General features: G+C 60.0%; 108 protein-coding genes (2 of these 108 running past the window's edge). 42 read left to right on the top strand and 66 right to left on the bottom strand.

Features of this window, described 5'->3' with window-relative positions:
* The 5 genes from pdhA to QSK43_RS11370 all read right to left on the bottom strand — a co-directional run.
* Window positions 1-62, bottom strand: the 5' portion of a protein-coding gene (pdhA, locus tag QSK43_RS11390; RefSeq protein WP_332303522.1) for a pyruvate dehydrogenase (acetyl-transferring) E1 component subunit alpha. It extends 982 nt beyond the left edge of the window; the window shows 62 of its 1044 coding nt (coding positions 1-62); it begins with the start codon at window positions 60-62; its stop codon lies off the left edge, out of view.
* Between the two features lie 153 nt (window positions 63-215).
* Window positions 216-533, bottom strand: a complete 318-nt coding sequence (locus tag QSK43_RS11385) for an FtsB family cell division protein (RefSeq protein ID WP_045018525.1) — start codon at window positions 531-533, stop codon at window positions 216-218.
* A 336-nt stretch (window positions 534-869) separates the two neighbouring features.
* Window positions 870-2144, bottom strand: a complete 1275-nt coding sequence (gene eno / locus QSK43_RS11380) for a phosphopyruvate hydratase (RefSeq protein ID WP_045018526.1) — start codon at window positions 2142-2144, stop codon at window positions 870-872.
* 147 nt (window positions 2145-2291) lie between these two features.
* Window positions 2292-3137 carry a 3-deoxy-8-phosphooctulonate synthase gene (kdsA, locus tag QSK43_RS11375; RefSeq protein ID WP_332303521.1) on the bottom strand — a complete coding sequence of 282 codons (846 nt, stop codon included), beginning with the start codon at window positions 3135-3137 and terminating at the stop codon, window positions 2292-2294.
* Window positions 3137-4006: a VOC family protein gene (locus QSK43_RS11370; protein ID WP_332303520.1), complete on the bottom strand. Its 870-nt coding sequence runs from the start codon at window positions 4004-4006 to the stop codon at window positions 3137-3139. The genes kdsA and QSK43_RS11370 overlap by 1 nt, the downstream gene beginning before the upstream one ends.
* Window positions 4007-4216: 210 nt before the next feature.
* Here QSK43_RS11370 and lexA point away from each other — a divergent pair, with 210 nt between their 5' ends.
* Window positions 4217-4939: a transcriptional repressor LexA gene (lexA, locus tag QSK43_RS11365; RefSeq protein WP_332303519.1), complete on the top strand. Its 723-nt coding sequence runs from the start codon at window positions 4217-4219 to the stop codon at window positions 4937-4939.
* A gap of 454 nt (window positions 4940-5393) precedes the next feature.
* Complete coding sequence (locus QSK43_RS11360; protein ID WP_332303518.1) at window positions 5394-6071, top strand: glutathione S-transferase family protein; 678 nt, start codon at window positions 5394-5396, stop codon at window positions 6069-6071.
* Between the two features lie 18 nt (window positions 6072-6089).
* Here QSK43_RS11360 and QSK43_RS11355 read toward each other — a convergent pair whose 3' ends face one another.
* Window positions 6090-8567: a ComEC/Rec2 family competence protein gene (locus QSK43_RS11355; RefSeq protein ID WP_332303517.1), complete on the bottom strand. Its 2478-nt coding sequence runs from the start codon at window positions 8565-8567 to the stop codon at window positions 6090-6092.
* 262 nt (window positions 8568-8829) lie between these two features.
* Here QSK43_RS11355 and gltA point away from each other — a divergent pair, with 262 nt between their 5' ends.
* Window positions 8830-10119, top strand: coding sequence for a citrate synthase (gene gltA / locus QSK43_RS11350; RefSeq protein WP_045018531.1), 1290 nt, complete (start codon window positions 8830-8832; stop codon window positions 10117-10119).
* A 129-nt stretch (window positions 10120-10248) separates the two neighbouring features.
* Here the strand turns inward: gltA and lpxB are convergent, their stop codons facing one another.
* The 15 genes from lpxB to QSK43_RS11275 all read right to left on the bottom strand — a co-directional run bounded on the left by lpxB (window position 10249) and on the right by QSK43_RS11275 (window position 24525).
* Complete coding sequence (gene lpxB, locus QSK43_RS11345) at window positions 10249-11430, bottom strand: lipid-A-disaccharide synthase (protein ID WP_332303516.1); 1182 nt, start codon at window positions 11428-11430, stop codon at window positions 10249-10251.
* On the bottom strand, window positions 11427-12293 hold the full coding sequence (locus QSK43_RS11340) for an LpxI family protein (protein ID WP_332303515.1): 867 nt from the start codon (window positions 12291-12293) through the stop codon (window positions 11427-11429). Before QSK43_RS11340 ends, lpxB begins: the two co-directional genes overlap by 4 nt.
* A gap of 3 nt (window positions 12294-12296) precedes the next feature.
* Entirely contained in the window at window positions 12297-13112 is an 816-nt protein-coding gene (gene lpxA, locus QSK43_RS11335) for an acyl-ACP--UDP-N-acetylglucosamine O-acyltransferase (protein WP_332303514.1), read from the bottom strand.
* Entirely contained in the window at window positions 13109-13576 is a 468-nt protein-coding gene (gene fabZ / locus QSK43_RS11330) for a 3-hydroxyacyl-ACP dehydratase FabZ (protein WP_332303513.1), read from the bottom strand. The genes lpxA and fabZ overlap by 4 nt, the downstream gene beginning before the upstream one ends.
* Window positions 13569-14636, bottom strand: coding sequence for a UDP-3-O-(3-hydroxymyristoyl)glucosamine N-acyltransferase (gene lpxD, locus QSK43_RS11325; RefSeq protein WP_332303512.1), 1068 nt, complete (start codon window positions 14634-14636; stop codon window positions 13569-13571). Before lpxD ends, fabZ begins: the two co-directional genes overlap by 8 nt.
* Window positions 14637-14685: 49 nt before the next feature.
* Window positions 14686-17016: an outer membrane protein assembly factor BamA gene (gene bamA, locus QSK43_RS11320; protein ID WP_332303511.1), complete on the bottom strand. Its 2331-nt coding sequence runs from the start codon at window positions 17014-17016 to the stop codon at window positions 14686-14688.
* Between the two features lie 199 nt (window positions 17017-17215).
* On the bottom strand, window positions 17216-18337 hold the full coding sequence (rseP, locus tag QSK43_RS11315; protein ID WP_162484795.1) for an RIP metalloprotease RseP: 1122 nt from the start codon (window positions 18335-18337) through the stop codon (window positions 17216-17218).
* Between the two features lie 48 nt (window positions 18338-18385).
* Window positions 18386-19219: a phosphatidate cytidylyltransferase gene (locus tag QSK43_RS11310; protein ID WP_045018539.1), complete on the bottom strand. Its 834-nt coding sequence runs from the start codon at window positions 19217-19219 to the stop codon at window positions 18386-18388.
* Complete coding sequence (locus QSK43_RS11305; protein WP_045018540.1) at window positions 19219-19962, bottom strand: isoprenyl transferase; 744 nt, start codon at window positions 19960-19962, stop codon at window positions 19219-19221. Before QSK43_RS11305 ends, QSK43_RS11310 begins: the two co-directional genes overlap by 1 nt.
* A gap of 64 nt (window positions 19963-20026) precedes the next feature.
* Window positions 20027-20584, bottom strand: coding sequence for a ribosome recycling factor (gene frr / locus QSK43_RS11300; protein WP_045018541.1), 558 nt, complete (start codon window positions 20582-20584; stop codon window positions 20027-20029).
* A 66-nt stretch (window positions 20585-20650) separates the two neighbouring features.
* A complete protein-coding gene (gene pyrH / locus QSK43_RS11295) occupies window positions 20651-21373 on the bottom strand; it encodes a UMP kinase (RefSeq protein ID WP_045018801.1) in 723 nt (240 codons plus the stop codon).
* Window positions 21374-21471: 98 nt separating this feature from the next.
* Window positions 21472-22398 carry a translation elongation factor Ts gene (gene tsf, locus QSK43_RS11290; RefSeq protein WP_332303510.1) on the bottom strand — a complete coding sequence of 309 codons (927 nt, stop codon included), beginning with the start codon at window positions 22396-22398 and terminating at the stop codon, window positions 21472-21474.
* Between the two features lie 365 nt (window positions 22399-22763).
* A complete protein-coding gene (rpsB, locus tag QSK43_RS11285) occupies window positions 22764-23531 on the bottom strand; it encodes a 30S ribosomal protein S2 (RefSeq protein ID WP_045018544.1) in 768 nt (255 codons plus the stop codon).
* A 6-nt stretch (window positions 23532-23537) separates the two neighbouring features.
* The gene (locus tag QSK43_RS11280; RefSeq protein WP_003512833.1) at window positions 23538-23663 is read right to left on the bottom strand and encodes a hypothetical protein; all 126 of its coding nucleotides are present in this window, start codon (window positions 23661-23663) and stop codon (window positions 23538-23540) included.
* Window positions 23664-23724: 61 nt separating this feature from the next.
* Window positions 23725-24525 carry a cell envelope integrity EipB family protein gene (locus QSK43_RS11275; protein ID WP_332303575.1) on the bottom strand — a complete coding sequence of 267 codons (801 nt, stop codon included), beginning with the start codon at window positions 24523-24525 and terminating at the stop codon, window positions 23725-23727.
* Between the two features lie 158 nt (window positions 24526-24683).
* Here QSK43_RS11275 and QSK43_RS11270 point away from each other — a divergent pair, with 158 nt between their 5' ends.
* Genes QSK43_RS11270 through QSK43_RS11255 form a run of 4 tightly spaced genes read left to right on the top strand, consistent with a single transcriptional unit; the run spans window position 24684 to window position 27543 of the window.
* A complete protein-coding gene (locus tag QSK43_RS11270) occupies window positions 24684-25154 on the top strand; it encodes a RidA family protein (protein WP_332303509.1) in 471 nt (156 codons plus the stop codon).
* Window positions 25151-25891, top strand: coding sequence for a glycerophosphodiester phosphodiesterase (locus QSK43_RS11265; protein ID WP_332303508.1), 741 nt, complete (start codon window positions 25151-25153; stop codon window positions 25889-25891). The genes QSK43_RS11270 and QSK43_RS11265 overlap by 4 nt, the downstream gene beginning before the upstream one ends.
* Window positions 25888-27081 (top strand): GNAT family N-acetyltransferase, encoded by a 1194-nt coding sequence (locus QSK43_RS11260; protein ID WP_332303507.1) that lies wholly within the window; start codon window positions 25888-25890, stop codon window positions 27079-27081. The genes QSK43_RS11265 and QSK43_RS11260 overlap by 4 nt, the downstream gene beginning before the upstream one ends.
* Before the next feature lie 30 nt (window positions 27082-27111).
* Window positions 27112-27543, top strand: coding sequence for an HIT family protein (locus QSK43_RS11255; protein WP_332303506.1), 432 nt, complete (start codon window positions 27112-27114; stop codon window positions 27541-27543).
* A gap of 126 nt (window positions 27544-27669) precedes the next feature.
* On the opposite strand, the gene QSK43_RS11250 is transcribed toward QSK43_RS11255, so the two are convergent.
* The gene (locus tag QSK43_RS11250; RefSeq protein ID WP_332303505.1) at window positions 27670-28521 is read right to left on the bottom strand and encodes an urea carboxylase-associated family protein; all 852 of its coding nucleotides are present in this window, start codon (window positions 28519-28521) and stop codon (window positions 27670-27672) included.
* A 109-nt stretch (window positions 28522-28630) separates the two neighbouring features.
* On the opposite strand from QSK43_RS11250, the gene QSK43_RS11245 reads away from it, so the two are divergent.
* Window positions 28631-29521, top strand: a complete 891-nt coding sequence (locus QSK43_RS11245; protein WP_332303504.1) for a LysR family transcriptional regulator — start codon at window positions 28631-28633, stop codon at window positions 29519-29521.
* On the opposite strand, the gene QSK43_RS11240 is transcribed toward QSK43_RS11245, so the two are convergent.
* The 6 genes from QSK43_RS11240 to cckA form a co-directional block, all read right to left on the bottom strand.
* Window positions 29500-30450, bottom strand: coding sequence for a phosphatase PAP2 family protein (locus tag QSK43_RS11240; RefSeq protein ID WP_332303503.1), 951 nt, complete (start codon window positions 30448-30450; stop codon window positions 29500-29502). The two genes, QSK43_RS11245 and QSK43_RS11240, sit on opposite strands and share 22 nt — an antisense overlap.
* Before the next feature lie 66 nt (window positions 30451-30516).
* The gene (locus QSK43_RS11235; protein ID WP_045018555.1) at window positions 30517-30861 is read right to left on the bottom strand and encodes an AzlD domain-containing protein; all 345 of its coding nucleotides are present in this window, start codon (window positions 30859-30861) and stop codon (window positions 30517-30519) included.
* Entirely contained in the window at window positions 30858-31616 is a 759-nt protein-coding gene (locus QSK43_RS11230) for an AzlC family ABC transporter permease (protein WP_332303574.1), read from the bottom strand. Before QSK43_RS11230 ends, QSK43_RS11235 begins: the two co-directional genes overlap by 4 nt.
* Before the next feature lie 171 nt (window positions 31617-31787).
* Window positions 31788-34304 carry an ATP-dependent Clp protease ATP-binding subunit ClpA gene (gene clpA, locus QSK43_RS11225; RefSeq protein WP_332303502.1) on the bottom strand — a complete coding sequence of 839 codons (2517 nt, stop codon included), beginning with the start codon at window positions 34302-34304 and terminating at the stop codon, window positions 31788-31790.
* A 10-nt stretch (window positions 34305-34314) separates the two neighbouring features.
* Window positions 34315-34668 (bottom strand): ATP-dependent Clp protease adapter ClpS, encoded by a 354-nt coding sequence (clpS, locus tag QSK43_RS11220; RefSeq protein WP_045018562.1) that lies wholly within the window; start codon window positions 34666-34668, stop codon window positions 34315-34317.
* 291 nt (window positions 34669-34959) lie between these two features.
* Entirely contained in the window at window positions 34960-37548 is a 2589-nt protein-coding gene (cckA, locus tag QSK43_RS11215; RefSeq protein WP_332303501.1) for a cell cycle histidine kinase CckA, read from the bottom strand.
* A gap of 331 nt (window positions 37549-37879) precedes the next feature.
* Here cckA and QSK43_RS11210 point away from each other — a divergent pair, with 331 nt between their 5' ends.
* On the top strand, window positions 37880-39100 hold the full coding sequence (locus QSK43_RS11210; protein WP_332303500.1) for a flagellar biosynthetic protein FliO: 1221 nt from the start codon (window positions 37880-37882) through the stop codon (window positions 39098-39100).
* Window positions 39101-39230: 130 nt separating this feature from the next.
* Here QSK43_RS11210 and dksA read toward each other — a convergent pair whose 3' ends face one another.
* Entirely contained in the window at window positions 39231-39650 is a 420-nt protein-coding gene (gene dksA / locus QSK43_RS11205; protein WP_045018569.1) for an RNA polymerase-binding protein DksA, read from the bottom strand.
* Between the two features lie 406 nt (window positions 39651-40056).
* Here dksA and QSK43_RS11200 point away from each other — a divergent pair, with 406 nt between their 5' ends.
* From QSK43_RS11200 to QSK43_RS11185, 4 genes are all read left to right on the top strand, one after another.
* The gene (locus tag QSK43_RS11200; protein WP_332303573.1) at window positions 40057-40533 is read left to right on the top strand and encodes a SixA phosphatase family protein; all 477 of its coding nucleotides are present in this window, start codon (window positions 40057-40059) and stop codon (window positions 40531-40533) included.
* Window positions 40534-40664: 131 nt separating this feature from the next.
* Window positions 40665-42143 carry a YcjX family protein gene (locus QSK43_RS11195; protein ID WP_332303499.1) on the top strand — a complete coding sequence of 493 codons (1479 nt, stop codon included), beginning with the start codon at window positions 40665-40667 and terminating at the stop codon, window positions 42141-42143.
* Complete coding sequence (locus QSK43_RS11190) at window positions 42140-43219, top strand: YcjF family protein (protein ID WP_332303498.1); 1080 nt, start codon at window positions 42140-42142, stop codon at window positions 43217-43219. Before QSK43_RS11195 ends, QSK43_RS11190 begins: the two co-directional genes overlap by 4 nt.
* A 129-nt stretch (window positions 43220-43348) precedes the next feature.
* The gene (locus QSK43_RS11185; protein WP_332303497.1) at window positions 43349-43909 is read left to right on the top strand and encodes a hypothetical protein; all 561 of its coding nucleotides are present in this window, start codon (window positions 43349-43351) and stop codon (window positions 43907-43909) included.
* Between the two features lie 14 nt (window positions 43910-43923).
* On the opposite strand, the gene folK is transcribed toward QSK43_RS11185, so the two are convergent.
* From folK to folP, 3 genes are all read right to left on the bottom strand, one after another.
* The gene (folK, locus tag QSK43_RS11180) at window positions 43924-44439 is read right to left on the bottom strand and encodes a 2-amino-4-hydroxy-6-hydroxymethyldihydropteridine diphosphokinase (RefSeq protein ID WP_332303572.1); all 516 of its coding nucleotides are present in this window, start codon (window positions 44437-44439) and stop codon (window positions 43924-43926) included.
* Window positions 44440-44443: 4 nt separating this feature from the next.
* The gene (gene folB, locus QSK43_RS11175; RefSeq protein WP_332303496.1) at window positions 44444-44809 is read right to left on the bottom strand and encodes a dihydroneopterin aldolase; all 366 of its coding nucleotides are present in this window, start codon (window positions 44807-44809) and stop codon (window positions 44444-44446) included.
* A 78-nt stretch (window positions 44810-44887) separates the two neighbouring features.
* Window positions 44888-45748, bottom strand: a complete 861-nt coding sequence (folP, locus tag QSK43_RS11170) for a dihydropteroate synthase (RefSeq protein ID WP_442967824.1) — start codon at window positions 45746-45748, stop codon at window positions 44888-44890.
* A 105-nt stretch (window positions 45749-45853) separates the two neighbouring features.
* On the opposite strand from folP, the gene QSK43_RS11165 reads away from it, so the two are divergent.
* A complete protein-coding gene (locus tag QSK43_RS11165) occupies window positions 45854-46480 on the top strand; it encodes a DUF922 domain-containing Zn-dependent protease (protein ID WP_332303495.1) in 627 nt (208 codons plus the stop codon).
* A 301-nt stretch (window positions 46481-46781) separates the two neighbouring features.
* Here the strand turns inward: QSK43_RS11165 and QSK43_RS11160 are convergent, their stop codons facing one another.
* Complete coding sequence (locus QSK43_RS11160; RefSeq protein ID WP_332303494.1) at window positions 46782-47102, bottom strand: 2Fe-2S iron-sulfur cluster-binding protein; 321 nt, start codon at window positions 47100-47102, stop codon at window positions 46782-46784.
* A 129-nt stretch (window positions 47103-47231) separates the two neighbouring features.
* Entirely contained in the window at window positions 47232-47600 is a 369-nt protein-coding gene (locus tag QSK43_RS11155) for an Hpt domain-containing protein (protein WP_332303493.1), read from the bottom strand.
* Between the two features lie 481 nt (window positions 47601-48081).
* Between QSK43_RS11155 and QSK43_RS11150 the strand changes: the two genes are divergently transcribed.
* Window positions 48082-54453 (top strand): hypothetical protein, encoded by a 6372-nt coding sequence (locus QSK43_RS11150; protein WP_332303570.1) that lies wholly within the window; start codon window positions 48082-48084, stop codon window positions 54451-54453.
* A 104-nt stretch (window positions 54454-54557) separates the two neighbouring features.
* On the opposite strand, the gene QSK43_RS11145 is transcribed toward QSK43_RS11150, so the two are convergent.
* Entirely contained in the window at window positions 54558-55475 is a 918-nt protein-coding gene (locus tag QSK43_RS11145; protein ID WP_332303492.1) for a PhzF family phenazine biosynthesis protein, read from the bottom strand.
* Between the two features lie 307 nt (window positions 55476-55782).
* Here QSK43_RS11145 and QSK43_RS11140 point away from each other — a divergent pair, with 307 nt between their 5' ends.
* Together QSK43_RS11140 and QSK43_RS11135 are read left to right on the top strand one after the other, a co-directional pair.
* Window positions 55783-56556, top strand: a complete 774-nt coding sequence (locus QSK43_RS11140; protein ID WP_045018586.1) for an NAD kinase — start codon at window positions 55783-55785, stop codon at window positions 56554-56556.
* 21 nt (window positions 56557-56577) lie between these two features.
* Complete coding sequence (locus QSK43_RS11135; protein WP_045018814.1) at window positions 56578-57081, top strand: hypothetical protein; 504 nt, start codon at window positions 56578-56580, stop codon at window positions 57079-57081.
* 99 nt (window positions 57082-57180) lie between these two features.
* Here the strand turns inward: QSK43_RS11135 and QSK43_RS11130 are convergent, their stop codons facing one another.
* From QSK43_RS11130 to QSK43_RS11115, 4 genes are all read right to left on the bottom strand, one after another.
* Window positions 57181-57651, bottom strand: a complete 471-nt coding sequence (locus QSK43_RS11130; protein WP_332303491.1) for a cysteine hydrolase family protein — start codon at window positions 57649-57651, stop codon at window positions 57181-57183.
* Window positions 57652-57830: 179 nt separating this feature from the next.
* Window positions 57831-58962 (bottom strand): peptide chain release factor 2 gene (gene prfB / locus QSK43_RS11125; RefSeq protein WP_332303490.1). Its coding sequence is split into 2 segments (ribosomal slippage): window positions 57831-58892 and window positions 58894-58962, totalling 1131 coding nucleotides; the frame shifts between segments, so codons are not numbered across the junction.
* A gap of 98 nt (window positions 58963-59060) precedes the next feature.
* Window positions 59061-61508 carry a penicillin-binding protein 1A gene (locus QSK43_RS11120; protein ID WP_332303489.1) on the bottom strand — a complete coding sequence of 816 codons (2448 nt, stop codon included), beginning with the start codon at window positions 61506-61508 and terminating at the stop codon, window positions 59061-59063.
* Window positions 61509-61835: 327 nt separating this feature from the next.
* Window positions 61836-63107 (bottom strand): N-acetylmuramoyl-L-alanine amidase, encoded by a 1272-nt coding sequence (locus QSK43_RS11115; protein ID WP_332303488.1) that lies wholly within the window; start codon window positions 63105-63107, stop codon window positions 61836-61838.
* 645 nt (window positions 63108-63752) lie between these two features.
* Here QSK43_RS11115 and QSK43_RS11110 point away from each other — a divergent pair.
* A complete protein-coding gene (locus tag QSK43_RS11110; protein WP_332303487.1) occupies window positions 63753-66707 on the top strand; it encodes an Rne/Rng family ribonuclease in 2955 nt (984 codons plus the stop codon).
* 88 nt (window positions 66708-66795) lie between these two features.
* Here the strand turns inward: QSK43_RS11110 and QSK43_RS11105 are convergent, their stop codons facing one another.
* From QSK43_RS11105 to QSK43_RS11095, 3 genes are all read right to left on the bottom strand, one after another.
* Window positions 66796-67500, bottom strand: a complete 705-nt coding sequence (locus QSK43_RS11105) for an SDR family oxidoreductase (protein WP_332303486.1) — start codon at window positions 67498-67500, stop codon at window positions 66796-66798.
* A gap of 145 nt (window positions 67501-67645) precedes the next feature.
* The gene (locus QSK43_RS11100) at window positions 67646-68011 is read right to left on the bottom strand and encodes an antibiotic biosynthesis monooxygenase family protein (RefSeq protein ID WP_332303485.1); all 366 of its coding nucleotides are present in this window, start codon (window positions 68009-68011) and stop codon (window positions 67646-67648) included.
* Window positions 68008-68334 (bottom strand): NIPSNAP family protein, encoded by a 327-nt coding sequence (locus tag QSK43_RS11095; RefSeq protein WP_045018817.1) that lies wholly within the window; start codon window positions 68332-68334, stop codon window positions 68008-68010. The genes QSK43_RS11100 and QSK43_RS11095 overlap by 4 nt, the downstream gene beginning before the upstream one ends.
* A 74-nt stretch (window positions 68335-68408) precedes the next feature.
* Here QSK43_RS11095 and QSK43_RS11090 point away from each other — a divergent pair, with 74 nt between their 5' ends.
* On the top strand, window positions 68409-69092 hold the full coding sequence (locus QSK43_RS11090) for an ArsR/SmtB family transcription factor (RefSeq protein ID WP_332303484.1): 684 nt from the start codon (window positions 68409-68411) through the stop codon (window positions 69090-69092).
* A gap of 29 nt (window positions 69093-69121) precedes the next feature.
* Here the strand turns inward: QSK43_RS11090 and QSK43_RS11085 are convergent, their stop codons facing one another.
* Window positions 69122-70279 carry a pyridoxal phosphate-dependent aminotransferase gene (locus QSK43_RS11085; RefSeq protein WP_332303569.1) on the bottom strand — a complete coding sequence of 386 codons (1158 nt, stop codon included), beginning with the start codon at window positions 70277-70279 and terminating at the stop codon, window positions 69122-69124.
* A gap of 171 nt (window positions 70280-70450) precedes the next feature.
* Between QSK43_RS11085 and QSK43_RS11080 the strand changes: the two genes are divergently transcribed.
* The 5 genes from QSK43_RS11080 (at window position 70451) to aat (ending at window position 74267) form a co-directional block, all read left to right on the top strand.
* On the top strand, window positions 70451-71218 hold the full coding sequence (locus QSK43_RS11080; protein WP_045018604.1) for a DsbA family protein: 768 nt from the start codon (window positions 70451-70453) through the stop codon (window positions 71216-71218).
* Between the two features lie 123 nt (window positions 71219-71341).
* Complete coding sequence (gene aroQ / locus QSK43_RS11075) at window positions 71342-71779, top strand: type II 3-dehydroquinate dehydratase (RefSeq protein WP_045018606.1); 438 nt, start codon at window positions 71342-71344, stop codon at window positions 71777-71779.
* A 25-nt stretch (window positions 71780-71804) separates the two neighbouring features.
* A complete protein-coding gene (accB, locus tag QSK43_RS11070) occupies window positions 71805-72287 on the top strand; it encodes an acetyl-CoA carboxylase biotin carboxyl carrier protein (protein ID WP_045018608.1) in 483 nt (160 codons plus the stop codon).
* Between the two features lie 12 nt (window positions 72288-72299).
* Window positions 72300-73646 (top strand): acetyl-CoA carboxylase biotin carboxylase subunit, encoded by a 1347-nt coding sequence (accC, locus tag QSK43_RS11065; protein ID WP_045018610.1) that lies wholly within the window; start codon window positions 72300-72302, stop codon window positions 73644-73646.
* 6 nt (window positions 73647-73652) lie between these two features.
* Window positions 73653-74267, top strand: a complete 615-nt coding sequence (gene aat, locus QSK43_RS11060) for a leucyl/phenylalanyl-tRNA--protein transferase (protein WP_045018612.1) — start codon at window positions 73653-73655, stop codon at window positions 74265-74267.
* A 16-nt stretch (window positions 74268-74283) separates the two neighbouring features.
* Here the strand turns inward: aat and QSK43_RS11055 are convergent, their stop codons facing one another.
* The 5 genes from QSK43_RS11055 to gatB form a co-directional block, all read right to left on the bottom strand.
* Window positions 74284-74721, bottom strand: coding sequence for a DUF2155 domain-containing protein (locus tag QSK43_RS11055; RefSeq protein WP_045018614.1), 438 nt, complete (start codon window positions 74719-74721; stop codon window positions 74284-74286).
* Window positions 74722-74840: 119 nt separating this feature from the next.
* On the bottom strand, window positions 74841-75239 hold the full coding sequence (locus QSK43_RS11050) for an NADH:ubiquinone oxidoreductase subunit NDUFA12 (protein ID WP_045018616.1): 399 nt from the start codon (window positions 75237-75239) through the stop codon (window positions 74841-74843).
* Between the two features lie 110 nt (window positions 75240-75349).
* Window positions 75350-75823, bottom strand: a complete 474-nt coding sequence (locus QSK43_RS11045) for a GNAT family N-acetyltransferase (RefSeq protein WP_332303483.1) — start codon at window positions 75821-75823, stop codon at window positions 75350-75352.
* The gene (locus tag QSK43_RS11040; RefSeq protein WP_332303482.1) at window positions 75820-76317 is read right to left on the bottom strand and encodes a GNAT family N-acetyltransferase; all 498 of its coding nucleotides are present in this window, start codon (window positions 76315-76317) and stop codon (window positions 75820-75822) included. Before QSK43_RS11040 ends, QSK43_RS11045 begins: the two co-directional genes overlap by 4 nt.
* 139 nt (window positions 76318-76456) lie before the next feature.
* Entirely contained in the window at window positions 76457-77962 is a 1506-nt protein-coding gene (gene gatB, locus QSK43_RS11035) for an Asp-tRNA(Asn)/Glu-tRNA(Gln) amidotransferase subunit GatB (RefSeq protein WP_332303481.1), read from the bottom strand.
* A 151-nt stretch (window positions 77963-78113) separates the two neighbouring features.
* On the opposite strand from gatB, the gene QSK43_RS11030 reads away from it, so the two are divergent.
* On the top strand, window positions 78114-78446 hold the full coding sequence (locus QSK43_RS11030; protein ID WP_045018823.1) for a DUF1294 domain-containing protein: 333 nt from the start codon (window positions 78114-78116) through the stop codon (window positions 78444-78446).
* Here the strand turns inward: QSK43_RS11030 and QSK43_RS11025 are convergent.
* A complete protein-coding gene (locus tag QSK43_RS11025) occupies window positions 78428-78937 on the bottom strand; it encodes a GNAT family N-acetyltransferase (protein ID WP_045018622.1) in 510 nt (169 codons plus the stop codon). The two genes, QSK43_RS11030 and QSK43_RS11025, sit on opposite strands and share 19 nt — an antisense overlap.
* Before the next feature lie 301 nt (window positions 78938-79238).
* Here QSK43_RS11025 and QSK43_RS11020 point away from each other — a divergent pair, with 301 nt between their 5' ends.
* Complete coding sequence (locus QSK43_RS11020; protein WP_332303480.1) at window positions 79239-79496, top strand: YjhX family toxin; 258 nt, start codon at window positions 79239-79241, stop codon at window positions 79494-79496.
* Between the two features lie 64 nt (window positions 79497-79560).
* Here the strand turns inward: QSK43_RS11020 and gatA are convergent, their stop codons facing one another.
* From gatA to QSK43_RS11005, 3 genes are all read right to left on the bottom strand, one after another.
* The gene (gatA, locus tag QSK43_RS11015; protein ID WP_332303479.1) at window positions 79561-81042 is read right to left on the bottom strand and encodes an Asp-tRNA(Asn)/Glu-tRNA(Gln) amidotransferase subunit GatA; all 1482 of its coding nucleotides are present in this window, start codon (window positions 81040-81042) and stop codon (window positions 79561-79563) included.
* Between the two features lie 56 nt (window positions 81043-81098).
* Window positions 81099-81386 (bottom strand): Asp-tRNA(Asn)/Glu-tRNA(Gln) amidotransferase subunit GatC, encoded by a 288-nt coding sequence (gene gatC, locus QSK43_RS11010; RefSeq protein WP_045018628.1) that lies wholly within the window; start codon window positions 81384-81386, stop codon window positions 81099-81101.
* A gap of 125 nt (window positions 81387-81511) precedes the next feature.
* Window positions 81512-82216, bottom strand: coding sequence for a metal-dependent hydrolase (locus QSK43_RS11005; protein ID WP_332303478.1), 705 nt, complete (start codon window positions 82214-82216; stop codon window positions 81512-81514).
* Between the two features lie 84 nt (window positions 82217-82300).
* Here QSK43_RS11005 and QSK43_RS11000 point away from each other — a divergent pair, with 84 nt between their 5' ends.
* A complete protein-coding gene (locus QSK43_RS11000; protein WP_045018632.1) occupies window positions 82301-82603 on the top strand; it encodes an alkylphosphonate utilization protein in 303 nt (100 codons plus the stop codon).
* A 15-nt stretch (window positions 82604-82618) separates the two neighbouring features.
* Window positions 82619-83098, top strand: a complete 480-nt coding sequence (gene ruvX, locus QSK43_RS10995; protein ID WP_045018634.1) for a Holliday junction resolvase RuvX — start codon at window positions 82619-82621, stop codon at window positions 83096-83098.
* Here ruvX and QSK43_RS10990 read toward each other — a convergent pair.
* The 5 genes from QSK43_RS10990 to QSK43_RS10970 all read right to left on the bottom strand — a co-directional run bounded on the left by QSK43_RS10990 (window position 83050) and on the right by QSK43_RS10970 (window position 86964).
* The gene (locus tag QSK43_RS10990) at window positions 83050-83367 is read right to left on the bottom strand and encodes a DUF6105 family protein (protein WP_045018636.1); all 318 of its coding nucleotides are present in this window, start codon (window positions 83365-83367) and stop codon (window positions 83050-83052) included. The genes ruvX and QSK43_RS10990 overlap by 49 nt on opposite strands.
* Window positions 83364-83495 (bottom strand): hypothetical protein, encoded by a 132-nt coding sequence (locus QSK43_RS10985; RefSeq protein ID WP_332303577.1) that lies wholly within the window; start codon window positions 83493-83495, stop codon window positions 83364-83366. Before QSK43_RS10985 ends, QSK43_RS10990 begins: the two co-directional genes overlap by 4 nt.
* 285 nt (window positions 83496-83780) lie before the next feature.
* The gene (locus tag QSK43_RS10980) at window positions 83781-84425 is read right to left on the bottom strand and encodes a TetR/AcrR family transcriptional regulator (RefSeq protein ID WP_045018638.1); all 645 of its coding nucleotides are present in this window, start codon (window positions 84423-84425) and stop codon (window positions 83781-83783) included.
* Between the two features lie 138 nt (window positions 84426-84563).
* A complete protein-coding gene (locus tag QSK43_RS10975; RefSeq protein WP_045018825.1) occupies window positions 84564-85175 on the bottom strand; it encodes a GNAT family N-acetyltransferase in 612 nt (203 codons plus the stop codon).
* 136 nt (window positions 85176-85311) lie between these two features.
* Window positions 85312-86964, bottom strand: coding sequence for an acyl-CoA dehydrogenase family protein (locus QSK43_RS10970; protein ID WP_332303477.1), 1653 nt, complete (start codon window positions 86962-86964; stop codon window positions 85312-85314).
* 352 nt (window positions 86965-87316) lie between these two features.
* Here QSK43_RS10970 and QSK43_RS10965 point away from each other — a divergent pair, with 352 nt between their 5' ends.
* The 5 genes from QSK43_RS10965 to dprA all read left to right on the top strand — a co-directional run bounded on the left by QSK43_RS10965 (window position 87317) and on the right by dprA (window position 92097).
* Window positions 87317-87748 (top strand): DUF4440 domain-containing protein, encoded by a 432-nt coding sequence (locus tag QSK43_RS10965; RefSeq protein WP_045018642.1) that lies wholly within the window; start codon window positions 87317-87319, stop codon window positions 87746-87748.
* Between the two features lie 294 nt (window positions 87749-88042).
* On the top strand, window positions 88043-88984 hold the full coding sequence (locus QSK43_RS10960; RefSeq protein WP_045018644.1) for an aspartate carbamoyltransferase catalytic subunit: 942 nt from the start codon (window positions 88043-88045) through the stop codon (window positions 88982-88984).
* Complete coding sequence (locus QSK43_RS10955) at window positions 88981-90273, top strand: dihydroorotase (RefSeq protein ID WP_332303476.1); 1293 nt, start codon at window positions 88981-88983, stop codon at window positions 90271-90273. The genes QSK43_RS10960 and QSK43_RS10955 overlap by 4 nt, the downstream gene beginning before the upstream one ends.
* 45 nt (window positions 90274-90318) lie before the next feature.
* Entirely contained in the window at window positions 90319-90936 is a 618-nt protein-coding gene (gene plsY, locus QSK43_RS10950; protein ID WP_332303475.1) for a glycerol-3-phosphate 1-O-acyltransferase PlsY, read from the top strand.
* Window positions 90937-90957: 21 nt separating this feature from the next.
* Window positions 90958-92097, top strand: a complete 1140-nt coding sequence (gene dprA / locus QSK43_RS10945) for a DNA-processing protein DprA (protein ID WP_045018651.1) — start codon at window positions 90958-90960, stop codon at window positions 92095-92097.
* On the opposite strand, the gene QSK43_RS10940 is transcribed toward dprA, so the two are convergent.
* Window positions 92053-92283, bottom strand: coding sequence for a hypothetical protein (locus QSK43_RS10940; protein WP_045018653.1), 231 nt, complete (start codon window positions 92281-92283; stop codon window positions 92053-92055). The genes dprA and QSK43_RS10940 overlap by 45 nt on opposite strands.
* A gap of 259 nt (window positions 92284-92542) precedes the next feature.
* Between QSK43_RS10940 and topA the strand changes: the two genes are divergently transcribed.
* The 6 genes from topA to rpmG all read left to right on the top strand — a co-directional run bounded on the left by topA (window position 92543) and on the right by rpmG (window position 100192).
* Window positions 92543-95224 (top strand): type I DNA topoisomerase, encoded by a 2682-nt coding sequence (topA, locus tag QSK43_RS10935; protein ID WP_332303474.1) that lies wholly within the window; start codon window positions 92543-92545, stop codon window positions 95222-95224.
* Complete coding sequence (gene rnr, locus QSK43_RS10930) at window positions 95221-97575, top strand: ribonuclease R (protein WP_332303473.1); 2355 nt, start codon at window positions 95221-95223, stop codon at window positions 97573-97575. The genes topA and rnr overlap by 4 nt, the downstream gene beginning before the upstream one ends.
* Window positions 97576-97621: 46 nt before the next feature.
* Complete coding sequence (locus tag QSK43_RS10925) at window positions 97622-98065, top strand: DUF983 domain-containing protein (RefSeq protein ID WP_332303472.1); 444 nt, start codon at window positions 97622-97624, stop codon at window positions 98063-98065.
* 20 nt (window positions 98066-98085) lie between these two features.
* On the top strand, window positions 98086-98754 hold the full coding sequence (locus QSK43_RS10920) for an NUDIX hydrolase (RefSeq protein WP_332303471.1): 669 nt from the start codon (window positions 98086-98088) through the stop codon (window positions 98752-98754).
* Between the two features lie 8 nt (window positions 98755-98762).
* On the top strand, window positions 98763-99935 hold the full coding sequence (locus QSK43_RS10915; protein WP_332303470.1) for an MFS transporter: 1173 nt from the start codon (window positions 98763-98765) through the stop codon (window positions 99933-99935).
* An 89-nt stretch (window positions 99936-100024) separates the two neighbouring features.
* Window positions 100025-100192, top strand: a complete 168-nt coding sequence (gene rpmG, locus QSK43_RS10910) for a 50S ribosomal protein L33 (protein ID WP_003496403.1) — start codon at window positions 100025-100027, stop codon at window positions 100190-100192.
* 849 nt (window positions 100193-101041) lie between these two features.
* Here the strand turns inward: rpmG and QSK43_RS10905 are convergent.
* On the bottom strand, window positions 101042-102412 hold the full coding sequence (locus tag QSK43_RS10905; RefSeq protein ID WP_045018665.1) for a PleD family two-component system response regulator: 1371 nt from the start codon (window positions 102410-102412) through the stop codon (window positions 101042-101044).
* Between the two features lie 18 nt (window positions 102413-102430).
* The gene (locus QSK43_RS10900) at window positions 102431-102802 is read right to left on the bottom strand and encodes a response regulator (protein WP_003496409.1); all 372 of its coding nucleotides are present in this window, start codon (window positions 102800-102802) and stop codon (window positions 102431-102433) included.
* 131 nt (window positions 102803-102933) lie between these two features.
* Here QSK43_RS10900 and QSK43_RS10895 point away from each other — a divergent pair, with 131 nt between their 5' ends.
* Window positions 102934-103242 carry a DUF3572 domain-containing protein gene (locus QSK43_RS10895; RefSeq protein WP_332303469.1) on the top strand — a complete coding sequence of 103 codons (309 nt, stop codon included), beginning with the start codon at window positions 102934-102936 and terminating at the stop codon, window positions 103240-103242.
* Window positions 103243-103262: 20 nt separating this feature from the next.
* Here the strand turns inward: QSK43_RS10895 and QSK43_RS10890 are convergent, their stop codons facing one another.
* Both QSK43_RS10890 and QSK43_RS10885 read right to left on the bottom strand, forming a co-directional pair.
* Window positions 103263-103523, bottom strand: coding sequence for a BrnA antitoxin family protein (locus QSK43_RS10890; RefSeq protein WP_332303468.1), 261 nt, complete (start codon window positions 103521-103523; stop codon window positions 103263-103265).
* Complete coding sequence (locus tag QSK43_RS10885) at window positions 103489-103776, bottom strand: BrnT family toxin (RefSeq protein ID WP_332303467.1); 288 nt, start codon at window positions 103774-103776, stop codon at window positions 103489-103491. The genes QSK43_RS10890 and QSK43_RS10885 overlap by 35 nt, the downstream gene beginning before the upstream one ends.
* 181 nt (window positions 103777-103957) lie before the next feature.
* Here QSK43_RS10885 and QSK43_RS10880 point away from each other — a divergent pair, with 181 nt between their 5' ends.
* Together QSK43_RS10880 and QSK43_RS10875 are read left to right on the top strand one after the other, a co-directional pair.
* A complete protein-coding gene (locus QSK43_RS10880; RefSeq protein ID WP_332303466.1) occupies window positions 103958-105241 on the top strand; it encodes a DNA polymerase IV in 1284 nt (427 codons plus the stop codon).
* A gap of 162 nt (window positions 105242-105403) precedes the next feature.
* Entirely contained in the window at window positions 105404-106642 is a 1239-nt protein-coding gene (locus QSK43_RS10875) for a L,D-transpeptidase family protein (RefSeq protein ID WP_332303465.1), read from the top strand.
* Between the two features lie 183 nt (window positions 106643-106825).
* On the opposite strand, the gene dnaE is transcribed toward QSK43_RS10875, so the two are convergent.
* The 4 genes from dnaE to proS all read right to left on the bottom strand — a co-directional run.
* Window positions 106826-110326 (bottom strand): DNA polymerase III subunit alpha, encoded by a 3501-nt coding sequence (dnaE, locus tag QSK43_RS10870; RefSeq protein ID WP_332303464.1) that lies wholly within the window; start codon window positions 110324-110326, stop codon window positions 106826-106828.
* 462 nt (window positions 110327-110788) lie between these two features.
* Window positions 110789-111472, bottom strand: a complete 684-nt coding sequence (locus tag QSK43_RS10865; protein ID WP_332303463.1) for an ABC transporter ATP-binding protein — start codon at window positions 111470-111472, stop codon at window positions 110789-110791.
* Between the two features lie 15 nt (window positions 111473-111487).
* Window positions 111488-112795, bottom strand: coding sequence for a lipoprotein-releasing ABC transporter permease subunit (locus tag QSK43_RS10860; protein ID WP_045018827.1), 1308 nt, complete (start codon window positions 112793-112795; stop codon window positions 111488-111490).
* A 136-nt stretch (window positions 112796-112931) separates the two neighbouring features.
* Window positions 112932-113206, bottom strand: the 3' portion of a protein-coding gene (proS, locus tag QSK43_RS10855) for a proline--tRNA ligase (protein ID WP_332303462.1). The gene runs 1048 nt beyond the window's last position; the window shows 275 of its 1323 coding nt (coding positions 1049-1323); its start codon lies beyond the right edge, outside the window — the gene reads right to left on this strand; the stop codon is at window positions 112932-112934.

Below are 113206 nucleotides of genomic sequence, written 5' to 3'. Positions count from 1 at the left end.
TCGGTAGAGGCCTTGGCCGTTGTCTTTCGGCCGGATACGGACGCGGATTTTCGCGGCGCCATTCATCCCTCCCTGAGTTGCCGTTTGAATGGATAGAGTGGCGCGTACCATATGCAAGAAAACGCCATGCAGCAATGCTTTAAACGCATGGCACATATTCACGCTAAGGTGCTGTGAATAAATTATAATTTATTAATTAACTCGATTTCGGTTAATTAGAAATAGGTGTTCATGATGACGATTTCGTCGGTGCGGGACATGTTGAGCTGATAACGGGAAATCTCGTCGATCATGTCGCGCTCAAGAGAGCCGTCGCTCAACAACTCCACCTGCCGCTCCAGCGCCACACGCGCCTGCGTCAGCTTGGCAAGCTCCGCCGTTCTGGCAATACGCTGCCGCTCCAGCCGCTCCGTCGCCTGAAGGCCGAAGTCGCCATGGATGGAATGATACCCGAAATAGGAAAGAAAAGCGATCGTGATGGCCGGAACGATCAAACGGCCGAATCGTTTCTTTTTATGATGTCTGGTCCACATACCGGAGAGAAGCCTCAAAACGCATAACCCTGAGTCTCGAGATTAAAGCGGATTGTTTAACTATCCGTTGACCTTAAATTTTTGGTTGGCAGATAGACGCAAAAAAGCCCGCCGGAGGGCGGGCTAACAATGACGACGATGTCAGAGAGAACGTCATGCCGGACTTGATCCGGCATCCAGCCATGCGCGTCTGCGCCGTGGAAAGAGCCCTTGCAACCCAAGGACTTGGGCTGGCTGGACCCCGGATCAAGTCCGGGGTGACGGCGTGCGAAGAATATCGCTCGCCCCTGAAACTAGCCCGCCAGACGGCGGGCCGTGTCGCAAACCAGATGCGAATTATCCGCGCAGGATCGAACGGCCGGCGTAAGCGGCCTGCGGGCCGAGCATTTCCTCGATACGGATGAGCTGGTTGTACTTTGCGAGCCGGTCGGAACGGGCCAGTGAACCGGTTTTGATCTGACCGCAATTGGTGGCGACCGCGAGATCGGCAATGGTGGAATCTTCCGTTTCGCCCGAACGGTGCGACATAACGGCGGTGTAGCCGGCCTTGTGCGCCGTCTCGACCGCATCCAGCGTCTCGGAAAGCGAACCGATCTGGTTGACCTTGACGAGGATGGAGTTTGCGACACCCATCTTGATGCCGTCGCGAAGGCGTGCGGAGTTGGTGACGAAAAGATCGTCGCCGACCAGCTGGCACTTGTTGCCGACGAGGTCGGTCAGCGCCTTCCAGCCGTCCCAGTCGTCTTCGGCCATGCCGTCCTCGACGGAAATGATCGGGTATTTCGCGACCAGTTCGGCCAGATATTCAGCCATCGCGCCCGGCTCCAGCGTGCGGCCCTCGCCTTCAAGCACGTATTTTCCGTCCTTGAAGAATTCGGTCGAGGCGCAGTCGAGGCCGATGAACATGTCTTCGCCCGGGCGGTAACCGGCCTTTTCGATCGACTTCATGATGAAATCGAGCGCAGCCGGTGCGCTTTCGAGACCCGGTGCAAAACCGCCCTCGTCGCCAACATTGGTGTTGTGGCCTTGTGCGGACAATTCTTTTTTCAGCGTATGGAATACTTCCGAACCCATGCGTACGGCTTCACGGATGTTATCCGCGCCAACCGGCAGGATCATGAATTCCTGGAAATCGATCGGGTTGTCGGCATGCGCGCCGCCATTGATGATGTTCATCATCGGAACCGGCAGAAGATGCGCGTTCGGGCCACCGACATAACGGTAAAGCGGCAGGCCGGAGGCTTCGGCCGCAGCCTTGGCGACTGCGAGCGACACGCCGAGGATGGCGTTGGCGCCGATGCGCGACTTGTTCGGCGTGCCGTCAAGCGCGATCATCGTCTGGTCGATCTGGATCTGGTTTTCAGCGTCGAAACCGCCGATTGCGTCGAAGATTTCCGTATTGACGGCTTCGACCGCCTTTTCCACGCCCTTGCCGAGATAACGCTTGCCGCCATCCCGCAGCTCAACCGCCTCATGCGCGCCTGTCGAGGCGCCGGAAGGAACGGCGGCGCGGCCCATGGAGCCGTCTTCGAGATAGACATCGACTTCAACGGTCGGGTTGCCGCGGCTGTCGAGAATTTCGCGCGCGATGATATCGGTAATGGCAGTCATGGTCTCTCCCTTGGGAATGGAACAGATATTTTCCGTCGCCTGTCTTAGACGATGGCGAAGAAATTACAATGACAGCGGACGGTAGAAACGAAGCGCCCGCCATTAAAATCGATTGGAACAAACGGCGCCCGTATGGCCGCCTGCCACTCAGGATTTCGCGATGGCGTCGAAAGCCAGAAGCTTTTCGAGCAGTTTCGGCATGTCCTTCAGGTGAACCATGTTGGGGCCGTCTGACGGCGCATTGTCCGGGTCTTCATGGGTTTCGATGAAGAGACCGGCCACGCCGACTGCCACCGCCGCACGCGCCAAAGTCTCGACGAATTCGCGCTGGCCGCCGGTGGATCCGCCCTGCCCGCCCGGCTGCTGCACCGAATGGGTGGCGTCGAACACGACAGGTGCGCCAAGCGAGGCCATGATCGGCAGGGAACGCATATCCGAGACCAGCGTGTTGTAACCGAAGGACGCACCGCGCTCACACAGCATCACATTCGGATTGCCGCTTTCGTTGAGCTTGGCAAGCACGTTCTTCATGTCCCAGGGAGCCAGAAACTGGCCCTTCTTGACATTGACGACACGGCCCGTTTTGGCGGCGGCGACGAGAAGGTCCGTCTGGCGGCTGAGGAACGCCGGAATCTGCAAGACATCCACGACTTCGGAGACGATCGCACATTGCTCCTCGGTGTGAATGTCGGTCAGGACCGGAAAACCGAACTCCTTCTTGAGATCGGCGAAAACCTGCATCGCATTCTCAAGGCCGATGCCGCGCTTGCCGGAAAGCGAGGTGCGGTTGGCCTTGTCGAAGGAGGACTTGTAGACGAGGCCTATCCCAAGGCTGTCGCAAAGCTCCTTCAGGACGCCAGCGATCATGAAGGCATGCTCGCGGCTTTCCATCTGGCAGGGACCGGCGATCAGCGAAAAACGCTCGGTATTGGAAAAGGAAACCTTGGCCGTGCCGTCTCCGGCAGTGACTTTGAGATTGTTCGTAACGCTCATCATTTTTCCTCGAAGGAGAATGTGACGCCCTGACCGGGCGCGGCAGGCACCACAAGACGGGCGTCCGCTTTTCCGTAGGACACGCCATTAGCAGCAAGCACCGCCTCTGTCACGGCAAGATCGTGCGACGAAAAGACGACGCCAGCACCGCGCAATCCCTCAGAGCCATCCTTCAACTCCGGCTCGAAATCCTCCTTTTCGGTCAGTCTGATCCGTGCATTGCCGGTTTCCGATACGATGTCTCCATCCGCAGACACCCTGCCCTCACAGCCGAACACCGTTTCGATCAGGTGCATCGGGCCGGGTTTTTGACCGGACGACAGGACGATCTCGGACAAACCGTAAACCCCGTTGGCATGGCGCTCGAGCATCGAGCGGTCGCCCGGAAGGGCCTTCAGGCGCTGGCAGCTGAACAAAAAGAAATCCGAAGCGGCATCCTGCCCTGCAAAGGCCAGCCGGAAGGCAGCTTCGCCTTGCGAACCGTCAGGCATTTGGACTGGCCGCGAAAATTCGAAGACCTCACCTGCCGATACGCCGGCCGCCACAAACCTGTCATGATCGGCAAGGGCATTGTCCGTGCGGGCGACGAGGGCCGAAAAACCTTCCCTACCATCCCGTTGCCGGAAAGCACGATCCCTACCGGTGAACACATCTCCGTTGTCTGCCGAGGCATTATATTTAGCCGGGTCAGCAATGGCGAGTGGCTCCAAGTAGGTGCCATCGGTGAAAAAAACACAGCTATTCCGGGTCCCGAAGGGATGCAGAGCCTCTGGCGCTACCGTAAATCCAAGGCTTAAGAGACGCTTTGCGGCAACGCCGATGACCTCCACGGGCAGAACGAGATGATCGACGCGATAGGGTTTCATCATGACTGGTTTCCTGCTGGCGTTGCGGCAAGGCCATGCCGAAACGGTTCGATGCGAAGAAAAGCACGAATGCGGTCGATGAAGCAAATCATCAGGACAACAGATAGCAGCTTCACGAAATTTTAGGGGATTGCAGAACACATATGGAACATATAGTGTTCGTTCTGTATTTGTTTCGCAACTTCCACGACGATTCCAAAGGGTGTTTTCCTCATGCTCACGCGCAAACAGCAGGAATTGCTTCTCTTCATTCATGAACGAATGAAAGAGTCCGGCGTGCCGCCCTCCTTCGATGAAATGAAGGACGCACTCGATCTTGCTTCGAAATCCGGCATCCACCGGCTGATTACCGCCCTCGAAGAGCGCGGTTTCATTCGTCGGCTACCGAATAGGGCGCGAGCGCTGGAAGTCATCAAGCTGCCCGAGGCTTATACGCCGGGTGCAAGGCCGCAGCGCGGCTTTTCGCCGAGCGTCATCGAAGGCAGCCTCGGCAAACCCAAGGCGCCGGAACCGGCCCCTGCCACCAGGGCGCCGGCCAACGATCTCGTCGGGGCCGTCAGCGTGCCCGTGATGGGACGTATCGCCGCCGGCGTGCCGATTTCCGCCATCCAGAACAACACCCACGATGTGGCCGTACCTGTAGACATGCTGGGCACGGGTGAACATTACGCGCTTGAGGTCAAGGGCGATTCGATGATCGAGGCCGGCATTTTCGACGGCGATACCGTCATAATCCGCAATGGCAACACCGCCAATCCGGGTGACATCGTTGTGGCTCTGGTGGATGACGAGGAAGCGACGCTGAAGCGTTTCCGCCGCAAGGGAGCCTCCATTGCGCTGGAGGCGGCAAACCCCGCTTATGAGACCCGTATTTTTGGACCGGACCGGGTGAAAATCCAGGGCAAACTGGTCGGGCTCATCCGCCGTTACCATTGATCCGATGAAACCGGACGCGCTCCGGTTTTCAACAGGCGTCATCTAGAGGGTGGCGTCTGTCTGAAAGGGTGAGTTGTTCTAGAGCACGGGCGTGATCCAGAGATAAACGAGTTGTTGTCCAACACCCACTGTATCGGCGCCTGACGCCTTTTGGAAATTGGTTCCACCCTTGATACCGATGCTTCTGTTTTACTGTGGGGCAGCGGCGTATATGCCGTCGGCTGCAATCGTTGCGGGGGAACCTCCGCAAGACCCCGGACAAAATGTGAATTTACGTCATCGCACCGCGTGGTGATATTTCGTCGTCTCCGAGTGGTGATATTAGCGAGGCGCTGCCACACGTGCCCTCACCTTACGATCCATCAATGCAGCTTATGGGAGCCATGGATTATTTTCGATATTCCATGGACTGCCGGCAGGTATAGAAATGCGCCTCATATCCGGGAGATACGCCATGTACGATCTTTATATTGCCAACAAGAACTATTCCTCGTGGTCGCTGCGGCCGTGGGTGTTGATGCGCACGCTCGGTATCGCCTTCGATGAAAAGCTCGTTCCATTCGGCGAAGGCGTCGCCTTCACCACGTTTTCGCCAACCGGCAAGGTGCCCTGCCTGGTCGATGAGGGTGTGACCGTTTGGGAATCGCTTTCGATCGCCGAATATCTTGCCGAAAGACATCAGGGCGTCTGGGCAAGCGACAAACAGGCAAGGGCATGGTCGCGTTCGGCGGCCAGCGAAATGCATGCGGGCTTTTTCTCGCTGCGCAATCTCTATCCCATGTCGGTCGGCATAAGGATAAAGCCGAAGGGTGCCGATGCAGGGCTTGCGGCCGATATAAAGCGCATCGATGTGCTGTGGAGCGAAGGTCTTTCAAAATTCGGCGGGCCGTATCTTGCCGGTCAGAAATTCACCGCGGTCGACGCCTTCTTCTGCCCGGTCGCATTCCGTTTCCAGAGCTATGGCGCGGATCTTTCGCCTGCGGCGAAAACCTATTGCGACCGGCTGCTCGCCCTGCCCGCCATGCAGGAATGGTACGAGGCGGGTTTGAAGGAGATTTGGCGCGATGTGTCACATGAACAGGAAATCGGTGCGACCGGCGAAGTGACCGCCGATCTGCGCGTCAAGGTTTGATTGTCCGCGCTGGCGGGGTCATTGCGACGCCGCCAGCAGCCGGATGACGGGTTGCGGCAGATCGCGGTCGAAACGGCCACTTTTCCAGTCGTAATAACGATGTCGGCTCCAGGGCCGGTCCGTTCCGGCGATTGCGGCGCGCAGCCGACCAACCACTTCTGCCTGCGCCTTGTCCGCGAAGTCTATTTCCACCGAACCGAGACGCCGCAAAATATCGCGGCTGAGCAGAAGCGCGCCCGAACGGCACTGTGAAAAAGAGGTTCTGCGGGAAACGACGACAATATCGGCGATATCGCAGGCTTTTCCGGCGAAACGGCCGTCTTCCAGAACGATGATCCACTCGCCGCTTGCCGCGCTCGCCGCACACCACATGTCTTTCCTGCAGGTGAAGACGCCGACTTTGGCATCTTTGAGAGCCGCCGTCATCTCCCGCGCCACCGCCGTCATGTCCTCAGGCGACAGCTTCGATTTCGAGCCGGAGCCAGTAGTATTTATCCTGCCCTCCCCGCTGATAAAGACCGGCGGCACGGCTTTTTCCGGCAGCAACAGCGCCCTTTGCCATTGGCCGAAAACAAAGCCCGGCGGGCGGGTTTTCGTGGTGAAGACCTTGCCGTTTTCCACCATTGCCACCAACTCGCCGTCCTCGTGGATCAACAGATCAGGTAAATCGCGATAGGCCGTGACCGCCGACAGCCCGAAGGCGAAAAGCAGAACCGGAACGCCAAGAAGCGCAAGCCGGCTGCGCAGCAATGTCATGAGCAGTAAACCCACCGAGGCGACACCAAGGAACCAGCCATGCGGACGCCCCGTCGCCGCGCTGCCGCCCCACGACCCCACCTCGTTTGCAACCTCGATGACGAGAGCCATGCCAAAGCCCATGATCTTCAGGAACGGCGCATCGAGCCCGAACGGCATCAGCAGCATGGCGAGGAGGCCGAAGGGCATGACGATCAGCGACATGAGCGGCATTGCGGCCAGATTGGCGAAAAGTCCATAGGTGGTGACACGATGAAAATGTTCGGCCGAATAGATCGCCGTCGAAAGGCCGCCGATAAGCGATGTCGTGACAACACCACCGATGACCGCGCCCACCGTTTCCGCCACCTTCATCCATGCGGGTTTGCGCCCGATGAACAGCCGCTCTTGGTCAATGCGCCAGCGGCTCCAGAAGGCATAGGCCGAAACGAGCGCTATGGTGGCGGCGAACGACATCTGGAAACTCGGCCCCATGATTTCCGAGGGCGAAAAGATAAGAATGACCAATGCGGAAATGGCAACATTTCTGAGGCTGAGCGAGGGTTGATCGAAAAGAACCGCGATCAGCATTACCGACATCATCAGCCAGGCGCGTTCGGCGGAAACGGCGAAACCGGAAATGAGATAATAAGCGAGCGTCATCAGCAACGCCGCGAAAGCCGCGACCTTCTTGACCGGCCAGCGCTGCGCAAAGGCCGGGAACAGGCTGAAGGCCAATCTCAGGCCAACGAAGAATATGCCGGATGCCAGCGCCATGTTGAGCCCCGAAATGGCGACGATATGCGCCAGACCGGAGAGCCGCAACGCCTCCATCGTCTGGGCCGAGATGGCCTGTCTCTCATCGGTGACGATGGAGGCGGCAAAGGCCCCGGCGTCTCCGCCGATGGTATTGCGGATACGCTCGGCAATCGCGCTGCGCAGGCCATAAAGCCGCGTATCGACCCATTCCAGCCAACCCTTTTCAGCTGCCATATCACCCACGGGTGACGCAAGCGTCTGCGGCGGCTTATAGAAGTATCCGGTCGCGCCTACGCCTCTGAAATAGGAGGTGAAGGCGAAGTCGTTGAGTTCCGGCAAGGCCGGGCCGGATGGCGGTGAAAGGCGCGCCTTGCCGCGAAGAGTGGCGCCGAGCGCCACCGGCTCGCCGCCGCGCGCAAGCACCGAAATCCTCTGCGGCGGACGCGACAATGTCGGCCCTTCCGTGGCGGTCAGTTGGACCACATACCGCCAGTAGCCGCGCGCATCGACTTCCCGACGCGCCACCGTGCCGGTGATGGTGGTGGTGACGGGGGTATCCAGCAACACGGTTCCCGCCCGCCGGGTTTCGAAATCGGCCAGAAGCATGCCGAGCAAAAGAAAAGCGCAGAGGCCGCAGGCCGCCGCCGCAAAGCCGGCGCTATATCTCACAAGCAGCGCCAGACCTGCGACAAGCAGAAATACCACCGACAGAATAAACGAAGAAGGCGCGGCATCGAGAGAAAACCACAGGATCGCGCCGCAGCCGATAAAGACGGGGATGAAAAGAAAATCGTGACCGAATGCGCGTTCCTCGGCCAGGCAGGCGGCAATTTTTTCTGCGGCTGTATTTTTAAGGTTCCACCCGGGAACAAGGGCGGGCGTATCATATGTCGCGGCATCGCTGCTTCGGTGAAGAGGAAACAGAATATCCCGCGTGCCGGGCAAGCCGCCCTGCAACGTTTCGGCATATCCGAAATGCTGTTTTTCCCCTTGACCCAGCAATTTGCGCCGCCCCCTGCCGCACCGGAAACAGGTTTGCAGGCCGGCGTTAGGGATTGCAATCCTTTCCTTTAACGGTGCGTTGACCGTGATCGAATTGCGACCACCGGGAAAGCCAAAAGCGACAGGTTTGCGTTTGCCGCAATGCACAATTTGACCTTTGGATAGCTTGGCATCTGCGCAAGGATCATATAGCTAATCGGTAGACGCTTAACCGCGGGGCGTGTCTCAACGCCCCCACCCGCATGTTTTCGGAGGATCAAGTATGACGGAAAAAAGCGCTACAGTGACACTTGGCGAAAAGCAGGTCGAACTCCCGGTCAGGGTAGGCACTATCGGACCAAGCGTCGTCGATATCGCCACGCTGTACAAGCACACGGGCTCCTTCACCTACGACCCCGGCTTCACGTCGACGGCCTCCTGCGAATCCAAGATCACCTACATCGACGGTGACGAGGGCGTTCTCCTTCATCGCGGCTTCCCCATCGAGCAGCTTGCCGAACAGGGCGACTTCCTGGAAACCTGCTATCTGCTGCTTTACGGCGAATTGCCGACTGCCGCGCAGAAGAAGGACTTCGACACCCGCGTTACGCGCCACACCATGGTGCACGAGCAGATGAGCCGCTTCTTCACCGGCTACCGTCGCGACGCACATCCGATGGCCGTCATGTGCGGCACGGTCGGCGCTCTCTCGGCCTTCTATCACGACTCGACCGACATTACCGATCCGCACCAGCGCATGGTCGCTTCGCTGCGCATGATCGCGAAAATGCCGACGATCGCCGCCATGGCTTACAAGTACCATATCGGCCAGCCGTTCGTTTACCCGAAGAACGACCTCGATTACGCCTCCAACTTCCTGCACATGTGCTTTGCCGTGCCCTGCGAGGACTACAAGGTCGATCCGGTTCTGGCCCGCGCCATGGACCGCATCTTCATCCTGCATGCCGACCATGAGCAGAACGCCTCCACATCCACGGTGCGTCTTGCCGGTTCTTCGGGTGCAAACCCGTTCGCCTGTATCGCGGCTGGCATCGCCTGCCTCTGGGGTCCGGCACATGGCGGCGCCAACGAAGCGGCGCTCAACATGCTGAACGAGATCGGCTCGGTTGACCGCATTCCGGAATATATCGCCCGCGCCAAGGACAAGAACGATCCGTTCCGCCTGATGGGCTTCGGCCACCGCGTGTACAAGAACTACGACCCGCGCGCCAAGATCATGCAGAAGACGATGTACGAAGTGCTGGAAGCCACCGGCAACTCCGACGATCCGATCATGCAGGTTGCGCTCGAACTGGAAAAGATCGCCCTTTCCGATCCTTACTTCGTCGAAAAGAAGCTCTACCCGAACGTCGATTTCTATTCGGGCATCACGCTGAAGGCGCTAGGCTTCCCCACGACAATGTTCACCGTTCTGTTTGCGCTCGCGCGCACGGTCGGCTGGATCGCACAGTGGAACGAAATGATCGAAGATCCGCAGCAGCGCATCGGCCGTCCGCGCCAGCTCTATACGGGCGCCGGCAAGCGCGACTACGTTCCGGTTTCCAAGCGTTAATCCGCGAAACCGTCCAATATCAAAAAGGCCGGCGGGTTTTCACCCGCCGGCCTTTTTGTTGGCTATTGTCTTGGAAAAAACGCGCTCTACCCGATCCGGCGGCCAATAAAAGCCGGTCTCGCCGCCGGTTCAGCCGTGCTGTCTGCGGCTGTTCAGCACATCGAGAAGAATAAGGGCGCCTGTTTCGCCCGGAGGCACATCGGTGCGCAGACGCTCCTGCACCAGCGCATAACCGTCCAGCATCGCCCGCCGCTCGGTGGTGTCGGATGACAGCCGCTCGGCCCAGCGCAGCATCGACCCTGCCCTCACCACCTCGTTGAAATATTCCGGCACGACGACATAGTCGGCAATCAGGTTTGGCAAAGCGCCCGTCCAGGTTTTCACCCGCTTGCTCAGCATGGTGAAAATCCAGTCTGTCTTGTAGACAGATATGGTCGGCACGCCGACGAGCGCGAGTTCGAGAATGACGGTGCCGGAAGCGGCAATCGCCGCATCGGCCTGAGCAAACGCATTCCACTTGAAGGCGGGATCGATGCCGATTTCGGGCCTGATCTCCTCCGGCCATGTCGCTGCCAGTTCGCGGATGTGGCTTTCCTGGCGCGGCACGGTGGGCAGCAGAAACCGGGTCGGGCCGTTGCGTTCCACAAAGGCTTTTGCGGCCTCCTGAAACGGCTCCATCAGCCGCGTCGTTTCGGTGGAGCGCGAGCCCGGCAGCAGAAGAATGGTCTTCGGTTCGCCCTTTGCCGGCAGGGACCGCTCGGCCCGCTTTTGCCGCACCGAAAGCACATCGTGATCGACGCTGAGGCGATGGCCGACAAAGGTTGTCGGCGGGCCGCCGAGACGCCGCATCGCTTCCGGTTCGAAAGGCAACAGGGCGAGAACGTGATCGACATAGGACAGCATCGCAGTGGCGCGATATTCCTTCCACGCCCAGACGCTGGGGCAGACATAATTGACGACCGGCAGATGCGGCAATTGTTTGCGGACTTTTTTCGCGACGCGATGGGTGAAATCCGGGCTGTCGATGATCAGCAGAATATCCGGCTTTGCGGCGACGATTGCCTGCGCGGTCTGGTTGATCCGCGAAATCAGCTTAGGCAGCTTTTTGAGGACCTGCGTAAACCCCATGATGGAAAGCTCGGAATAATCGAATAGCGAGACCAGCCCCTGCGCCTCCAGCGCCTCGCCGCCGACGCCCATCAGATCGATGGAACCCGGATAACGGGCTTTCAGAGACCGGATCAGATCCGCGCCCAGAAGATCGCCGGAGACCTCCCCGGCTATGACCGCCACTTTCAACGTCGCCGTCATCCCATCATATCTCCATCAAGTGACGTATCGATACCGCAGACGAATATGCCCGCCTGATCCGCCGCCTTCAACATTTCTTCGCGATCGAGCACCAGCGCCCGTCCGGCTTCAACGGCGATGCCCGCCAGTCCGGCTTTCCGCGCGCTCTCCACCGTTTCCACGCCGATGGTCGGGAGGTCGGCGCGAATGTCCTGCTGCGGCTTGCAGAGCTTCACCAGAACGCCCTTGCGGCGGGGCGAGATGCGGCCCTCAGCGCGCAATGCCGCAACGCGCGCCAGCATTGCGTCCGTGCCCTCGACGCCTTCCAGTGCGACGATACGGCCACCGACGGAGACCGCGCCCTGCCCGACATCGAGCGTGCCGAGCGCCAGTGCCGCTTGTGCGGCCTTGCGTATGTCGCGCAGATCATCCTCGGTTGGTTTATGCGCGCCGAAAGCGCCGGTCGTGGCAAGCAGGCCGGGTGCGATCTCGTGGGCGCCGATGACTTTTGCGCCGAGCGTGCCGATGACCTTGATGACCATCTGCAAAACGGCGTCATCCCCGCTCGATAGCAGGGTGCGGACGATGGATGGCAGTTTCAGCAATATGCCGACCGTGGGGCGGATTTCCCGCCATTCCGGACGCCGCGCGACAGCGCCGGAAAGCACGACGCGGTCTACCTGGTTTTCACGCAGCAGCCGGCCAAGCCCGGCGACGTCTCCTACGCTGATCACGGCATTGTCGAAACCGCTCCAGTCGAAACGGGAATCATCGCGCAGCTGTACAATGAAGGGGTTTTCCCCCATCTCGCGCGCGGCCGCCGCCACATGGAGCGGCAGCTGGCCGCTTCCGGCCACGATGGCGAGACGCCCGCCGCCTGTCACGGCTCACTTGCCCCGGTTTGGCGAGGAAAGCGCGCGGTCGCTATCCGCACCGATGAAATCGAGAATCTCGATGACCTGGGGGCAATCGAGATATTCCGCCCGGTCGATCGCCGCCGCATTGCTACGGATAGCGCCCTCGCCTTCGAATATCGTCTTGAAGACGCGCCTGACCTTATGAATATCCGCGCGGTCGATGCCGGCACGCGTCATGCCGACGACATTCAGCCCGCCGAGAATGCCGGGATTGCCGTTCAACATGCCATAGGGAATGACGTCGTAATTGACTGCCGACAGCCCGCCGATGAAGGCCTGACGACCGATGCGGGTGAACTGGTGCACAGCGCAGCCGCCACCCAGAATAGCGCGGTCCTCAATGGTCACATGTCCCGCCAGCATCACATTATTGGACATGATGATATGACTGCCCAGGCGACAATCATGCGCCACATGCGAGTTGGCGAGAAACAGGTTGTCATCGCCGACGATGGTCTTGCCGCTGCCGTCGGAGCTGCCGGCATTCATCGTCACGCCTTCGCGCATGACGCAGCGTTCACCGATCTCAAGCGAGGTTTCCGAACCGTCGTGGCGAACCGCCTGAGGCGAACCGCCGATAACCGCCATGGGATAGATGACCGATCCGCGGCCGATAACGGTCAGGCCGGAAACGACGGCATGATTGTGCAGCACAACATCGTCGTGCAGCGTGACTTTCGCGCCGACATAGCTCAGGGCACCGATAACGACATTTTCGCCGATAACCGCACCGTCTTCGACAACGGCCGTCGGGTGGATTCTGGCCGAAGCCGCAATCGTGCTCATTGCTGGTCCTCGGGGATCATCATAGCGCCGACATCGGCTTCCGCCACCAGCACGCCTTCGACCTTCGCCTCACAATGGAATTTAAAGACATTACCGCGCTGGCGCTGCTTGACCACGTGGATTTCCAGGCGATCGCCCGGAACGACGGGTCTGCGGAAGCGCGCATTGTCGATGGTCATGAAATAGACGAGATAACCGCCCTCACCCTGGCTGCGGGCACAGATCGCACCTGCCGTCTGGGCCATGGCCTCGACGATCAGAACGCCCGGCATGATCGGCCGATCCGGGAAATGACCGGTGAAATGCGGTTCGTTGACCGTCACATTCTTGATGCCAATCGCCGAATTATTACCATCGATCTCGATGATCTTGTCGATGAGCAAGAACGGGTAACGATGCGGCAAAAGCTTCATGACGTCCAGAATGTCAGCCGCGCCGAGCGTCGTCTTAGTTTCTTCAGTCATTATTTTTTTCTCCTGTTTTTTTATCACGCCCTTCAGCGCGCGCCAGAATATCGGCCATGTCGCGCAGGAAATATTTCATCGGACGCGCAGGCGTCCCGCCATAACGGGCGCCGGCCGGAACATCGGCGACAACACCGCTCATGGCCGCAATCTGTACACCGTCACCAATGGTGATATGGCCGTTGATGCCCGCCGCGCCGCCGATCATCACACCGTCGCCGATGCGGGTGCTGCCCGCAATGCCGACCTTGCTGACGATGCCGCAATGGCGGCCGATGCGAACGTTGTGGCCGATCTGGACCTGATTGTCGATCTTGGTGCCTTCGCCGATGACAGTGTCATCCATGGTGCCACGGTCGATCGTGGTGTTGGCGCCGATCTCGACATTGTCCTGAATGATGACGCGGCCGATCTGCACGATCTTCAACATGCCGCGCGGACCGGGTGCATAACCGAACCCGTCCTGACCGATGCGTGCGCCGTTGTGGATAATCACATTGTTGCCGATGAGAGCGGCAAGAATGCTTGCGCCGCCGGCGATGGTGCAATCGCGCCCAACCTGCACATCCTGCCCGATGATAACGCCCGGGCCGATCCGCGTGCCAGCGCCGATATGGGCGCCCGCGCCGATCACGGCGAGCGGCTCAACGATCACGCCCGCTTCGAGCTTCGCAGATGGATCGACATGCGCGGTGTGGGAAATTTCGGCCTGCATCGAAACAACCGTACCGGGACGCATGGCGGCAGGGTGCAGCAAGGCGCCCACCTGCGCAAAAAGCGTGTGCGGGTTTTTCGATATCAGTGCGGGAATGTGAGACGGAAGAATATCGGCAAGCGCCGCATCACAAATAACGGCGCCAGCCTCGCAGGTCGGCAACTCTTCGCGGTTCTTGCGCGAGAGAATATAGCAGAGCTGATCGGGTTTTGCCCGGTAAACCGGTGCGACGGACCTTATGATCCGCTCTCCCGCCGCATCGTCAGACAGTTCCGCCCCAAAACGGTCTGCGATATCTTTCAATCGCAGTCCATCGTGGGGCGGAAAAAAGGCGTTGTATTCCATCAGACGGAATCTCCAGAACGTTCAAAGTTGCAGTTCTGGACTGCCGATATCAGAAAGTGTTGGACATGCCAAACCGGAAACGCTGTTCCTCGTCGTAGTCTTCCTTGGCGATCGGAACTGCGTAGTCGACGCGGATCGGACCGAAGGGCGACGCCCACATCACACCGATACCGGCGGATGCACGGATGGAGTTGTCGTCCTGCAGGGTTTCCCCCGTACCGATCTTAACCTTGTTGCCATACAGCGTACCGGCATCAACAAACCCTGCGAGACGCAGACCGAAATCTTCCGGAATGCCGGGCATCGGGGCCGTGACTTCGGCGGAAGCCGCAAAGTAGGTCGTGCCGCCTATGGAGTCGGAACCGATGCGCGGGCCGATACCGTCGTTCTTGAAGCCGCGAATCTGACGGCCGCCGAACTTGAACTGATCGAACACAAGCAGATCGTCGCCAGTCGGCACCACATGACCCGCCTGACCGGTGATCGAGCCGATAACATCGTACTCGTCCGACAGCGTGTAGTAATACCGGGCCTTGGCGTAGATTTTGTAATACTCGGAATCACCGCCGAGGCCTGCGAATTCGTTCGTCAGAGCAGCCTGCCAGCCTTCGCGCGGCATGTTGCGGTCGTCGAGCGTGTTGTAGTTCAGCGTATTCGAGATGATGGACTGCGTCCAGTCTTCGCCACGGATCAGAGCCTTATAGGGTTCGGCAAGATTGCTGCCGCTTTCCCAATCGCCCTCGCCGTCATAGTTGAGCTGCTTGTAGGTGTACTTGAACGTCGTCGAGAGGTTTTCGGTGATCGGCGCGGTCACGCGCAACGCGAAGCCCTGCTCGTCGTAATCGTAATAATCTTCGCTCTTGCTCTGGTTCTTGAACAGATCGAAACCTGCGGCCAGACGATAACCGAGGAAATAGGGTTCGGTGAAGGACAACGTGTAGGTACGCGCATCATCTTCGCCCGCACCAGCGGCAAGACGAATGTACTGGCCGCGGCCGAGGAAGTTCTTCTCTTCGATGGAGGCTTCAAGCAGCACACCGTCGTTCTGAGAGTAACCCGCACCGATACCGAACGAACCCGTCGACTGGTCTTCCACATCGACAACGATGACGACGCGGTCAGGCGCGCTGCCACCGGCGGTCGAGATATTGACCTTCGAGAAATAACCGAGCGCTTCGAGACGGCGCTTCGCAGCCGTAACGACCGTCTGGTTGAACGCATCACCTTCGGAGATATCGAACTCGCGGCGAATGACATAGTCACGCGTACGCGTGTTGCCACGGATTTCGATACGCTCGACATAGGCGCGCTCGCCCTGATCGACGATGTAGGTCACGCCGATGGTGTTGCCGGACATGTCGCGGTCGCCGCGCGGCGTTACACGGGCGAAAGGATAACCTTCGCCGGCGACGCGCTTGGAAATCGCTTCCATGCTCTGCTGGACTTCCTTGGCGCTGTAGCTCGCGCCCTGACGGGTTTCCACGAGACCCTGCAATTCGGTGCCATCAACACCCGGCACGGTCGATTCGACCACGACGTTGCCGAAGTCGTACTTCTTGCCTTCGTCGACAGTGATGGAGATGTTGTATTCGTTGCTGGACTCGTCCAGCACCGCTTCGGAAGACACGACCCGGAAGTCGGCATAACCGCGGTTGTAATAGAACTGGCGCAGCGCCTCTTCGTCGGCGCGCAGCTTGTCCTCGTTATAGACGTCCTTACGCGTCAGGAACGACAGCATGTTGGACTTCTTGGTATTGATGACGGCGGCCAGACGACCGTCGCTATAGGAATTGTTGCCGACGAAATCGATTCGGCCGATCTTCGTGCGCTCGCCCTCGTTGATGACGAAAGCGATGTTCACACGGCCCTGGCCGACGGAAACGGTCTGGGTGGTGATTTCGACGTCGCTGCGGCCGATCGCGGAATAGGCTTCCTTGATGCGGGCAATGTCAGCAGTCACGATAGCCTGATTGAACGGGCCAAGCGGCTGGGTCTGCACGACGCCTGCGAGCTTGTCGTCCTTGATCTTGCGGTTGCCGTTGAAAACCACCTGATTGACCAGCTGGTTTTCATTCACGGTCACGACCAGCGTGCTACCGGAAACGCGCATAGCGACATTCGAGAAGTAACCGGTGGCGTAAAGACGCTTCACCGATTCATCGATGTCCGAATTGGAAAAGTTCTTACCCGGCGCAATGGTGATGTTGGAACGCACGGAGTCCGCACCGGACCTCTCGGCCCCGCGAACATCGATCCTGCTGATGACGGCTGCATTTGCAACGCCAGCAGAGGCAAGCATGCCAAGGCCTGCAACCGAAGAAACACCAGCAGACAGCGCAACCGCCGATACAGCGTTCAAAAATCTTGAACCAGCCTTCATTTCAATTCTTACCTTTTTACGTTGTCCCTCAGCGGGCGGAACCCGACTCCGGCCATGTGCGTCGTTTTACCTGCTTTTCCCCTACAAGCAAGTCAGAACGTTAAATTCTGTTTACTTCGTGATCCAGAGTGGCGCATTCGCCACTTCGGCATAAAAACAAGGTAAACAAGCGACTAACAAAACCGATAAAACACTATCATCAGCCAATCAAGCTGCTGATATCATTCCATGTTGCAAAAACCATAAGTCCCAGAATCATGACCATGCCAATACGGAATGCCACCTCCTGCGCACCGGCGCCGAGCGGCCTGCCGCGGATGGCCTCGATCGCATAAAATACCAGATGTCCGCCGTCCAGAACCGGGACAGGCATCAGGTTCAGGAGACCGATCGACACGGAAAGAACGGCGGCGAGCTGGATGACGGCCGAAATACCGAGTGTCGCCATCTGGCCTGAAGCCTGCGCGACGCGGACGGGACCGCCGAGCTGATCGGCGTTCATACGCCCGGTCACGAGATTGCCGATATAGTTGAAAGTACCGGTGACGACGTGGCCCGTTTCGCGCACGCCCTCGAGCAGCGCCTGCGACGGCGAATATTCGATATGGCGGAAATTACCACTACTCTGGTCGGTGACGATGCCGATGATGCCCATTTCCAGCTTGTTGCCGAACTGGTCGGTGGTTTCGGTGCGGGTCGGAACCATGGGAAGCTTCAGTTCCTCGCCCGCCCTTTCGACCGTCACGGTGATCGGTGTGCCCGGCCGGATACCGACATAACGGCGGACATCCTCGAACGTCTTCACCTTTTCGCCGTCGATCGCCACCAGGCGGTCGCCGGGGTGCACGCCGGCAGCCGCAGCCGCGCTGTTTTCACGCACCTCCGCCACGACCGGATCGGCGATCATGCGGCCATAGACACCGAACAGCACCGCGAAGATGAGAATGGCGAGAAGGAAGTTGGCGATAGGCCCGGCAGCAACCGTCGCCGCCCTTTTCCAGAGCTTTGCGCCGGAAAGCGTCTGCGCCCTCTCCTCCAGCGACATATGCGACAGGCCGGAGCTGTCCGGCTTACTGGAGGCATCCTCGTCGCCGAAGAATTTTACGTAGCCGCCGAGCGGTATGGCGGAAAGCTTCCATCGTGTGCCGTGCCGGTCGGTAAAGCCGATCAGCTCCGGGCCGAAACCGATGGAAAATGCGGTGGAGCGGATGCCGCTCCAGCGGCCGACAAGGTAATGGCCCATTTCATGGACGAAAACGAGCAGGGAAAGCACCAGGATGAAGGGCACGATATAGCCGGTCAGAAACCCGGTCGCGGCCATTACTGTGTTCATGACAATTTGCCCTTATATTTCATGACCTGCCGCGGCTCAGAAGCCCGGCAACAGGCCGCCGCCCGATCCGGGCACGTCGCCGGTTGCCGCCGCATGCACGAAAGCAATGAGGAATACCGTAAAGCAGGCGAAAACAAGACCGTCAACCCGGTCCATGAAGCCGCCGTGACCTGGAATAAGATGGCTCGAATCCTTGACCTGAAAACGCCGTTTCACGAAGGATTCGAAAAGGTCGCCGATCTGGCTGAACACCGAGAGGATGAGAGCGAGCCCGAGCACCAGCAGGCTGATCCTGCCGTGATAGGCAAACGACACCGCGCCGCCGCCGATCAATGCGGCCACTGCTCCGCCGATTGCGCCGGACCAGGTTTTGCCCGGAGAAATCGCCGGCGCGAGCTTCGGCCCGCCAATGGCGCGCCCGACGAAATAAGCGAGAATATCGGTCGACCAAACCACTGCGAAAACGAACAGTATGGCGACGAAACCCGTCAGCTCGTCACCGCGAATCGCGGCCAGCGAGATTCCGCTCAAACCGGCATAAACGATACCGCCGACCAGCCACCAGTTCCTGCCGCGCAACACGGGGAAAAGCGCCGCCGTCAGCGTAAAGCCTGACAGCAGCGGCAGATCGAGCGAAGGTTCGCCGAAAATCGTGTTGCCGGCGATGACGGCGACCGCGAACCAGCCCCAGGCATTGCCGGTGGAGTTCGTCTCCGACAGGCGGGTGATCGTCGCCCATTCATAATAGATGAGGATCGCCAGGAGACCGGCCACGATGCGGAACAGAATACCGCCATACCAGGTCGCGGCCAAGATGACCGCCGCCATGACGATTGCGGAGATGATCCGCAGTCTGAGTTCACGGCTCATCAGGCGCCTGCCACGGCAACCTGCTCGGCCAGAGCGCCGAAACGGCGATCACGCGTTGCATATTGCTCGATTGCGGAGAAGAACAGCTGCCGATTGAAGTCAGGCCAATATTCGGGAACGAACAGGAACTCCGAATAGGCCGCCTGCCAGAGCAGAAAGTTCGACAGGCGCTCCTCTCCACTGGTGCGGATGATCAGATCCGGATCTGGCATTCCGGAGGTGTCGAGTCTCTCCGAAATCATCTCCGGGGTGATTGATCCCGCGTCCAGCCGGCCTTCGGCGACATCGCGGGCGATTGCCATCGTCGCACGGGCAATCTCGTCGCGGCTGCCATAATTGAAGGCGATCACCAGCGTCAGCTTGGTGTTATCAGCCGTCATGTGTTCGGCCTCTTCGAGAAGGCTGCGAATATCGTTTTTCAGCCCCTGCCGGTCGCCGATGATGCGCACACGGACGTTTTCACGGTGCAGTTCCGCGAGGTCGCGCCGGATGAAAGCCTTCAAAAGCCCCATCAGGTCGCTCACCTCGGATTCGGGTCTGCGCCAGTTTTCCGATGAGAAGGCGAACAGTGTGAGATAACGGACACCGCAGTCGCCGGCGGCGCGCACGGTCTCGCGCACAGCCTCGACCCCGCGGCGATGCCCCATCACGCGCGGAAGACCGCGCTGTTTTGCCCATCGCCCATTTCCATCCATGATGATGGCGACGTGCTCGGGTATTGAGGAACGTGTCGTCGTCGGCATATCGATCCAGTAACAGGCAGCGCGAAATTAAAACGAATAAAATACGGGTCTATCGCAAGCGATACTAGACCTGCATGATTTCCTTTTCCTTCTCGCCAAGCAAGCGCTCAATTTCCGAAATCGTGTCGTCAGTCATTTTCTGCACTTTTTCCGACTGTCCACGGCTTTCGTCCTGGCCGATATCGCCGTCTTTTTCGGCTTTTTTCAGACCATCCATGCCGTCGCGGCGAACATGGCGAATCGCTACCTTGGATTTTTCGGCATAATCATGAGCCACCTTGACGAGCGACTTGCGGCGCTCCTCGTTGAGTTCCGGCAAAGGAATTCTGAGGTTCTGGCCATCGACGATCGGGTTGAGGCCAAGATTGGATTCGCGGATGGCGCGATCGACGGCATTGACCATCGACTTGTCCCAGATGTTGACGCCGAGCATGCGCGGCTCCGGAACCGTGATGTTTGCGACCTGGTTGAGCGGAACGCGCGAGCCGTATGCCTCGATGGTCACCGGATCGAGAATATTGGCCGAAGCCCGGCCGGTGCGAAGCGATGCGATATCGCTCTTGAATGCATTGATGGCGCCATCCATGCGGCGCTTGATATCGTTGAGGTCAATACCACTCATCTTGATACTCCATCTCTATCGGCCAAGGTGGGGCGGAATCCGCCCCGGACCGACGTCGTTTTTTGATTATTTGTCGTGCACGATGGTCTTGCGGCCACCGCCGGTCAATATCTGCGCGAAACCGCCCTTCTCGTGGATCGAGAAAACGATGATCGGGATGTGGTTTTCGCGGGCAAGCGCGACAGCGGCGATATCCATGACCGCCAGACCCTTGCCGAGCACTTCGCTATGGGTCAGCTCGTCGAAACGGGTGGCTGTCGGATCCTTCTTCGGGTCGGCGGAATAGATGCCGTCCACCTGGGTGCCCTTGAAGATCGCCTCGGCGCCCATTTCCGCGGCGCGCAGCGCTGCGGCGGAGTCGGTGGTGAAGAAGGGATTGCCTGTACCGCCGGCAAAAATCACCACGCGGCCCTGCGCGAGATGATGGAGCGCCGCACGCTGCGAGAAGCTTTCACAGATTTCAGGCATCGCGATTGCCGACAGAACGACGGTGTCGATGCTGAGCTTGCGCAGCGAGGTTGCCAGCGCCAGCGCGTTGATGATGGTGGCCAGCATGCCCATGTGGTCGCCGGTGACCCGGTCGCCGCCCTTGGACGCCACGGCAACGCCGCGGAAAATATTGCCGCCGCCGACGACAACGCCGACTTCAACGCCCATCGCCCTCGCCTCGGCAATATCGGAGGCGATCCGGTCTGCAACCGCCACATCGATACCGAAACCCTGGTCGCCCATAAGGGCTTCACCGGAAGCCTTGAGAAGAACACGTTTGTAGATCGGCTTGGAAGACATCATGACTCCTCGGGAAATGTAACCGAAACGCGGATACACGAAGGGCACCGCGTTGTCACGCGATGCCCTCCCGTTTTCCCAAGATTGGGTAAATATAATCAGCCCTTGGCGACTGCGGCGACTTCTGCTGCGAAATCGCTTTCTTCCTTCTCGACGCCTTCGCCGAGCAGCAGGCGAACCATGCCCGTCACTTCGATGGCAGCACCGGCTTCCTTTTCGGCTTCCTTGACGGCAGCGCCGACAGTCAGATCGGGGTTGATGACGAAAGCCTGCGACAGAAGAGCGACTTCTTCGAAGAACTTGCGCATGCGGCCGTCAACCATCTTTTCGATGATCGCTTCCGGCTTGCCGGATTCGCGGGCCTGCTCGATGAAGACGTTGCGTTCGCGCTCAGCCACGGCAGCGTCGACTTCCTCGGAGCGGATGGCGAGCGGGTTGGTCGCAGCGATATGCATGGCGACCTGGCGGCCGATGGAGTTCAGAACGACTTTGTCGCCGACCGACTTCAGGGCAACGAGAACGCCGAGCTTGCCGATGCCGTCGCCGGCAGCGTTATGGATGTAGGTCGCAACAACGCCATGCTCGACTTCGAGCGCAGCCGAACGGCGTAGCGTCATGTTTTCGCCGATGGTGGCGATCGCGTCCTTGATGCTGTCGGAAACGGACTTGCCGGTTGCCGGATAGGCGGCGGCGCTAACGGCGTCAACGGTGCCGTCGGTGGACAGCGCGACCTGGGCAATGCCGCGAACGAGATCCTGGAACGCGTCGTTACGGGCAACGAAGTCGGTCTCGGAGTTGAGTTCGACGAGAACAGCCTTGTGACCCATGGTGGCGACGCCGATCAGACCTTCGGCAGCCGTGCGGCCTGACTTCTTGTCGGCCTTTGCGATGCCCTTGGCGCGCAGCCAGTCGATCGCCGCTTCCATGTCGCCATTGGTTTCAGCAAGAGCCTTCTTGCAGTCCATCATGCCTGCGCCGGACTTCTCGCGCAGTTCCTTCACCATTGCGGCTGTGATTTCGGTCATTGTTTGCCTCTTATCGGTTCGATCGGTCAGCCGGCTGAATTCGCCGTGCCGAAGTTCTGGGTGATGAGTGTACCCGGCCGCACACCCTTTGAAACCGGAGACGATTTCAGGAAAGGGTCATGCGCATTCCCAAGTGCTGCGGCGTCTCCATACATCGAAATGATGGGTGCCGCTCAAGTGTGACAGCGTTATGAAAGCTGCCCGCAGATTTCTTCAACCGCATCGGAACGCTCGATACTTCACCGAAACTCAAGCGGAGCGGTTTGAAACGAACAAGGCCGTCAACCCTATTCAGGTCTTTGACGGCCTTGTCATATCCTGGTCGAGGAGACGGCGACCAAAATCGCCGTCTGACAGGGCCTAAATCAGGCGCCAGCCTCGTCTTCGAGCGCGGGCTCGATCGGAGCTTCTTCCGAAGCGCCGATGTCGCGGCCGGAAGCGCCCTGCTGACGGGCGATGCCGTCGATGGCAGCGCGAGCAATCAGGTCGCAATAGAACGAGATGGCGCGCGATGCGTCGTCGTTACCGGGGATCGGGAAGTCGATGTGATCCGGATCGCAGTTGGAGTCGATGATCGCAACGACCGGAATGCCAAGACGCTTGGCTTCTTCGATCGCGATCTTTTCCTTGTTGGTGTCGATGATGAACATCAGGTCCGGAACGCCGCCCATATCGCGGATACCGCCGAGAGCCTTTTCAAGCTTTTCGCGCTCGCGCTCAAGGGTCAGACGCTCTTTCTTGGAATAGCCGGAGCCTTCCGAGTTCAGGATCTCGTCGACCTTGCGCAGACGCTGGATCGAGTTGGAGATCGTCTTCCAGTTGGTCATCATGCCGCCGAGCCAGCGCGAGTTGACGTAGTACTGGGCCGAACGCTTTGCGCTGTCGGCGATGATTTCGGACGCCTGGCGCTTGGTGCCGACGAACAGAACGCGGCCGCCACGAGCGACGGTGTCGGACACGACCTGAAGGGCGCGCGACAGCATCGGAACGGTCTGAGCCAGATCGATGATGTGGATGTTGTTACGGTCGCCGAAGATGTACGGCTTCATCTTCGGGTTCCAGCGATGCGTCTGGTGACCAAAGTGAACACCAGCTTCCAGAAGCTGACGCATAGAAAAATCGGGCAATGCCATGCCTAGTTACTCCTTTTCCGGTTTAACCCCCGCGAAGCGAACAGCGCCGATTTTCATCGACACCACCGGGCGGAACGGACCGGATTTCTCCCGGAACATCCCAAGCTTCGCGTGTGGAATGGTGAGGCGCATACAGTTGCCTCAGATAAAAAGCAAGCATTTATGCGAAAAAACCGCGCGAACGGCCCACCTTTCAGCGAACCGGCTTGTTTTCGCAGATTTCGGGCTTGAGGATATCAAGCTTCGCGAGCTTGCCGGTCAGAACGAAATCGCCGTAATCCATGGTCAGATCGCGAGTGATTCCGTTGTCGTAAAGCTTGAAGGACATACGGTAGATCGGCAGAGCGTCGGTGCCGGTCTTGTCGTTGTAATAGGCGATCGTCACCGGCCAGAACGCGGCTTTGCCGAATTCGCCCGCCTTGCCGGCCTCGGCGTCGCCGTCCTTCGGCATCTGCGCCTTGCCGACCAGCGTGGAGGTGATCAGGCTTTCGTCGCCGTCATCCGAACCGTCGAAAATGCGGGATTCGAAGATGCGTTTTCCCTGTTTGGCGTTTTCGATGACCTGGAACATGTGCTCCGTCGGAAATTCGCTGGCAACGAGATCGATCTGGCGGGCGTCCGGGCGGGTCAGATCGACCTTCACGCCTTCTTTGTTGTCGACCGCAGCGCCCTGCACTTCCTTGTCCAGATTGTCGTCGGTGTAGGATTTGGTCTCGAAGGTGAATTTCTTCGCCGCCAGGTCCTCGAAGGTCGTCGTCTGCTGGTCGGTCATGCGAACCGCGTCGCCCGTGTTGATCTGCGTTACGAAGCGGAAATCCGTCTTGTAACCCTGACAGGCGGAGCCGGTGAATTCATAGACCATGCGGCCCGTCATACCCTCGATGCCGGAGCGGTCCGACGCATCCTTGAGTTCGAGATCGTAGACGGCGCGATGGGCGACAAGATCCGGAACCGTGACGGGCAAGGCATTGGCGCCGTTCGACAGGCCGGTCATAAGCCCTGTTGCGGCAACGAAACCAAGCGTCCTGACAAACATGCAATATCTCCTGTTGGACTCACCGCTCATATTGTACAAGCAACCGCCCGGCTTTTGGATCAACATCTTCTGAATGCCGGATTCTTGAAGGATTTACAACAAAACCGGAGACGAAAATGTCGGACGTCATCGAAGGCCGCCTCAAGGAACTGGGCTTTACTCTTCCCGTAGCGGCAGCACCTGCCGCAAACTACGTTCCGTTCACCATCAGCGGCAATCTTCTTTATGTATCGGGTCAACTGCCGATGGAATCAGGCAAGATTGCGGTGACGGGCCTCGTTGGCCGCGATGTTGACGTTGCAACGGCCCAGCGCGCCGCCGAATTGTGCGCCGTCAACATTCTCGCACAGGTCAAGGCGGCGTTGAACGGCGACCTTACGAAGATCCGTCGTATCCTCAAGCTCAACGGCTTTGTCGCCTCGGTTCCGGAGTTCGTCGAACAGCACCTCGTCATCAATGGTGCGTCCAATCTGCTCGCCAACGTTCTGGGTGACGCCGGCAAGCATGCCCGCGCCGCCGTCGGCATGGCCTGCCTGCCCTTCAATGCCGCCGTCGAGATCGACGCGATCGTGGAAATCGACGTATGACGCTTAAACTTTCCTGGCTGACGGCTGAGCCTGTCGCCCATCGCGGTTATCACGATCTGAACAAGGCGGTCTGGGAGAACACGCTCTCCGCCTTTTCCCGGGCCATAGACGCCGGTTTCGCCATCGAATGCGACGTTCAGCTTGCCGCCGACAGCGTGCCGGTGATTTTTCACGACGACGACATGGCCCGGCTGACCGGCATCAAGGGCGATGTGCGCGAACATACCTCCGGTGAATTGTCTCTGCTCTCCGTGGGCCAGACCAAGGACCGCATCCCGACGCTGAAGCAACTTCTGGCGCTCTGCGCCGGCAAGGTGCCGCTGGTGATAGAACTGAAGGGACGCGAGGGCGAAGGCGTCGATGACGGTTTTGCCGAAGCGGTTCTGGAAGACCTCGAAGGCTATAAGGGCCACGTCGCCCTGATGAGCTTCGACCATCATCTCCTCAAGGACCTGAAAGCGGCTGGCTCGCCCTGGCCGCTCGGGCTGACCGCCGAGGGCGCCAAGCCGGAAGACTTCTTCAAGCATGATGAGGCGATGCAGACCGGGGTTGATTTCATCTCCTATCATTGGGGCCATCTGCCCAACAGCTTCATCGAGGCGCAAAGAAAACTTGGGCTTCCGATAATTACCTGGACGGTCAGGGATGAAAATGCGCGCGAGACTACCTATAAATATGCGGACCAGATGACATTCGAGGGTTTCGACCCGAGAGAGAGCCCCTCCGCCACGGCATGACAGAAGACTATTCCATTCGCGTTGCGCAATCCTTTGGGGATATCGATCCGGAAAGCTGGAAACGGCTTTCCGGAACATCGCGCAATACGTCAGGAAAACCGTACAACCCGTTTATTTCCCACGAATTTCTCTCCTCCATGGAAGAGTCCGGATCGGCGACGGCCAAGACCGGCTGGCTTGGACACCATCTGCTGCTTGAAAACGCCTCCGGCGTGCTCGTCGGGGCCGTGCCGGCCTATCTGAAGAACCACAGCAAGGGCGAATATGTCTTCGACCATGGCTGGGCGGATGCTTTCGAACGGGCCGGCGGGCATTATTACCCGAAACTGCAATGTTCGGTGCCCTTCACGCCGGCGAGCGGGCCGCGGCTGCTGGTCTCCGAAACCGAAGACGAGACACGCTTCAAGCCGCTTTTGGCCTCCGGCCTTGCCCAGGTGACGGAAAAGATCGGCGTTTCTTCCGCACACGTCACGTTTCTGGAAGACGCCGACCTGTCCGCGCTTCTGCCTCGCGATTTCCTGCACAGGACCGACCAGCAGTTCCACTTCATCAATGACGGCTATCGCGACCACGACGATTTTCTTGAGGCCCTTTCCTCGCGCAAGCGCAAGGGGCTGAAGAAGGAACGCCGTGCGGCGCTGGAAAACGGCATCGAAATCGACTGGCTGACCGGAAGCGATTTGACCGAGGATATCTGGGACCAGTTCTTCGCCTTCTACCTGGATACCGGCGGCCGCAAATGGGGCCGGCCCTATCTGACGCGGGAATTCTATTCACTGATCGGCGAGCGCATGGCCGACGACGTTCTGCTCGTGATGGCCAAACGCGAGGGGCGCTATATCGCCGGCGCGATCAATTTCATCGGCTCGGACGCGCTTTACGGCCGGCACTGGGGCTGTATCGAAGAGCACCCCTTCCTGCATTTCGAGGTCTGTTACCATCAGGCAATCGATTTCGCACTGGCGAAGGGGCTGAAACGGGTAGAAGCCGGTGCGCAGGGAGAACACAAGCTGGCGCGCGGTTACGTGCCGGTCACCACCCATTCGGCGCATTTCATCGTCCATCCGGGTCTGCGCCGGGCCATTGCCGATTATCTTCAGCGCGAGCGCGAAGAGGTCGAGCATATCGGCGACTATCTGGAAGACCATACGCCCTTCCGCAAGGGCGACAGACAGGAACCGGACGCATAAGTATAAGTCCGCTATGAGGAGAGATCACCGATGACGGCCAGCACCTATGACGACAATAATATCTTCGCGAAAATCCTGCGCGGCGAAATTCCGAGCCACAAGCTTTATGAGGACGAGCACACGCTGGCTTTCATGGATGTGATGCCGCAGGCTCCCGGCCATCTGCTGGTCGTTCCGAAAACCGGCTCGCGCAATCTGCTCGATGCCGACCCGGAAGTGCTGGCAAGGACCATCCCCGTGGTGCAGAAACTGGCTGTAGCAGCGAAAGAAGCCTTCGATGCGGATGGCGTCTTTGTCGCCCAGTTCAACGAACCCGCCGCCGGTCAGACCGTGTTCCACCTGCACTTCCACGTCATTCCGCGCAAGGAAGGCGAGCCTCTGAAGCCCCATTCCGGTACAATGGCCGATGGCGAGGTGCTGAAGGCCCATGCGGAAAAGATAAAGGCGGCGCTCGCTTCCTGAGGCTCGCCTTGCACGCGACGTCATCCTCGGCCCTGTGCCGAGGATCCAACCACGTAGCGTGAAATCAATCGGTTGCAGATGCTCGGGACAGGCCCGAGCATGACGGAGGAGAGACCTTCGGACCAATCATTCCGGATTACGATAGGCATTTTTCTCCGGCCACGGCCAGCCTTCGAGCGCGGCCATATCCGGTCGGAATATTTCCACCTTCAGGGGATAGCACGGGACCGCATCGCTGGAATGGCTGTCACCGCAATCCCCGCCGGGGCAGGCGGACAGCGCGCCGATGAGATCGATTTCCGCAAAGAGTTCCAGATAATCACCCGGCCGCACCGGGCTCGCTTTCATGAAATATTGATGCGTGTCGCGGGTGAAACCCGTGCACATGAAGACGTTCAGAACATCGTGCACATGCGGTTCCGCCTCGCCGAATGACAGGCCCTTGGCCGAGGCAAGCGCATTTGTCAGGTTCGAATGGCAGCAATTGTGGTAATCGCCGCCGCTCAGCAATTTGTTGGTGTAAGGATCGCAACGGGTGCCGATCACATCATGCACGCCGCCGCCGTCTTCGTCCCAGCCGTACCATGAAAGCGTGTCGCCGGTGATGGTCGCCATCGGCCGCAGGGACGGCAGATTGCTCCATAGCCGGTTGCCGACGGAAACATGGGTGGCATGCAAAGCGCGGGTCTTGCCGCTGAAAAAACGCTCCGTCAGATCATGAGCGTTCCAGAGGTTCAAATCCCCCACCTGCGGACCTTCGATGCTGACGATGCGGAAAAAATGCCCCTTCGGAACATTGAAAGTGCCGCCCTCGCGCGGTGGCACGATGACCTCGTCTATCTTCTCCATCCCCTTTTTGGCCTGCTCCAGACGCGTAAGGTCCGGTGTCTGAAGTGTGCCGTTCGGATAAACGACAACGGGACGGACGGCGCGGCGTGCGGCGGCATCAATGGGTTCGGCGGCGGGCATCGGGGTCATGAAGTCCTCGGAACGATGAAAATATCGAAGCGAAATTGCGGCATAGACACTTGCCTGACAAGACGGGTTTTTCTTGCGCTCAGGCCAAGTACCACTTAGTCTTGTGATCATGAAACTTCCCCCACTCGCCACTCTCCGCGCTTTCGAAGCCGCTGCCAGAAGGACAAGTTTTTCCCTGGCCGCGCAGGAACTCGGCATGACGGCGGCTGCCGTCAGCCAGCATGTGCGTAATCTGGAGGCCTGGCTCGGTGTGCCGCTTTTCGAACGCCATGCGAGAGGTGTCAGGCTGACCCCTGCGGGCCGGGAATTCGGCATCACGGTTTCGAGCGGCTTGCAGCAGATTGCCTCCGGCGCGGCACGGATCAGTCAGGGGCGCAACCGCACCGTCGTTCGCCTTGCCAGCCTGCCTTCGGTGGTCGCGTATTTTCTGACGCCCCGACTTCCCCGCTTCCGGGCGCTGCATCCCGACATCCAGGTGTCGATAAGCTATTCCGGCAGGGATCACGCCACGGAGGCCGATCTCAGCATCATACACGGCACTGTTCCCGGACAGAAAGCCGTGGCGCTTTTCAGCGCTGAGACGCGGCCGACATGCGCACCCGCCTACCTCACCAAATCCGGCCCCTTCGATGACGTGTCTGACCTGTTACGAGCAGAGTTGCTGCATGACGACAGCGAGACGGCATGGCGGGATTGGCTGGCAATTGAGGGCCTACCCCTGCCAAAGGGCGCCGGCCCCATCTTCGCGGATTTCAATCTGCTGGTGACCGCGCTCAAGACGGGACAGGGTATCGGCCTTTGCCCAACAGCGCTTCTTCGCGACGAAATCGCAGACGGTCAATTGACCATACTTTTTGATCGTCCCGCGGATGCGGACAAGCATTATTGGCTGGTAGAATCTGGAGACATGACCGAATCGGCCCGCATTCTGTCGGACTGGCTGGTTGCGGAAGCCCGCGAGAGCGAAACTCGTGGCGATTATTCCGCCGCGACGATCTGAGCAGGAGAGGCTGCCGCCGCACCGTCGCGCTCCTTTGCCGACAGCCATTTGAGCAGGCGGGCAGAGGCGGCGCAGACGATGGCAAAAGCGACGAGACCGCCGAAAACATCCGAGAGATGGTGTCCGCCCTGGACGAGAACGGCCAGCAGCATCACGAAGTTTAGTGGTAAGATTATCGCCATCACCAGCCAGTGACGCGGCACGAACCAGGCGGACATTGCTGCCATGAAGATGTGAAACGACGGGAAGCCGATCAGCCCCAGCACGTTTTTGGGCGTGAGGTAGCTCACACCCCCCGTTATAAGACGGCTCAACTCCTGCCCATACGCATTATCGACCGCCAAGGGGATCGTCTGCGAAACCCATTGCGGTAGTTGCACATAAGCAGAGGGTCCGAATGTCGGGAAGAATATCCAAAAGACGATGCTTGTAAATGCGCCGAGGACACCCGTCACGAGGAAGTGGTGCAGCATCCGCTCCTTGCCGGTAAAGCCGAGCGTGATCACGATCACCAGAAGCTGCGGCAGCGACGTCGCATAGACGAAGAACAGGATTGTTCCGATCCATGGGTTTGTCGTCGCCCATAAGACAATATCCGGCCAGCTATAACCAAGTGCCGCATCCACGCGGAAAAGCACATCGTCGATCGCCGGAAAAGCGACGGGCAGGAACATGTAGTTGAAGACGGAGGCGACAAGCGTGAACAGGATGAACAATCCGCCCGAAATCAGCGCGGCGGCGATGCGGAGATCACGCCCGCTTTTGCGATAGAACTGGCCGAGGATAAAAACCCCGGCGCCCGCCAGGGCGCATAGTGAATATCCGGCGTAATCAACCCGAATGCCTTTGGCCGTTATCAACGCCGCATCGATCGCGAACAATATGGCGATAAAGCCAAGTACAAAACGTTCCGCCGCGAATAGTCGCATGGAGTTGCCCCTGTTTAGTCAACGGCAAACTACGGCAACGGGCTTAATATTCGGATAAGGAGAGTATTAAAAACCGAGCGCGAATAACCCGCCGGCGAGAAGCAGGACCGGGACCGCGACACCGACGATGACGCGCTGGCCGGCGAGCAGAAATGCGATGAAACCGAGTGCCGCCGCTCCGATGCGCAGCCATAGCGGCGATGCTTCGAGCGATCCTGTCGGGAATACGATCAGCTTGGCGGTGACGGCCATGACGAGCGCTGTGGCGACCGCCCTCACCCAGTGGAGCGCCTCGGAATCCTCCTTCAGCCGGTTGCCGGCGAGAACGCCGAGCCAGCGCCAGAGATCGGTCGCCAGCCAGCCGGCGATGGCGATGAAGAGATAGGGCGCCCACCAGTTTTCGGTCATCATGGCTCGCTCTCCGGTGAGACGGGTTTGATCCTGCGGCGGAACACGAACCGGTCGATCAGATAGGCCAAAGTGCCGCCACCAATCCCGGCATAGAGGATGTCGAATTCGGGTGCGATCACCGCAAAGACCGGCCCGGCGATCACGCCGATGATAAAGGCGACCTTAACGACAGAATGGCGGGCGGAAGCCCAGATCGATGCCACGAAATAGACCGGCGTCAGGAAGAACAGCACACCGGCGACCAACGGCGGAAAGGCAGCAACGACGCCGTAACAAAGGCCGACGATAATGGCGTTGATGACAGTAAGCGTGATGCCGAAACCGGCGAACCAGGCGGCCCGCGCCTCGCGAGGCACTTTGGAGAGATTTTGTGTGGCAAAAACCCAGGCCGTGATCGCGACGAAATGCGAAAGGAACAGCAAAATCCACGTCGGCGTTTTTGCGCCACGCATCTCCGGAACGATGGAAGCGACCATGGGCATCATCCGCACCGATGACAGCGTCACCGCCAGAAAACAGGCGGCAAGATTGGCGCCGCCGACCATGGAGCCGATGAGAATCATCTTTGCCGGCAAGGCCCAGATCACCAGCGTCATGAACACCGCTTCGCCGCGCGCCACACCCGATTCCAGCGCAAAGGCGCTGAAACCGACGAAAGATGTCATGAGAATGAGCGAGGGCAGCGAGAATATGCCCCGCATTCCTCTGAAAAACCAGCCGCGCAGGGGCATGGTATCGCTGTCGGCAGTCTGCATTGCTGATCCACTCATGCATATTGCCCGAAAGCGTCGCGGTTTCGGGATAACGACATGCATAAAAACAGAAACATAAAGCACGCCGCATCTATCCGGTAAAACGCGACCCGCTTTATGCACGAAAATGCCGGGCTTTCGCCCGGCACCGGTTTATCGGTCGAAAGACCGTTATCATTTCTTCTTCGGCACTTTCGGCACCGTATTCACCTTGCGGCGTGGCTTGTTCTCCTCGTCGGACTTGCTCGCCTCGGCAACAAGAACATCCGCCTCTTCATTGGCAATCGCCGCCTTCGAGGCAGGTTTCGCCTTTGCCTTCGACGTCTTGCCCGGAGACTTGGCGGCCTTGAGCTCCGCCTCCGGCTTCGGCTTCACGGGCGCGGTTTCCGGCAGGACCTCAAGTATGAGGCCGTCGGAACCGTCATCCTTCTTGCCGACGGTGACGCTGACGACGCCGCCCTTCTTGAGCTTGCCAAAGAGGATTTCGTTGGCGAGCGGCTTCTTGATGTGTTCCTGGATCACCCGCGACAACGGACGGGCGCCCATTTTCTCGTCGTAACCCTTTTCCGCCAGCCAGGAGATCGCATCTTCGTGCAGATCGAAGGTGACATTCCGCTCGGAGAGCTGGGTCTCGAGCTGCATGACGAACTTCTGCACGACCTTGTGGATAACGGCAGTCGGCAACGGCGAGAACGGAATGATCGCATCCAGACGGTTGCGGAATTCCGGCGTGAACAAGCGGTTGATCGCCTCTTCATCCTCACCCGTGCGTCGCGAAGAACCGAAACCGATGGCCGATTTCGCCATTTCGGACGCACCCGCATTGGTCGTCATGATGAGAATGACGTTGCGGAAGTCGATCTTCTTGCCGTTGTGGTCGGTCAACGAGCCATGGTCCATCACCTGCAACAGGATGTTGTAGATGTCCGGATGCGCCTTCTCGATCTCGTCCAGCAGCACCACGGAATGTGGATGCTGATCGACGCCATCGGTCAAAAGACCGCCCTGATCGAAGCCAACATAACCGGGAGGCGCGCCGAGCAGACGCGAGACGGTATGGCGCTCCATATATTCCGACATGTCGAATCGCAGCATCTCGACGCCCAACGAGGCGGCAAGTTGCTTTGCCACTTCGGTCTTGCCCACGCCCGTCGGGCCGGAGAAGACATAGGAGCCGATCGGCTTGTTGGGTTCGCGCAAACCGGCACGCGCCAGCTTGATGGCCGTGGCCAGCGCCTCGATGGCGATGTCCTGACCGTAAACGACCGAGCGCAGTTCCTTTTCGAGGTTGGCGAGAACCATCTCGTCATCCTTGGAAACGGTCTTTGCCGGGATGCGGGCCATCGTCGCGATGGTTACCTCGATTTCCCGCTCCGTGATCAGCTTGCGGCGCTTGGACGCCGGCAGCAACATCTGCGCCGCACCGGTCTCGTCGATCACGTCGATCGCCTTGTCCGGCAGCTTGCGGTCGGAAATGTAGCGGGCCGACAATTCGACGGCAGCCTTGATCGCCTCGTTGGAATATCTCAGGTGATGATACTCCTCGAAGTAAGGCTTCAGCCCCTTCATGATTGCGATTGTGTCATCGATTGACGGCTCGTTGACGTCGATCTTCTGGAAACGACGGACCAGAGCGCGGTCCTTCTCGAAGAACTGGCGGTATTCCTTGTAGGTGGTCGAACCGATGCAGCGGATCGCGCCCGAGGACAGCGCCGGCTTCAACAGGTTCGATGCATCCATCGCGCCGCCGGAGGTGGCGCCCGCACCGATGACGGTGTGGATCTCATCGATGAACAGAACCGCGCCCGGATACTCCTCGAGTTCCTTGACGACCTGCTTCAGGCGCTCTTCGAAATCGCCGCGATAGCGGGTGCCGGCCAGCAGCGTGCCCATGTCGAGCGAGAAGATCGTGTCGTTGGCCAAAGCTTCCGGCACCTTGCCCTCGACGATGCGCTTGGCGAGGCCTTCGGCGATCGCCGTCTTGCCCACGCCCGGATCGCCCACATAAAGCGGGTTGTTCTTGGAGCGGCGGCAGAGGATCTGGATCGTACGGTTGACCTCGTCGTGGCGGCCGATCAACGGGTCGATCTTGCCGTTTTTCGCCTTCTCGTTGAGGTTGACGCAATAGGCTTTCAGCGCGTCCTGCTGCTTTTTCGCGGACGGTCCTTCTTCCTCGGGATTGCTGCGGCTCGCCTTGCTTTCATTTTCGGGTTCATCGGTCCCGCGCGGCGCGCGTGTCTGCGATGTGCCCGGACGCTTGCCGATGCCGTGGGAGATATAGTTGACCGCATCGTAACGGGTCATCTCCTGTTCCTGCAGGAAGTAGGCGGCATGGCTTTCGCGCTCGGCGAAAATGGCGACGAGCACGTTCGCGCCCGTCACTTCCTCGCGGCCGGACGACTGCACATGAATGACAGCCCGCTGGATAACCCGCTGGAAACCGGATGTGGGCTTGGAATCCTCGTCGTAACCGGTCACGAGGTTGGTCAGTTCGTTGTCGACGTAATCGCTGACGGTCTTGCGCAGCGTATCGAGATCGACATTGCAGGCGCCCATCACGGCGGCGGCATCCGCGTCGTCGATCAACGCCAGAAGAAGATGTTCAAGCGTCGCATATTCGTGGTGACGCTCATTTGCAAAGGTCAGTGCCTGGTGCAGCGCCTTCTCGAGACTCGGGGAAAAAGTTGGCACGTTGCGATCCTCATTTCTTTTCCATGACGCATTGCAGCGGATGCTGGTGCTGTCGGGCGAAATCCATGACCTGGCTTACTTTCGTCTCTGCGACCTCATATGTAAACACCCCGCATTCGCCCACGCCGTGCTGATGCACAAGCAGCATGATGCGGGTTGCCGCTTCGCGATCCTTCTGGAAAAACCGCTCCAGAATATGGATGACGAACTCCATGGGAGTGTAGTCGTCATTCAGTAAAAGAACACGGTACAGATTCGGTCTTTTCGTCTTTGGCTTGACGCGGGTAATAACGGACGTTCCGCGGTTCGTACCGCCGTCTTCCCCGTCGCCCTCGCCCTGCATGTAGATCGGCTCAGCGATCATCTTTCATCATTCTCCAAACCGTTCTCAAACCGGCAGTCATCACCAGGAGGGAGAACTTCGCCTCTTCATATCTAGGTCGTTAAGACGCGATTTTAAGCCCCTTGTGAAACGGTGCAATCACTATTGCGTTTGCGAAGGGGAAACCTCGCGAAAAACAGGGGACTTGCGACTGCACGCCGGCAAAGCGCGATGACGACCGCCTTTGCCGGCGCGGTTTCAGTCGCGACGGAAGCGCTTCCGGTGGATCGTGCGGCATGGCGGCCCGGCTTCCACCACCCACGCCATCCGCCATCATTCCTTGTTGTCGAGCATTTCGCGAACGGCGATCGCCAGCTGCTTCAGGGAGAAGGGTTTCGGCAGGAAGCCGAACTTGGCGTCCGCCGGCAGATTTTTCGCAAAGGCATCCTCGGCATAACCCGAAACAAAGATGAATTTCAGATCAGGATAGGATTTGCGCAGTTCCCTGAGGAGCGACGGACCGTCCATTTCCGGCATCACGACATCGGACACGACGATATCGACCTTGCCTTCCAGTTCTTCCATCACTTCCAGCGCCTCGACACCGGAACCCGCCTCGTGAACGGTATAACCTCGGGTTTCCAGCATGCGCTTGCCGCCGCGCCGCACCGCCTCCTCGTCCTCCACCAGAAGGACGACGGCGGAGTTGCCGGTCAGATCGAGCGGCTCTTCCTTCACCGGTTCGGGCAGAGCCACCGGGGCGAGTGCCGCTTCGCCGGGCAGCTGGCCCGGAACGTGCACGATCTCCACCACATGACGCGGCAGGTAGATGCGGAACGCGGTTCCCTTGCCCACTTCCGATTCGGGATAGATGTAGCCGCCGGACTGCTTGACGATGCCATAAACCATCGACAGACCGAGACCGGTGCCCTTGCCGACGTCCTTGGTCGTGAAGAACGGCTCGAAGATCTTGTCCATGATCTCAGGCGGAATGCCGGTTCCGTTGTCGGCGACTTCGATCATGACCATGTCTTCCGCCGGGAATTCGGGTCGACCAAGCGCGGCGACTTCCTTCGCCTCGACGTTTCGCGTCCGGACGGTGATCTTGCCGCCTTCCGGCATGGCGTCACGCGCATTGACGCAAAGATTGATGAGCACCTGCTCGAATTGCGACAGGTCGGTCTTCACCGGCCAGAGATCGCGGCCGTAATCCACTTCCAGCTTGACGTTGGTGCCGGAGATCAGGCGGTCGACCAGCATGCGCAGATCGCCGATGACGTCGGTCAGATTGAGGATCGCCGGGCGCATCGTCTGCTTGCGAGAGAAAGCGAGGAGCTGGCGCACCAGAACTGCAGCGCGGTTGGCGTTGCGCTTGATCTCCATCAGGTCGGCGAAGCTCGGATCTGCGGGCCGCGCCTGCAAAAGCAGATGGTCGGACGACAGCAGGATGGCGGTCAGCACATTGTTGAAATCGTGGGCGATGCCGCCCGCCAGCGTGCCGACAGCGTTCATCTTCTGCGTCTGCGCCATCTGCGTTTCGAGCGCCTTCTGCTCCGTCACCTCGATGGCATAGACAATCGCCACCTCTTCCGGCGCCTCATCGTCCTGATCGATGACGGCGTTGACGTAGAAACGGAAATGCCGGCCCTCGTCGCTCGGATGGCGGGAATCGAACGGCGCGATGTCGCCCTGCCGATCCTTCGCTTCAGCCAGCGCCTGCTCGAGCCTGGGTTTCTCATTGTCGTGGAGGACAGTTTCGAGAGCCACACCGCGATCGATATCGTCACGTCCGACAACGCCGGAGAACAGCTTGAGGAACGGCGCGTTGATGCGCAGGATGCGGCCGTCGCCGTCGAGCGAGGCAATCGCCATCGGCGTATTGTTGAAGAAACGGGTGAAGCGCATGGCGGAGGAGGATTCCGTATCCACCTGCCCCTTCGGGCGCATCAGAACGATCGTCCGGCTCTCACCCGGCGCGCCGTCCTTCAAGGTGACCTGATGCACGAGCCGGGCCGGCATGCTCTGGCCGTTGACGCGGCGCATATCGAGATCGAGGATTTCGGTGCGCTTGGCCGCGCCCTGCGGATGGACGGACTCGATCAGCGCCATGCCCTCGCCGGCGATGATGTCGGAAACCGTCATCGAGCCGGGAGAAAACTGCGCGAGATCGATGCCGAGCCATTCGGACAGGGTAGCGTTCAGATAAACGATCTCGCCCTTGCGGCCGGCGGAAAAGAAACCGGCCGGCGCATGGTCGAGATAATCGATGGCGTTCTGCAATTCGCGGAAGAAGCGCTCCTGATCTTCACGCTCCGGCGTGATATCGGCGATCTGGAAGACGTGCAGCGCCTCGCCGCCCGCATCCTTCAGCACCCGCCCTTTGAGCCTGTACCAGTGCGGCCCGGCGCTTGCGACATCTCCCAGCGGCTTCAGCAGCCGGAATTCCTCGTAACCGTCGCGGCCTTCCCGCAGAACATTGATAAGGCGATAAAGCGCCTCCGTCGATTCCCGGCTGCGTGACAACAATGTCTCGAGGCTCTGGATATCGCTCGCCTTCGTGGTGCCGCTCATGCGGCAATAGGTGGCGTTGGCGTAGATCATATGCCCCTTGGCATCGGTGATCAGCGTGCCTTCCGGGTGGGCCGACAGGAAACGGCGGGCAAGCCCGTCCGATTGCGACTGCGGCATGACCTCGATGAAACCGATGATCGACGACACCAGAAAAAAGATGCCCATCATCGCCAGCACGCCGAGAATGCCGAGCACAATTTCGTTTTCGAGCGAATCCTTGAAATAAACGAAGGCGGCAGCCGCCGCGATCAACACCAGCGCCAGAAGCAGAATCCGCAGGACCGTGCCGGAACGGGCACGCCTGTCCACCAGCGGAAGGTCGTTGTCGCTTGTCTCGCGCACCCGTGTCATCTTGGCCTCGCAGTCCCGCAGGTCATAATTCGGTCAGCCGCGTTTCCTCTACGGAATCAGGCAGCAGAATTTCTTGTAGCAACTCGCTTGAACATCAAAAAGCTCCGCTGGGACACAAAGGCTTAAAAACGCACAGAGAAACGGTCCGAAAGGCACAATGCGCCGCCCTTTCGGGCTATGAGGGAACCGAAAGCGCGCCAACCGGTTTTGCGTTTCAATGGGATGAAGGTGGATAAACCTTGTATCGCGCCTAAAAAAATCGTCTTTTCCTGCTTTACGTTCACATTATAAGAACCACGGCAATATTAATTGCCCGAAAAAATCTGAAGGGATGATCTCCATGATGGAAGATTTTATCGGCACCTATGGAAACAATCTCATCGTCGCCGTTGTCGGCGTCGGCCTGGCTCTGCTCATTCTGGCGATCGCTCTCTGGATCGTACGCAGGCGTGGCGGCGCGGCCCCCTTTATTCGCGGCGGCCGCAACCGGCAACCGCGCCTGCAGGTTCTTGACGCAACCGCCGTGGACGCCCGTCGCCGTCTGGTGCTGGTGCGTCGCGACAATGTCGAACATCTGGTCATGATCGGCGGTCCGACCGATATCGTCATCGAGAGCGGCATTGGCGCGATCCCGATCGTCAGGGATGTGCGCGAGCCGCAGGAGGCAGAACTGCGGGCGCTGCCGCGTCAGGAAAGCGAAACGAAAAGAGCCGAACCGCCGATCCCTCGGGAGAATCGCGCCGCCTTGCCGCAACAGCCCGTTGCGGCGGCAATTCCAGCTTCCGTGCCGGAAGAGCCCGTAAAGCAGCCGCAGCGGCCGGAACCGCCCGCCCCGGCCGCACGCCCGGCTCCAGCGCCTGCCGCGTCGCTGCCGCCGCGCCCGTCAACACCGCCGCAACCCGTATCCACACCCTTCGCCGCGCGCGAAACCGCTGCACCAGCCAGACCGGCCGCACCGGAAAGGGAAATCGCTCGTCCCGTGCCGGCACCGGCACCCGCATCTGCCCCGGCGGCCACCGTTTTGCCGCTTGCCGCCGCATCACTCGACATGCCCGCCGAAAGAGCGGAACAGAGGCGTGCCGAACCCTTCGCGCCAGTGCCGGCTGCACCGCCCGTTCCCGTGTCGGCAGCGGTGCCGGAAGAACGGCCCACGGCATCACAGATTTTTGCCGCGCGGGAACCGGTCGTCGACCAATCGGTTGCCGCAGATTTTCTGGACGCCGCGCGGGAACGGGTTCTGCCGGGCCTGAAACCGGGACAAAACACACCGCCTTCACCTTTTGCGCCGAAGGCCGAAAATCCGGCCGTCGCCTCCGCTGACGCGGAGCCGAAATTTTCCGATGACCTTGCCAGCGATTTCGAAAGCTTTCTCGAAGCGGAAATCGCCAAGAGCAAGGAGGCGGATAACGAACAGGCAATCGCCACTGCTACGGAAAAACAGCCAAAAACCGAACCTGTCTCGCCGCCCGTGACCGGCGCTACGCCGGATGGCGATATGCAGAAGGAAATGGCGCGTATTTTCGGCGAGCTTTCCGTCACCCGTGACCGCTGACGGGTTCTCGCCTTTCCGCACCCAGATATTCAAAACAGAAAAAAAGGGCACGGAAACAGTTCCGTGCCCTTTGTCATTTCCGTCCTGTTCGTTGGCCGGTTCGCCGCAGCGACCGGAACAACGTCCCGCATTATTCGTCGCGGTAGACCTTTTCACGGCGCTCGTGACGTTCCTGTGCCTCGATGGACAGGGTCGCTATCGGGCGGGCGTCCAGACGCTTGAGGCCGATTGGCTCGCCCGTTTCCTCACAGTAACCGTAGGTGCCGTCATCGATCCGCTGAAGGGCGGCATCGATTTTGGAAATCAGCTTGCGCTGGCGGTCTCGGGCGCGAAGCTCGATCGCCCGGTCTGTTTCGGAAGAGGCCCGGTCTGCTAGGTCGGGATGATTGGCGCTTTCTTCGGCGAGATGTCCAAGGGTCTCACGCGCTTCTCTCAGGATGTCATTTTTCCAGGCGACCAACTTCGCGCGGAAGTAGGCACGCTGGCTGGCATTCATGAACTCGTCGTCTTCCGAGAGTACATATTTGCTAAGATCGATCTTCTCACTCAACGCGATTCTCCTCGAAGAACATCTCAATGCGGCGGTGTATACTCCAATGATATAGGCCGGTTCAAGTCTACAGATCGGTTTTCGGGCATTTTTAAAACTGACACAAAAATCATCTAAATGACTAATTTTTATCCTTTATTGGCGTAGGCACGATCTGTTCTTCGATCACTTCAATGCGACTTGCCAACAGGAAAGAGGACTTGCGGTGCAGCGATCCTATCCTGTAGCATTCCAGGCGTGGCTTAAACGTGTCGCGATCTTTCAGATTCGCGCCGCACGCTTTAAGCTTTTGTTTCGTCGCATGTCCTCGTCGCAAAACCGCTGCACACTTCGGCGCGACATGCTTTAGAGTTTCGAACGCCGGTCCGTGCCCTTGACAGATTCTCCCCCGAAGCGAGTTTATCTTCTGCGCCATGCCAAGGCCGCCTGGGCGGCGCCGGGAGAGCGCGATTTCGACCGAGGATTGAACGAGGCTGGTTTTGCCGAGGCGGAGATCATCGCCGATCTTGCCGCAGACCGGCACTACCGCCCCGACATGCTTTTATCCTCCACGGCAGCACGCTGCCGGCAGACCACGCAAGCCTGGCAACGAGCCTTCAACGAGGGCATCGACATCGCCTATGTCGACGAGATGTACAATGCGCGCAGCGAAACCTATCTCTCCCTCATCGACGCACAAACGGATGTGGGGTCGGTAATGCTGGTCGGGCACAATCCCACCATGGAGGCGACGCTGGAGGCGATGATCGGCGAAGACTTGCTGCACGCCGCGCTGCCTTCCGGTTTTCCGACATCGGGGCTTGCCGTGCTTGACCGTGACGACAGCGCCGGCAATGGCAAGAATCACTGGCGGCTCGTCGATTTCCTCTCACCCGGCAAGTAGCGACTGTAGCGGGCAACTGGCAGGCTGCTGAAAGCGATGTCGTTGAAAATCCGCCGCCGCGCTTCTTTTTTGGGCAGCTGCGCCGTCCTATATTGCAATCGTGATCGTGAAACACAGCCGGGAAATTGCCATTGCCGCCTTCTCTTACGTCCCTGACGGACAGTGCGCTCATCGCGTTCGATAATCTTGCTGACCGCGCGAGCAGCCTCACCCATCCGACATTGCGGCTTGGCGTCACCGGCCTTTCGCGGGCGGGCAAGACGGTTTTCATTTCCTCCCTCGTCCACAATCTCCTGAATGGCGGCCGTCTGCCAATGTTCGAGGCCATGCGGTCCGGGCGCGTCTCGAATGTGCGTCTGGAGCCGCAGCCGGACGACGCCATTCCCCGTTTCCAATATGAGGATCATATTCAGGCGTTGGTGCGCGACAGGCTCTGGCCGGATTCGACACGCGCGATCTCGGAACTCAGGATCACGCTCGATTACCAGAGCGCCAGCGGCTGGGGACGATGGTTTTCCGCAGGCAAGCTTTCCATCGATATCGTCGACTATCCCGGCGAATGGCTGCTCGACCTGCCGCTTCTGTCGCAGGACTACAAACAGTTCAGCGACAACACCGCCGCGCTGGCTGAAAACGGTATTCGCGCCGAGCTGGCGCGCGAATGGCTGGCCATCGCCGCCTCGCTCGATATCAACGCGCCCGCCGATGAAATGACGGCGCGCCGCCTCGCCGAAAGTTTTGCCGCCTACCTCAAGGCCTGCAAATCCGACGAGCGTTCCCTGTCCACGCTGCCGCCGGGCCGTCTGCTGATGCCGGGCGATCTGGAAGGATCACCGGCGCTGACCTTCGCACCGCTGCCGGGCCTGACAGATGAGAAAGCGCCGAAGGGATCGCTGCGCGCCATGATGGAACGGCGCTACGACGCCTACAAGTCGATCGTGGTCAAACCCTTCTTCCGCGAGCATTTCGCCCGTCTCGACCGGCAGATCGTGCTGATCGATACGCTTCAGGCGGTCAATCGCGGCCCGGAGGCGGTGCAGGATCTGGAGCGGGCGCTGGGCGACGTTCTCGCCTGTTTCCGCCCCGGCACCAACAGCCTGCTGTCGTCGCTCATCGGCCGCCGCATCGACAAGGTGCTGATCGCCGCCACCAAGGCCGACCACCTGCACCACGAAAGCCATGACCGGCTGGAGCGGCTGACGCGCCGTCTGGTGGATCGTGCCATTACCACCATCGGCATGAATGGCGCGGGCATTGAGGTCATGGCGCTGGCTTCCGTGCGCGCCACACGGGAAGCGACCGCGCGGCAGGACGGTCACGACCTTCCGGTCATCGTCGGCACGCCGATGGCCGGTGAGACCATCAATGGCGAGACCTTCGACGGCAACCGCAAGACGGCGATCTTTCCCGGCGACCTGCCGGAAGATCCAGAGCCGCTTTTCCTCGGCATTGACAGGGATGGCGACAAGGCAACGTTGCCCGATGTCAACGTCGTGCGTTTCCGCCCGCCGGATATCGACGAGCCGGGCAGCGGCGGCATCCGGCTTTCCGTTCCCCACATAAGGCTCGACCGCGCCATGCAGTTCCTGTTTGGAGACAAGCTCGCATGAAGGTTCCCACACCAAACGATCCGCAGACACGCCGACCGGCGGCTTTCACGCTCGAGACCGAAGAGACGGCACGGGCCTCCGCCGCGCAGAAACGCGCGCCACGCAGCTTCGACGCCGAGATTTCACTGACGCCTGACGAGGAAGACCCGTTTCTGGCGCCGGAAGCAATCGATGCTGCCGCGTTGCCGGTGGCGACACCAAAAAAGGGCCGCTTCTCCTTCGGCAAGGTCGCGCTCGGGGCGATTGGCGTGCTGTTTTCGCTCGCCTTCGGCCTTTGGGCGGATCAGCTCATCCGCAACCTCTTTTCCCGCTCCGACTGGCTGGGTTACACGGCGAGCATCGCCCTCGTCGTGGCGCTTGTTGCCGTCCTCGTTCTCGTTGGACGGGAAGTCTTCGGCATCATGCGGCTCAACGCCGTGCAATCCCTAAAGGCCGATGCGGAGACGGCGAGCCTCGACAAGAGCCCTAAACCCGCGCGCGCCATCATTGCCCGCCTCAATGCCGTTCTTTCCCACCGCGCCGAAACCGCGAAGGGGCGCGCTGCGCTGAAGGAAACCGAAAACGACGTAATCGACGGCCCGCATCTGATCGAGCTTGCCGAGCGCGAATTGCTGGTGCCGCTTGACCGGCAGGCGCGGGCGCTGATCCTCAATTCCTCCAAGCGCGTCTCCGTCGTCACCGCCGTCAGCCCGCGCGCGGTGGTCGATCTCGCCTATGTCTTGTTCGAGGTGACGAGGCTGGTCAGGGCCATGGCGGAACTTTATGGCGGCCGCCCCGGCACGCTCGGCATGCTGCGGCTGTTGCGGGACGTCGTCGCCCATCTCGCCGTCACGGGGTCGATCGCCGTCGGTGACGGGCTTGCCCAGCAGGTGCTCGGCCACGGGCTCGCCTCGAAACTCTCCGCGCGTCTGGGCGAAGGCGTCATCAACGGCCTGATGACGGCGCGAATCGGTATCGCAGCGATGGATCTGTGCCGTCCGCTGCCGTTCAAGGCGGTGAAGCGACCGGGGATCGGCGACTTCATGTCCGACCTGACGCCCGATCTGGGTGGCGGAAAAACCGGTGGAAAGGCCTGATCCACCGGGCATATGCGGATCAAAAGGTTACGGACGAAGCCGCAAATTGGGGCGAAATAAACCAAGCATTAACCATTCCGCCGGTAGATTAGCACTCATCGAACAGGCTTCTTCGCCGGGGAAAGTATCATGTATTCGCGCTTCTTTTCGCTTGTGGGCGGACTTGCCGCCATATTGTCCGTCAGTGGCGGCTTCGGCATGTCTGACGTCCATGCCGCATCGCGCGATCGCGACGACGTGTTTTTCCGCTCCGTTGCCGGAAGCTGGAAAGGCCCGGGCGAAATCGTCGCCGGCAAATACAAGGGCACAAAATTCACCTGCGACCTGACGGGCGAGCCGCTCGCAGACAAGCAGACCGGTATCAAGCTCGGCGGCACCTGCCGCGTCGGCGTCTTCAGCCAGCCCATGTCCGCCGTCATCAGCCAGAAGGGCAGCAGCTACGAGGGCAAGTTCCTTGACGGCGCCGAAGGCAAGGGACTGGATATCATTTCCGGGCAGGTCAGCGGCGACAAGGTCGTTGTCGGCATCAATCGCTCCAAGCTCAACGGCGCCATGGTTGCCCGTGTCTCGAACGACAATTCGATGAACATCACCATTTCCGTCAAGGTCGCCGACCAGATGATCCCGGTGATCGGCATGACGCTGGCGCGCGACATCGACCAGATGGCCGTCGGTTCGATCAAGCCGTAAGAGCTACGGACTTCTCACCCATCACCGAGCGGGAGTGTCCACCACTCCCGTTTTTCGTTTGCGCTGACGATGCCGGTTTTATCCGCCTTCTGAAGCCACTCGCCTACAGACTTGCCCCTGATTTGAAGATCCGGCGCAATGTCGGCGAGCGGCATGAGCACGAAAGCGCGCTCCGTCATGCGCGGATGCGGCACTTCGATGCTTTCCGTTACGAGAACATCATCACCATAGGTCAGCACGTCGATATCGATGGTGCGGGGTCCCCAGCGTTCCGTCCTCACCCGCTTCATACCCTTTTCGATGTCGAGGCATAATTGCAGCAGCGCGGGTGCTGTGAGCGAAGTTTCGACCAGCGCGCAGCAATTGAAGAAATCCGCCTGATCCGTCTTGCCCCAGGGCGGCGTGCGGTAAAGCCCGGAGACGGCCAGCACACGGCAATCCTCATGCGCATCCAATTCGCGCAGGGCTCTGGCCATCGCGGCGGCCGGATCGCCGATATTGCCGCCCAGACCCAATGCGGCGACTTTCATCCTGTCAGGCACGGTGTTCAACACTCACCTGCGCATAATCGAGAATACCGGGAACGGGTGCGGAAGGTTTGCGCACCGTGATCCGCAGCCAGACGATCTGCGGATAGCGTGCACGCAGAGCCTTGCAGATATCGTTCGCCAAAGCTTCGATCAGGTAACGGCGCTGGCCGACGACGATCTTTTCGATGACGGCGAAAGCGACGCCATAATCGACGGTATTTTCGATATCGTCGGTTTCCAGAGCGTTACCCGCTTCAACTTCCATCTCGGCATCGACGAAAAAGCGCTGGCCCAGCACCTCCTCCTGCTCGAGAAGACCATGACGGGCGAAAAAAGAACAGTTTTTCAGAATGATGGTATAGCGGCTCATCGCATCGCCTCCATGGCGGGGGTGTTTCGCCAAAACGCCGTGCCTTTTTCGGCGTGCGGCGTTCCGGCACTTGTTGATCTATGCATCGGGCCTTGCCGACGCTTTGGCAAGAACCGCATCGGCGATTGCCAGCGTATCGCGTGTCGCGGCGACATTATGGACGCGAAAAATCGCGGCACCCGCCAGCCTGAGGATCACTGTCGTCGCTGCTGTTCCGATATCGCGTTCCTCGGCCGCATCCCTGTCCGTCAGCGACCCGATGAAACGCTTGCGCGACGTACCGGCCAGAACCGGCAGGCCGAAAGCGGCAAGTTCACCGAAGCGCGCCATCAGCTCGACATTTTCACGCTCATCCTTGGCAAAACCGAAACCCGGATCGAGCACGATGGCGTCACGGGCAATGCCCGCATCCTCGGCGATATCAAGCGAGTGATTGAGGAATTCGAACTGATCCTCGATGACATCAGCACGCTTTTGCCTGTCGCGACCGGTATGCATGATGCAGACGCCCGCGCGCGCAGCCGCGATCACGCCGGCCATCTCCCCATCCTTCTGCAGGCCGAAGACATCGTTGACGATGTGCGCGCCCGCCGCGATCGCCAGCCTCGCCGTCGATGCGCGGTAGGTATCGACGGAAATCAGAACGTCCGTCTCGCGGCGAAGCCTCTCGATGACCGGCAGTACCCGGTCCTGTTCCTCGCCCTGCGTCACCCCGGCCGCGCCAGGGCGGGTGGATTCGCCGCCGATATCGATGATATCCGCGCCCTCCTCCACGCAGGTCAGCGCATGGGAAAAAGCCGCATCGACGGCGAGATAACGGCCGCCATCCGAAAAGGAATCGGGCGTCGCATTGACGATGGCCATAATACGGCCACGTCCATCAAGTTTCAGGGAGCGACCATGGGCCGCTTGCCACACATTGCTGCCGGCTGTTATCACGTAACACGCGCCTTTCGGGAATATACGGAGTGTTATGCCAATTCTTATAAGTTCCGCTCCGCCTATGCAGCAAACGTTTTTCAAGTTCAACCGGAAGGCCGGGTCATGACCATATCATCACGTGCTCTTTGCGCCGTTTTCGCTGGCGCAGTGGTCCTTTCCATGCCCGGATCAGCTTTTTCCGAAACCATCGTGCGCAAGACCTATTCCTATTTTTCGATCAGCGGCAAAACCGCCGCCGACCTCGACAGGCAGCTTTCCAAGCACGGTCCGCTGACGCGCAACACCGGCGCGCGCCATCCAGGGGCCACCGAGATCAAATTCGGCGGCGAACTCACCTATGTCGAAAAAAACGGCCTGTGCAGCGTCGGAACCACCAAGGTGGTGCTGAACACCCGCATCCTCCTGCCGCAATGGAAAAACCGTCGCCGCACTACGGCGGAACTGGCCTTCATCTGGGATACGCTGCTGGCCGATATCAAGCGCCACGAGGAACGGCACGCGGAAATCGCCCGTACCCATGCCCGCTCGCTCGAAAGGCAATTGACGGCGCTTCGCCCGCAAAAAAACTGCGAAACGCTGCAGGAAATGGTCGGCAAGATCACCCAGACCGTCATGGACGAGCATGACAGGGATCAGTTGCGTTTCGATGTGGTGGAATCGAGAAATTTCGATGCGCGCATGACCCGGCTTTTGAAGAACCGGATCGAACAGGGCCAGCACCGGCGCTGAGCCGCATTTTTCCCGTAGACGCATTGCGCAACGCGAACATGACGTTACGGCATGTCCGATATCACCCGTGACTTCTCGCCATGGTGCCATCGACGAGACTCATTGTAGCTTGTTCGTACGGTTTGGAACGGTGGGGACCCGCAGCGGGTCCGGCGTTCGAAACCGCCTCCGGTTCTCCCGGTGCGCACTTGAGGGCTCGCAGGTGTTTCCTCCCTCGCCTGCATGCTGCGTACCCGCCTCGCCCCGCTCCCCGCTAACAGGTGAGCGGGGCTTTTTCTGTGGCGTGCAATGCGGAGTGTTATCAGCCCTGGCGTTCGGGAACGTGAACGACAAGACCGTCAAGCTCGTCCTTCATCTTGATCTGACAGGAAAGACGCGAGGTGGGACGCACTTCGAAGGCGAAATCCAGCATGTCCTCTTCCATCGGTTCGGGTCCACCGACACGTTCAGACCATGCGTCGTCCACATAGACATGACAGGTCGCACAGGCGCAGGCGCCGCCGCATTCCGCATCGATGCCGGGAATGGAGTTGCGCACGGCATTCTCCATGACGGTGGAACCGTTGCTCACATCGAGTTCATGGGGCGTGCCGTCAAAGGTAACGATGGTCAGTTTTGTCATGCCGGAATCCAAAATAGTGATCTAAGAACTGTTCTAAACACATAGAAAGGCCGGTTCGGCTTGGCAACCCGCTTCAAGGCCGCCAGGCGCAACCGGCCCCGCAAAATGGTAAATTTGATGGGATCCGTCTTAGCGGCAGAGCTTGAGGATGAAGTTTTCCGCTTCGACAATGGCCGCAGCGAGCCTGGCGATGGCCGCGCTGTCGTTGCCCTTGTCCTCTACCGTTGCCGCAGCCGTCGACACGGCAGACGCGCCGATGGCTTGCGCTGCGCCCTTCAGACGGTGGGCGGTTGCCCTCACGGTCTTGTCGTCAGCACCGGCCATTTCATGCAGGGCAGCACGGGCGTTACGACTGAAGAGTTGCAGAACCTCGATTTCCAGTTCCTTGTCGCCCATCGTCTGCCGGGCGAGATGATCGAAATCGATAGGCCTTGTACCGGCGGCCGGCGCACCACCACAATTATCCGGAGCCTCGAAAGCAATACTGACCGCTGCCATTTCTGAAATTCCTTTGTCTCGCCGTTTCCTGTTTCGTGTCACATCTGTGTCGTATTTACGCATTGAAGACGGTGCTATCGGCTTAAATTACGGCGTGACGCGGGCGAAAATCTTCTGCTATGGTTAATTTATGTTAAACTTATACGAAACAAGGCGTTCAGCGCGAAACTCAGGTTTAAAAACTGTTAAAAAGCCGACACTTCGCTACCGTCGCAAACCCGCATTAATTGTTTCGAACACCTAAATGTGTCACTACGGTACTGCCGTCCCGATAAGGCTTAAGCTCAAGCTTTGTTATTGCGGCACAGTGATGTAATTTCGCCCGAAAGCTGGATCACCAGCATTCGGGATTTGGTAAATGGCGGAATTGTTCTCCTTCACGGGAATAATTTTCCGCCGGCATGATGGCGGCAGTCCGCTTGCGCGTCGCAAGTGGTCGAACGGCATGAAGCCGGGCGTATGTGTAACGAGGCGTAACCGCATGGCGAATAACAAGATCAGCGACTCTGTCGACGAGACCGCATTTCAGGCGTTGGAAGACGCCTTGCAGCTCGGCGCTTTCGAAGACAAGCCGGAATCGCGGAAAACCACAGCGCCAAAGCCGCCGGAGGCCAGATTGAAGGAAGTCAGACAGACCCCTGCTCCCGAGGCCGCGCGTGCGCCTGCCGAACAGGCACCCAAATCGCCCAATCTCGAGGCGGCCAATGACGGCTCCAAGCGCAGCCCGGCCATGATCCTGAAATCGCTCGAAGGCAGCTCCATCGCCGGCGCACTCAGAAACGCGACGATCATGTCGGTGATCTGGGCGTTTGGCGGTCTTGGCGTCGCGCACCTTATCTATGGCAATGCGCTGTGGAACATCGGCTCGCTTGCCGACCTCACCGCAATCCCCGGCCTGATGGCGATCGTCGTCGGCATCGTCGTTCCAGTCATGCTGTTCTTCGCCTTCGCGATCATGATGGCGCGTGCCCGTGACCTGCGCAACGCCGCCCGGTCCATGGCCGAAGTCGCCCTTCGTCTTGCAGAGCCCGAAACCATCGCGTCCGACCGGATCATGTCCGTCGGCCAGGCGGTTCGCCGCGAAGTTTCGGCCATGAACGACGGCATCGAGCGCACCATCGCGCGAGCGACGGAACTCGAAACCCTCGTCCATTCGGAAGTCAACGCGCTTGAGCGCAGCTATGCCGACAACGAAACGCGCGTGCGCAGCCTCGTGCAGGAACTGTCCGCCGAGCGCGACGCCATCGTCAACCATGCGGAGCGCATCCGCTCCTCGATCGTCGGCGCACAGGAACAGATCAAGGAAGAGCTTTCCATCGTCGGCGAAGAGCTGTCGATGCGGCTTGCCACCTCCGGCGAGGCTTTCGCCTCGATGATCGACACGCGCTCGGCCGCATTGCTGGAAAAATCGCGTGCTTCCACCGAAGCCATGGGCAGCCTGATCGCCGCCAAGACCGAAAACCTACTTCAGGCACTGAATTCCTCCGGCTCGACCCTGTCGAGCGAATTCGACATGCGCCTGCACAATCTCACCTCGACGCTGGACGAGCGCGGCGAAGTGCTGCTCGAACGGTTTGCCATCCATGCCTCGACGCTGGATAGCGGCGCGGAGAGCCTCAACAGCGCGCTGGAGGAACGTACCCGCCAGCTCAACGAAACGCTGTCCACGCGCACGCTTGAACTCAACCGCAATATAGATCGCGGTCAGCAGATCATCGGCGGTTCGCTCGATACCGTGCTCGACAAGCTTTCGACGACGCTTGAGGAAAAAGGCCTCTCCTTCCGCCAGAGCCTGCAAAGCACGGCGGACGATGCGATCATGGATCTCGATCTTCGCTCCGGCCTCTACGAGGAACGGTTGCAGGCGACGGTCGGCCAGGTCAACTCCGCTTTCGACGAACAGGTGGCGGAATTCGCCAGCGCCTTCGACCAGCGCGCAGGCAGCCTCGACAGCAAGCTGATGGAAAGCCTCGCCCGGATCAACGAAACCGTTGCCGGCGGCTCCGAAGCCCTCGACAGCCTGATGGCCAGCGGTCTGGAGCGGATCGGCACCACGATGACCGACCAGTCGCTTGCGCTCGCAACCGCGCTGGGCACCGGCCAGGAAATGCTCGAAAGCGCGCTTGATACCCGCACCCGCGCGTTCAGCGATGCGATCGGCCAGCGTACCGCTGAAATCACCGATGCCTTCGCCAGTTCGCATGAGAAGATCGACGGTGTGCTGGCGGAACGCAGCAATGCCCTGTTCGGCGCGCTTTCGGCCAGCCAGGACCGGTTCGACGAAGCGCTCGCCAGTCGTTCGCTGGCCATTACCGGCTCGGTTTCGGGTACGGCGGAACGCCTTGCCGCGATGCTCGACGAACGCGCAGCCGCGATCAACAGCGTCGTCGCCGATGTCGAGCGCCGCCTGTCGGAAACGCTCGAAACCCGGGCCGCCGCCATTACCGGCGCCGTTTCCGGCATCGAGGACCGCATTTCTGATACGCTGGAAAGCCGCACGGCCGCCCTGCATGACGTTGTGTCCGGTGCCGAAAACCGTATCGCCGAAACGCTGGATGGCCGCACGGCCGCTCTTTCCAGCGCGATTTCCGGTGTGGAGGAACGCATCGCCGACACGATGGATAGCCGCACCCTGTCGCTCGACATGACCTTCGCCAATGTCGAGGAAAGACTGTCCGAGACGCTCGACAACCGCACCTCCGCCCTTACCGGCATCGTCGCAAGCGCCGAAGAGAAGATCGCCGGCGCGCTCGACAGCCGCACGGCCACCTTCGGCGATGTGGTCGCCGTTGCCGAAACCCGTATCGCGGAAACGCTTGATGGCCGCACCGCAGCACTCAACGCCGTCGTCTCGGGTGCTGAAGAACGCATCGCAGATGCCCTCGACAGCCGCACCATGGCGCTCGACATGGCGTTTTCCGGTGCCGAGGAAAAAATCACCGAAGCGCTCGACACGCGCACCGCAGCCCTTGGCGAGCTGGTGGCCGGCGCCGAGACCCGTATTGCCGGCGCGCTCGACAGCCGCACGGACTCCCTCAGAAACGTCGTTTCCGGCGCGGAAGAGCGGATCACGGATGTGCTCGACAGCCGCACTCTGGCGCTCGATATGAGCTTCTCCGGTGTCGAGGAAAAGATCGCCGACATTCTCGACGGTCGCACCGCCGCCCTTCATACGGCCGTTTCCGGGGTTGAAGACCGCATCGCCGGTGCTCTGGACAGCCGCACCGCTGCCCTTTCCGGCATCGTCTCCGGTGCGGAAGAACGCATTGCCGATGCACTCGACAGCCGCACCATGGCGCTCGACATGACGATTTCGGGCGTTGAGGAACGGATCGCCGAGGCCATGGACGCCAGAACCGCCTCGCTTTCGCTTGCGGCGGCCGGCGTTGGACAACGACTGGAATCGACCGCCTTCACGCTTGAGAACGCGCTTGCCAGCGGCCATGAGCGGCTGGAAACCATGCTCGGTTCGCAGGCTGAGCGCATTGCCGGTTCGCTTGAGCGCAATAGCGGCCTGATCGAGCAGAGCGTTTCGGGTGCGGCCAACCGCATCGAAAGCGTCGTGGAAGATGGGAGCAGCCGCTTTGCGCAGACGGTGGAAGAAGGCGTTTCCCGTCTCGAAAGCAATCTCTCGCAATCGCATGAGGATATCCGCACCGCGCTCGATCAGCGCCAGGCGGATTTCGCAGCAACCCTGAGTTCGGCCACGACCCAGATGGGCGACATGCTCTCCGAACAGGCGATGATGATCGGCACCACCGTCGCATCCAGCGCCAGCATGCTCGAACTCTCGCTCGAAACCCAGCAGGAAACGCTGCAGAAGGCGATTGACGGCAGCGCGGCGACGCTGGAAGAGCGTCTTCGCAGCAGCGCCGGCGATATCGCCGTCAAAATCGGTGAAGCCGCCCGCGAAATCGGCGGTGCGACCGATGCGCTCTCCTCGCGGATCGAAACCTCTATCGGAAGCGTCACGGGCAGGCTCGACGAGACCGGCGCGCGCATCGAGACGTCGCTCGGTACGCTGCAAGAGCGCGTGTCGAGCGATCTCGGCAACGTCAATACCTCGATCGAGGATGCCGGCCGTCGCTTTGCCGATGCGCTGGAAGACAAAACGGCCGCCTTTGCCCGCACCAGCGACGATGCGGCTCAGCGCATCACCGGTATTCTGGACGAGCAGGCAACCCGCGTTGCCGACACGTTCGAAAGCCGTACCGGCCGTCTGGCGGAAACCTTCGATGCCGGCGCGGCCCGCATCGACGAACGCCTCGGCACCATGGACCGCGCGCTGACGATCGGCCTCGAAAACGTCAACCGCACCATCGAAGGCAAGGCGAGCGACCTCGTGGTCGGCCTGCGCGGCGCAGTCACCTCCGCCACCCAGAGCATCGACGAGGAAGCAGCTCGCTCCACCGCCCTGCTGGCGAAAACCGGGTCGGAATTCGCCGAACAGGTGCAGGCAAAGAACGAGGCATTCACCAAGGCCATCGAGGAACGTTCCGGCGAGATCGTCAACCGCATCTCGGATGCGCAGACACGTCTTTCCGGCCAGGCGGCCGCTGTCGCCCAGACCTTCTCCGAGGCGGGCAACATCATCGTCAACAAGGTCGCGGAAGCCGAAGCCGTCGTGCGTTCGCAGGTCGGCGTCATTTCCGAGACCCTGTCCGGTGTGGAATCCGCCCTCGATGCGCGTGGCGAATCCATTCGCTCGGCGCTGGACAACCGCACCCGCGAACTCAACTCGATGCTGGCCAGCCGTTCCGCTGAACTGTCGCGTCTGATCGAGGAGAAGGCGAAGCCGGTGGTCGACGAATACGCCATCATCGGCCGTGAAGCCGCCGAAAAGATCGTCTCCGCCGCCCAGCAGAGCGCCGAACTTCTGTCGCAGAGCAACAGCGGCATGGTCGGCATGGTGGAGCAGGCGATCAGCGACTACGCCACCGCCGGAACGGATGCGGCAAGCAAGCTTGTCGCGGCAACCCGCCAGAGCACGGACATGCTGTCTCAGACGCACACTGCGATGGCGGATGCCGTCGAAGAGGGTATCGACAAATACGCCCGTGCCGGCAGCGATGTGGCAAACAAGCTCGTCGCCGCCACCCGCCAGAGCACGGATATGCTGTCGCAGACCCATAACAGCATGGCCGAAATCGTCGAGCGGTCGGCAACCAACTTCAACTCCGCCGTCGAGCGCGCCGCACAGGAATTCGGCACGGCCGACGAGGCGCTGAACGTGTCTGCGACCCGCTTCTCCGAATCCGCCTCGCAGGCCGCCGACATGGTGTCCAGCTCCAGCCGTCTGCTCGAAGGAAAGATCGACCGTCTGTCGAATATTTCCGGCCAGACACTGGCGCAGGTTGCCGGCATCGTCGGACGCTTCGAGGAGCATTCCAAGGTGCTGAGCCAGGCGTCCGAATTGCTCAATGCGGCGCAATCGAGCCTTGTCGGCACGCTGGAGGAACGTCAGGACGCGCTTCGCAGCCTGTCCGTCGGCCTCGTCAAGCGCTCCGAGGAAATCGAAACTGCCATGCGCGGCGTCGTCAGTGTCGTGGAAACCACGCTCAACGATGCCGAGGAGCGGTCGCAGAACGTCGCGGGCAATCTGCGCGACAATCTGCAGGCATCCTTCACCGATATCGGCCGCTCGCTCGACGAGACCGAACAGCGTGCCCGTTCGGCGGCGCAGACCATGCGGGGCGCCCTGCTCTCCGCCGGTCAGGATGCCAGCCGCTCGATTGAAAGCACGCTCTCCGACGCGCAGAAATATTCCGACGAGCTGGTCAACCGCCTGCGCGGCGGCGTCGAGTCCTCGCTCTCGGAAGTCGACAACCTGCTCGGCAGCGCATCGGAAAAATCCAATGCCGCCGCAGCGAACCTCAAGGAAACGCTGCGTCAGGCCGTCGAAGACGCCGTCAGCCGCTTTGCCGGCGCGACGGACGAGATCCGCCGCTCCAGCCACGATATCCGCCGCGAGCTGGACGCGACCCGCGCGGAGCTGAAGCGCGGCGCGTTCGACCTGCCGGAAGAGGCCAAGGAAAGCGCTGCCGCCATGCGCCGCGCCGTTTCCGAGCAGATCAAGGCCTTGCAGGATATTTCCCAGCTTGTCGGTCGTTCATCCCATCAGATGGAAGTCTCCGAGCCTGTCGCCCGCGCCATTGCCGCGACCCAGCCAGCCGCAGAGCGTCGCGTCGAGACGCGTCCGCAGCCGGCAGCAGCCGCTCCGGTACCACCGCGCCCGGCACAGCCGCAGCCTGCACCTGCACCTGCCTTGCGCGGTACCTTGCCACTTGAGAACCGCCAGGTCGAAAACCGTCAAGTTGAAAACCGCCAGGCGCCCGCCCCGTCCCAGACGGCTGCGGCTCCCGCCGGACGCCGTGAAGAAGGCGGCGGCTGGATCAGCGATCTTCTGCGCGGCGCCTCGCGTGATGGCCAGGAAACGACCGCCGCTTCCACACCCCGCAGCGGTACCGAGCAACAGCCGACCCGCGCGGCCGACACACGCAATCCGCGTCATATGGTGGAATCGCTGAACTCGCTCTCCGTCGACATCGCTCGCGCCATCGACCATGATGCGTCGGTGGAACTGTGGCGCCGCTACCAGCGCGGCGAGCGCGACGTCTTCACCCGCCGCCTCTACACCCTGAAGGGCCAGACGACGTTTGACGAGATCAAGCGCAAATACGAGCGGGAAGCCGAATTCCGCACCGCCGTAGACCGCTACATCACCGATTTCGAAAAGCTGCTCGCCGATGTGGCGCGCACGGACCGCGACCGGACCGTCACGCAGTCTTACCTCACCTCCGATACCGGCAAGGTCTATACGATGCTTGCCCATGCGGCGGGTCGGTTCAACTGAACTTCGGTCTGAGTAGAAACAATAAAACCCCGGTCATGACCGGGGTTTTTCATTTTGACTGACGGGCGTTTTTTCCGACAGCAGTTCAGCCGCTTATATTGAAATCAAATCTCGAACGTACCCGTTGCCACGCGGACCGCGTGGCCACCGATGCGGGCGCGGGCGATTTCGCTGTCCTTGATGTCCATACGCAGGTGGATGTGGGAAGGCCGTTCCATCTCTACGCCCTGTTCTATCAGCAGCGGATAGTGGCCGTCGGTCAGGCCGTCGAAATGATGGATGGCGCCGGAAAGGGCGGCGACGGCAGCGCCGGTGGCGGGGTCTTCCGAAATCCCCATTTCCGGGGAGAACATCCGGGCGTGGAACTTCGCCGCGTGATTGACGCCGCCACGACAGTAGATATAGGCCGCCGTCAGGCGTCCCTCGACCAGCGGTGCGGTGCGCAGCCACAGACCGGCGTCGAAATCCATATCGCTGATAGCGGTGATGTTGTGCAGCGGCACGAGCAGAAACGGCACGCCTGCCGTCCAGATCGACGGTACGTGATTTTCAAAGCCGAGATGGCCTTCGCTGACGCCCAGCGCATCGGCAAGTGCCGTATGATCGAGCGGCAGGGTGACGCGGGACGATTTGCGCGGCAGATCAAATTCGGCGAAGCTGACCGCGCCGGTCCTCATCCTGACCGCGCAGCGCACCGGCCCCACCTTTTCCTCCAGCACGCAGACCATGTCGATATCGCCGTCGCTGTCCTTGCGATTGCGCTCTGCAATCGCAATCGCTGCGCCAACAGTCGGGTGGCCCGCGAAAGGCAGTTCGCTGGATGGCGTGAAGATGCGGAGCGAAGCCGCATGGGCAGGATTACCGGAGCGGCTGACGAAAACGGTCTCGGAGAGGTTCATTTCCCTGGCGATCGCCTGCATCGCCTCCTGGTCGAGACCGTCCGCATCATACATGACAGCGAGCGGATTTCCCGCCAATTTGGTCTCGGTAAAGACATCGTAGATATTGTAATTCAGCACCACGCCCGTCTCCTGCCATTCGTCATTCCGCCTGGTTCGGGCAAATTGCCTTACGCCGCCGCGCATCGCAACCCTTGTCGGAGGCCGGAAACCAAGAAGCTGTGGACCGCGCCGGGGCAAACGCATCGGAAGGGAACACCTGCCCGCCCGAAAGGCCTTGTCGCGAACCGCCGTCTTCATGTACCAAGGATGCATCTTGTGGCTTGCGATCGACCGTTTTTATCGACGTTTTAAGATTGTGAGCCACTTCAACAGGTTACAGCATCCTTCGCAGGCCGCTTCCGGTTTGCGTCGTTGCCGAGGGAAGCGGATGTCGCATTCTAACTGTTCACTGTCCTTCGTCGCCTCCACAACTGACGAGGCGCAGAGGGCGCTGGAAGAGCTGAAAGGCGCTTACGGCAACACACCCTTCCACGAAGCGGATGTGATCGTGGCGCTCGGCGGCGACGGCTTCATGCTGCAAATTCTCAACGAGACGATGAATTCCGGCAAGCGGGTTTATGGCATGAACCGGGGATCGGTCGGTTTTCTGATGAACGACTACCGGGTGGACGGCCTGATCGAGCGCATCGCCGTGGCGACCGGCAATGATTTTCATCCCCTGCGCATGACGACGACGGATTCCGACGGCGACGAGTTTACGGCACTCGCCATGAACGAGGTCAGCCTGTTCCGGCAATCGCATCAGGCGGCCAAGCTTCGCGTCGAAGTGGACGGCAAGGTGCGGCTGGAAGAGCTGATCTGCGATGGCATGATGGTGGCGACACCGGCGGGGTCGACAGCCTATAATTTCTCGGCCCATGGACCGATCCTTCCGCTGGAATCGCCGCTTCTGGCGCTCACCCCCGTCAGCGCCTTCCGGCCGCGCCGCTGGCGCGGTGCGCTCTTGCCGAACAAGGTGACGGTGGACATTCACGTTCTGGAGCGGGATAAACGCCCGGTAAACGCGGTGGCCGACCATACGGAGGTGAAATCCGTGCGGCATGTGCGGATTGCGCAATCACAGGACAGGACGGCCAGAATTCTCTCGGATCCGGACCGCTCGTGGTCGGACCGGGTTCTCGCCGAACAATTCAACAATTGACGCCAACCGCTGACGATGGCCATGCACCTGAAAACTCCTCTCCTCGCTGCCCTCATTTTCGCAACCGCTGCTGTGCTTCCCGTGCGCGCCCAGACGGAGGCGATCGACGCGCTGCCGGTTTCGGCGATCTTCGTTGTCAGCAGCGGCATGTGGGAAGAGCAGAATTTGGAGCCTGTGGCAGGCACTGACGGTCAGCTGCGGCCGCCGCCGGCGACGCCTACACGCGGCTATTACAAGGTGGTTGCGATCCGCCAGGGCGATGGCACCGCGAGAGTCTACCTACAGCGCATCGCATTTGCCGCCAACGGACCGAACCTTCTCGAAAACATCGAGCTGGAAGAATTCAGCCAGATGAAATCCTACGTCACGGATATTCGCCCAGAAAGCTCGAACGGCGCACCCGCCTCGCCCGGCCTGTTCGTAACGGTCTATCTGAAAACGGACCCGGTGGCCAAGGAAGCGGAAAGCTGGACGATCCTGATCGACGAGCTTGGTGAAATGAAAATCGAGAAAGCCTCGAACTGAGAGCAAGTCCGGTTAGACGGGATCGTTCGACATGCTCTATCGTTTTGTTTTTCGCGTGTTCCGGACGTAAGACCGCTGCGCACTTTTACTGGAAATGCTCTACGTATCAAGCTCGTGTGGCCCGGCCAGAACCGCGCCGAAATGATGTTTCCATAATCTGGCGCCGAGTTCGCCGCTGCGGTCGAGGCTGGAGCCGATTGTCAGCCACGGCAGAAGCGTGGGATGAAGCCCCGCATCGAACAAAGCAAAACCGGCCGCCAGCACGCAGGTGTCGGCCTGAATGCCGCAGACCAGCACCCTTTCGAGCTTCAGAGATAGAAGGTGATCGATCGCCTCTTTTGGCGGTGCGTAACCATGCTTGATGAAAATTCGGTCCGCCGGAACCAGCGAGCAGTCGTCCCTGCCCGGTTTCCAGCCCAATTGCCGTTCGAAAGGCGTCACGTTTTCATCGTGGCGCTCGACGGTGGCGATGCTCGGCATGGTCGCGGCCAGCGCAGATATATCCGCCACCAGCGACGCCGGCGGGTTGAAGCTCGGCTGGACGTCGATGATAAAAAGCGCCTGTTTCACGCATGTCCTCCAGAGTACGTCCTGTTTAAACGGTACCGTCTGACGTGCTCTACCTCTTTATTTCCAAGCATTTTCCGGACTAAACCCGCTACGCACTTTTACTGGAAATGCGCCAACGAAAAACCCCTCGCAATTATCTTGCGAGGGGCGATCTTTTCCAATCGACGCATTGCAGCGTCTTAATCGATATCCGCCACGTCCACGTCTGCGCCGCCGCTGATGCGGTGCGCGAGAGCCGCTTCCATGAACTCGTTCAGATCACCGTCGAGCACGTTGCCGGGTGCGGTGCTTTCCACGCCGGTACGCAGGTCCTTGATCAACTGATAGGGTTGCAGGACGTAGGAACGGATCTGGTGGCCCCAGCCGATATCGGTCTTGGAAGCAGCCTGGGCGTTTGCCGCATCTTCACGTTTTTGCAGCTCCACCTCATAGAGACGGGCGCGCAGCATGTCCCACGCCTTGGCGCGGTTCTTGTGCTGGGAACGCTCCTGCTGGCAGGCCACGGCAATACCGGTCGGTATGTGGGTGATGCGCACGGCCGAGTCGGTGGTGTTGACGTGCTGGCCGCCCGCGCCCGAGGATCGATAGGTATCGATACGGCAATCGCTCTCGTTGATGTCGATCTGGATCGAATCGTCGACGACAGGGTAAACCCAGACGGAAGAGAACGATGTGTGGCGACGCGCATTGCTGTCATAGGGCGAAATGCGAACGAGGCGGTGCACGCCCGATTCCGTCTTCAGCCAGCCGAAAGCATTGTGGCCCTTGACGAGGATCGTCGCGGACTTGATGCCGGCCTCTTCGCCGTCGTGAACTTCCAGCACTTCGACCTTGAAACCTTCGCGGTCGGCCCAGCGGGTATACATGCGAAGCAGCATGTTGGCCCAGTCCTGGCTTTCCGTGCCGCCAGCGCCGGAGTGCACTTCGAGATAGCTGTCGTTGCCGTCGGCCTCACCGGAGAGCATGGCTTCCACCTGACGGCGGTTCGCCTCGCTCTTCAGCGCCTTCAGCGCGTCCTCGGCGTCCTTGACGATTTCGTCGTCGCCTTCCATCTCGCCTAGTTCGATCAGCTCGATATTGTCCTTGAGCTGCTGCTCGAGCGCCCTGACGCCGCCGATGCTGTCATCCAGCTGCTGGCGTTCGCGCATCAGTTTCTGGGCCTCGGCGGCATCGTTCCAGAGGGTCGGATCCTCTGCCTTGTTGTTCAACCAGTCCAGTCGTCTTATCGCCTGGTCCCAGTCAAAGATGCCTCCTCAGCAGGCTTACGGCCTGCTTGATTTCGTCGACTACGTTCACAATTTCATTGCGCATTTCGCTGGTTCTTCGCCTTCATTGAAACTGGTTGCTCAAATAAATGCGGGGGGCGCGGATGTAAAGACCCGCGCCCCCCGCCAAGCATAAGACTGGTATCAATAAAGACCGCCGCCACCGCCGGTGATGGCCTGCTGGGCCTGCGGCGAGGTCTTCAGAATATCGTCCTGCGACATATAGCCTTCCGCGCCGATCACCGAGAAGCTGTCGGCCGGGCCGGTGCCGGGCTTGAAGGCTTCCATGATGGTGTCCGGCTGGCCTTCCGCCGCCGCCATGCCGGTCTTGCGGTTGACGGCGATGAACTTCATGCCCTCCGGCACGATGAACTTGCTCGGTTGCAGGTGCTTGGCCGCATCGGCGATGAACTCGCCGAAGATCGGCGCCGACAACGAGCCGCCGGTGCCGCCGCGACCGAGCGGTGCGGGCGAATCGAAGCCGATATAAAGACCGGCAACCATGTCCGGCGTGTAACCGACGAACCAGGCGTCCTTTTCATCGTTGGTGGTGCCCGTCTTGCCGGCAACCGGCAGATCGACCTTGATCTTGCCTGCCGCCGTGCCGCGCTGCACGACACCTTCCAGCATGGAGGTCGTCTGGTAAGCGGTCATCGGGTCGAGAACCTGCTCGCGATTGTCGACGATGACAGGCTCGTCCTGATTTTGCCAGCTCGTCGCGTTGCAGCCCTCGCAAGCTCGCTCCTCATGCCGGAAGATCGTCTTGCCGTAACGGTCCTGGATGCGGTCGATCAGCGTCGGCTTGATCTGCTTGCCGCCATTGGCGATGACCGAATAGGCCGAGACCATGCGCATGATGGTGGTTTCACCGGAACCGAGCGACATTGCGAGAAGCGGCGGCATCTTGTCGTAGATGCCGAAGCGTTCGGCATATTCCGCCACCAGGTTCATGCCCATGTCCTGCGCCAGACGCACGGTCATGAGGTTACGGGATTTTTCGATGCCGAGACGCAGGGTCGAGGGACCGGCGGAACCCCCGCCGTAATTCTGCGGTTTCCAGACCTGACCGCCGGAAACCACCTCGATGGGCGCATCGAGAATGACCGATGCCGGCGTATAGCCGTTGTCGAGCGCGGCCGCATAGATGAACGGCTTGAACGAGGAACCCGGCTGACGCATTGCCTGCGTGGCGCGGTTGAATTCCGATTGCGCATAGGAGAAGCCGCCGACCATGGCCAGAACGCGGCCGGTATGCGGGTCCATCACCATCATGCCGCCCTGCACCGTGGGGGGCTGGCGCAGGCGATATTCGCTGCCGGTATTGGAAAGCGGCTGCGCATAAACGACATCACCCGCCGCCAGAACGCCGACCGGCGACTTGGAGGTCGGCTTTTTGCCAGTCGCATCGCGATAGGCCCAGCGCATGTTTTCAGCCGAGATATGGCCCCGCGTGCGCTTGTCGCCATCTTCGGTATCGGGATCGACCTGCACGCCGATATCGACGCCGTCGGCCGCAACGGCGAGAACCACGGCGACCTTCCATTCGGGAACATCGCGCAGGCCTTTGACCTTGGCGAGCGCCGCCGTCCAGTCGCCAGTCGTCTCGATCTTTTCGATGGGTCCGCGGAAACCGCGACGCTCGTCATATTGCACGAGACCATCCTGAAGCGCCTTGCGGGCCTCCATCTGAATCTGCGGATCGAAAGAGGTGCGGACCGAAAGCCCGCCTTCGAGAAGCGCTTCCTCTCCGTATTTTTCAACGATCTGACGGCGGACTTCCTCGGCGAAATAGTCGGACGCGAAGATATGCGCGCCACCGCGGCGCAGATTGACGCCGAGCGGCTGCTTTTTGGCGTCCTCGGCATCGGCGACGGTGATGTAGCCGTTCTCGGCCATGCGGTCGATCACCCAGTTGCGACGCTCCAGCGCCGCCTTCTCGCGGCGGATCGGATGATAATTGGCCGGGCCTTTCGGCAGAGATGCAAGATACGCGGTCTCCGCGATCGTCAGTTCCGTCACCGATTTGTTGAAATAGGTGAGCGCCGCACCGGCGATGCCGTAGGAATTCAGGCCGAAAAAGATCTCGTTGAGATAAAGCTCGAGAATCTTGTCCTTGGAATAGGTCTGCTCGATACGGAAGGAAAGAAGCGCTTCCTTCAGCTTGCGGTCAATGGTCTGGTCATTGGTCAGAAGAAAGTTCTTCGCCACCTGCTGGGTGATGGTCGATGCGCCAACCGGGCGACGACCGGAGCCGAGATTCTGGATATTGACGAGAACGGCGCGGCCGAGACCCCAGATGTCGACCCCGGGGTGGTTGTAGAAATTCTTGTCTTCCGCCGAAAGGAAAGCCGCCTTGACCCGGTCCGGAATAGCCTGGATCGGCAGGAACAGGCGTTTCTCATGGGCGTACTCCGCCATCAGCGCACCGTTGCCGGCGTGCACGCGGGTCGTTACAGGCGGTTCATACGTGCTCAGAACTGCGTAATCCGGCAGGTCCTTCGTCACGCCGTGCAAATAAATCGCACCGGCGGCGGCGGCGCACAGGAAGAGCACGCTGGCCAAGCCGAAAAAATATCCAATCAGTCTGATCATACCAAGCTACCGATAATTCGAATCGTAACCATCAACGCCCGACGAAGTACGGGCGCATCCTTGCATATCGCGTGCCGTTTTGCACACCATACCTTCGATGACAAGCCGGAACGGCAGCATTCGCTGATATGTTACCACGCCGCCAGCCCATGATGGCGCTCGGCTGCGTTGTGGATCCCCACAGAATCCGCTTCCCGAGTAACGCGGCGAATGTGAGTAAAATAGGGCTTCATGTCCTTTATCCTCCGCAAGGCCCAAGAATTGAACAGCTTTTTCGGCTGCCAGCGGTGCTGCGGCAACAGGACCGCCGCTCCGCCGCCAGGCGTCTCAGCCGCCGTTCGCCATGGCCTTGGCGCGGTATCGTCCGACCGCAGTTGCCAGCGTATCGGCGACCTTCCTGCGCCATTCCGCATCGAGAAGCAGTTTCTCGTCTTCCGGATTGGACAGGAAACCGAGTTCCAGCAGTACCGACGGCACATCATGGGCGCGCAGCACCATGAAACCGGCGTAACGATGCGGATTGTTGATGAGACCGACCTGTCCCTCGAAGGAGGAAACGATGTTTTCGGCCAGCGTCACCGAAAAGGCCTGCGTTTCGCGGCGGGTGAAATCGAGGAGAATATCCGCCACTTCCGGCGGCTCGCTGGAGGCCGCCACGCCGGCGATCTGGTCGGACTTGTTTTCGCGCTCCGCCAGTTCCTGCGCCCTGCGGTCCGAGGCCCGGTCGGACAATGTATAGACGGTCGCGCCACGGATGCCCTTCTGCTTGAGGGTGTCGGCATGCAATGAGATGAACAGGTTGGCGTTATTCTGCCGGGCGATCGTCACCCGCTCGGACAAAGCGAGAAACGTATCCGAATCGCGGGTCAGGAACGCCTTGATGCCGGGCTCCCTGTTCATCCGCTCCACAAGCTCCTTCGCAAAGGTCAGCGTGATGACCTTTTCCTCCGTGCCTGTCACGCCGCCGGAGGCGCCGGCGTCGATGCCGCCATGGCCGGCATCGATCGCGATGACAAATTCGGTCGAACGCGATGTCTTGTCGTCGGGCGCGATCGCGGCGGTGGAGACAGGGGCTGGCGCCCGCCATTGCTGCTCCTTCACCAACTCGGCGAATTTGGCCTTGGTGGTGATCTCCGCATCCAGCGTGAACCGGAAAGCTGCGCCGTCTTCGCCCTTTTTGGTTTCGGCAACAGCGACCTGCACCGGCTTTTTCGCCGTCAGCACGATACGGGCGCTGTTTTGCCCCATGCTGCCGAAGCGGATATCCGAAAAAAGGCCGGTCGGCGCCAGATCGGCTGCGGGGAAGGCGAAATTCACCGCCGGGAAATCCACGACGATGCGGGCTGGCGAATCGAGATAGTGAATGTCGAACTCCGGCTCCTCGGCAAAATCGAGAACGATGCGCGTGCGCGCCTCGTCGCCGACAATGCGCGCCTGATGGGCGACGAGCGGCTCCTGGGCGACTGCCTGCTGAACGTATGAGACAGTTGCGGCAACCGAAAAGACGGCTGGCAAGACAAGGGCAACCGCGAGCCGCGCGATTCGCGCGCCAAGCGGCCCTGCCCCACCGAATATCGCTGCGCTGCGCGTGAAATTCATGGTCTTCAAGAAATTCCGTATTTCAGTCATTTTCGACAAATGAGGCGGAAAAGTGCCGGGAACAGCACCTTTTCAATCACGCAGGACGATTGTTTGCGCGTTTGCGCCCCACAATCGCAGGCGTTGGTGAACCAATTATTAACCCGGAGATTCCACCAATAATATGGCATATTTAGCCAGCCTATTGCTATTATGACAGAGAAAACATACAACAAGGATGAGGGTTAAAAGTGTTGACGGGATAGATGCCCGCCGGCTGCCAATCGAAAAAGACGCTGGCGCTGCAAAACGGGCAATCATCTGCCGTCGTTACATTTATCCTGAAACTGGATCAATTCCGGCCGTGGCCGGAGACCTACCCGGTGGCGTTGCCACCGCTGCTCTGAGGAGAGCAAATTCATCGGATCCCAAGGGGTCTATATATTATTGTCGTTCCGCCTGGCCAATGATGTCGCAGCAGTTTTCACATGAACCGGATACCAGGAGCAGGCCAAGCGCCTCGCCGTCGGTCCGGATGCTGCCAGTTTACAGAGGCCCGGCTGGAGACTTCATTTCCGGCACATCCTTGCACTCATATGAAAGGCTCGTCCGTGTGGCGGGCCTGTTCTCGTATAAAACAAGGCTGCGCCGAGGAGCACAGCTTACATGGCAGACAAAATGCTTATCGACGCCTCCCACGAAGAGGAGACACGCGTAGTCGTTGTCCGTGGGAACCGGATCGAAGAATTCGATTTCGAATCGGAGCACAAGAAACAGATCCGCGGCAACATCTACCTTGCCAAGGTCACGAGGGTTGAACCCTCTCTTCAGGCGGCCTTCGTTGACTACGGTGGAAATCGCCACGGTTTTCTCGCTTTTGCGGAAATTCACCCGGATTATTACCAGATTCCGCTCGCCGACCGTCAGGCCCTCTTGAAGGCGGAAGCTGAGGATCATCGCCGCAGCGACGACTTCGAATCGGCTGACGCCCCCGAGCCCGGCGCACCGGCATTTGATCTGTCGCAGGCGGACCAGCCCGATGTCGGCATCGTTGCCCCGACTGAAACCGCGAAGGTCGTGGTCGCGGAAGAAACCGCCGCCATCGCCGAAGAAGCCTCCGGAGACGTAGCGGCTGAAGCCGTCGAGGCTGTTGCGGAAGAAGCGCCCAAAAAGCGTGCCCGCCGCCCCCGCGCCAAGAAGAAGGTAGCTGAGGAAGAAGCCGTTTCCGAGACCACTGAGGCCTCTTCCGAAGAAGATGGCAGCACGGGCGGCGAAATGGCCGCCATGGTCGATACCGATACGATTTCCGAGGAAGTCGACGGTCTTCGCCGTGGCAATGACGATGATGACGACGACGATGATGACGATCATCACGAAAAGGAAGTGATCGAATCCGTCGGCGCCGAAGACGCCATGGAAGAGGTTCCCGATCGCGTTGCGCGCAAGCCGCGCAAGCAGTACCGCATTCAGGAAGTCATCAAGCGTCGCCAGATCCTTCTGGTGCAGGTTGCCAAGGAAGAACGCGGCAACAAGGGTGCGGCACTCACCACCTATCTGTCGCTCGCCGGACGTTATTCCGTGCTGATGCCGAACACGGCGCGCGGCGGTGGCATTTCCCGCAAGATCACCCAGCCGACCGACCGCAAGCGCCTGAAGGAAATCGCGCGCGATCTGGAAGTTCCGCAGGGCATGGGCGTCATTCTGCGTACCGCAGGCGCCAACCGTACCCGCGTCGAGATCAAGCGCGACTTCGAATATCTGATGCGCCTGTGGGAAAACGTCCGCACGCTGACGCTGAATTCCACGGCCCCCTGCCTCGTTTACGAGGAAGGCTCGCTCATCAAGCGTTCGATCCGCGATCTCTATAACAAGGATATCAGCGAGATCATCGTTTCGGGCGAAGAAGGCTATCGTGAAGCGAAAGACTTCATGAAGATGCTGATGCCGAGCCACGCCAAGGTGGTTCAGCCTTACCGCGACATTCATCCGATCTTCTCGCGCTCCGGCATCGAAGCCCAGCTCGACCGCATGCTGCAGCCGCAGGTGACGCTGAAATCGGGCGGTTATCTCATCATCAACCAGACCGAGGCTCTGGTTTCCATCGACGTGAACTCGGGCCGTTCGACCCGTGAGCATTCCATCGAGGAAACGGCGCTGACGACCAACGTCGAGGCTGCCGAAGAAGTGGCGCGCCAGCTGCGTCTGCGCGACCTTGCCGGTCTCGTCGTCATCGACTTCATCGACATGGAAGAAAAGCGCAACAACCGCACCGTCGAGAAGAAGCTCAAAGATTGCCTGAAAAACGACCGGGCGCGCATCCAGGTCGGCCGTATCTCGCATTTCGGCCTGCTGGAAATGTCGCGCCAGCGCATTCGCGCTTCGGTGCTGGAATCGACCACGCAGGTCTGCCAGCATTGCGGCGGCACGGGCCATGTCCGCTCCGAATCCTCCGTCGCGCTGCATGTTCTGCGCGGCATCGAGGAATATCTGCTGCGCAACACGACCCACAACATCACGGTGCGCAGCACGCCGGAAACGGCGCTCTACCTGCTCAACCACAAGCGCGGCACGATTGTCGATTATGAAGGCCGCTTCGGTGTGTCGATCATCATCGCCGCCGATGCCAGCGTCGGTGCGCAGCATTTCGCCATCGATCGCGGCGAAGCCGTCGAAAATCCGGTGAAGATCGAGAGCCTTATCCAGATGCTTCCGAGCTTCGTGGAAGAGGAAGACGACTTCATCATCGAGGCGGAAGAGGATGAAGACGAGGAAGAAATCGTCAAGGTGCAGGCCGGCGAACCGCGCCAGCAGCAGCCGCAGGGCGACAATGGTGAAGACGGCAAGCGCAAGCGCAAGCGTCGTCGTCGCCGTCGTGGCAAGGGCGGACAAAACGACCAGAACGGTGCAGTCGATGCCCAGGCTGGTGACGACACGGACGCTGATGATGCGGACGACGAAGATGGTGTCGAAACCGATGCGGACGACGCCGATGAAAACGGCGTGAACGAAGCTGCAACCACCGACGAAGATGGCAAGCGCAAGCGCCGTCGTCGCGGCAAGCGTGGCGGCCGCCGCAACCGTGCGGAAGACGAGGCTCTCGAGGCCGCAGGCTCCGATAGCGACGACGAAGGCACCGAAGGCGAAAGCGAAGAGGTTTCCGCCGCAGTAGCCGCAGCACCTGTAACCGAAGAACCTGCCGCCGCCGAAGTGGTGGAAGGCGTGGTTGCCGAAGTTGTGGAAGAGGAAGCCCCGAAGAAGCCGCGCCGCACCCGCAAGGCGAAGACCAAGACCGACGAAGCGCCCAAGGCTGAAGTAGTGGAGGCCCCCAAGGCTGAAGTGGAAGCCAAGGTCGTTGAAACGGTCGAGCCGGTGATCGTTGCGCCAGCAGTCGTTGCGCCAACCGTCGTCGATGTCGCCATCGAGGAAGTGGGCGAAGCCTCCGCCGATCTGGGTCCGGACGCCGAAGCACCCGCAGCGGAAGAAAAGGCCCGCGCGAACCGGGGCAGCAATGTCTCGAATTCGGAGCCGGTAGTGACCTCGTCTGGCGCGCCTGCCAATCCTGACGGCGACGAGCCGAAGCCGCGCAAGGGCGGCTGGTGGCAGCGCAAGGGCTTCTTCTGATAGAACGCACTGAAACAAAAAACGCCCGCAACCATGTTGCGGGCGTTTTGCTTTATTGGCGGACGTTACGTTTCCGTCATGCCAAACGTCAGACGGAACGCGTCAGGCCACCATCGACGCGGATGTTCTGGCCGGTGATGTAACCGGCGCCTTCCGAGGCCAGAAACGCGACAGTTGCGGCAATCTCCTCGCTCGTTCCGTAACGCTGCATCGGCACACCCTGGCGGCGTTCTTCCGTGGCGGGCAGACTGTCGATCCAGCCGGGCAGGACATTGTTCATGCGCACATTGTCGGCCGCATAGGTATCGGAAAAAATCTTGGTGTAGGAGGCAAGGCCGGCGCGGAACACGGCCGATGTCGGGAACATGCTGCTCGGCTCGAAAGCCCAGGCGGTCGAGATGTTGACGATCGCGCCCGCCTTCTGCTTCACCATGAACGGAGCCACGATCCGCGTCGGGCGGATGACGTTCATCAGGTAGACATCGAGACCCGTGTGCCATTGCTCGTCGGTGATATCGAGGATGGAGGCGCGTGGGCCATGGCCTGCACTGTTCACGAGAACGTCGATACGGCCGAACTTTTCGAGCGTCAGCTCCACCAGTCGATTGAGATCGTCATTGGACTGGTTGGAGCCGGTGACGCCGATGCCGCCCAGTTCTTTCGCCAGCGCTTCCCCCTTGCCCGAGGACGACAGGATCGCGAGCTTGTAACCATCAGCACCTAGACGTTTTGCCACGGCTGCTCCCATGCCGCTGCCGCCCGCCGTTACAATCGCCACTTTTTCTGCCGACATCGTTCTTTCTCCATTTTTCAATCGGGCGGACGCCGCGTGGCGACCATTCTCCATCCTTAACCCGCTCTATCTATAGCGGGTTTCGGAAGCGAGTTCGAACCAGAAAGCCTTGAGCGGGGATGAAGAAAAACTGATGCTGAAGGTGTCAGCGAATGACGCCCGCATCCCCGGAATGGACCTGCCTGCTGTCCGGCGGGGCCTCCTCCCTCTCCCGCAACCCGTAATCACGCATGACATAGGCGATACGCAGCCGGTAATTACAAAAGACGCCGGACCGTCCCAGCGCCTGTGCCGCGCGATGCGGCGCTGTGTTGCGCCACGCCTTTACCGCCTCCTCATCCCTGAAAAACGACAAAGAGAGCATCTTGTCCGGATGGGTGATGCTCTGAAACCGTTCGACGGACAGGAACCCGTCGATGGTTTCCAGTTCGGAGCGCAGGCTGGCGGCGATATCGAGATAATGCTGTTTCTCGCCTTCCGCTGGCCAGACCTCGAAGATGACGGCGATCATCGTGCGCCTCCGCCATGGGGAGCGGACGCCAGGCGCAGGAAAAGCCTGTCCTCACGGCGAATGAATTGCTCACGCTTCGCAAATTCGTAGTTCTCGCGCCCCGCCGGGTCGGCGGCAAGCCGTGCCCTGTAGGCCTCGTAGGCGGCGAGGCTCTCGATATTGTAGACGCCATAGGCAATCGTGCTCGATCCTTCCTTCGGCGCGTAATAACCGATCAGATCGGCCCCACAGCGCGGTATCGCATCGCCCCAGTTGCGGGCATATCGATCGAAGGCATCGACCTTGAAGGGGTCTATCTCGTAGCGGATGAAGCAGGTCAGCATCATTGGTCTCCTCGTGTTCTGCCTCTCCTGTCTATGCCATTGCCTCACGTCAATGCTTCGGCTATCATCGAACTATGAAAGACGGACCCTTGATCGCCAATGTCGCCGCCCTGATCGGCGACCCCGCCCGCGCCAACATATTGACGGCGCTGATGGACGGGCGTGCTCTGACGGCAAGCGAACTTGCGGAAGCGGCCGGCGTGACCTTGCAGACCACCAGCGGGCATCTGGCGAAACTCTCCGAGGCGCAGTTGCTGAAGGCGGAGAAACAGGGGCGGCATCGTTATTTCCGCCTTTCCGACGAGGATGTGGCGCAGGTACTGGAAGCGCTGATGGGGCTTGCCCAGCGCACAGGCGCAGTGCGGGTACGCACGGGACCAAAGGACAAGGCGCTTCGCGAGGCGCGCATCTGTTACGATCATCTGGCCGGAGAAAGCGGCGTGGCGCTGCTTTCCACCATCACCACAAACGGGCTCGTGACCATCGGCGACGACCCTACGCTGACAGACAGCGGCCGCGATTTCTTCTCAAGCTTCGGCATCGACCTTTCGCCGCTGGAAAAGGCAAGGCGCCCGGTGTGCCTGCATTGCCTGGACTGGAGCGAACGCCGCCACCACCTCGGCGGCGGGCTTGGCGCATCGCTTCTTAAAGCCATGCAGCAGCGTGACTGGCTGCGGCACGGAAACGGCCGTGTGCTGACCTTCACCACAAAGGGTGAAAAGGCCTTTGCCAGCACCTTCGGCTGCACACCCGCCTGATCCCGAATAGGGGCAGACGAATCGGTCGCTTATTTCAGCCAGCCGGCGATGCGTCCCACCGCTTCGGCAATATCCGATACCGAACCCGCATAGGAAATGCGCAACGCCCTGTGGCCTTCCTCGGGGTCGAAATCCATGCCGGGTGTCGTCGCCACGTCGATTTCCGCCAGCATGCGCTTGGCGAAATCCATGCTGTCGTTGGAAAACCGGCTGGTGTCGACATAGGCGTAAAATGCACCATCCATCGGAGACGCAAGCGGCAGGCCGATTTCCGGCAGGCGCGCCATCAGGAAGTCGCGGTTGGTGCGATAGCTTTCCCTGTAGACGTCCAGTTCCTCCGCCGCCGAAAAGGCTGCGGTTGCGGCAAGCTGGGAGAGTTCCGGCGGTGAGATATAGAGGCTCTGGGCCAGACACTCGACCGGACGGACAAGATTTTCCGGCAGGACCATCCAGCCGATGCGCCAGCCGGTCATGCAATAATATTTCGAGAAGGAATTGATGACGACGGCATTGTCGGTGATTTCGAGCGCGCTCGTCTCCTCACCGACAAAGGTGAGGCCATGGTAGATCTCGTCGGAAATGAAGGAGATATCCCGGCTTTCGCAATAATTTGCGAGCCGTTTCAGCGCCTCACGGCCGGTGACTGTTCCGGTTGGGTTGGCCGGGCTTGCCAGAAGCACGCCCTTCAACTTGCAGCCCGCTCTGGTTTCCGCCCGCTCCAGACTGGCCGGCGTCAGCGTATAGCCGGTTTCAGCCGTTACCGGCACTTCCACGACATTGAGGCCGAGCGCCTTCAGAATATTGCGATAGGCGGGATAGCCGGGCCTTGCGATCGCGACATAGTCACCGGCATCGAAAAGGCTGAGGAAGGCGAGATTGAAGGCGGCGGAAGAACCGGTGGTCACGGCGATGCGCGCCGGATCGACGGCGATCTGGTGGCGCAGCCGGTAATGGCCGGCGATCGCTTCCCGCAGTTCGCGCAGGCCAAGCGCGTCGGTGTAGCCGATCCGCCCGTGCTTCAGCGCCTCCTGCGCTGCCACCAGCGAGGCTTTCGGCGCGGGGTGGGAAGGTTGGCCGACCGCCATAGAAATGACGGGGCGCCCCGCCTGCCGTCGCCGGTTCGCCTCCGCCAGAATATCCATGGCATGGAAGGGTTCGACTGCGCTCCGCTTCGACATCGTTATCAAGGGCATGCTCTTTCCTGAACCGTATTTCAGAGACTTGCCGCAGAATCACACTCTTCACAATCGTGCGACCACAATGCGGACAACTATTTTTGCGGTATGGCATTTGGCTTAAAGTAAGGTAATTGCATCATAACATTCATGAGGCATTGGCCGCACAGTATGAGGACCGATATGGCGCATCTTCTCCGTTCAACCCTTCTCGCCAGCGTGACGGCCCTTTCGACGGTTTTCGCCTGCTTGCCCGCCCATGCGCTGGATGAGCAGCAAAAGAAGGAAATGGGCGAGTTCATCAAGCAATATCTGATCGAGAACCCCGAGATCATGCTTGAGGTTCAGGACGCGCTGGAACGCAAGCAATATGCGACCCGCAACGCCAAGGCCGCTGAAGCGGTCGCCGACAACGAGAAGACGATCTTCGAATCGAAATACGATCTGGCGCTCGGCAATCCCGATGGCGACGTCACGCTGGTCGAATTCTTCGACTACAATTGCGGTTATTGCAAACGCGCCATGGGCGACATGGACAATATTCTGAAGTCGGACAAAAAGGTGCGCGTCGTCCTCAAGGAATTCCCGATCCTCGGGCCGGAATCGGTCGCGGCACATCGGGTTTCCAATGCCGTCAAGCTGCTTGCGCCGGCCAAATATCCCGAATTCCAGCGCACTTTGCTCGGCGGCCGCGGACGGGCGAATGAGGACAGCGCCATGGAAGTCGCGACCTCGCTTGGCCTCAAGGAAGCCGACATCCGCAAATCGATGGCGGAAAACCCCAACGATGCGCAGGTGCAGGAAACCTACAAGCTCGCCAACAGCCTCGGCATCACCGGAACGCCGTCCTATATCGTCGGCAACGAGGCCGTTTTCGGCGCGGTCGGGGCAGACCCGCTGAAGGAAAAAATCGCCAATATGCGCAGCTGCGGAAAAGCCACCTGCTCCTGATTCCGCAAAAAGCCCTGCATTCCCTGTGGATGCCGGGCCTCCCGGCTCTTTACGGCTTCCGGGGGCTTTTCCTTGAAGGCTGCGCAGTCTATAGGTGTCGCTGATTTTCTTATGGAAACGCGAATGAGCAACATCATCATCGTCATCAATGGCCCCAATCTCAACATGCTGGGAAAAAGGGAACCGGGTATCTATGGTGGCAAGACGCTGAAGGACATCGAGAATGATTGTCTTGCGGCCGGAACCGATCTCGGTTTCGCAGTGGAATTCCGCCAGTCCAACCACGAAGGCGTGCTCGTGGACTGGCTGCATGAGGCGGGCGAGAGGGCGGCAGGCGTCGTCATCAATCCCGGCGCCTACAGCCACACCTCGATCGCGCTGCACGATGCCATTCGTGCGATTTCCACGCCGGTCGTGGAAGTGCACATTTCCAACATCCACGCGCGGGAAGAATTCCGTCACAAATCGATGGTATCACCCGCTGCGAAGGGCATGGTCTGCGGTTTCGGACCATACGGCTATATCATGGCGCTTCACGCGCTGAAAAACATCACGGCATAAAAAGAAACAAAGAATAGGGTTTGTCATGTCTGAAAAGAAACAGGGTATCGACAAGGAACTGATCCGCGAGCTCGCGAATATCCTCAACGATACCGACCTTTCGGAAATCGAAGTGGAGCAGGAAGACATGCGCATCCGCGTTTCCCGCGCCGCTCCGCCCGCCCCGGTTTACGCGGCGCCCACACACTATGCAGCGCCCGCTCCCGCCCCTGCGGCGGCTCCGGCAGCAGTCGCCACGCCGGCGGCGGCGCCCGCAGCGCCTACCCGCAACCCGGCCAACACCGTATCTTCGCCGATGGTCGGCACGGTCTACCTGTCGCCTGCCCCGGGCGCACGCCCGTTCATCGAAGTGGGCGCGATCGTCAAGGAAGGCCAGACCATCCTCATCGTCGAAGCCATGAAGACCATGAACCAGATCCCCGCTCCGAAGTCCGGCAAGGTCGTGGAAATCGTCGTCAACGACTCACAGCCCGTGGAGTATGGTGAAGCTCTCGTGGTCATCGAATAAAGGCGGTTCAGCATGGTTTCGAAGATCCTCATAGCCAACCGCGGCGAGATCGCGCTGCGCGTCCTGCGTGCCGCCAAGGAGCTTGGCATTCCGACGGTGGCCGTGCATTCCACGGCAGACGCGGACGCCATGCATGTGCGCCTTGCCGACGAAAGTGTGTGCATCGGCCCGCCGCCCTCGCGTGACAGCTACCTCAACATCCACCAGATCGTGGCGGCCTGCGAAATCACCGGTGCGGACGCCGTTCACCCCGGTTACGGCTTCCTGTCGGAAAACGCCAAGTTCGCCGATATTCTCGACGCGCACGGCATCACCTTCATCGGGCCGACCGCAGAACATATCCGCCTCATGGGCGACAAGATCACCGCCAAGCAGACGGCGCAGCAACTCGGCATTCCCGTCGTTCCCGGCTCCGACGGCGAAGTGAAGCCTGAAAACGCGCTCGAAATCGCCCGGACGATCGGCTTCCCGGTCCTCATCAAGGCGACGGCGGGCGGCGGTGGTCGCGGCATGAAGGTGGCGAAGACCGAGGCAGATCTCGACGAGGCCGTTTCGACTGCCCGCTCCGAAGCGGCAGCAGCCTTCGGCAACGACGCCGTCTACATGGAAAAATACCTCGGCAAGCCGCGCCATATCGAAGTGCAGGTTTTCGGCGATGGCGAAGGCAAAGCCATTCACCTCGGCGAACGCGATTGCTCGTTGCAGCGCCGTCACCAGAAGGTGCTTGAAGAAGCCAATTCGCCGGCGCTGACCGTCGAACAGCGTATGAAGATCGGCGAGATTTGCGCCGACGCCATGCGTAAGCTCAAATATCGCGGCGCCGGCACCATCGAGTTCCTTTATGAAAACGGCGAGTTCTATTTCATCGAAATGAACACCCGTCTTCAGGTGGAACATCCGGTTACGGAAGCGATCACCGGCATGGATCTCGTGCAGGAACAGATCAGGGTCGCCTCTGGCCAGGGTCTGTCGGTCACGCAGGCGGATATCGAATTCCGTGGCCATGCCATCGAATGCCGAATCAATGCCGAGGACCCGCGCACCTTCGTTCCGTCCCCCGGCACGCTGACCTATTTCCACACGCCGGGCGGCCTTGGCGTACGCGTCGATTCGGGCGCCTATCAGGGCTACAAGATCCCGCCCTATTACGACAGCATGATCGGCAAGCTGATCGTTCACGGTCGTGATCGTGACGAATGCATCCGCCGTCTACGCCGGGCGCTGGACGAGTTCGTCGTCGACGGCATCAAGACCACGCTGCCGCTGTTCCAGGACCTTCTTCAGAACGAAGATATCCTCAACGGTAACTACGACATTCACTGGCTGGAAAAATATCTGGCCGGTGATGCGTCTCACTAAGACGATATGGTTGGGCGGCGCAGCAAAAATAACGGCATAACCGTCGATATGTTGCTGCGCGCCTATTCCGCCGGCCTGTTTCCCATGGCCGATTCGGCGGATGACCCGGAGCTATTCTGGGTCGAGCCGGAGATACGCGGCATCATTCCCCTCGCCTCTTTCCACGTTTCCAAAAGCCTGGCCAAGGTGATGCGCAGGAAGCCGTTCGAAATACGCTTCAACACCGCCTTCGAAGCGGTGATGGCGGGATGCGCTGCCGAAGCGCCGGACCGGCCGAGCACCTGGATCAACGCCACCATTCGCAAGCTCTACACCGAATTGCACCAGATCGGCCACGCGCACAGCGTCGAGGCCTGGGACGGTAAAGAACTTGTCGGCGGGCTATATGGCGTGTCACTCGGGGCCGCCTTCTTCGGCGAAAGCATGTTTTCCCGCCGCACCAATGCGTCGAAGATCTGCCTCGTGCATCTGGTGGAACGGCTGAGAGCCAGCGGCTTCGTGCTGCTCGACACACAATTCACCACCGAGCACCTGAAGACGTTCGGCGCAATCGACGTGCCGAAGCAGGAATATGCGAAAATGCTCGATCTGGCCGTCAACCGGCCAAGCCTGCACTTCTGAAAATCTTGACGTTAAGTCAGTTGCTTGCCGTAGAGGGAGCCGGAACTTCGGAGTCCTGCTTGCAGCCCGTCAGCCAGACGTCGTAGATCGGGTGTTCGACGGCATTGAGGCCGGGGCTGTCGGCAAACATCCAGCCGGTGAAAATCCGCTTGATCTTACGGTCGAGCGTGATTTCATCGACCTCAATGAAAGCGTCGATCTTCTGGGTTTCCGTTTGGTCACGGGAATAACAGACCTTCGGTGTCACCTGAAGCGCACCGAACTGCACCGTCTCGTCGATATAGACATCGAAGGAGGTGATGCGGCCGGTGATCTTGTCTATGCCGGAAAACACCGCCACGCGGTTTTCAAGACGAGCGGCGGAGACGGGCGAAATGAGGATGACAGCAGAGACCGCCGCAAACAGCGACACCGTCAGTGCACGCAAAGAACGATCCCGCGTGAATTTCCTCATACGATATGTCTCCAAATATTTGCCTGTGTCGAAATGCCGACCGGATCAACGCCTAAGGGCCGAATGTGGCAAAAACCGGTGAGGCCCGGATTTTGCACAACTCCGCGCATCACGATAGCTCAGTTGCCGGGGGTCCAGGCGTCGTAGTCGCCAGTCACGCGCGGACGCTCGCCGGCCACAGCCAGCGATCCCGGCGGGCGATAGGCCTGGGACGTACCCGTGAGGTTGGCCTGATGCGGCTTCTGCCACTCGCGCGCAACGTAGGTTTCCTGGCTCGGCGGCACGTCGGTGCGGTAATGCATCCAGCCATGCCAGCCGGGCGGAATGGCCGAGGCTTCGGCATAACCGTTGTAGATCACCCAGCGGCGCGGCATGCCCCAGGAGGTGGTGCCGCCTTCGTAATAGGTGTTGCCCAACTCGTCCTGTCCGACCTTCTTGCCGAAACGCCAGGTATGAAACCGCGTTCCGATCGTCTGGCCGTTCCACCATGTGAAGATTTGCGTCAGGAGAGTCTTCATTATGCGTTCCTCAGGCTTGAATGCGCCGCAGCGATTTTAAATCGCACGGCACAGGACAAGCTTATGCCGCCCCTCACGGCGATTGTCCAGCATTTCCCGATATATCCGCGCTATTTCAGCTTCATCCTGAAGCCGAAATGCCGCTTCTCGAAACCCAGCCGCTCGTAAAAACGATGGGCATCCAGCCGAGCCATGTTCGACGTGAGCTGTACCGCGTTCAGCCCCCTGCGCCGCGCGTCCGCAAGGCAATAATTGATCATCACCGCGCCGATGCCGCGACCGCGCATGTCGGAGCGTGTCTGCACCGCCTCGATCACCATGGATTTGGCCCCGCGCCCGATGAGCTTGGTCAGGATGGCCGTCTGGAACGTGCCGACCACCTCGCCATCCAGTTCCGCCACACAAAGGGTTTCGCTGGGTGAGGCCTCGATTTCCCGGAAGGCCGCGAGATAGTCCGCCTGCGCCGATTCGTCGACCGTATCGCCGTGGCCTCCGACCTCGTCGGCGGCATAAATGGCGGCGAGTGCCGGAACATCCGCTTCGGTTGCCGTCCGGATTGTCAGTTTTTCCAATGTCGCATTCATCGTTTCAGGCTCTTTTCCATAACGATGCCTGGCAAACCCTCGATGCCCGCCATGCGCTCGATTCGGTCTACTTCGGCAAAACCGACGCCTTCATAAAAGGCGATTGCGACAGTATTTTTGGGCTCGACCTCAAGACGCATGATTTCCGCATCCGGGAAACAGGTTTCGAGTTCGGCAAAGAGATCACGGCCGACGCCCTGGCGCTGGAATTCCGGCCCGACATAAAGCTGGTGCAGCAGGGCCGTCTTGCTCATCTTGGTGGACATGGAAGCATAGGCCATGCCGCCAATCTGCCGGCCATTATCGGCAACCAGAAATTCGCCGCCCTTTTTCTCGATGCGGTCCTTCATGGCCTGCGGCGAATGCCATACGGCAATCAGCTCCTTCACCTTGTCCGCGCCGTAGATCGCATCATAGGTCGCGTGCCATGTCGCGGCGAGCAGCGCCCGGACCGGCTCGATATCGCGCTGGCTTGCCGTGCGGATGAAAAACATGATTTGGCTCCGTCTTGAAACAGAAATGCCGGGCGTGATCCCGGCAGATACTCAACAGTCAGCGCAGCTCCGCCTCAACGCCTGTGGATGGCCGGGTCAAGCCCGACCATGACGCCAGAGAGGAAAACAACCCCGCCGCTTACTCTTCCTCGATACCGAGCTTGGCCTTTACCAGCGCCTGAACGGCCTGCGGGTTGGCCTTGCCGCCCGTCGCCTTCATGACCTGGCCAACGAACCAGCCGGCAAGCGTCGGCTTCGCCTTGACCTTCTCGACCTGATCGGGATTGGCGGCGATGATTTCGTCCACGGCCTTTTCGATGGCGCCGGTATCCGTCACCTGTTTCATGCCGCGCGTCTCGACGATTTCCGCCGGATTACCGCCCTCGTTCCAGACGATCTCGAACAGGTCCTTGGCGATCTTGCCCGAAATGGTCTCGGCCTTGATGAGATCGATGATACCGCCGAGCTGTTCCGGCGAAACCGGCGTCGTCTCGATATCCTTGCCTGATTTGTTGAGTGCGCCGAGCAGGTCGTTGATGACCCAGTTGGCAGCGGCCTTCGCATCGCGGCCAGCGGCGACAGCCTCGTAATAGTCGGCGATCGCCTTTTCCGAAACGAGGATCGAGGCGTCATAGACCGACAGTCCGAGATCGGCCACGAAACGGGCTTTCTTGTCGTCGGGAAGCTCCGGCAGATCGACCTTCAACGCCTCAACGAAGGCATCGTCGAATTCGAGCGGCAAAAGGTCCGGATCGGGGAAATAACGGTAGTCATGCGCATCTTCCTTCGAGCGCATGGAGCGCGTCTCGCCCTTGCCCGGATCGAACAGGCGGGTCTCCTGATCGATGGAACCGCCGTCTTCCAGAATGGCGACCTGGCGGCGCGCCTCATATTCGATGGCCTGGCCGACGAAGCGGATGGAGTTGACGTTCTTGATTTCGCAACGCGTACCGAAACCTTCGCCCGGGCGGCGCACGGAGACGTTGACGTCGGCGCGCATGGAGCCTTCGTCCATATTGCCGTCGCAGGTGCCGAGATAACGCACGATGGAACGCAGCTTGGTGAGATAGGCCTTCGCCTCGTCTGACGAGCGCATGTCGGGCTTGGAGACGATTTCCATCAGCGCCACGCCCGAACGGTTCAGGTCGACGAAGGACATGGTCGGGTGCTGGTCATGCATGGACTTGCCGGCATCCTGCTCCAGATGCAGGCGCTCGATGCCGATCTCGATATCTTCGAAATTGCCCTGACGGTCTGGCCCCAGCGAAATGGTGATGATGCCCTCACCGACGATCGGGTCCTTGAACTGCGAAATCTGGTAGCCCTGCGGCAAATCCGGATAGAAGTAGTTCTTGCGGTCGAAGATCGAACGGTTGTTGATCTTCGCCTTCAGGCCGAGACCGGTGCGTACCGCCTGTTTGACGCATTCCTCGTTGATAACGGGAAGCATGCCGGGCATGGCGGCGTCCACCAGCGACACGTTGGAGTTCGGCGCATTGCCGAAGGTGGTCGAAGCGCCGGAAAACAGCTTGGAATTGGAGAGAACCTGCGCATGCACCTCCAGGCCGATCACGATTTCCCAATCGCCGGTGGCGCCGGGAATGAAGCGTTTCGGGTCGGGGGTGCGCACGTCTACAAGGGTCATCTGAAGCTCACGATATACGGGTTCTTTGGCTCTGGTGGGTAGAACAAATGCAGCGCGGGCGCAAGACATCTTGCGCCCCGTCACGCGATGCGCCGGATTTTCGGCGACGCTGCATACGTATTTTTTACGCTTCCCGGTTTCAATTCACGTCATGATGACGATCGCCCTCTGTTTCATGACCTATATCGCCTTCAATCTGTTCGTCTTTCTTGTCTATTGGTGGGACAAGGAGGCGGCAAGGAACGGCGGGTGGCGCATTCGGGAGAGCACGTTGTTGTCGCTCGCCTTTGTGGGCGGCAGCATGGGCGCGATCTCGGCGCAACGGCTTCTGCGGCACAAAACCCGCAAGGAACCCTTCCGCAGCATCCTGATATCCATCGTGATATTGCAGGCGGGCCTGGTCGCGTCCCTCGCCATCATGCCGGACTGGCCGATGCGGCTGGCAAGCGGCCTGAGGGCCCTTACTCAGAACTCCGTGCCGTAAAGACTGCTCTCGACCTCGACGAGCTGCTTTTGCAGGCCGACAGATTGCACGTCGCGGTCGAGCTTTGGCGCATAGGAGACGGAGAGCCAGCGGACGCTGTAACCGTGATGGCGGAAAAAGGCGACCGCCGGTTCGTTCTGCGCATGGGTTTCAAGCCGGATGGTTTCGAAACCCCGCTGCAATATCTGCTGCTCCACATCGGTGAGCAGGAGACTGCCGATACCCCGGCGCTGAAAATCCGGATCGATCCAGAAATCGGAAATCGCCTCGTTGAAATGTTCCCGCGCCGCCCATCCGGCAACCGCGCCGCCAAATTCCGCCACGCGGATGGCAAGCCAGGACGAGCGGGTGAAATTTGAAAAAGCGCTGGCGGCATTGTCGTAAAGCGGTGTGGTGATGCCGAGCGCCATCGTCGCCTGCCGCCATGCCCTGAGGCCGATGGCCGCCAGAACCTTCGCTTCCTGCTCATGCGCATTGCGAATGACAATCAAGCCGTGCCCTCCATGGCCAACCGAAGTAAAGCACCGGCGGCGTGATTCGGCCAGAGCGGTCTCCGAACCGCATCCCTTCCCGCCCGGTCTGGGGATACCCACCGGACTTGACCGCGCCGGTCTCGCCCGCTAACCAAAAAGAGTATGCAAGGAGTTTTTATGTTCGCTCAATCGGAGTCCCGGTAACGGCCCTGCCCGCAAATTTCTTGCGCGCCGGGCCCAAATGAAACCGAGCCGGATGCCTTAACGGCGCCCGGGTTTGTTTTCACGCGTCTAAAAGACGCCGACCGGATTTCCGAAAATGGACATTTCTCGCGCCGAACAGCGCATTCTTCACCTGCTCGCCCAGGGCGGCAGCATCGAACTCGTTCGAGACGACGACCGCAAAATCGAAAAAATCGCCCTCTATACGCGCGACGGCTGGATCTTCAGCGGTCTCGATCTCCTGACCTTCCGCAAACTGAAACGGAAAAGGGCCATCGCCTCCTCGGGGGGTAAGCCTTACCGCATCACCACGCGCGGGCTGGAACTCGTGCGGGGCGAACTGGACAATCGATGAAAAACAAACGGGCGGCACTGGGTGCCGCCCGTCAGGTTTCCCTAGCGTCGTTGCCAAGCTTTTCTCACCACCACTTGGCGGGTGTGAACTTGCCGGCGGCCTGTTCGATCGCATGCGCCGTCTTGAACAGCGTTTCTTCCTCAAAAGGCTTGCCAATGAGCTGCAGGCCGAGCGGCAGGCCCTTGCCATCAAGGCCGGCAGGCACCGAAAGGCCGGGAAGACCGGCCATGTTGACCGTGATGGTGAAGACGTCCTGAAGATACATCTTCACCGGATCGGAAGCGAGTTCCTCGTCGCCGACCGCGAAGGCGGAAGACGGGGTGATCGGTGCCAAGATGGCGTCGACGCCCTCATGGAAGACGTTTTCGAAGTCACGCTTGATGAGGGTGCGGACCTTCTGCGCCTTGAGATAATATGCGTCGTAATAACCGGCCGAAAGCACATAGGTGCCGACCATGATGCGGCGCTGCACTTCCTTGCCGAAACCGGCGGCGCGGCTCTTCTCGTACATGTCGGCAATGTCCTTGCCGTCGACGCGGAGGCCGTAACGCACGCCGTCATAACGGGCAAGGTTGGAAGAGGCTTCCGCGGGCGCAACGATGTAATAGGCGGGCAGCGCGTATTTGGTGTGCGGCAACGAGATATCGACGACCTCGGCACCGGCGTCACGCAGCCATTCCACGCCCTTTGCCCAGAGCTTTTCGATCTCTTCCGGCATGCCGTCAACACGGTATTCTTTCGGGATACCGATCTTCAGGCCCTTGAGCGACTGGCCGATGGCCTTTTCGTAATCCGGCACCGGCAGGTTAACGGAGGTCGTGTCCTTGGCGTCAACGCTTGCCATGGTCTTCAACAGGATAGCGGCGTCACGCACATCACGGGCGATCGGGCCTGCCTGATCGAGCGAGGAGGCATAAGCGACGATACCGAAGCGCGAGCAGCGGCCATAGGTTGGCTTGATGCCAACGGTGCCGGTAAAGGCCGCCGGCTGGCGGATGGAGCCGCCGGTATCGGTTGCGGTGGCGCCTGCGCACAGATGCGCGGCAACGGCTGCGGCCGAACCGCCGGAAGAGCCGCCGGGCACCAGCTTCTGCTCGGAGCCGTTGGCGCGCCAGGGGTTGATGACCGGACCGTACCAGGAGCTTTCATTGGACGAGCCCATGGCGAATTCGTCCATGTTCAGCTTGCCAAGCATGACGGCGCCCTGATCCCAGAGGTTCTGGGTGACGGTGGATTCGTATTTCGGCTTGAAGCCGTCGAGAACATGCGAACATGCCTGCGTGTGCACGTCGCGGGTGGCGAACAGGTCCTTCACGCCCAGCGGAACGCCTTCCAGCTCGCCCGCTGAACCTGCGGCGATGCGGCCATCGGAGGCTTTCGCCATTTCTCGCGCCTTTTCAGGCGTGGTCGCGACATAGGCGTTCAGCGCGCCGTTCGCCGCGTCGATGGCGGAAAGATAGGCGTCCGTCAGCTCGAGGGCGGAAAACTCTTTCGCCTTCAGCTTTTCGCGGGCTTCGGCAATGGTCAGGCTCGTCAGGTCGGTCATGGTCGGCAACGGCTTTCGAAAATCTCGGAAAAATCGGGCGGCAAACGGCGGTCGGATTATTCGACCACTTTCGGAACCATGAAGAAGTCCCGGTCGGTCGCGGGCGCATTGGCGACGATATCTTCCGCCTTGCTGCCATCAGTCACCACGTCGGCGCGCTTTTTCATTTCCACCGGGGTAACGGAGGTCATCGGCTCGACGCCGTCGACATTCACTTCCGAAAGCTGCTCCACGAAACCGAGTATGCCGTTCAGCTGACCGAGCATATTTTGTGCTTCTTCATCATTGACAGCGATACGGGCAAGGCGCGCAACGCGCTTCACGGTGGCAAGGTCGACGGACATGGTTCTACTCCGGTCAGAATTTTCCTAACCGCTATAATCACCATGCCCGCCATTCGCAACGGTAGAAAGCATGTCGCATCAAACTGTGGAGCGGTTTTGCTGCGGCGACATGCCTGAATGGAGCCTCAGAAGGACAGCGTATCGCCCGGCTTCGGCGTGTGGACGCGCGCTTCCGACCCTTCCATGCCGGTCACGAACTTCTCCGGCGTCTGGTCGATGATCGGGAAGGAACCGTAATGGCAGGGGATGACATTTTCGAACTTGAAGAAGCGCTGGCAGGCGAGCGCCGCCACAGCCCCACCCATGGTGAAGCGGTCGCCGATCGGCACGAGACCGATATCCGGCTGGTGCAATTCGTTGATAAGCTTCATATCGGAGAAAATATCCGTATCGCCCATGTGATAGACGGCCGGGCCGTCTTCGAAATGCAGCATCAGGCCATTAGCGTTGCCGAGCGAATGGGAAACGCCATCCTCGGTGATCTGGGCGGATGAATGCAGCGCGTTGGTGAAGGTGACGGAAAAACCTTCGAAATGCACCGTACCGCCGGTATTGCCCATATCGATCTTTGCGACGCCCTTGGCGGCAAGCCAGCTGGCGAGATCGGCATTGGCAAGCACGGTGGCGCCCGTTTCGCGGGCAAGCTCGACGGTGTCGCCGACATGGTCGCCATGGCCGTGGGTGAGGAGAATATGCGTGATGCCCTGCGCCGCCGTCTTCGCATCCTGTCCGGCAAATGCGGGATTGCCGGTGAAGAACGGATCGATGAGGATTTTCGTGTTGCCGGTTTCAAGGCGGAAGGCGGAATGGCCGAGCCAGGTGATTTTCATGGAAGTTTCTCCTTCGTATTGCCGGTATATTATGACATAGGACGGCCTGTTCAACCGCACTACCGATATTTCAGAGAGGCGACAATGGCCGCGAACGATGACGAATACGTGTATGACGAAGCGAGCGGCGAATGGCGTCCGGCTTCCGAACTGGCCGCAGAAGCGGCGCGCGCGAAGGAAGTGCGCGACGCGGCGGGCAATCTGCTTTCGGATGGCGACCAGGTGACGCTGATCAAGGATCTGAAGGTCAAGGGTACCAATACGGTCATCAAGCAGGGCACCGTCATCAAATCGATCCGCCTGACCGGAAATCCGGAAGAGATCGATTGCAGGCACGAAACCGTCAAGGGTCTGGTGCTGCGCACCGAATTTGTCCGCAAACGATAAAAGGCAACACGCGACATGGCGATACTCACCATCGAGGAGCTTGCGGAAACGCTTCAGCCCGCACAGGCGATTGCCGGCCTCGACCTCGGCACGAAAACCATCGGGCTTGCCATGTCGGACCTGTCTCGGCGCTTCGCGACGCCACGCCCCGTCATCAAGCGGGTGAAATTCACGAAGGACGCAGAGGTGCTGCTGGCCTTCGCCGAAAAGGAGAAGGTATCCGCCTTCATCATCGGCCTGCCGATGAACATGGACGGATCAGCCGGACCACGCGTGCAGGCAACGCGCGCCTTCGTTCGCACCATGGGCGAAAAAACCGCCCTGCCCTTCATTTTCTGGGATGAGCGGCTTTCGACGGTCGCCGCCGAGCGTGCGCTTCTGGAAATGGACGTGTCACGCGCCAAGCGGGCCGAACGCATCGATTCGGCAGCCGCGAGCTTTATTCTTCAGGGCGCGCTGGACAGGCTTTCGGCTCTCGCTCGCTCGACGGGCTGAGGACCCAGCCACCAGCTGGCAATCTGCTTTCTCTTGCGGAAAGCAAGGATCGCGAAAACAATCAGGCTGTCGACCGCAATGGCGCGCGCCACCAGCGGCGGCAGGCTTTCCGGCGGCAAGCCGAGAATATTGCCGTAAATCTGGAACACCAGATCATGCGTCTGGCGCGTCAGCATGTAAAAACCAAAGCTCATGTCGTAATAGGAAAGCCAGTACCAGCTGCCCAGCAATGCGACGGGACCGGCCCACAGGATCAGAAACCATTTCATGCCGTCTGCTCCCCGCCAAATACCGTGTCGGGGATGCCGGCAAGCACCGCCCAGCGCACCAGAGCCATCAGGCAAAGGTTCAGCGCCGGCGCGTCGATATCCAACGGCAGCATTACAAAAAACGTCATCATGACGCCTAAAGCTGTCCAGCGGCTCACTTGCGGCTCCCTTATGCGCACTCATTGCGCATGGTTAACATTTCGTTAATCCACACTGGACCCGCAGCCATGGCGGCGCAAACGAAAGCTGGGATTATGGTTAACGCGGCCGGGGCGGGTGTGGAAAAGCTCATCCCCAAGGCAACGGGCAATCCTGTCGAAGGGTTGCGGGCCGGGTGAAAACATGGCTAATTTTTCGTTAATGTCGGCGTGACCCCGTTGCAGGCCACGGTCTCGCCTGCGCTGAAACCGGGTTCAGCTGTAAACGCCGCGGACCAGTCTTTTGACCGCGGTGGCGATCTTGTCCCAGTCACGGTCCGATTTCAGCGGCACACCGGCAAACTGGCCGCTGGTTGCGGCGGAAATGACGAGGTGCTGGATTGCGGCGAACAGCACGGCGTTGACGGCTGCGGTATCCACACCCTTTGGCGCGGCCAGCGAACCGCGCATGCGCTCCAGCCATTTGCCAAGCGATTTGGCGCGGGCTTCGGCAAGCTGCCTGACCTGCGGCGAGCCATCCGACACTTCCCAGGCGATGATCTTGCAGACGAGAGGATCGCTGCGCAGCGCGTCCATGAAATAAAGCGCCAGCTTTTCCATGAGATCGCCATAGGTCAAAAGGAACATGCCGCCGGTGTCTTCAGGAATACGGTCCTTCACCCAGGAGCCGAGATCCTCGCCGATCGCCTCGATCAGGCCGTCCAGACCGCCGAAATAACGATAGATGAGCTGTTTGTCGCAGCCGGCGCGGCGGGCCACCGCATTGATGCCGAAACCCTGAAAGCCTTCTTCGGAAAGAAGCGATCGCGCCGCATCAAAAATCGCCTTCTCGGTCGCTGCGCGATCCTTGATGCGTTTTTCCGGTCTGTCGGCTGAAATCACCTCTGCGGTCGCCAGCATGCTTTTCTACCCGTTCTCTAAAAAGGCCTGCTTCAAGGAGTTAACAAAGCATGAAGGCAAGAACAACGTGGCGGAGCGGTTGGGGGGAAGGTTCCTGTGGATGAGTGAAGATCAAGGACCCGTGCTCCGGAAAATATATCACTCCAGCGCCATGCCGAACCAAACGGTGCCGGGCGTCTCGTGGCTTTCGAGACGTTTGAAGCCGCGCGTTTCCCAAAAGCGCATGCCTGCACCGTTGCGCTCGCTGGCGCCGAGGTGGATGCCGTAGACGTTGTTTTGTCTCGCCATATCCAGCCAGCGCGACAAAAGTCGCGTGCCGCCGCCCTTGCCCTGCGTGCGCGGCAGAAGGTTCATGTGGATATGGGCCGGAAACGGATCGGTGAGCCAGGCAGGCGTGTGGCGCGGGTGGTGGATGAAATGGGCGCGGCGCTGGTCGGCGTTCCATGTCTGCTGGTCGCCACCGGGGTCGGGGTAAAGGGCGCGCAGATGCGGCCACCACTCCCGCTCCAGCCTCTCATCATGCAGGGTCGTATTGAGTGCGCCGGCGATGTACCCGCACACACCCTCCTCGTCCTCCGCTACAAAAACGGCATCGGGCCACAGATGCAGATAGGGCACGGAATAGATATGCCCGACCATGCGGCCGTCGCGATAAAGCGGTGTCGCATCCTCTCCGGCGTCACCGGTGGCAAGGCTTATGGCGTAAAGCGCGTCCTCATCTTCGGGACGGGCGGAACGAAAAGTCAGCATTGGCCGCCCTCCATTGCCGCGCATCGACACGCCAGAATGTTTTGACAGATAACAGCACGCTCCACGCCACCGCTTTTTTTCAAATCCGAGACCCCTCCCGCCGGGACTGCAACAACCGTCATCCGCCCTTTGTCGCTCAGGACGCGGGCGGATACAGAAGATCGATTATATAATTCGGATCGAAGCGGGAATCGAGCATGCCGTAAGTATGCCGCCAACCGCCCGCCAGACGGGTTTCCAGGAACGCATCGGCGATCTTGCCGGCACCAAGCCGGCAAAGTTCGGCGGCAGCGGCAGCGAGCGCGAATTGCTCGACCAGCAGGCGGGCCGCCCCTTCGTCACGTTCGGCAAGTGCTATCGCGGCGCGCAGGACGTCCGTCGTCTTTTTGCCGGCGGGTCCGAGGTCACGCTCCAGCGTCTGGAAAACGAGATCGAACAGATCCTTGCCGCGCTGGAGAACTCGCAGCACATCCAGCGCCATGACGTTTCCGGAACCTTCCCAGATGGCGTTGACCGGCGCTTCGCGGTAGTGGCGGGCAATCGGCCGTTCCTCGACATATCCATTGCCGCCCAGGCACTCCATGGCCTCAAAAATCAGGGCCGGTGCGATCTTGCAGCACCAGTATTTCACAATCGGCGTCATCACCCGCGCATAGGCCGCCTCGGCGGCATTGTTGCGCGCAGCATCGAAAGCCGACGCCAGCCGGAAGGAGAGTGCCGTCGCGGCAGCAACATCCAGCGCCATGTCGGCGAGAACGCGCGTCATGATCGGCTGGCTGACCAGCGTCTTGCCGAAGACCGAACGGCCGCGTGCGAAATGCACGGCTTCGGCCAGCGAAGCGCGCATCATGCCGGATGACGCCAGTGCGCAATCGAGCCGCGTCAGCGTCACCATGTCGAGAATAGTGCGCACACCGCTGCCCGGCTCACCGAGGAGATAACCGAAAGCATCGGTGAACTCGACTTCGGCGGAGGCGTTGGAACGGTTGCCGAGCTTGTCCTTCAGGCGCTGGAAATGCAGGCCGTTGGCGGAGCCGTCTTCCAGATAACGCGGCACTAGGAAACAGCCCATGCCGTCGCCCATCTGCGCCAGCATCACGAAACCGTCGCTCATCGGCGCGGACAGGAACCATTTGTGGCCGGACAGGCGATAGATGCCCTCGCCTACCCGCTCCGCCGTGGTGCGGTTGGCGCGCACATCCGTGCCGCCCTGCTTTTCCGTCATGCCCATGCCGACGGTGACGGCGGTTTTCTGCAGAGCAGGCTTCTGCGAGGAATCATATTTACGCGACAGGATTTTCGGCACCCATTCCTTCTGCACGCGCGGCGAGGTCATGATGGCGGCGACAGAGGCGCTGGTCATGGTCAGCGGGCAGAGGTGCCCCGCCTCAAGCTGCGAGGTCAGATAAAATTTGGTGGCGCGGGCCTTGTGTTCGTTGCCGCGCGTTTCGGTCGCGTTTTCCCAGACGCTGGAATGAAGACCCGATGACATGGAACGGCGCATCAGCGCGTGCCAGGCGGGGTGGAACTCCACCTGATCGAGACGCTCGCCGCGCGGGCCGTGGGTGTGCAGCTGCGGCAGGCCCTGATTGGCCATGCGCGCTAGTTCTTGCGCCTCGTGCGAGGTAACATAACGCCCGATCTGGTCGAACTCGTCCCGCAGATTGCGAGACAGGCCGGAGGTGAGGTCGACGATCAGCGGATCGGAACGATAGGCATTGATACCGGACCAGAGGCTTGGCTGGTTCAGTTCGGCGAGCGTTTCTTCTGTCCGGGAATTCTGGGTCATCAACTGCTTCTAGCTGTTTTCTACTGGAATTGCATAGTGGGGTGATATTGCATAATCCCGCCCACAGGAAGCGATTGAGACGATTAAAACCCCGCTTTCGGCATTTTTCAGGACCGGCCTTTGCGAATGCCGAATACGTTTCCGGCAAGACCGAGGGACAGCACCAGCATGGTGGATGAGAGAGCCGGCGACGACCCGACGGAACAGACGATCATTGCAGGCGTTCATTCCACCCGGGGGTATTTTCATTGGGCATTCCGCGCGCGCAACTTCTGCAAAATTCTGTTCTTGAGGTGTCGCAACCTCTCGGCTCATGACCTCACGGAACAAAGCTACATTTGGAGAAGAGACCATGGAGGCCAGCGTAAGAAAGCTCTTCGAGCGATATGAGCGCTTTTTCAACAGGTCCCTCAACGGTGATACGGATATGGAAGAGGTCGCATCGCTCTATGCCTCCGATTTCATAGCCGCTTCCCCTGCCGGGGTGATGACTGGAAAGAACGACGGTCAACTGAAGCAAGCCATGACGAAGGGTTATGAACGCTATCGGGCCATGGGAACGAAAAAGATGCGGATACGCGATATCCGCCTCTCGCCCATCGATGAACATCATTGCGTTGCCCATGTTGCCTGGACGGCGACCTTTGCCCGCAAGGGCCAATCGGATGTCGCAATAGATTTCGATGTTCATTACTTCATCCAGCAACTGGACAGGGAGCCGAAAGTTTTCGGCTGGGCGTCAGGCGACGAGCAGGCGCTTTTAAGGAAGCATGGCATTGTCTGACGTTCACCCGATCCATCGCTAGCCGCAAATGCGGGGTCGCGCCCTGCGTGGTTTTGAAGGACTTGCGACGCAGGGTAATCCACTTTTTTTCGAGGGCTGGGGAAACATCGCCCTGTTTTCATTTCGAGGGTTCACGGGTGCTTGCCCCTGCGGCGAGCAATCTCTATAGAGCGCAGGACCGAATTCAGCGGCACTCCACAGGCGTGTTCACAGCGAATGGGAGCGCACGGATCAGCATTCGGGCGTTCCGGGCATTTTCACGGGAAAATGCGACGCCCGTCAGGAGGCAACCGCATGGTCTTCTTCCCCCATCGCCATCTCCTCGGCATCAAGGGGCTTTCCCATCAGGATATAACCCTGCTTCTCGACAAGGCCGACGAGGCGGTGAAAATCAGCCGCCAGCGCGAGAAAAAGACCTCGACGCTCCGGGGCCTCACGCAGATCAACCTGTTCTTCGAAGCCTCGACGCGGACGCAATCCTCCTTCGAACTTGCCGGAAAACGCCTCGGCGCCGATGTGATGAACATGTCGGTCAGCAATTCCTCGGTGAAGAAGGGCGAAACGCTGATCGACACGGCGATGACGCTAAACGCCATGCGCCCGGATGTATTGATCGTGCGCCACTCCTCGGCCGGCGCCGCAGCCCTGCTCGCGCAGAAGGTCGCCTGCTCCGTGGTCAATGCCGGCGATGGCCAGCACGAACACCCGACGCAGGCGCTGCTCGACGCACTGACCATCCGTCGCGCCAAGGGCGATCTGTCGGGAATAACGGTTGCGATCTGCGGCGACGTACTGCATTCGCGTGTCGCCCGTTCCAACATCATCCTGCTCAACCAGATGGGTGCTCGCGTGCGCGTCGTCGCACCCGCCACGCTTCTGCCCTCCGGCATCCGCGACATGAGCGTCGAGGTTTTCCACGACATGAAGGAAGGGCTGAAGAACGCCGATGTGGTGATGATGCTGCGCCTGCAGCGCGAGCGCATGTCCGGCTCCTTCGTGCCTTCGGTGCGCGAATATTTCCATTATTACGGTCTCGACGCCGAAAAATTGAAGGCAGCGAAGGAAGATGCGCTGGTCATGCATCCCGGCCCGATGAACCGTGGCGTGGAAATCGCCTCCGAAGTGGCCGACGGCCCGCAAAGCGTCATCGAAAGCCAGGTGGAAATGGGGGTTGCCGTGCGCATGGCTGTCATGGAAACCCTGCTTGTCTCGCAAAATCAGGGTGAGCGCGTATGAGTGCCGTAACCGTTCTTAAAAACCTCCGCATCGTCGATCCCTCCCGCGATCTGGACGAGACCGGCAGCATCGTTATTGCGGCCGACGGCACGATCCTTGCTTCGGGCAAAGATGCCCATAATCAGGGTGCTCCCGAAGGTGCGACGGTTCGCGATTGCAGAGGGCTGGTAGCCGTTCCCGGCCTGGTGGACGCCCGCGTCTTCGTCGGCGAGCCGGGTGGCGAACACCGTGAGACGATCGAATCCGCCTCGCGCGCGGCAGCGGCCGGCGGCGTTACCAGCATCATCGTGATGCCCGACACCGACCCCGTCATCGATGACATTGCGCTGGTCGAATACGTCAAGAAGGCGGCGCGCGACAAGGCGCTCGTCAACGTCTATCCCGCTGCGGCGCTGACCAAAGGCCTCAAGGGCGAGGAAATGACCGAGATCGGCATGCTGAAGGAAGCCGGTGCGGTGGCCTTCACCAACGGCCGTAAGGCGCTTTCCGATACGCTCGTACTGCGCCGCGCCATGACCTATGCGCGCGAATTGGGCGCGGTGATCGCTCTCGAGACCCGCGACAAATATATCGGCGGCGGCGACATGAACGAGGGGCTTTTTGCGAGCTGGCTCGGTCTGTCAGGCATTCCGAAGGAAGCCGAGATCATTCCTCTGGAACGCGACCTGCGCATTGCCGGTCTGACCCAGGCGATCTACCACGCCGCCAAGATTTCCGTGCCGGAATCGGCCGAAGCGATCCGACTTGCCCGGCAGCGGGGCGTAAAAGCCACCTGCGGCATCTCGATCAACCATCTGACGCTCAACGAGAACGATATCGGCGAATATCGTACCTTCTTCAAGCTCTCGCCGCCGCTGCGCGCCGAAGAGGACCGCAAGGCCATGGTCGAGGCACTGAAGGACGGCACCATCGATATCATCGTTTCCTCGCATGATCCGCAGGATGTGGATACCAAGCGCCTGCCCTTTTCGGATGCGGCAAGCGGCGCGGTGGGGCTGGAAACCATGCTGGCGGCGGCCCTTCGTCTCTACCACAGCGGCGAGGTTCCGTTGATGCGGCTGATCGATGCGCTTTCCACCCGCCCGGCGAAAATCTTCGGTCTGGATGCAGGCACTCTGAAGGCGGGCGCGAAGGCCGATATCACCCTGATCGATCTCGACGAGCCGTGGCTCGTCACCAGGGAACAGCTGGTGTCGAAATCCAAGAATACGCCGTTCGAGGACGCCCGTTTCAGCGGCCGCGCTGTCGCCACTTATGTGGCTGGCAAAGCGGTCCATTCCTTGGCATAAGATCACGGCAGAGATCACGCAGGCGCGCGACAGAGGGAACGTTGAATGAGTGCTTTGACTGACTGGCAGACGGCGCCTGCCCTTCTCGCGCTTGCGGCGCTGATCGGCTATCTGTTCGGCTCGATACCCTTCGGCCTTCTTCTCACCCGCATGGCGGGGCTCGGCGACGTGCGCAATATCGGTTCGGGCAATATCGGCGCAACCAACGTGCTGCGTACCGGCAACAAGAAACTCGCTGCCGGCACATTGCTGCTCGATGCGCTGAAAGCCACGGCAGCGGTGCTGGTCGCCAATGCGCTCTGGGGTTACGAGGCTTCGCTGGTTGCCGGTTTCTTCGCCTTTCTCGGCCATCTGTTTCCGGTGTGGCTCGGCTTCAAGGGCGGCAAGGGTGTGGCCACCTATATCGGCGTGCTTCTGGGTGCTGCCCCCCTGTTGATGCTGGCCTTCGCGCTGATCTGGCTCGCGACCGCCTTTGTCACCCGCTACTCCTCGCTGTCGGCGCTGCTGGCCATGCTTGTCATCCCCGTGGCCCTATGGGTACTCGGGCCTGAAAAGACGGCGTTGCTGGTGACGCTGCTGAGCGCGATTTCCTGGTGGAAGCACCGCGAGAATATCGCCCGGCTTCTGGCGGGTACCGAAAGCAGGATCGGGCAAAAGGGCTGAAGCCAGCTTCAAGGATATGTCATGCCGCATGAGGAAACGATACGGCAGGGCATAGAGCTTTCCGCGCGGCAGCGGCTCGCCTGGCTGCGGCTGATCCGCAGCGACAATATCGGCCCCGTCACCTTCCGCGAACTCATCAATCATTTCGGTAGCGCTGAAAAAGCGCTCGACGCCCTGCCCGAGCTTTCAAGGCGCGGCGGTTCCTCACGCAGTCCGCGCATCGCCACCCAGGCGGAAGCGGAACGCGAAATCGAAACGGCTGAAAAATTCGGCGCGCGCTTCGTCGGCATCGGCGAGCCGGACTATCCGCCCGCCTTGCGACATCTGGACGGCGCGCCGCCGCTGATCGCCATGAAGGGTTCAGCCTCCACCGCAACAAGACCATGCGTCGGCATCGTCGGATCACGCAACGCCTCCATCAACGGCGCGAAATTCGCCGCGATGCTCTCGCGTGACTGCGGTCGTGCGGGCTATACGATCGCTTCCGGATTGGCGCGCGGCATCGATGCGGCGGCGCACCGGGCAAGCCTTGCAACCGGCACGGTGGCCATGCTGGCGGGTGGTCTCGACCGTCCCTACCCGCAGGAAAATTTAGGGCTTCTGCAGGATATCTACGAACAGGGTGGCGCAACGATCAGCGAAATGCCGTTTGGCTGGGAACCGCGCGCACGGGATTTTCCCCGCCGCAACCGGCTGATATCAGGCGTCTCGCTCGGCGTCGTCATCGTGGAGGCGGCGGAACGCTCCGGCTCGCTGATCACGGCGCGGCTTGCCGGCGAAGCGGGCCGGCTGGTTTTCGCCGTGCCCGGCTCCCCGCTCGACGCGCGATGCGAAGGCACCAACCGGCTGATCAAGGAAGGCGCGATGCTGACCACGGGTGCTGCCGATATTCTCGATGCGCTGCGGCCGCTGATGGAACCGCAATTGCCGCTTGAACGCAAGATCGAGGAACCACGATCCGACACGGAGATGTCACCGCCCGGAGACGACGAGCGCAGCGTCGTTGCCGCCGCCCTCGGTCACTCACCAGTCGAGACCGACGATATTATCCGCCATACGGGTTTTTCCGCTGCCACCGTTCACATGGTGCTTCTGGAACTCGATATAGCCGGACGGCTAAACCGGCATGCCGGGGGGCGGGTTTCGCTCCTCGCGGATTGAAAGCTTGCGTCGCCCGCTCTGGATATCGCCGACTTCCACATAGGCCATTTCAATCAGATAACACAGCATGTCGGCGCCTTCGCGATTGGCGACGAGCCTCAGTTCCGCGAGCATCTGCCGGATATAGGCTAAATTCTCCCGGGTTCCCTCATTATCGGCCTTATTGTTTGTTATGTCGGGGACCATATATTTATCCTGCGAATACAGCCTGAAATGAAGAGCTTTGAGTAAAAATCAAATGATGTTTCCAATCATAACTAATTCACCAAAGATTGCAATACAATCGCACGGAAATCATAGGTTGCAGGCCGCGTGTAACGATAAAATCGGCCTTGCCTCTTGACCAGCGCGCATTACCTGTCCATGTCGAATTATAAAGAGGCCCTGTTGCGACACTCGGTTGCAATCCGGCTATGTTAACGGACCAGTTCCCAGAGAAAAAAATATGAATGTCGTCGTCGTAGAATCTCCGGCCAAAGCCAAGACGATCAACAAGTATCTTGGTCCGGGCTACAAGGTTCTTGCATCCTTTGGCCACGTCCGGGACCTTCCTGCCAAGGACGGATCGGTGCTGCCCGACCAGGACTTCGAAATGTCCTGGGAGGTCGACAGCGCGTCCGCCAAGCGCATGAAGGACATTGCCGATGCGGTGAAAGCCTCCGACGGCCTGTTTCTCGCAACCGACCCGGATCGCGAGGGCGAGGCGATTTCCTGGCATGTGCTCGATCTCCTGAAGAAGAAGCGCGTTCTCGGCGACAAGCCGGTAAAACGTGTGGTCTTCAACGCCATCACCAAAAAGGCGGTGCTGGACGCGATGGCGAACCCGCGCGACATCGACATACCGCTGGTCGATGCCTATCTCGCCCGCCGTGCGCTGGACTATCTCGTCGGTTTCAACCTGTCGCCGGTGCTGTGGCGCAAGCTGCCCGGCGCCCGTTCCGCTGGCCGCGTGCAGTCCGTTTCGCTGCGTCTCGTCTGCGATCGCGAATCCGAGATCGAACGTTTCGTCTCCGAGGAATACTGGAACATCAGCGCGCTTTTGAAGACACCGCGCGGTGACGAGTTCGAGGCGAAGCTGGTTTCCGCCGATGGCAAGAAGCTGCAAAGCCGCTCGATCAAGACCGGTGATGACGCCAACCGCCTGAAGGCGCTGCTCGAAGGCGCAACCTATGTCGTCGACACGGTCGAGGCTAAACCGGTCAAGCGCAATCCCGGCCCGCCCTTCACCACCTCCACCCTGCAACAGGCTGCATCCTCGCGCATGGGCTTTTCCGCCTCGCGGACCATGCAGGTGGCGCAGAAGCTTTATGAAGGCATCGACATCGGCGGCGAGACCGTCGGTCTGATCACCTATATGCGTACCGACGGCGTGCAGATGGCGCCGGAAGCAATCGATGCCGCACGCCTCGCCATTGGCGAGCAATTCGGCGACCGCTATGTGCCGGAAAAGGCACGTTTCTATTCGACCAAGGCAAAGAACGCCCAGGAAGCGCACGAGGCTATCCGCCCGACCGATTTCAACCGCACGCCGGATCAGGTGAAGCGTTTCCTCGATGCCGACCAGTTGCGTCTTTACGACCTCGTCTGGAAGCGCGGCATCGCCAGCCAGATGGCCTCTGCTGAAATCGAACGCACGACGGTGGAAATCCTCGCCGACAAGGCCGGCGAAAAAGTGGGGCTTCGCGCCGTCGGCTCCGTGATCCGTTTCGACGGCTTTATCGCCGCCTATACCGACCAGAAGGAAGATGGCGAGCAGAGCGACGACGGTGACGACGAAGGCCGCCTGCCGCAGATCAATGCGCGCGAGAACCTCGCCAAGCAGAAGATCAACGCCAGCCAGCACTTCACCGAGCCGCCGCCGCGTTATTCGGAAGCCTCGCTCATCAAGAAGATGGAAGAACTCGGCATCGGCCGTCCTTCCACCTATGCGGCGACGCTGAAAACGCTGAGCGACCGCGAATATATCGTTGTCGACAAGCGCAAGCTCATTCCCCATTCTCGCGGAAGGCTGGTGACGGCTTTCCTCGAAAGCTTCTTCGCCAAATATGTCGAATACGACTTCACCGCCGATCTGGAAGAAAAGCTCGACCGTATTTCAGCGGGCGAACTGGACTGGAAGCAGGTACTGCGCGATTTCTGGAAGGATTTCTTCGCGCAGATCGAAGATACCAAGGAATTGCGCGTCACCAATGTGCTCGACGCGCTGAACGAGGTTCTGGCGCCGCTGGTCTTCCCCAAGCGCGAAGACGGTTCCGATCCGCGCATCTGTCAGGTTTGCGGCACCGGCAATCTTTCGCTGAAGCTTGGCAAATACGGCGCATTCGTCGGTTGCTCCAACTATCCGGAATGTAACTTCACCCGCCAGCTCACCTCCGATGGGTCGGAAGCAGACGCTTCCGTATCCAACGAACCGAAAGCGCTTGGCGCCGACCCGATGACGGGCGAAGAGCTGACGCTGCGCTCTGGCCGATTCGGGCCCTACATCCAGCGCGGCGACGGCAAGGAGGCCAAGCGCTCCTCGCTGCCCAAGGGCTGGAAGCCGGAAGACATCGATCACGAGAAGGCGCTGGCGCTCATCAACCTGCCGCGCGATATCGGCAAACATCCCGAAACAGGCAAGATGATTTCCGCCGGCCTTGGCCGCTACGGACCCTTCCTGCTGCATGACGGTTCCTATGCGAACCTCGAAAGCATCGAGGACGTGTTCTCGATCGGCCTCAACCGTGCCGTCACCGTCATTGCCGAGAAACTGAGCAAGGGACCGGGGCGCGGCCGCAATGGCACGCCTGCGGCTCTGAAGGAACTGGGTGACCATCCCGATGGCGGCGCGATCACCGTCCGCGACGGACGTTACGGCGCTTACGTCAACTGGGGCAAGGTCAACGCCACCATTCCGAAGGGGCAGGATCCCGTCTCGGTGACGCTGGACGAGTCGCTGGTGCTGATTGCCGAGCGCATCGCCAAGACCGGAACTGGCGGCAAGCCGGTAAAGGCCAAGAAGCCAGCCGCCAAGAAGGCCGACGGCGACGCCGCCGCAAAGCCGAAGGCGAAAGCCAAGGCCGCAACAAAGAGCAAGACGGCCGCCAAGCCGAAGGCTGCGGCCAAACCCAAGAAGGCAGAATCGTGAGCAAGGCGCCGCGTCAGAGACAGGGTTCCGCCAGCGACGGCTTCGGACGTACCGGGCGCGGCAAGCGGGCAAATGAAGGTGAAGGCATCATCCATGGCGAGGTACCTTCCCGCGAAGTGCTGCTGAAATTCATTGCGGAGCATCCGCAGCAGGCCTCCAAACGCGAAATCGCCAAGGCTTTCGGGCTGAAGGGCGATGACCGCATCGTGCTCAAGGCGCTGCTGAAAGAACTTGAAACCGATGGCATGGTGCAGAAGAGCCGCAAGTCGCTGACGCGGCCGGGCGGCCTGCCGCCGGTGACGGTTCTCGACATCACCACCCGCGACAAGGACGGCGAATTGATCGGCCGGCCGGCCGAATGGCCGGAGGATCTGGGTGCGGCTCCCGCCGTGCTCATCCGCCAGTCTTCGCAGGATCGCGGCAAGAAAGCTCCGGCCGCCGGTCTCGGCGATCGCATTCTGGCAAAGATCTTCCCCTCCAAGGACAGCGTCGGCCCGGCCTATACCGCCCGCGTCGTCAAGCTGATCGACCGTCGCCAGAACGCGCTGCTTGGCGTGTTCAAGGAAACGGAAGGCGGCGGCGGACGCCTGATGCCGATCGACCGGCGCGGCGAGGAAATGGTGATCGACCCCGATGGTGTCGGCGATGCCAAGGACGGCGATCTGATCGAGGTGGAAACCTCGCGCAACAGCGGCCGTTACGGCCTGACACGCGCGAAGGTTCTCTCCGTCGTCGGCTCCGTGGCCTCGGAAAAGGCGATCTCGATGATCGCGATCCATGCCCACGGTATTCCGCACATCTTCCCGCCGAATGTTCTGGCCGAGGCGGACGCCGCCAAGGCCGCAACCATGTCGCACCGCGAGGACTGGCGCGATCTGCCGCTCATCACCATCGATCCGGCCGATGCCAAGGACCATGACGACGCGGTCTATGCCGAGCTGGACCCCTCGCCCGACAATCCGGACGGCATCATCGTCACCGTCGCCATCGCCGATGTGTCCTGGTATGTGCGATCCGGCGCGCCGCTCGACCGCGAGGCGCTGAAGCGCGGCAACTCCGTCTATTTCCCTGATCGTGTCGTGCCGATGCTGCCGGAACGCATCTCCAACGATCTCTGCTCGCTGAAGGAAGGCGTTGACCGCCCTGCCCTTGCGGTGCGGATGACTTTTTCGAAGGAAGGCCGCAAAGCGGGCCACACTTTCCACCGCATCATGATGAAGAGTGCTGCCAAGCTCTCCTACCAGCAGGCGCAGGCAGCGATCGACGGTACACCGGACGACAAGACCGGCGCGCTGCTGGAGCCCATCCTCAAGCCGCTCTGGCACGCCTACGAGGTGATGAAGCGCGGCCGTGACCGCCGCCAGCCGCTGGAACTCGATATGCCGGAGCGCAAGATCCAGCTGCGGCCCGACGGCACGGTGGACAAGGTCGTCATTCCCGAACGCCTCGACGCGCACAAGCTGATCGAGGAAATGATGATCCAGGCGAATGTCGCCGCCGCCGAGACGCTGGAAAAGAAAAAGCAGCGACTGGTCTACCGCGTGCATGACGCTCCGACGCTTACCAAGCAGGAAGTGCTGCGCGAATTCCTCGGCACCATCGGCATTTCCATGGCCAAGGGCGTGGCCATGCGCGCCAATTCCTTCAACGGTATTCTGGCGCGCGCGCTCGACACGCCGCACCAGATCATGGTCAACGAGATGGTGCTGCGCAGCCAGAGCCAGGCGATCTACAGCCCTGACAATATCGGCCATTTCGGCCTCAACCTGATGAAATACGCACATTTCACCTCGCCGATCCGCCGTTATGCCGATCTGATCGTGCATCGCGCGCTCGTCGGCTCGCTAGGCCTCGGCGAAGGCGGCATCACCCCGCAGGAAGAGGCGACGCTGGACGACATCGCCGCCGAAATCTCGACCTTCGAGCGCCGCGCCATGGCCGCCGAACGCGACACCATCAACCGGCTGATCGCGCATCATCTTTCCGAACGCGTCGGCGAGGAGTTCGATGGCCGCATCGCCGGTGTCACCAAGGCGGGACTATTTGTCGCGCTGCCAAAGTTTGGTGCGGACGGGTTTGTTCCTATATCTACACTCGGAACCGACTATTTCTTTTACGACGAGGCGCATCAGGCTCTGACGGGGGAAAAGACGGGTCTCGGTTATCAGCTTGGCGACACGGTTCAGGTGCGGCTTGCGGAAGCGGTGCCACTGGCTGGCGCGTTGCGTTTCGAAATGCTGAGCCCGGGGCGCAAGATGCCGGTCGGCTCGCGGTCGTTCCACAAGGCGGGCCGGCGGACATCGCGTCCTGGCGCCAAGCCCGGAACGCGCCCGCCGAGAGGACGACGGTAACAAGGCCGCGACAAGCGGTTGAGACAAACGGGAGAAGGACTTAAGGATGAGTGCAAATCAGGGCTCGGAAACGGTCACCTTCGGAGACAACAGCGCGGAGCGGCCGCTTGGCCGTTCGATCATGCGGGGCATGGCCAACCGCTGCCCGGCCTGCGGCGGTGGCCGCCTGTTTCGTGCCTTCCTGAAGCCGGTGGATAATTGTGCGGCCTGCGGCGCGGAAATGCATCACCACCGTTCCGACGACCTGCCGCCCTATATTTCCATCGTTATTATCGGCCATATCGCCGTTGGCGGCTTCATGATGACGGATATGGTCTTTCACGTTCCCATGTGGGTGCACTTCGCCATCTGGATACCGATCACCATTCTGGCCGCGCTTTTGACGCTGCAGCCGATCAAGGGCGGCGTCATCGGCCTGCAATGGGCGCTCCGGATGCACGGCTTCGACGGAAAACAACCAAAAGTGCAGATAGACGGCTCCTCCCACTGACGGCGGGCGGGAACTTGCACATGCCCCAGCTACCCACGAACGCCGAAGCGGCGCGCACGCCCATGCGGCCGCGCGATGCCGCCTCCATCATCCTGTTCGACCGCTCCGGCCCGGCTCTGCGGGTGCTGATGGGCCAGCGCAGCCACGCCCATGTCTTCATGCCGGGTGCTTACGTGTTTCCCGGCGGCAAGCGCGATCCACGCGACCACGCCCTGCCCTTCTCCGGCGATCTGCACCCCGCCGTGCTGCGCAGCCTCACCGCATCCGCCGCTCGCCACCTGAGCGCTGCCGGAGCACGGGCGCTGGCTCTTGCCGCCGCGCGCGAACTCGTCGAGGAAACCGGCGTGGATATGGGCATGGACGCTGATGGTCCGGACCTTTCCCGTTTTCGATATGTGGCGCGCGCCATCACCCCGCCCGGCAATATCAGGCGTTACGACACGCGATTCTTTTGCTGTTATGCCGATGAGTTGCGGCTGAATACCCGGCTAATCAGGGATTCCGACGAGCTGAACAATGTGCAATGGCTTGACATGACAGAGCTTTCCGGTCTGAACATGCCGAAAATCACACGCACGGTTCTCGAAGATGTCACAAAACTCATGATAGGTGATCCGTCACTGCCCTTTGAAAGCCCCGCGCGGCTCTATGTCACGCGCCACGGCCGATTCATTCGAGACTTTGTATAAAGGCCGTCATGTCACAAACGAAATGCGAAGCGGACGCCATTCACTGGCCCTCACTGATCGCCGCCATTTCCGCCATCAGTGCGGTTGGCGTCGCCATCGGCCTCGGCCTGCCGCTGCTGTCGATCATCCTTGAGAAGCGTGGCATCTCCTCCACCATGATCGGGGTGAATTCGGCTATGGCCGGCGTCGCGGCGATGATGGCCGCCTCGGTGACCAGCAAGATCGCCCATGATTTCGGTGTGGCGCGAACGATGCTTATTGCGGTCGTCATTTCGGCGCTAAGTGCGCTCTGCTTTTATTTCGCCGACGCCTTCTGGATGTGGTTTCCGCTGCGGATCGTCTTCCATGGCGCAACCACCACGCTGTTCATCCTTTCCGAATACTGGATCAACATGACCGCGCCGCCGAAAAAACGCGGCATGGTTTTAGGCATCTACGCCACCGGCCTTGCGGTCGGCTTTGCGGTCGGTCCGCTATTATTTTCCGTGGTCGGCAGCGAGGGCATCATGCCCTTTCTGGTCGGGGCGGCAATCATCCTGCTTGCCGCGATCCCGATCTTCCTCGCACGCGGCGAAAGCCCGGAGCTGAGCGAAAGGCCAAACCACCATTTCGCCCGTTATATCTGGCTGGTGCCGATGGCGTCTGCGGCGGCTTTCGTGTTCGGTGCGGTGCAGGCGGGCGGCCTGTCGCTCTTTCCCATCTACGCCACCCGTGAAGGCTTCAACGAATCACAGGCGGCACTTCTCCTGACCGTGATGGGCATCGGCAATATGGTGTTCCAGATACCGATCGGCCTTCTTTCGGACCGGATGAAGGACCGGCGCACGTTGCTGGCGCTGATGGCCTTTGCCGGCGTCTGCGGCACGCTGGCGCTGCCTTTCCTGGTAGACAGCTGGATCCTCGTGGCGGCGCTCCTCCTGTTCTGGGGCGGCCTCGTATCCGGCATGTATACCGTCGGCCTCACCCATCTCGGATCGCGTCTCAAGGGGGCCGATCTGGTGTCCGCCAATGCCGCCTTCATCTTCTGTTACGCCATGGGCACGATTGCGGGACCGCAGGCCGTCGGCATTTCCATGGATGTTGCAGGCACCGATGGTTTCGCCTGGGCGCTCGCCGTGTTTTTCGGGCTTTACGTGGTGCTTTATGGCTTCCGTTTTGTTTTCCGGGCAAAACAGACTTGACTTTTCAGGCGTGATACGTAGTTTCGCGCCAGATTTAGCCGAGGTGAGAAGCGCCTGCGGCTTCTCTTTTGTTTAAAGGCAGGACGACCATGGCGAAAGCTACAACAATCAAGATCAAGCTGCTGTCGACAGCCGACACCGGTACCTTCTACGTCACCACCAAGAACAGCCGTACGTTCACGGACAAGATGACGAAGACGAAGTACGACCCGGTTGTACGCAAGCACGTTGAATTCAAGGAAACCAAGATCAAGTAATATTGATCGGTTCTCCGACAAAAGCGCGCCCAATGGGCGCGTTTTTTGTTTGTACGGAGATAAGGGCAGCGTTGCCGGCATTTCCTGCCCCAGCGGCCTCGCAGGGCACGAGATGCGCCATAGACGCTCGATCTCCGTGTCATCCGGCCGTTGGTCGCAAATCCCGCCGACGCCTATCGGCGCGCCGGCAAACCCATTACGGGCCTGCCGACCAACCAACATCTCAACCGATTCGTCAGCGCATCGCCTGAACGCAAAAAACGCCCAGCCGGAATTCCTCCGCCATAAGCGGCGGCACGAGCCAAAAATTTGGGAGGAACAAGGCGGTCGGCCAACGATGTGATCACGGCACGAGGAACCGATTCGGACATCGTCAGCCGACCGACCCCACGATCCAGGAGATGCGGCGGACCTGAGCATCATGGGGCATTCGAACTACGCAATACCAGCCCCTGACGAGCGAAATCACGGCGGTGTCAGTCGCCATCATTCCATCATCGCAAGACGGAAAAACCGCCGGAAGAACTGTTATTCTCAAGAGGGATTGTGCGCAGAAGTAAAATAAAAATCAACAAATTCTTAAGCCAGAAATACATAACCTGAGAAATATGGTTAAATATACAAAGCTGGCACAATATAGTTCCGTGAAAGATTGAACTCAGCGTATTATTCAACTTGAGCTTTATTAGGCCATCCTGATTTCACCCTTTCATTGCAAGGGGATAAAATACAGGCAAGGTCAGGGACTTATGACTTCTCCCGGTCAGCTTTTCGCATGATCGTCGCTACTGCGGAAAATCCGAAAAAGACGGTGCAGATTTTCAACGTCACGCGCCCGCGGAGCCGTTGTCAGGCGGCTGCCGCCACGACGCGGTTGCGACCGGTGTGTTTCGCCTCGTAGAGCGCCTTGTCGGCCTGCTTCAAAAGCTCGTCCGGCGCGCCGAAAGCGCCATTGCTGGTGGCAATGCCGAGCGAGGCCGTGATGCTCAATTCGCGATCGATGGAGCGAACGTAAAACGGCTTGTCCTCGATGATCGCCCTCAGGCGTTCGGCAACGCCTGCTGCAACCTCTATCGATGTATCAGGCATGACGACGACGAATTCCTCGCCGCCGTAACGGCAGGCAAGATCGGCGCCCCGCACCGTGCTGCGGATGCGCGCTGCGAATTCCCGCAGAACCTCGTCGCCAACATCGTGACCATAGGTATCGTTGACCAGCTTGAAGCGGTCTATATCGGTCATGCAAATGGAAATCGGGCGGCCACGGACGGCGGCGCGGTCGAAAAGTATCTTCAGATGATTGTCGAGATAACGGCGATTGTTGAGACCCGTCAGCCCGTCGACGATGGCAAGCTCCATCGTGTGCTGGAGATTGAGCCGCAGATGCTCGTTATAGCGCTTGCGCCTGATCTGCGTCAGGGACCGGGCGACCAGTTCGTTGGGATCGATCGGGCGAAGAATGTAATCGTTCACGCCAAGATCGAGCGCACGCGCCACCATGTCGTCCGCCCCCTGCTCCGCCACCAGAAGCAGCGGCAGGAAACGGGTGCGCTCCAGCGAGCGAAGCTGCGAACACAGTCTCAGCGGGTCGTAGTCCTCGAAATTGGAATTGACGATGACGAGTTCGAACGGGTTGCTCGCAGCCTTGAGCAGGGCCGCCTGTGGCTCGGTGACGGCATCCACCTCGGCAACCGGCTTCAGTGCCCTGATGATGCGCTCCTGCGAGCTGGCGCGGCCATCCGCGACCAGAACACGGCCAGGCGTCTGCATGAGGCCGTCACTGCGCAACATCTCCTCGATGCCTATCTCCCGCGCGGTTTCGGCCCGCAGCCGCAATTCATCGCTGACGGCCTTGAGACGCACGAGGCTTTTGACACGGGCGATCAGTTGCAGGTCATTGACCGGCTTGGTCAGAAAATCGTCCGCGCCGGCTTTCAGGCCGCGGACGCGGTCGGACGGCTGATCAAGAGCGGTGACCATGACGACAGGAATATGTGCCGTTTTCGAATTGGCCTTCAACCGTTCGCAGACCTCAAAACCGTCCATGCCCGGCATCATGATGTCGAGCAGAATGATATCGACCTGCTCCTCGTCGCAGATCGCCAGCGCCTTGAAACCGTCTTCGGCGGTGACGACGTCGAAATATTCCGCCACGAGCCGGGCTTCGAGAAGCTTCACGTTTGCGGGTATATCGTCAACAACCAGAACTCTCGCCGTCATAACCGTTCCCCAACCGCCTTAGGCATCGCCAAGATAAGTCTTGATGATTTCGATGAATTTCGGAACGGATATCGGTTTTGAGACATAGGCCTCGCATCCACCCTGACGAATACGCTCCTCATCGCCCTTCATGGCAAAGGCAGTGACCGCGATGACCGGGATGACATGCAGCTCGTCATCCTCCTTCAGCCACTTCGTCACCTCCAGCCCGGACACCTCCGGCAGCTGAATATCCATGAGAATGAGGTCCGGGCGGTGCTTGCGGGCCAGGTCCAGCGCTTCCATGCCGTTGCGCGTCTGGATCGTCGTATAACCAGACGCCTCGATCAGGTCGCGAAAGAGCTTCATGTTCAGCTCGTTGTCTTCGACTATCATGACCTGTTTGGGCATGGTGAGCAGTCCCCGTTTCGCTTTGAAACCTTCATCCAGACATATAGGTTGTCAGAGAACCGATTCCATCGTCCATTTGTTGCGCAAGGCTAGAACGATTTGGTTTCAAAATAGGTAACTTCGGAAGAGAAATGCTGCGAGATACAAAAAACAAAGGCAATGCCGGAAAAGATCCGCAAGAAACGGCGGCCGCCATACTTGGCTGGCTGGCAAACGAACCGGAAATGCTGGGGCGTTTTCTGGCGCTGAGCGGATTGCAGGCCAATTTGCTGCGCCAGGCCGCCCACGATCCCGGTTTTCTGGCGGGGCTCACCGATTTTCTGATGAGCCACGAGCCCGACCTCATGGCCTTCTGCACGGCGACGGACACGGCACCCGAAACAGTGGCGGCCGCCTGGCACCATTTTTCCGGCCCGGGGCTGGATTCCGGTGAGTATTGACCGGTAGCCGGCAGAGCGATTCAGCGCTTCAGCAATGCGCGCGCATAGGATTCCAGAACGGCATTCATGCGTGTCTGGTATCCTTTGCCCGTGGATTTATAGGCCTCGACTACGGATTTCTTGACCCTCAGCGTAATCTGCTGCGTACCCTCCGGCTCCACGAGTTTTGCGCTTCTCCAAAAGCTCTCGTCGAGTTCGGGAATGTCGCTGTAATCTATCCTGTCGTCCGGCAAAGCCGCCAATTCCTCAAGACTCAGTTCTTTTTCGTATTTCTTCGTCATAACGTTTCCTTTCACGGCGGTTTGCCGGCCGGGCGGAGATGATGCGCGTTCGACCGGCGCGATCAGTGTGAATGACCGCCAGAAATGCTATCCCTTCGATCTGACCGATGGTGTGATAACGCATCTCACCGTAACCCGCGCGCTCATCCACCCATGACAAAACCGAACCCTCGAAGATTCGAATCGCCGTCTGGAACCCGACGCCATGCTTTCGGATGTTGGATCGGTTTTTCTCTTCGTCCCATTCGAACATGCGTAAAAAATCATCTACAATTGTAACTACAAATATGAACTAAAATCAAATAATTCTCTATCGCATGCAAGCTTTTCCTGCTCGCTCGAACTTGAGAAACCCCAAGTTTATCAGCACCACCACTTGAGCCGCAGTCTCCACCGGAGTAAGGTCGGCGACGTTCTGGTTTTGTTTTCAGCCCATGCCCACGTCGCACCACTATGATCCCGGTTTTTGCCGCGACTGCCTGGCCGGCCAGCCAGCGGGCATGAGGCGTTGCCGCGCCTGCGGCAGTCCGCGCCTCGTCTATCATGACGAACTCTACGATCTCAGCATCGCCCATATCGATTGCGACGCCTTTTACGCCTCCGTTGAAAAACGGGACAACCCCGAACTTGCCGACAAGCCGGTGATCATCGGCGGTGGAAAGCGCGGCGTGGTTTCGACCGCCTGTTACATTGCCCGCATTCAGGGCGTGCGCTCCGCCATGCCGATGTTCAAGGCGCTGGAGGCCTGCCCGGATGCGGTGGTCATCAAGCCGGATATGGAAAAATACAGCCGCGTCGGGCGACAGATCAGAACCATGATGCAGGATTTGACGCCGCTCGTGCAGCCGCTTTCCATTGACGAGGCGTTTCTCGATCTCTCCGGAACCGAGAGGCTGCATCACGATCCCCCGGCCCGGGTGCTGGCGAAATTCATCAAACTGGTGGAAAAAGAAGTGGGCGTGACCATCTCGGCGGGGCTGTCCTACTGCAAGTTTCTGGCCAAGGTCGCATCCGATCTGCAAAAGCCGCGAGGGTTTTCGGTGGTTGGCGAAGCGGAGGCGCTTTCCTTTCTGGCGGCGCGGCCTGTCACGACCATATGGGGCGTTGGAAAGGCCTTTGCGGCAACACTGGAGGCGGATGGCATCCGCATGGTCGCGCAGTTACAGGAAATGGAGGAAGGCGACCTGATGCGCCGTTACGGCGTGATGGGACAACGGCTGTTCCGGCTTTCGCGGGGCATCGACGAGCGGCATGTGCATAATAACGACCCGGCAAAAAGCGTGTCTTCCGAGACCACCTTCTTCAACGATATCTCCCGGCATGAGGATCTCGTGCCGATCCTGCGGTCGCTTTCCGAAAAAGTTGCCTGGCGGCTGAAGAAGAGCGGTATTTCCGGCCAGACCGTGGTGCTGAAATTGAAGACGGCCGATTTCAAGCTCCGCACCCGCAACCGCAAGCTGGATGACCCCACCCAGCTTGCCGACCGAATATTCCGCACCGGTCTTTCGCTGCTCGAAAAGGAAACAGACGGCACCAAATTCCGCTTGATCGGCATCGGCGTCAGCGACCTGCACGATGCGGGTCTTGCCGATCCTCCCGATCTCGTCGACAGGCAGGCGGAACGGCGGGCAGCGGCGGAAGCGGCCATGGACAAGCTGCGCGACAAGTTCGGCAAGGGCAGCGTCGAGACCGGCTACACTTTCGGCACGCGCAAATAGCGGCCCTCCCGCGCGCAAACGACGGGAGAACCTCACCGCAACACCCCTCCCATATTTTAGCACTTACACAAATTAGTGATGCGGCATCTGCCTCATCCTTAAACTTCATTAAACTTCGCGTGGTTGAGTAAACGAAGTTTTGTGCATGTGGTGTATTGCGTCATGTCTCTTCGCTTCCGTCTTCTGACCGGCATGCTGTCGGCCAGCATTCTTGCCTTTCCGGCGCTTGCCGCCGACAACAAGTCCCTGCAGATCGTCGTTTCGAAAAGCGATCAGTCGCTGGCCCTTTATGAAAACGGCGAGATCATTGCTACATCCAAGGTCTCCACCGGCAAGGCCGGGCACGAGACGCCGAGCGGCATTTTTTCGATTCTGGAAAAGCGCAAATACCACGAGTCGAACATCTATTCGGCCGCTCCCATGCCTTTCATGCAGCGGCTGACATGGTCCGGCATCGCGCTGCACGAAGGCAAGGTGCCGAATTATCCCGCCTCGCACGGTTGTGTGCGCCTGCCCCCGAAATTCGCGCAATCGCTGTTCCGCGATACACAATACGGCGTGCATGTCATCATCACCGACCGGCCGGTTTCGCTGCGCTTCATAGAGCATCCGGCGCTGTTTGAGCCACGCGACGATGTCGATGACGGCAAGCTGCTTCTGTCCGATGTCGAGTTGCGCCCTGCGACCTTCGATGCCGCGTTGGGCACGGTCGAGGTCGCCGTCAACGAAAAGACGCAATCCATCAGGCCGATGGCCAAGAGCAAGGAACCCTCCCCCTTGCGTATTCTCATTACGCGACGCGGTGAACGGGAAAAGGTCATGGACATCCAGGCCGTGCTGACCCGCCTCGGATTCGATGCGGGATCACCGGACGGTTATGCCGGGGAGATGACGATCAGCGCCATCAACGGTTTCAAGCGCTGGAAAGGGTTGAAAACCACCGGACCGCTTCTGACCGACGCCTTCGTGACCGCACTTTATGCTTCTGCCGGCGAAGATCATCCGCCAAACGGCCAGATCATGGTGCGTCAGGATTTCAAGCCGCTGTTCGAGGCTGCGATCAACATCAGGGATCCCGAGGTCGCGCTCGGAACCCATTTCTTCGAGGCCGTTTCCGTGGACCGTACAAAGGGGACCGCCGAATGGAACGGTGTGACCCTGGAAAATCATCTGCCGACGGCTGCCCGCAAGCGGCTTGGCATCACCGTTGCCGAGGCTCCAGGCAGCTTCGACCAGCTGAGCGCCGTACTCGGTCGCCTCGAAATACCAGTGGAGATACGCGCCCGCATTGAACAGGAGCTTTCAACCGGCAGCTCGATCACCGTCTCCGACCTCAGTCACCAGATGGAGACAGGCGCGGGAACGGACTTCATTACCGTGACGAAGGAAGCGCCGGTTTGAATGGCGGAGCTATTCCCCTTTTTCCTCAGCCGCAACACATCCCCATCATTCGCGACGTCATCCTCGGCCTTGTGCCGAGGATCTGCTAACGCCTCGTAAAATCGATAGGTTGCAGATGCTCGGGACAGGCCCGAGCATGACGGAGGAGAGGCTTTCGACCTTTGTCGTTCCCCTCCCAAAACCTCACACCATTTCGACATCGACAACGCCGGGGGCGGAGCGAAGTGCTGCGGCTATTTCCGGTGATATGCGGTATTTCTCCGTCAGTTCCACTTCGATCTCGCGGCTGCCCTCATCCTTGATGACGATGAAATAGACCGAGCCGTCACCTTTCGTGTTGAGGTGGCGGGCAACGGCCTTCAGCGGGCCGGAATCGCGCACATAAACCCTGAGCGCCTTCTGCATCTGCACGGATTTCTCCTCCAGCGATTGCGCCGTCTGGATGCGAAGGCCAATGCCTTCCGGGCGTTCTTCCGCCTGCACGGTGATAACAAGCGATTTACCCACCTCGAGCAGATCACGGAACTGGGCGAGCCCTTCGGAAAACAGCACCGCTTCATATTGGCCGGAGGCATCGGAGAAAGTGACGATGCCCATCTTGTTGCCGGTGCGGGTCTTGCGTTCCTGCTTGCCGGTAACGGTGCCGGCGAGGCGTCCGGCGGTCGCACCCTGTTTTACCGCCGCTGAAAAATCGGCGAAATTCTGCACCCGCAACTTTTCCAATACGGGGCGATAGGTATCGAGCGGATGGGCGGTGAGGTAAAAACCGAGCACCTGATATTCGCGCAGCAGCTTTTCCGAGGCGAGCCAGGTCTGGAAGGCCGGCAGGACGAGTTTTTCCGGACCGCTTGCGCCGCCGGAGCCGAACATATCCGACTGGCCGGTGACGCGGCTTTCCTGCGCACGCTGTGAATAACCGATGATACGGTCCAGCCCGCCGATCATCTCGGCGCGGTCGCGGCCGAAACAATCGAAAGCGCCGGCATTGATGAGGCTTTCCAGCACACGCCGGTTGATCTGCTTCGGATCGATCCGCAGGCAGAAATCCTCAAGGCTGGTGAACGGCTTGTCTTCGCGCACGGTGACGATGTGTTCGACCGCGCCCTCGCCTACGCCCTTGATGGCGGCCAGCGAATAATAGATGCGGTTTTCGCCCGTCTCGAACTGGCGGAAGGAAGTCTGCACCGAAGGTGCGACGACCTCGATGCCGAGACGCCCGGCATCCTGGCGGAAATCGTTGAGTTTTTCCGTATTCGCCATATCGAGCGTCATGGAGGCCGCCAGGAACTCCACCGGATAATGCGCCTTCATATAGGCGGTCTGATAGGAAACGATGGCGTAAGCGGCGGCATGGCTCTTGTTGAAGCCGTAATTGGCGAATTTCGCCAGGAGGTCGAAGATGGTGTTGGCCTGCGGCTTCGACACGCCGTTCTTGATCGCGCCGTCAACGAAACGCTCGCGCTGCTGGTCCATCTCCTCCTTGATCTTCTTGCCCATGGCGCGGCGCAGAAGATCGGCTTCGCCGAGCGAATAACCTGACAGAACCTGGGCGATCTGCATCACCTGTTCCTGATAGACGATAACGCCCTGCGTCTCCTTCAAGAGATGGTCGATGGTGGGATGGATCGACTCCAGTTCCTCCTCGCCATGTTTGCGGGCATTATAGACCGGGATATTCTCCATCGGACCCGGGCGATAAAGCGCCACCAGTGCGATGATGTCCTCGATGCAGTCCGGACGCATGCCGATCAGCGCCTTGCGCATGCCCGCACTTTCCACCTGGAACACGCCGATGGTCTCGCCGCGCGACAACATCTCGTAGGTTTTGACATCTTCCAGCGGGATTGCGGCGAGATCGACCTTGATGCCGCGCTTGGCGACGAAATCGACGGCCACCTTCAGCACCGTCAGCGTCTTCAGACCGAGAAAGTCGAATTTGACGAGGCCGGCGCTTTCCACCCATTTCATGTTGAACTGGGTAACCGGCATATCGGAGCGCGGATCGCGATACATCGGCACCAGCTTCGACAGCGGCCTGTCACCGATGACGATACCGGCGGCGTGGGTGGATGCGTGCCTGTAAAGCCCCTCGATCTTCTGGGCGATATCCAGCAGCCGGGCGACGACCGGTTCCTTGTCCGCCTCCTCCTGCAAGCGCGGCTCTTCCTCGATCGCTTTCGACAGCGGCGTCGGATTGGCCGGGTTATTGGGCACCAGCTTGCAGATCTTGTCCACCTGCCCATAGGGCATTTCCAGCACGCGGCCGACGTCGCGCAAGGCAGCGCGCGCCTGCAACGAACCGAAGGTGATGATCTGCGCCACCTGCTCGCGGCCATATTTGCGCTGCACGTAGCGGATCACCTCTTCACGGCGGTCCTGGCAGAAGTCGATATCGAAGTCCGGCATCGACACGCGTTCAGGATTGAGAAAACGTTCGAACAGCAGCGAGAAGCGCAGGGGATCGACATCGGTGATGGTCAGCGCATAGGCGACGAGCGAGCCTGCGCCCGAACCGCGGCCGGGGCCAACCGGAATATCCTGGAGCTTGGCCCATTTGATGAAGTCGGCAACGATCAGGAAATAACCGGGGAAACCCATGCGTTCGATGACGCCGAGTTCGAAATCCAGCCTGTCGCGATATTCCTGCTCGATGTAGCCCGGCGCCATGCCGAGGGCCGCAAGGCGATGATCGAGACCCTCGACGGCCTGACGGCGAAGCTCCTCGGCCTCTGCCCGCTGCGCCGCCTCCGGATCGTCGCTCGCACCGGTGAAACGCGGCAGGATCGGTCCGCGCTTCTTCAGCACAAAGGAGCAGCGCAACGCAATCTCGATGGTGTTTTCCAGCGCCTCGGGAATGTCGGCAAACAGCGCCGTCATCTCCTCACGGCTTTTCATATAATGATCGGGCGTCAGCCGGAACCGGCTGTCATCGGAAACGATGGCGTTATGCGCAACCGCCATCAAAGCATCATGCGCCTCGTAATCGGCCTTCGAAGGGAAAAACGCCTCATTGGTGGCGACGAGCGGAATATCGTGCTCATAGGCAAGCCCGATCATGCGCCGCTCATGGGCGCGATCATAACCGGACTGGCGCTGCAATTCGATATAGAGCCTGTCACCGAAGAGTGATTTCAGCGCCAGCAGGCGTTGTTTCGCCTGGGATGCGTGCCCTTCTTTCAGGGCCATATCCACCGGACCGCCCGAGGCGCCCGTCAGCACGATCAGCCCGGCATTGGAGGCTTCCTCCAGCCATGCGCGGGTAATATGCACGGACTGGCCACCGCTCTCGCCGTCCAGATAGGCGCGGCTGATCAAATCCACCAGCCGTTCGTACCCTTCGGCATTGGCGGCCAGAAGCACGATGGCTGGAAGTTTGGCAAGGTGGCTGTTGTGGTTGCGGCGATCATCCGCCGCATCCTGCATGTCGATAGACACCTGACAACCGATGATCGGCTGCAAGCCCTCGTCGCGCGCTTTTTCGGAAAATTCCAGCGCGACGAAAAGATTGTTGGTGTCGGCAATGGCAATGGCCGGCTGGCCGTCTGCAACGGCCTTGGACATGATTTTCTTGAGGGGTAATGCCCCCTCAAGCAGGGAGTAAGCGGAGTGAACCCGCAGATGGACGAAACCGGGTGTTTTCAGCGTTTCGTCAGAGTTTTCTCCACGCACAACCGTATCGCCCATATCATCGTCCTGTCATTCTGAATCGAGGGGACGATTTTCCGATTTCCGGCCTTCAAAGTCCACCGCCTTGCGGCGTCTATACAGGCTTCTGCGCCGGTGCGCCCTTCACAGCGCAGTGAGGATCACCGAAAAGCTGGCAACAAAGACAGCGATGGAAGCGAAAGCGGCAACGTCACGGATGAAATCAGTCATTGGTCTCTCCTTACTCGTTATGTTCTACCTTTGTTCTCATTTCGTTCGATTGTCAACAGGGTTCTGCTGATGTTCCTCTTGCTAACGCGACAGAATCGGCCGCGGTTCCGTCCGTAAGATCAGCAAGCCCCTGACTCCAAAGCGAAAAAACCCGGAGGCGAAAAACGCGTCCGGGTTCGAAAAATTTCAATTGTGGAAGGACGTCCGGTCTCCGCGAGACTCACCGCTTCGAAACGGATCGGTCGCGATGATCGCCTTATGCCGTCACGATCAGAAATCGACGATCTTGCCGTCGGCGAGCGTCACACGGCGATCCATGCGGTTGGCAAGTTCGTGATTGTGGGTGGCGATCAACGCCGCAAGGCCGGACTGGCGCACCAGCGCCTCCAGCGCGTCGAACACATAATGCGCGGTCTCGGGATCGAGATTGCCGGTCGGCTCGTCGGCGAGTAGCAGAAGCGGCGCATTGGCAACGGCGCGCGCAATGGCCACACGCTGCTGTTCGCCGCCGGAAAGTTCGGATGGGCGATGTTCGCCACGATGGCCGACGCGCATGTAGTCAAGCAGCGCACTGGCGCGCTTGCGGGCCTCGTCCTGCGTCAAACCGGCGATGAGCTGCGGCATCATCACATTCTCCACCGCCGTAAACTCCGGCAGCAGATGATGGAACTGATAGACGAAACCGATGTCGCTGCGGCGGATCGCGGTGCGCTTTTCGTCACCCAGACCGTTGCAGGGCGCGTCATTGATGAAGACCTCACCGGCGTCTGGATGTTCCAGCAGCCCGGCCAGATGCAGCAGCGTGGATTTGCCGGTGCCCGAGGGGGCGACAAGCGCCACCATCTCACCGCTCTTCAATTCGAAATCGGCCTTGCGCAGAATAGAAAGCGACGTCTCGCCCTGACCATAGGTCCTCTCGACGCCGGTAAGCCGCAGCACTGTTTTTTTTGCCATATTGCGAAGCGGTCCTTATTCGTAACGCAGGGCCTGCACCGGATCGAGCTTGGAAGCCCGCCATGCCGGAAAGATGGTTGCCAGGAAAGAAAGCGTCAGCGCCATGATGACGACGGTAATGGTCTCGCTGAGATCCATTTCGGCCGGAAGCTGGCTGAGGAAATAAAGCTGCGGATCAAACAGCACCGTGCCTGACACCCAGGAGAAGAACTGCCGGATGGATTCCACGTTGAGGCAGACAAGGACGCCGAGTCCAACGCCGGCAAAGGTGCCGACGGTACCGATCGCCGCCCCCGTCATGAAGAAGATACGCATGACAGCGCCGGAACTGGCGCCCATGGTGCGCAGGATGGCGATATCGCTGCCCTTGTCCTTCACCAGCATGATGAGACCGGAAATGATGTTGAGCGCCGCCACCAGAACGATGAGGGTGAGGATCATGAACATCACGTTTCTCTCCACCTGCAGGGCGGAGAAGAAGGTCTGGTTCCGCTGTCTCCAGTCGGTGATATAGATCTGCCGTTCGGCCGCCTGCTCCACCAGCGGCCGGATGCCGTCGATATTGTCGGGGTGGCTGACGTAAAGCTCGATGGACTGGACGATGCCTTCGGCGTTGAAATAGAGCTGGGCTTCGGAAAGCGGCATATAGATCATCGACGCATCATATTCCGACATGCCGATCTCGAAGACACCGGAAATCTTGTAGGATTTGACGCGCGGGTTGACCCCCATCGGCGTCACATCGCCTTCCGGCGAAATGAGGGTGATATCGTCGCCCGCCGTCACGCCCAGCTGGGAAGCAAGCCTTGAGCCGACCAGAACCCCGTCTCCGGCCATGAAGCCGACCAGATCGCCGGTCTTGATGTTGGTGGCGACTTCCTTGATCTTGTCGATATCCTCCTGGCGCACGCCGCGCACCAGCGCGCCGGAGCCGGCGCCGCCGCGACCGGAGGCCAAAGTCTGGCCCTCCACCAACGGCAGGGCCATGGTGACACCCGGAACGGCGGAGAATTTCTTCGCCAGCTCATCGTAATTGTTGAAGGGCTGATCGATCGGCTGAACGATCATATGACCGTTGATGCCGAGAATGCGCGAAATCAGCTCGGTGCGGAAACCGTTCATGACAGCCATGACGATGATGAGCGTCGCCACGCCCAGCATGATGCCGACGAAGGAAAAGCCGGCGATGACGGAAATGAACGCTTCCTTGCGCCGCGACCGCAGATAGCGCCAGGCCACCATGCGCTCGAAAGCGGAAAACGGCCGGGCGGTCCTTTCCCGGGCGGAAGGAGCCGCACCCTTGTCAGCCTCGGCTTTTGCCATGTCGTCTCCCTGATCTGGACTTGCAAGGCCGGTTTTCTCGAGAAACCGGGCCCCGTTTTTGCGGATCATGATCTAAACAATAAAGTCGGAGCGGATTTCCGGTGAAAACCGCTCCTCACTCTTCACCATTCCGCTCTTAGCCGAGCACCTTGTTCATTGCCGCCTCGATTGTGACGGTTTCACGTTCACCGGTCTTGCGGCTCTTCACCTCGACTTCGCCGTTCGCAACCGAACGCGGACCGACGATGATCTGCATCGGCACGCCGATGAGGTCGGCGGTCGCGAATTTCTGGCCCGCACGGTCGTCGGTGTCGTCGTAAAGGACATCCTTGCCCGCGTTGGAGAGCGAGTAATACAGCTTTTCGCAAGCTGCATCACAGGCCGCGTCACCTGCCTTCATGTTGATAATGA

Origin of the sequence: Rhizobium sp. GR12, from assembly GCF_036596185.1 — a bacterium.
Taxonomy (GTDB): domain Bacteria; phylum Pseudomonadota; class Alphaproteobacteria; order Rhizobiales; family Rhizobiaceae; genus Agrobacterium; species Agrobacterium nepotum.
The sequence above is the reverse complement of the archived record's forward strand: the minus strand, read 5'-3'. Positions and strand labels throughout refer to the sequence as shown.

What these genes read in the sequence shown, in the direction of transcription:
- bamA (WP_332303511.1), bottom strand. Translation starts at nt 17,016, where the DNA reads ATGAAGGCTGGTTCAAGATTTTTGAACGCTGTATCGGCGGTTGCGCTG.
- QSK43_RS10970 (WP_332303477.1), bottom strand. Translation starts at nt 86,964, where the DNA reads ATGACCCAGAATTCCCGGACAGAAGAAACGCTCGCCGAACTGAACCAG.
- QSK43_RS11115 (WP_332303488.1), bottom strand. Translation starts at nt 63,107, where the DNA reads ATGAATTTCACGCGCAGCGCAGCGATATTCGGTGGGGCAGGGCCGCTT.
- QSK43_RS11165 (WP_332303495.1), top strand. Translation starts at nt 45,854, where the DNA reads ATGACCATATCATCACGTGCTCTTTGCGCCGTTTTCGCTGGCGCAGTG.
- QSK43_RS11360 (WP_332303518.1), top strand. Translation starts at nt 5,394, where the DNA reads ATGTACGATCTTTATATTGCCAACAAGAACTATTCCTCGTGGTCGCTG.
- QSK43_RS10925 (WP_332303472.1), top strand. Translation starts at nt 97,622, where the DNA reads ATGAGTGCAAATCAGGGCTCGGAAACGGTCACCTTCGGAGACAACAGC.
- QSK43_RS11150 (WP_332303570.1), top strand. Translation starts at nt 48,082, where the DNA reads ATGGCGAATAACAAGATCAGCGACTCTGTCGACGAGACCGCATTTCAG.
- lpxB (WP_332303516.1), bottom strand. Translation starts at nt 11,430, where the DNA reads ATGACGGCGACGTTGAAAGTGGCGGTCATAGCCGGGGAGGTCTCCGGC.
- folB (WP_332303496.1), bottom strand. Translation starts at nt 44,809, where the DNA reads ATGAGCCGCTATACCATCATTCTGAAAAACTGTTCTTTTTTCGCCCGT.
- QSK43_RS11050 (WP_045018616.1), bottom strand. Translation starts at nt 75,239, where the DNA reads ATGAAGACTCTCCTGACGCAAATCTTCACATGGTGGAACGGCCAGACG.
- QSK43_RS11270 (WP_332303509.1), top strand. Translation starts at nt 24,684, where the DNA reads ATGTCGGACGTCATCGAAGGCCGCCTCAAGGAACTGGGCTTTACTCTT.
- folK (WP_332303572.1), bottom strand. Translation starts at nt 44,439, where the DNA reads ATGAAAGTCGCCGCATTGGGTCTGGGCGGCAATATCGGCGATCCGGCC.
- clpS (WP_045018562.1), bottom strand. Translation starts at nt 34,668, where the DNA reads ATGATCGCTGAGCCGATCTACATGCAGGGCGAGGGCGACGGGGAAGAC.
- gatC (WP_045018628.1), bottom strand. Translation starts at nt 81,386, where the DNA reads ATGTCCGTCGACCTTGCCACCGTGAAGCGCGTTGCGCGCCTTGCCCGT.
- QSK43_RS11005 (WP_332303478.1), bottom strand. Translation starts at nt 82,216, where the DNA reads ATGAAAATCACCTGGCTCGGCCATTCCGCCTTCCGCCTTGAAACCGGC.
- QSK43_RS11045 (WP_332303483.1), bottom strand. Translation starts at nt 75,823, where the DNA reads ATGAATGCGACATTGGAAAAACTGACAATCCGGACGGCAACCGAAGCG.
- QSK43_RS11155 (WP_332303493.1), bottom strand. Translation starts at nt 47,600, where the DNA reads ATGGCAGCGGTCAGTATTGCTTTCGAGGCTCCGGATAATTGTGGTGGT.
- QSK43_RS11080 (WP_045018604.1), top strand. Translation starts at nt 70,451, where the DNA reads ATGGCGCATCTTCTCCGTTCAACCCTTCTCGCCAGCGTGACGGCCCTT.
- QSK43_RS11370 (WP_332303520.1), bottom strand. Translation starts at nt 4,006, where the DNA reads ATGATGAAACCCTATCGCGTCGATCATCTCGTTCTGCCCGTGGAGGTC.
- QSK43_RS10900 (WP_003496409.1), bottom strand. Translation starts at nt 102,802, where the DNA reads ATGCCCAAACAGGTCATGATAGTCGAAGACAACGAGCTGAACATGAAG.
- aroQ (WP_045018606.1), top strand. Translation starts at nt 71,342, where the DNA reads ATGAGCAACATCATCATCGTCATCAATGGCCCCAATCTCAACATGCTG.
- accC (WP_045018610.1), top strand. Translation starts at nt 72,300, where the DNA reads ATGGTTTCGAAGATCCTCATAGCCAACCGCGGCGAGATCGCGCTGCGC.
- QSK43_RS11090 (WP_332303484.1), top strand. Translation starts at nt 68,409, where the DNA reads ATGAAAGACGGACCCTTGATCGCCAATGTCGCCGCCCTGATCGGCGAC.
- QSK43_RS10865 (WP_332303463.1), bottom strand. Translation starts at nt 111,472, where the DNA reads ATGGCAAAAAAAACAGTGCTGCGGCTTACCGGCGTCGAGAGGACCTAT.
- tsf (WP_332303510.1), bottom strand. Translation starts at nt 22,398, where the DNA reads ATGACCGAAATCACAGCCGCAATGGTGAAGGAACTGCGCGAGAAGTCC.
- QSK43_RS11105 (WP_332303486.1), bottom strand. Translation starts at nt 67,500, where the DNA reads ATGTCGGCAGAAAAAGTGGCGATTGTAACGGCGGGCGGCAGCGGCATG.
- QSK43_RS11055 (WP_045018614.1), bottom strand. Translation starts at nt 74,721, where the DNA reads ATGAGGAAATTCACGCGGGATCGTTCTTTGCGTGCACTGACGGTGTCG.
- gatB (WP_332303481.1), bottom strand. Translation starts at nt 77,962, where the DNA reads ATGACCCTTGTAGACGTGCGCACCCCCGACCCGAAACGCTTCATTCCC.
- QSK43_RS11185 (WP_332303497.1), top strand. Translation starts at nt 43,349, where the DNA reads ATGTATTCGCGCTTCTTTTCGCTTGTGGGCGGACTTGCCGCCATATTG.
- pyrH (WP_045018801.1), bottom strand. Translation starts at nt 21,373, where the DNA reads ATGTCTTCCAAGCCGATCTACAAACGTGTTCTTCTCAAGGCTTCCGGT.
- rpsB (WP_045018544.1), bottom strand. Translation starts at nt 23,531, where the DNA reads ATGGCATTGCCCGATTTTTCTATGCGTCAGCTTCTGGAAGCTGGTGTT.
- QSK43_RS11095 (WP_045018817.1), bottom strand. Translation starts at nt 68,334, where the DNA reads ATGCTGACCTGCTTCATCCGCTACGAGATAGACCCCTTCAAGGTCGAT.
- QSK43_RS10920 (WP_332303471.1), top strand. Translation starts at nt 98,086, where the DNA reads ATGCCCCAGCTACCCACGAACGCCGAAGCGGCGCGCACGCCCATGCGG.
- ruvX (WP_045018634.1), top strand. Translation starts at nt 82,619, where the DNA reads ATGGCGATACTCACCATCGAGGAGCTTGCGGAAACGCTTCAGCCCGCA.
- QSK43_RS11275 (WP_332303575.1), bottom strand. Translation starts at nt 24,525, where the DNA reads ATGACCGGCCTGTCGAACGGCGCCAATGCCTTGCCCGTCACGGTTCCG.
- topA (WP_332303474.1), top strand. Translation starts at nt 92,543, where the DNA reads ATGAATGTCGTCGTCGTAGAATCTCCGGCCAAAGCCAAGACGATCAAC.
- QSK43_RS10915 (WP_332303470.1), top strand. Translation starts at nt 98,763, where the DNA reads ATGTCACAAACGAAATGCGAAGCGGACGCCATTCACTGGCCCTCACTG.
- dprA (WP_045018651.1), top strand. Translation starts at nt 90,958, where the DNA reads ATGCCGCATGAGGAAACGATACGGCAGGGCATAGAGCTTTCCGCGCGG.
- QSK43_RS11135 (WP_045018814.1), top strand. Translation starts at nt 56,578, where the DNA reads ATGCACCTGAAAACTCCTCTCCTCGCTGCCCTCATTTTCGCAACCGCT.
- QSK43_RS11030 (WP_045018823.1), top strand. Translation starts at nt 78,114, where the DNA reads ATGATGACGATCGCCCTCTGTTTCATGACCTATATCGCCTTCAATCTG.
- lpxA (WP_332303514.1), bottom strand. Translation starts at nt 13,112, where the DNA reads ATGAGCACGATTGCGGCTTCGGCCAGAATCCACCCGACGGCCGTTGTC.
- QSK43_RS10965 (WP_045018642.1), top strand. Translation starts at nt 87,317, where the DNA reads ATGGAGGCCAGCGTAAGAAAGCTCTTCGAGCGATATGAGCGCTTTTTC.
- lexA (WP_332303519.1), top strand. Translation starts at nt 4,217, where the DNA reads ATGCTCACGCGCAAACAGCAGGAATTGCTTCTCTTCATTCATGAACGA.
- QSK43_RS10990 (WP_045018636.1), bottom strand. Translation starts at nt 83,367, where the DNA reads ATGAAATGGTTTCTGATCCTGTGGGCCGGTCCCGTCGCATTGCTGGGC.
- QSK43_RS11235 (WP_045018555.1), bottom strand. Translation starts at nt 30,861, where the DNA reads ATGATGACCGAAAACTGGTGGGCGCCCTATCTCTTCATCGCCATCGCC.
- QSK43_RS11160 (WP_332303494.1), bottom strand. Translation starts at nt 47,102, where the DNA reads ATGACAAAACTGACCATCGTTACCTTTGACGGCACGCCCCATGAACTC.
- QSK43_RS11230 (WP_332303574.1), bottom strand. Translation starts at nt 31,616, where the DNA reads ATGCAGACTGCCGACAGCGATACCATGCCCCTGCGCGGCTGGTTTTTC.
- QSK43_RS11260 (WP_332303507.1), top strand. Translation starts at nt 25,888, where the DNA reads ATGACAGAAGACTATTCCATTCGCGTTGCGCAATCCTTTGGGGATATC.
- QSK43_RS11250 (WP_332303505.1), bottom strand. Translation starts at nt 28,521, where the DNA reads ATGACCCCGATGCCCGCCGCCGAACCCATTGATGCCGCCGCACGCCGC.
- QSK43_RS11000 (WP_045018632.1), top strand. Translation starts at nt 82,301, where the DNA reads ATGGCCGCGAACGATGACGAATACGTGTATGACGAAGCGAGCGGCGAA.
- QSK43_RS10980 (WP_045018638.1), bottom strand. Translation starts at nt 84,425, where the DNA reads ATGCTGGCGACCGCAGAGGTGATTTCAGCCGACAGACCGGAAAAACGC.
- QSK43_RS10955 (WP_332303476.1), top strand. Translation starts at nt 88,981, where the DNA reads ATGAGTGCCGTAACCGTTCTTAAAAACCTCCGCATCGTCGATCCCTCC.
- QSK43_RS10905 (WP_045018665.1), bottom strand. Translation starts at nt 102,412, where the DNA reads ATGACGGCGAGAGTTCTGGTTGTTGACGATATACCCGCAAACGTGAAG.
- QSK43_RS10940 (WP_045018653.1), bottom strand. Translation starts at nt 92,283, where the DNA reads ATGGTCCCCGACATAACAAACAATAAGGCCGATAATGAGGGAACCCGG.
- QSK43_RS11255 (WP_332303506.1), top strand. Translation starts at nt 27,112, where the DNA reads ATGACGGCCAGCACCTATGACGACAATAATATCTTCGCGAAAATCCTG.
- kdsA (WP_332303521.1), bottom strand. Translation starts at nt 3,137, where the DNA reads ATGAGCGTTACGAACAATCTCAAAGTCACTGCCGGAGACGGCACGGCC.
- QSK43_RS11190 (WP_332303498.1), top strand. Translation starts at nt 42,140, where the DNA reads ATGAAGGTTCCCACACCAAACGATCCGCAGACACGCCGACCGGCGGCT.
- QSK43_RS11140 (WP_045018586.1), top strand. Translation starts at nt 55,783, where the DNA reads ATGTCGCATTCTAACTGTTCACTGTCCTTCGTCGCCTCCACAACTGAC.
- QSK43_RS11120 (WP_332303489.1), bottom strand. Translation starts at nt 61,508, where the DNA reads ATGATCAGACTGATTGGATATTTTTTCGGCTTGGCCAGCGTGCTCTTC.
- cckA (WP_332303501.1), bottom strand. Translation starts at nt 37,548, where the DNA reads ATGACACGGGTGCGCGAGACAAGCGACAACGACCTTCCGCTGGTGGAC.
- QSK43_RS10975 (WP_045018825.1), bottom strand. Translation starts at nt 85,175, where the DNA reads ATGCTGACTTTTCGTTCCGCCCGTCCCGAAGATGAGGACGCGCTTTAC.
- fabZ (WP_332303513.1), bottom strand. Translation starts at nt 13,576, where the DNA reads ATGACTGAAGAAACTAAGACGACGCTCGGCGCGGCTGACATTCTGGAC.
- QSK43_RS11305 (WP_045018540.1), bottom strand. Translation starts at nt 19,962, where the DNA reads ATGCCGACGACGACACGTTCCTCAATACCCGAGCACGTCGCCATCATC.
- frr (WP_045018541.1), bottom strand. Translation starts at nt 20,584, where the DNA reads ATGAGTGGTATTGACCTCAACGATATCAAGCGCCGCATGGATGGCGCC.
- rseP (WP_162484795.1), bottom strand. Translation starts at nt 18,337, where the DNA reads ATGGCCGCGACCGGGTTTCTGACCGGCTATATCGTGCCCTTCATCCTG.
- QSK43_RS11245 (WP_332303504.1), top strand. Translation starts at nt 28,631, where the DNA reads ATGAAACTTCCCCCACTCGCCACTCTCCGCGCTTTCGAAGCCGCTGCC.
- QSK43_RS10890 (WP_332303468.1), bottom strand. Translation starts at nt 103,523, where the DNA reads ATGACGAAGAAATACGAAAAAGAACTGAGTCTTGAGGAATTGGCGGCT.
- QSK43_RS11280 (WP_003512833.1), bottom strand. Translation starts at nt 23,663, where the DNA reads ATGCGCCTCACCATTCCACACGCGAAGCTTGGGATGTTCCGGGAGAAA.
- QSK43_RS10960 (WP_045018644.1), top strand. Translation starts at nt 88,043, where the DNA reads ATGGTCTTCTTCCCCCATCGCCATCTCCTCGGCATCAAGGGGCTTTCC.
- accB (WP_045018608.1), top strand. Translation starts at nt 71,805, where the DNA reads ATGTCTGAAAAGAAACAGGGTATCGACAAGGAACTGATCCGCGAGCTC.
- plsY (WP_332303475.1), top strand. Translation starts at nt 90,319, where the DNA reads ATGAGTGCTTTGACTGACTGGCAGACGGCGCCTGCCCTTCTCGCGCTT.
- QSK43_RS11210 (WP_332303500.1), top strand. Translation starts at nt 37,880, where the DNA reads ATGATCTCCATGATGGAAGATTTTATCGGCACCTATGGAAACAATCTC.
- QSK43_RS11385 (WP_045018525.1), bottom strand. Translation starts at nt 533, where the DNA reads ATGTGGACCAGACATCATAAAAAGAAACGATTCGGCCGTTTGATCGTT.
- QSK43_RS10985 (WP_332303577.1), bottom strand. Translation starts at nt 83,495, where the DNA reads ATGACGTTTTTTGTAATGCTGCCGTTGGATATCGACGCGCCGGCGCTG.
- dnaE (WP_332303464.1), bottom strand. Translation starts at nt 110,326, where the DNA reads ATGGGCGATACGGTTGTGCGTGGAGAAAACTCTGACGAAACGCTGAAA.
- QSK43_RS11240 (WP_332303503.1), bottom strand. Translation starts at nt 30,450, where the DNA reads ATGCGACTATTCGCGGCGGAACGTTTTGTACTTGGCTTTATCGCCATA.
- lpxD (WP_332303512.1), bottom strand. Translation starts at nt 14,636, where the DNA reads ATGGAATACAACGCCTTTTTTCCGCCCCACGATGGACTGCGATTGAAA.
- QSK43_RS11310 (WP_045018539.1), bottom strand. Translation starts at nt 19,219, where the DNA reads ATGAGCCGTGAACTCAGACTGCGGATCATCTCCGCAATCGTCATGGCG.
- eno (WP_045018526.1), bottom strand. Translation starts at nt 2,144, where the DNA reads ATGACTGCCATTACCGATATCATCGCGCGCGAAATTCTCGACAGCCGC.
- QSK43_RS11040 (WP_332303482.1), bottom strand. Translation starts at nt 76,317, where the DNA reads ATGTTTTTCATCCGCACGGCAAGCCAGCGCGATATCGAGCCGGTCCGG.
- QSK43_RS10860 (WP_045018827.1), bottom strand. Translation starts at nt 112,795, where the DNA reads ATGGCAAAAGCCGAGGCTGACAAGGGTGCGGCTCCTTCCGCCCGGGAA.
- QSK43_RS11265 (WP_332303508.1), top strand. Translation starts at nt 25,151, where the DNA reads ATGACGCTTAAACTTTCCTGGCTGACGGCTGAGCCTGTCGCCCATCGC.
- QSK43_RS10875 (WP_332303465.1), top strand. Translation starts at nt 105,404, where the DNA reads ATGTCTCTTCGCTTCCGTCTTCTGACCGGCATGCTGTCGGCCAGCATT.
- QSK43_RS11020 (WP_332303480.1), top strand. Translation starts at nt 79,239, where the DNA reads ATGGACATTTCTCGCGCCGAACAGCGCATTCTTCACCTGCTCGCCCAG.
- QSK43_RS10895 (WP_332303469.1), top strand. Translation starts at nt 102,934, where the DNA reads ATGCTGCGAGATACAAAAAACAAAGGCAATGCCGGAAAAGATCCGCAA.
- aat (WP_045018612.1), top strand. Translation starts at nt 73,653, where the DNA reads ATGGTTGGGCGGCGCAGCAAAAATAACGGCATAACCGTCGATATGTTG.
- gltA (WP_045018531.1), top strand. Translation starts at nt 8,830, where the DNA reads ATGACGGAAAAAAGCGCTACAGTGACACTTGGCGAAAAGCAGGTCGAA.
- rpmG (WP_003496403.1), top strand. Translation starts at nt 100,025, where the DNA reads ATGGCGAAAGCTACAACAATCAAGATCAAGCTGCTGTCGACAGCCGAC.
- gatA (WP_332303479.1), bottom strand. Translation starts at nt 81,042, where the DNA reads ATGACCGACCTGACGAGCCTGACCATTGCCGAAGCCCGCGAAAAGCTG.
- QSK43_RS10880 (WP_332303466.1), top strand. Translation starts at nt 103,958, where the DNA reads ATGCCCACGTCGCACCACTATGATCCCGGTTTTTGCCGCGACTGCCTG.
- QSK43_RS11110 (WP_332303487.1), top strand. Translation starts at nt 63,753, where the DNA reads ATGGCAGACAAAATGCTTATCGACGCCTCCCACGAAGAGGAGACACGC.
- QSK43_RS10885 (WP_332303467.1), bottom strand. Translation starts at nt 103,776, where the DNA reads ATGTTCGAATGGGACGAAGAGAAAAACCGATCCAACATCCGAAAGCAT.
- QSK43_RS11100 (WP_332303485.1), bottom strand. Translation starts at nt 68,011, where the DNA reads ATGATCGCCGTCATCTTCGAGGTCTGGCCAGCGGAAGGCGAGAAACAG.